This window comes from Pseudorhizobium flavum (assembly GCF_044142885.1).
Taxonomy (GTDB): domain Bacteria; phylum Pseudomonadota; class Alphaproteobacteria; order Rhizobiales; family Rhizobiaceae; genus Neorhizobium; species Neorhizobium flavum.
The window spans coordinates 283,701-398,150 of the sequence record NZ_JBIOKZ010000001.1; the positions used below are offsets into that span (position 1 = coordinate 283,701).

A 114,450-nucleotide genomic window follows, 5' to 3' on the forward strand; every position below is an offset into this window, starting at 1 on the left:
GTGGATGACGCCGTCGAACATGGCGAGCAATCCCTGCGTCATCTCGCGACTTTCATAGCGGACCGGCGAGTCAAGCGCCTCCGCCAGTGTCTCCCGGCTGTCGTACATGGTCGACAGCACCATGGGATAAGCGGGAGCGCCCTCGTCCCGCTCTAGAGCGTAGAGGACACGGACTTCGCGAACGCCGGGGAACTTCAGCCACATAGGCATCAGTTTGTCCGCCACATATGCCTTGAAGGCGGCTTCCTTGCCCTCGTGAATACGACCTTCAAAGAGTGCCTGGCGAATGATCATGGTACGTCCGTCTTAGTTGACCGTGGTGGGCGGCTTTTCGCCGTTGAAGAAGGCGTGGAGGTTGGCAAGGACAAGCTCACCCATTGCAATTCGCGTTTCGCGTGTCGCGCTTCCTTGATGGGGCATCAACACCGTGTTGGGTGAGGTAAGGAATTCCTCCCGGATGCACGGTTCCCCTACGAAGACATCCAGGCCCGCCCCGGCAATCGTGCCATCCTTGAGAGCCTGAAGCAGCGCATCCTCGTCCACGACGCTACCGCGCGCGACGTTGATGATGACCCCTTTCCGCCCGAGAGCCTCCAGCACGTCCACATCGACAATGCCTTCGGTCGCCGCATTGGCGGCCACGCAAACGGCAAGCACGTCACTGTTTGCGGCAAGTTCCTTGGGCGTGGAATAGGCAATCCAGCCGGTATCGCTTTGAGGCGAGCGGTTCCAATACCCGATGGTCATGCCGAAGGCTTCTGCGCGGCGGCCAAGGGCGCGCCCGATCTGACCTAAGCCGAGGATGCCCATGCGTTTGCCCTTCGGGCTGATTCCCAGCGGAAAGGCATCGCCTTTCGCCCAGCGTCCCTCACGAACGAAGCGATCGCCGCTTGCGATGTGACGGAGAACGGAGAGCATCAGCGCTATGCCGGTATCGGCGACGTCGTCGGTCAGCACGCCCGGCGTCGTGGTGACGTTGATGTCACGCCCTCGGGCGTTGACAAGGTCAACCTTGTCGGTGCCCACGCCGTTGATGGCAATGAGGCCGAGCGCCGGCAGACGATCAATCTGATCGTTGGATAGTCCGGTGCCCCCGCCCGTCACCACGGCGCGTATGGCCGGCATGGCTTTCTCGATGGCCTCTTGCTCATTCGCAGCATACAGACGGTGAACAAGGTAAGCCTCACCAAGGCGCGCCTCGATGACGTCGAGCATCGGCTCGACCAGCAGGATTTCAGGTTTCATCTTTGGGTACTCCGTCCCCTAGCCCTGGGGCTCAGGAGATCTGGCCGAGGAAGTTGCGCGTCCGCTCATGCTGCGGATTGTTGAAGAAGTCTTCGGGCGCACCGACTTCAACGATCTCTCCACGGTCCATGAAGATCACGCGATCGGCGACTTGGCGGGCAAAGCCCATTTCATGCGTGACGCACAGCATCGTCATCCCCTCGTTGGCAAGATCGATCATAGTGTCGAGGACCTCCTTGACCATTTCCGGGTCGAGCGCAGAGGTCGGCTCATCGAACAGCATGATCTTCGGGTTCATGCACAGCGCCCGAGCGATCGCCACACGCTGCTGCTGGCCGCCTGATAGCTGGGCTGGGTATTTTTCAGCCTGCTCCGGGATTCGCACCCGCTCCAGGAACTGCATGGCCGTTGCTTCAGCCTCCGCCTTGGAAATCCCACGGACTTTCATGGGCGCTAACGTGCAGTTCTCCAACACGGTCATGTGGGGGAAAAGATTGAAACTCTGGAAGACCATACCAGTCTCCTGCCGCACGATATCGACATTCTTGCCGCCCGCGGTCAAGTCGTGGTCGTCGACTACGATGCGCCCCTTCTGGATCATCTCCAGTTGGTTGATGCAGCGGATCAGGGTCGATTTGCCGGAACCGGACGGGCCGCAGATGACAATGCGCTCTCCGCGATCCACCGACAGGTTTATGTCCTTCAGCGCGTGGAACTCAGCGTACCACTTGTTGACGCCCTCCATCGTCACTGCCGGACCAGAAGCTCCCCGCACGTCTGCCTTCGATGTGTGAGCATGAGTATCAGCCATGCGAGGAACTCCTCATCTTTCTCTTACTTGCCTTCGGCGACGAAGTTCGGCAGCGGCGTGCCGAGCCACTTTTCGTGGATCGCGCTGAGCTGGCCGTCCGCCTTGACCTTCTCGAGGAATGCATTGACGGCTTCCAGAAGTTCACCGGACCCCTTGCGAACGGCAATGCCCTGAACCTGCTGGCTCAACTCGAGCTTCTGGTTGAAGCGGCCGGGCGCGGCCTCTTCAATCTGGGCGGCCACGACGTTCGAGACACCGATCAGCTCAACCTGTCCAGACAGCAGGGCCTGTACGGCGCTCGCATCATCATCGAAGCGCTGAATCGTTGCGTCCTGCGGAGCAATCTTCGTCACGGCGGTGTCTTGTGTGCTGGCGCGAGCAACACCAATGGTCTTGCCGGAAAGATCTTCCGGCTTGGTGACTTCCACGTCCTCGGCGCCAAACACACCAATCGAGATGCCCGCATACGGCTCAGAGAAGTCAACGCTCTTTGCACGCTCCTCAGTGATACCCAAGGATGCGACAAGCAGGTCCACCTGATTGCTCTGGAGATAGGGGATCCGGTTCGGGCCGGTGACGGGAACGATCTGCGCCTCGACGCCCCATTCCTTTGCAAGTAGCTTTGCCACATCTGCGTCATAGCCGTCAGGCTGATTGTTCTCGTTCATGATCCCAAATGGCGGGAAGTCCACCAGCATTCCAATCTTGACCGTGCCGGCAGACTGGATGTCTTCAACGGTCTGCGCCATCGCGGGGAAAGAGGCCATCGCGGCCATCAAGCCTGCGCCGATGACGGCGACTGCTGCGCGTCTGGTAATGTTCATGTTTCCTACCCTTTCTTGATCTGCCGGCCCTCCCGCCGACGGGGTCTCGTCAACGTTGCGTTGCTCGAGAAAACTTCAATTCCATGCGCCGCGCCAACAACGAAAGCGGCCAGCACAAGATAAAATAGATGGCGGCCACCGTTCCAAAGACCATGAACGGGCTGAAGGTGGCATTGTTGATGATCTGCCCCTGTCGTGTGAGCTCGGTAAAGCCGATGATGGCCGCAAGCGAAGTACCCTTGATGAGCTGGACCAGGAAACCGACGGTTGGCGCCACAGCAATCCGCGCCGCCTGAGGGAGCACGATGTAGCGCATCCGGTTATAGTACTTAAGCCCAAGTGCAGTCGCCGCCTCACGCTGGCCCGACGGCACCGCTTCGATGCAGCCCCGCCAGATTTCTCCCAGGAACGCACTCGCATGCAGCGTCAGCGCAATCGTTGCGGCAATCCATGGGTTGATGGCAAGGCCAAAGATGTTCATCCCAAAGAACACCAGAAAGAGCTGCATCAGAAGCGGCGTCCCCTGGAAGACGCGAATGAAGCCGAGAGCCGCCAATCGCAGCGGCCGGACATCCGAGACACGGGCAAGGGCAATTACCAAACCACCGATCCCGCCGCCGGCAAAGGCGATCGCCGAAAGCGCGATCGTCCACTGCGCCGCCATGACGATGATGAGGAACTCGTTCCAGCCAAAGGGTCTGATCATCCTGTCGCTCCTATCGGCTCAGCGGGTACTTGAACGCCATCTTCTCGATCGCGGCGAAGATCGCCGAGAAGCCGATTGAGAGAGCGAGGTACATCAGGGTGATGACGATATAGACTTCAAAGCTTGCGAAGGTTGCCGATTGCAGGTCATTGCCGGCAGCCGCGAGGTCGTCCGCAGAGATCACCGAGACAACGCTCGACGTCAGCATCAGGTAGATGAATTGGCTCGTCAGAGACGGATAAACAGTGCGTAGCGCCGGCTTCATGATGATGTAGCGAAAGACCTGCAGCTTCGACAGGCCGAGTGCTGTCCCTGCCTCCACCTGCCCCTTCTGAATGGATTCGATGCCGGCGCGGATGATCTCAGTACCATAGGCGCCAAAGTTGACGACGAGCGCCAGCAGAGCCGCACTATTCGGGGAAAGACGCAGACCGAGCGATGGCAGACCAAAGAAGATAAAGAAGATCTGGACCAGGAATGGCGTGTTGCGGATGATCTCGATGTAGGCGTTGATGACGAACCGGATCAACGACGGGCCCGACGTCTTGCCCCAGGCACAGACAATCGAGACAATCAGACCGAGCAGCATGGCAGCGCAAGACAGACGGATCGTCAGCCAGGCGCCCAGTAGCAACTGGTCGAACGAAGCAAATACCGGCGCGAAATTGAATTCGTACACGTGAGCCTCCCGAGGCCGGCGCTCCTCACTGCGCCTTTAGATCGATCTAAATTCCAGTTACAGATGAGTCAACCAAGAAGTGGCCCACCGGTTTCACGAAGACGACAGCGGGCTGCAGGAATCGCGGATATGGAGCCTGGCGGGATTGATCCAGCCACGCGGAGGCAAAGCGGGCTCAGCAATACGGTCGAGGAGCAGCGCTGCCGCCTTCTGGCCAATTTCGTTGGGTGCCGTCGAAACGGAGGTCAGACGAGGCCGCATTGCTTCGGCATCCGCCACATCGTCGAAGCCGATCAGCGAGATGTCACGACCGATCTTCAAACCGCGATCATAGAATCCGGCGGCCAGTCCATGCGCAACAAGGTCGTTGAAGCAGATCACAGCCGTGGGGGCCCTGCCCTGAGCAAAGAGTGCATCGGCTTCCTGGGCGATGTGCTCTACGCGGTCAGGAACACGAATGACAAGCTCAGGCTGCAGCCCAAACCGCTTCATCGCACCCCGGAAGCCCTGAACGCGCTCCTGATAGGCCGAGTGGATCGGGCCGTGAACCGCAAAGCAAATTGTCCGATGCCCAAGGGAGACAAGATATTCTACCGCCTCTTCCATACCCGCAACGTAATCTGCGCCGGCATAGTCGAGCTCGTCTGTGACATGTCTCAGTGCCTGCACCAATGGCAACTTCCATGCATTGACCTGGCTGGCGAGATCGTCGGTCGTGCCGGCCGCCGGACACAGGATGATCCCGTCAACCCCATGCTCCCTCAAACGTTGAAGGACTGTCGCCTGCCGAGAAGGGCCGTCTCCGCTGTTGGCGATGATCATCACCAATCCCGCTGCGTCGACCGAGGCCTCCATTCCACCGAGTAATTCGGCAAAGAATGGGTTGGTGAGGTTGGGCACGACGACACCGATCGTGTGGCTGCGTTCGGCGCGCAGTCTCGCAGCACCCATGTTGTAGACGTAGCCGAGTTCACGCATCGCGGCTTCGACACGCTCTCGCGTCTCAGCTCCCACCAACGGACTCTTTCGAACAACGAGTGACGCTGTCGCCCGCGAAACATCGGCGTATTTGGCGACGTCGAGCAGCGTTACCTTCTTGCGTTTCTGATCTTGCCTGGACATCTCATCTCACCCACAGGATCGCCATCGTTAATGGGCGCCACGCCAGTCAGCAAGAGCGGCAGGCGCGGTCGAGGAGATCCAGCCTCAGCCTTGTCCCTTTGGATCGGAAATTATTGCCGATCGTTAGCCCTGTTGACTGATGCCCAAGCCCAGGGCACTAAGGTGGCATCCATGGTCGCCCGCGGCAGGAAAATATAGGAAAATCAATGGCCATTTGGATAAACCATTGAAATCATGTGAGAATCCAGGTTCCCCAGCCAATCCTCCCGAAAAGCTCTTAATTCCTTGATTTTTCCAGTCGTGCCGGATCCCGGCTTGGCGTCATTGGCGAGCTGATGCCCGGAACTGTAGGTGCCGGATCATGCTCCATGCCTAGCTATGCGGCGTCAGTACATGACTGCCGCACATCGCAAAGGCAGGTGTCCCTAGCCAATACCGATCATAAAAAACAGCATTTGCACATTTGTTGCGCAGGAGGCTTTCAACGAGACGCTATTGTGCAAATTTACGGGTCTATTTCGTAATTAAGCTTCCAATCTGGAATCACCAGCGCTAGACTAGCGCGAAATAACCGGCATTCGAGCCCCGTATCGATCGCGCTTCCGGCGCGCATCGCCCGGGGCTTTTTGTATTGGGGCTTTGATGAAGCGAGTCGTGGACATAGGCCTTCTTCTCTCCGGCAGCGGCATGTATGCGGCGCTGGCGCGCGCGAGCCGTGCGGGGGTGCTGCGAGGCGTCGACGAGGTGAATGCAGATCCCCGGCTCGATGTCTCCTTTCGCGTCGTCGAGCGGGATCCCGGAGGGCGGCTCGACCGCTATGCGCCGCTCTGCCGGGAAATCCTGCGGGGTTCCGAGGCTCGGCACATCTTCGGCTGCATCACTTCGGCGAGCCGTAAGGAGGTGATCCCCGAGCTCGAGCGGTTCGATGGGGTCCTATGGTATCCAGTGCCTTACGAGGGTTTCGAAGCGTCGGAACACGTTGCTTATATGCATGCCTGCCCGAACCAGCATCTGCTGCCGCTTCTGGAGTGGGCGCTGCCGTCCCTCGGCAAGCGGGCCTACCTCGTCGGCTCCAATTACATCTGGGGCTGGGAAATGGCCCGAATTGCCCGCGAACGGGTTATGGCGGCAGCCGGCGAGGTGCTGGGCGATCGCTATCTGCCCGTGGGCGACACCGACCTTGATCACATCATCCAGGAAATACGGGTCCTGAAGCCGGACTTCATCCTGAACTCGCTGGTGGGCGACAGTTCCTACGCCTTCCTTGTGCGACTGGCGGAGCTGAAGCAGGAGTCGGGATTCGACAAGGGCCCCACGGTCCTCTCCTGCAACTTCACCGAATGCGAGATCACATCCGCAGGTGACGCGGCCGAGGGACTGGTGTCGGCAGGGCCGTGGTTCGAGCCAAACGGCGGCTCCGGCGGATCGTTCCACGAGATGGCCCGTCAGTCCGTACACGAACTGGCTGTCTTGCTGCACGGCCGCCCTCGCGCCGAACTGCTCCCGCTGTCGGAACTTCTGTGCTCCGCGATCAGCTCCGGCCATAAGCCGAGGCTTGACCCCGAACATCATCACGCGCGCCAGCCAGCCATCATCGCGCGGCTGGAGAATGGCCGCTTTCGCGAGATCAAGCGCCTGCCGGCACTGCGCGCAGATCCCTATCTCACCGCCCGCTCGCATTCCTTCCAGGACGGCCCGTGGCTGAAGGTGGTGCCATGACGCGCATCAGGACCGAGAACCTCGGCGGAGCGACAGCCTGGATCCTGCACCGCCCGCACCCGTCGGTGCAGGGCCTGATCCGGCAGCTCGGTGTCATCGGCCTGGAGGCTCGCTTGGCCTGGCCCGAATTGTCCGCCGAGGCAATTGCCGCGGACTTCATCTTCTATGATGCAGACATGGGGCACGACGAGCAGTTCCCCTGGTCGCCGGGACAATCCCCGATGCCGATGATCGCGCTGATCGGGTCGGAAGCGCCGGGTCGTCTTCGCTGGGCCATGGAGATGGGCGCGCATGCGCAGCTACTCAAGCCCATGAGCGACAAGGGCGTCTACGCCGCCCTCCTGGTCGCGCGCAGCAATTTCGATCGCGCCAAGGCATCGGAAGCTCTGATCACCGATCTGCAGAACCGCCTGTCGGCGCGACAGACGATCGTCCGGGCAGTGATGATCTTCGTGATGCAAGGCAAGACCGAGGCGGAGGCCTATGACCTCTTGCGCCAGGCCGCGATGACCTGGCGCGTGACAATCGAAACGGCCGCAGAGCGGCTGGTGGCGAACCATACGAACGAGAGGGGCACCGACGATGGCAGACGCATCGACCTCGCCTGAACCCTTGGTGGTGCCGGCAGACGGACCTTCGATCCTGCGCAGGCTGATGAGCCGCAAGCTTGCGCTCCTGGGATTGCTGATCGTGCTCGTTTGCGTCGGCGGCGCACTCTTCGCCGACTGGCTTGCCCCTCACGATCCCTATGAACAGTTCTTCGACGGCCTGACGCTGGAAGGTGCGCCGCTACCGCCGAACGAGACATTCTGGTTCGGGACCGATCTCCTCGGTCGTGACCTGTTTTCCCGTGTTCTCTACGGCGCACAGACCTCGCTGATCATCGGGCTGGTAGCCAACGGCGCGGCGCTTTTTATCGGCACGCTCGTCGGTGTGACGGCCGGCTATTTCCGGGGCTTCATCGGCGCGGTGCTGATGCGCTTCACCGACCTGATGATGGCGTTTCCTGCACTGCTGCTGGCGATCTGCCTTGCCGCCATCTTCTCGCCGTCGCTGTGGATCGTCGCAATGGTGATCGCCTTCGTGAATTGGGTACAGACTGCACGCGTGATCTTCACCCAGACATCGTCGCTCGCCGAACGGGATTACATAGCAGCCGAGAAGACGCTTGGCGCCGGCCATGGCCGCATCCTGTTCAAGCACATCCTGCCGCATCTCATCCCAACCCTGATCGTGTGGGGCACGCTCGGCATCTCTACGACCGTCCTGCTGGAGGCCACGCTTTCCTTCCTCGGCATTGGCGTTCAGCCGCCGATCCCGTCATGGGGCAATATCATCTTCGAAAACCAGACCTACTTCCAATCCGCGCCCTGGCTCGTCTTCATCCCGGGTGCAGCGATCCTGCTGCTCGCGCTGGCCTTCAACCTGGTGGGGGACGCACTGCGCGATATTCTCGACCCGACACAGCAGGGGCGTGACTGATGGCCGTCTATATCCTCAGACGCCTCGTCCAGTCCGCGCTCATCCTGCTCGGCGTCTCGTTCATCACCTTCGTGCTGCTCTACGTTTTGCCGGCGGACCCCGTCCGCCAGATCGCCGGCCGTTCGGCAACGGCCGCGACCGTCGAAAGCATCCGCCAGCAGCTCGGCCTCGACCAGCCATTCCTCATCCAGTACGGCAATTACCTCCTCAACCTCGTGCAGGGCGATTTTGGCCGATCCTATCTGCAGAAGACCGAGGTGGCGCAGCTTATCGCGTCGCGCCTGCCGGCCACGCTGCTGCTGCTGGTTGCCGCCATCGCCTGCGAACTTCTGATCGGCCTGCCGCTCGGCATCGTTGCGGCGCTCAACCGCGGAAAGGCATTGGACAACGGTCTGATGCTGACCAGCTTTCTGACGGTCTCTGCTCCCCAGTTCGTCGTGGCGCTGCTGCTGCTCTTCGTCTTTGCCGTGAAGCTCGGCTGGTTCCCGATCGGCGGCTATGGGACTTTTGCGCACATCGTCCTGCCGGCGCTCACGCTCGGCATTCTCGGCTCCGGCTGGTATTCGCGCATCATGCGGTCTTCCATGGTGGATGTGCTGCGCGCCGACTTCATCCGCACGGCACGCGCCAAGGGCCTCGGCCGCAGCAAGGTCATCCTCGGCCATGCGCTGCCCAACGCCATCCTGCCGATCATAGCGATGATCGGCATCGACATCGGAATCTTCATGTCGGGCATCGTCGTCGTGGAGAGCGTCTTCGGCTGGCCAGGTATCGGCCAGCTCGCATGGCAGGCCATCCAGCGCGTCGACATCCCGATCATCATGGGCGTCACGCTCGTCTCAGCCTGCGGCATTGTCCTCGGCAACCTCATCGCCGACCTGATTTCGCCGCTCATCGATCCGCGCATCAAGCTGCGCTGAACCGCTAACCCACAGGAGTGAAGCCTATGAAGAAGCTTATCCTTTCCACCGCACTGGCAACGCTGATGGCGCTGCCTGCACTTGCCCCGGCGCAAGCCCAGGAGGCCAAGCACGGCGGAAACATGATCGTGACCTACAAGGACGACGTCGCCACGCTCGATCCTGCCATCGGCTACGACTGGCAGAACTGGTCGATGATCAAGTCCGTGTTCGATGGCCTGATGGATTATGAGCCCGGTACCACCAACCTTCGCCCCGGCCTCGCTGAAAGCTATGACATTTCCGAAGATGGCCTGACCTACACCTTCAAGCTGCGTCCGGGCGTCAAGTTCCACAACGGCCGCGAACTGGTTGCCGACGACGTGGTCTATTCCATCAACCGCGTCATCAATCCGGCCACCCAGTCGCCCGGCCAAGGCTTCTTCTCCATGATCGAAGGCTACGACGAAGCCGCCGAAGGCAAGGCCGAGACGGTATCGGGCGTTTCTGCTCCCGATGCGACCACGGTCGTCTTCAAGCTGTCGCGTCCCGACGCAACTTTCCTTCACATCATGGCGCTGAACTTCTCCTTCATCGTGCCCAAGGAAGCCGTCGAGGAAGCCGGCGCCGACTTCGGCAAGAAGCCTGTTGGCACCGGCGCGTTCAAGCTGACCGAGTGGACGCTTGGCCAGCGGCTCGTATTCGAGAAGAACGAGGATTACTGGATCTCGGGCGTTCCCTATCTGGACAGCTTCACGGTTGAAGTGGGCCAGGAGCCTGTGGTCGCCCTTCTGCGGGCGCAGAACGGCGAAGTCGACATCCCGGGCGACGGCATTCCGCCCGCAAAGTTCGTCGAGGTCATGAAGGACGAGGCGCAGGCGAGCCTCGTCGTCGAAGGCGGCCAGTTGCACACGGGCTACATCACCATGAACGTCACGCAGGCTCCCTTCGACAAGGTCGAGGTGCGGCGTGCCGTCAACATGGCGATCAACAAGGACCGCATCGTCCAGGTTATCAACGGCCGAGCCGTTCCGGCAACCCAGCCGCTGCCGCCCTCCATGCCCGGCTACACGAAAGGCTACGAGGGCTACAAGCACGATCCGGAAGGCGCGAAGAAGCTGCTTGCGGACGCCGGCTATGCGGACGGCTTCGACACCGAACTCTTCGTCATGAACACCGACCCGAACCCGCGTATCGCCCAGGCGATCCAGCAGGACCTGAAGGCAATCGGCATCAATGCATCGATCAAGTCGCTGGCCCAGGCCAACGTGATCGAGGCCGGTGGCGCAGGCACCGCGCCGATGATCTGGTCGGGTGGCATGGCATGGATCGCAGACTTCCCGGATCCGGCGAACTTCTATGGTCCGATCCTCGGCTGCGGCGGTGCGGTCGAAGGTGGCTGGAACTGGTCGAAGTACTGCAATGCCGATCTCGACAAGCTGGCGGCGGATGCGGACTCCATCGTCGATCCGGCAAAGGTGGACGAGCGTATGGCCAAGTGGTCCGAGATCTACATGAAGGTCATGGAAGACGCGCCTTGGGCACCGGTATTCAACGAACAGCGCTTCACGCTTAAGTCGGCTCGCATGGGGGGTGACGACGCGCTCTATGTCGATCCGGTTTCGATCCCGGTCAACTACGACTACGTCTTCATCAAGGAGTAAGGCTGGCAATGTGCAAGCACTGCAACCACACGATCCACGCCCATCAGCACCACTACGGCTGGGACAATTCCTTTGCTCCTGCCCTGACAGCTGCACCAGGCGAGACGATCCTGTTCCAGTGCCTTGACAGTTCTGGGGGCCAACTCGGCCCCCAGTCCACCGTCGAGGACGTGAAGGCGCTGGATTTTGCCAAGATCAACCCGGTCTCCGGCCCGATCTATATCGATGGCGCCAAGCCGGGGGACGTTCTCAAGGTAACCATCGAGAGCTTTACGCCACAGCTTCGCGACGGTGCGGGCTTCGGATGGACAGCCAACATTCCAGGCTTCGGCCTGCTCGCTGACCAGTTCACCGAACCGGCTCTCAATGTCTGGAAGTTCGACGCGTCAAGCATGGAACCCGCGCTGTTCGGTAAGAATGGTCGCGTTCCGCTGAAGCCGTTTGCCGGCACCATCGGCAACGCGCTGGCCGAGAAGGGCCATCACACCGTCGTGCCGCCGCGCCGGGTCGGCGGCAACCTCGACATCCGCGATCTAGCCGCCGGCACGACGCTCTACCTGCCGGTCGAGGTCGACGGTGCGCTGTTCTCGGTCGGCGACACCCATGCCGCCCAGGGCGACGGTGAAGTCTGCGGGACGGCGATCGAGAGCCCCTTCGACGTCGTACTCACGCTCGACCTCATCAAGGACCAGCCGCTGAAGACGCCTCGCTTCACGACGCCTGGCCCGGTCACGCGCCATCTCGACGCCAAGGGCTACGAGGTCACGACCGGCATCGGTCCCGATCTGTGGACCGCGGCTAAGGACGCCGTCGCCAACATGGTCGATCTCCTTGCGACGACGCAGAAGATGGATCCAGTGGATGCGTACATGCTCGTCTCGACCTGTGGCGATCTTCGCATTTCCGAGATTGTCGACATGCCTAACGTCGTGGTGAGCTTCTACTTCCCGAGGGCCGTCTTCGAATGACCGCAGCCGTGCTTTCTCCCGTCGTCGATACAGCAACCGACGTCGTCCTGTCGGTGCGCGACCTGCAGGTCTCTGCCCGTTCGGACCATGGGCTAGTGCCGTTGGTCGAAGGGTTGAGTTTCGATCTCCACCGGGGCGAGACCCTGGCGATCGCGGGGGAAAGCGGCTCGGGCAAGTCAATTACCTCACTTGCCTGCATGGGGCTTTTACCGGCACCCGCCGTGCGGGTCACGGGAGGCTCCATCCGCTTTGGCGATGAGGAACTGACGACACTGCCCGAAAAGAAGATGCAGGCGATGCGCGGCGCGCGCATAGCGATGATCTTCCAGGAACCGATGACCGCGCTCAATCCGGTCATGAGCATCGGCCGGCAACTAGTAGAGGCTATCCGGGCGCATGAGCCGCTGTCGATCTCGCAGGCGCGTGCGCGGGCACTGGAAGCGGTGAAGGCCGTTCGCCTATCGCAGCCGGAAAAGCGGCTGGAGCAGTATCCGCACGAATTATCGGGGGGCATGCGACAGCGCGTGATGATCGCCATGGCGATCGCTTTGCGGCCGGCCGTCCTCATTGCCGACGAGCCGACAACCGCGTTGGACGTGACAGTGCAGCGCGAGGTGCTCGACCTCCTGCGCGACCTGCAGAAGGACCTCGGCACCGCCGTCATCCTGATCACCCATGACATGGGCGTGGTCGCCGAAATGGCAGACCGCGTCATCGTCATGCGCAAGGGCAAGATGGTGGAGGCGGCGTCGACCGTCGACCTCTTCGACGCACCTCAGGAGGAGTATACCCGCGACCTGCTGGCCGCCGTGCCGCGCATCGGCACAGGTGCATCGCGGCCGGAGCCCACCGCGCGAGAAGTCCTCGTTCGATACGACGACGTATCGGTGAACTTTCCGATCCGGCAGGGGCTGCTCGGCCGTGTCGCGGCCCGCGTCCATGCTGTCGAACACGTTTCTCTGGAAATCTTCCGCGGCGAAACGCTTTCCCTGGTGGGCGAATCCGGTTGTGGTAAGTCGACCATGGCAAAGGCGCTTGTAGGCCTCGTTCCCCATTCCGGTCGCATCGAGATCAACGGCAAGGCACTGGGCGACCTGAACCATGCCGGCCGCAAGGCGATCCGCCGCGATCTCCAGATCGTCTTCCAGGACCCGATGGCGGCGCTTGATGCACGGATGACGGTCGGCGAACTGATCCGCGAGCCGCTGGTCATCCACGGCATCGGAACTCCTGCCGAACAGAAGGCACGTGTGCGCGAACTGCTCGAGCGGGTCGAGCTGTCGCCCGACGTATACAATCGTTACCCGCACCAGTTCTCGGGTGGCCAGCGGCAGCGCATCTGCATTGCACGCGCGCTTGCCCTGAAGCCGAAGCTGATCATCTGCGATGAGAGCGTGGCAGCTCTCGACGTCTCGATCCAGGCCAAGGTCCTCGACCTCCTGCGCGGCCTGCAGAAGGAAAGCGGCGTCACCTATCTCTTCATCAGCCATGACATGGCGGTGGTCGAGAACATCTCCGACCGGGTCGCCGTCATGTATCTCGGCCAGATTGTCGAGATGGGAACGCGCGCGCAGCTATTCGGCAATCCGCAGCACCCCTACACCAGGCGGCTCCTCGCCGCAGTGCCTGTGCCCGATCCGCGCCGCGAGCGTCAGCCGAGCACACGGTTGTCCGGCGAGATTCCGAGCCCGGTGTGGAAGGTCGGGGAAGGGCCGAACCGCGTCGAACTCGTCGACATCGGCGGCGGCCATCTGGTGGCAAGATAAGTTCTCGGCAAAACGCAATCTGGCGCCCCCGTGGGCCAAGGTCCGTATGGCGATAAGGCCCGCTTCGAGACGTCCCACTTCCAACCTTCAAACCCGTGTCAATCATTGGCAAGGAGGCCGGCAGCAGCAACTTTTGGACGGCCAAAGGGTTAACCCGGAGATCACCGAAAACGAAGGAGGCGAAAGTGCGGATATTCCAATCGGGGCTCCTTGCTCTGGTCGTCGGCGCGGCTCTTGCCAGCGACGGGATCGCGCAATCGCAATTCGCTCCCGCAGCCGATCCGGCGGACGTCTATGAATATGATGTAGACAAACAATCCGGTGCTGACAGCGATGACGCCGAAGAGGCTCTGAGGGCGCTGCGAGGTGCGGGATCGACTGCCTGGGAAATCCAAAAAGTGGTAGCGGTCAAGAGCTTTCGCTTCCTGACGCTTCCCCGCGATGTGGCAGAGAAGATTGCTTCAGAAGCATCCGACCGTCAGGGCGAACTGGCGGAGCTTAGGACGGCCGTAGAAGCTAATGCCCTGTTCCATAGTGCCCTTCAGCGGGAAGGCCTGCAGTCAGCAGATATTGTAGCAGTTGCGATTGACGAGGCAGAGGGTGGTCTGCCCTCCGAGAAGCAGGTTAGGATTTACCTCGCCGACTGAGTTCGCTGCTTCTTACCGCGGTGGCAGCTGGCCCTGGCAGACGGGGAATAAAGGTAGGAGGAAGGGCGGTGGCAGTATCGACCGTTCGACGGGTGACCGAGCATCCCTACTCGTAGGGCTGTCTCCGCAGCCGCAACTGCGAAGACGATGTCGAGGAGAGGTCGGTAGGTAGGTCAGCGCTGTTCCGCGCGAACTCCTTCAAACTCAGGTGCATCTTCAAGCTGATCCCGAGTTACGTTGAGGATGATCCGGTCCGGCAGTCCGTCCTCGCCGATCCGAACAGTATTGGGATTATTGGCCGCGACCTGGCTGTTCTCGGCAGGCATGCCGGTGCCCGTCGTCGTGTTACCCTCGGCACCGCCCATAGCGGTAGTGTTCTGGCCAGTGGTTCCGTAGGGCCCGGGTTCCTGCGTGGCTGCCGGGTCTACCTGCGTGGAAGCCGTGGTCTCGTCCGAGACGCCAGGGTTGACCTGTGAAACAGCATCAGCCTGTTCCTGTGTGGCACCCGGCCCCAGTTCCAAGGCTTCCATGTCGACAGCTACATCCTTCTGGCCCAAGCCTAGAAAGCCGCCCACGCCAATGATAACGGCGTTTACGCTACCATCCTGGCTGACGAGGACGTCACTGATCGAACCGATATTCTCACCGTCAGCGCCATAGACAGCCTTGCCATCCAGATCGCTCACGCGCCATGCCCCTGACTGCGGAACAGTTACGAACGGCCCTTGGGATGACATTCCAGCATCCGCGCTCTGTCCGAGTGGACGGGCATCGTTCATGCCACCGGTGGCATTGTTCTGGTTGGTGTTCATCTGTTGCGTCTGGCTTACGCCCGGTTCGTTGGTGCCTGCGGCGGGAGCGGTCGTCTGGGCGACGGCAGCCAGAGGGAAGGATGCGCTGACGAGCAATACTGACAGAATTCTCTTGTTCACGATGAACTCCTTTCGTTGAGGTTGGATACACCGAGAACCGGGACAGGCAGAGATTGGTTCCGGAAAAATCTATATTTCTCAATCGGTTGTCTCTGCTGAAGAAGCCGGCGAGCTTTCTCGCGGAATGGAAGCAAAAGTGGCTGCCGACCGGCACCAGCGGGCGGGCATTTAGAGAATGGCAGCACTTGTATGACAACTATTAGCTTCCCGCCGCTGACCGCGTCAGATGCAAGCGCATGGCGTCGCTCGACGGTGGTCATCGGTCTTTCTCGGAGCGTCCGGTAGGTCTTCCTTGTTCACGCATCAGCAACTGATCTCGATACTATCCTCCCTTCCCGATCCCGCCTTCATCCTCACCCGTAGCGGTCGCTACGCGGCGATCTTTGGAGGCAAGGACATCAGGCACTATCATGACGGCAGCGGCCTCGTTGGGCGCAGCATGTTCGAGGTGCTGAAACAGGAAAAGGCTCAGTGGTTCGCTGCGGAAATCGAGAAGGCGCTGTCGAGCGGCGTTCTCCATATTGTCGAGTACCAACTCAGCGGCAGTGACGTGAAGGGAGCCGGCGACGGCCCCGCACACGCGATATGGTTCGAAGGGCGCGTCCAGGCACTCGACTTTCCTGTCGATGGTGAGCCGGCCGTCGTCTGGGTAGCGAGCAACATCACCGAGAAGAACGAGACGCAGCAAAAACTGCGTCAGCTGAGCGAAACGGATGCCCTGACCGGCCTTTACAACCGGCGGAAGCTCATCGCGACCCTAGATGATCGGCTGGCGGCCTTCGAAAACGACAAATCCCAGACGTCGCTTCTGGTCTTTGATCTCGACAACTTCAAACGCATCAATGACGAGATGGGGCACCACATGGGCGACGCAGCACTCATAGAGATTGCGCGGCTCTGCCGTCAGCATCTGCGCCAGAGCGACGTGATCGCACGCTTCGGCGGGGACGAGTTCGTGATCGTCATGCCAGGAACCGAGAGCGGCAACGCGCTGGAGATTGCGGAGCGGCTTCGCAAGCACGTTCCATCTGCGCTCCGGGATTGCATGCGCCATGAGTCGACGATCAGCGGCGGTGTCAGCGACTTCCGGTTCTCGGACAAGTCGACCGATGATATTCTGAGGCGCGCCGATGAAGGACTGTATCACTCGAAACGGACAGGCCGCGATCGCGTTTCCATCCTCTAGTGCTCTTCGCTGACGCTCGGTAGTTCCGGACGAAGATCCTGCCGATGGTCTTGTCAAGCGTACTGGCATGCATGTCCCTCGGAGGCAGGCGCTTCCGAGGGCACGTCCTTCAGGCAGCGGCTGGATAAGTTTGCACCTCGGCCGACTGTTGCTCACTGGTCCGGAAAGCGGCCAACTGGTCCCGCAGCTTTGACGCTTCAGCCGCCAGCGTAACCGATGCTGCGTTGGTCTCTTCCACCATGCTGGCGTTCTGCTGAGTGATCTGGTCCAGTTGCGCGATCGAACCGCTGATCTCCGCCAGCGCCACCGACTGCTCCTTTGCGGATTGCGCTATCGCCAGCATCTGTCCATTGACCGTTCTCACCTGCTGCTCGATGCCATGGAGAGCCTCCCCGGTACGGCCGACCAGCGAAACGCCGTTGGAGACGTCTTTGGATGCCTGCTCCACCAGAGATTTTATCTCCCGGGCAGCCGAGGCCGAGCGTTGTGCCAGTTCGCGGACCTCTTGGGCGACGACGGCGAAGCCTTTCCCTGCCTCACCGGCTCGCGCCGCCTCGACGCCGGCATTGAGCGCCAGCAGGTTGGTCTGGAAGGCAATTTCATCGATCACGTTGATGATGTGACCGATCCGCGAGGACGAGTGAGCAATCTCCTGCATCGCCTCGACCGTCTGGCTCACTATGATTGTCGCCTGGGAGGTGTCGTCGCTTGCTCGAGTGGACGATTTCTGCGCGTCGTCTGCCGCACCTGACGACATCTTGACTGCACTTGCCACCTGCTCCAGTGCCGCTGCGGCCTCTTCAAGCGCGGCCGCCTGGCCCGCCGTTCGGCGAGCAAGCTCGTCAGCGGCACCTCGGAGATCGGCGCACCCCTCATCGATGACATTGGCATTGCCGCCAGCGGTGGCAACCAACTGCTCCAGGGTCTCGACGGACCGGTTGAAGACAAGGCGGAGCCCGTCGAAATCGGCATCCAGGACTGCATTAATCCGGTAGCGCAAGTCACCGGCCGAAAGCGCGTCCAGACCCGTTACAAGCTGGTCGAGAGCATATTCGACCGCCTGGCTACGTACCGCGCGCTCGCGCTCGGCGGCTTCGGCGATGCGCCGCGCGTCAGCGTCGCGAGCCATCTCTTCCTGCCTCTGGTGCTCGGCCTGCCGCCGCGCCTCCTCGAGCGCCCGAGCAACTGCCCGCGACATGGCGCCGACCTCGTCCCTGGCGGAGGTGTCGCCGACGCTGACCTTGGCGTCACCTTCGGCGAGTTGTTCTATGGCTGCTGTGAGGCGCTTGATCGGCCGCACCACGCCCAGGCCGATCGCAAGCGAAAGCAACAACGAACCAGCAAGCGCGCCAGCCAGCGAAACGCCCAGGACGACCAGTGCGCGTTCTTCGGCCGCCGCTGCTCCGGCTGCATCTTCTCTGACCTGCTCGAGAAGACGTTGCTCAAGGGCACGCATCGTGTCGATCCGTTCTGTGGTGAGGCGATACCAGGTTGCGGCGTCGAGTCCGGACACGTCGCCACCGGCCCCGGCGAGCAGCAGGCGCGATCGCATGGCCGCAAGCGGTCCCTCGCCTGCAACTCCGATCGACCTTGCAGCGTGCGCGAAGGCAGGCGCACGTGCTGCGAACTCCTCCAGCAGCGCTGCCTGCGACCCATGAAGGACCGACAATCGCGTCAGTGCGGTCTTGTCCACGACACCTGCCGTGATTACGCCATTGCCGGTTGCCCTTTCCTGGCCCGCCAATTCCTTCATCTGAGAGAAGAGGCTGTAGGCTGCAATTTCATCGGCGATTGCGCTGTCGGAGCCTTGGTCTCCAAGTGTCTTCGACAATGCAAGCAAGCCAGCGACGACATCGCTGTAGCGCAGGGTCGCGGTGGCGGCTGAAAGCTCCAGGAGATCGACCCGCTGCCGCAGTTCCCGAAGGCCATCCAGCGACGCGGACAATGAACCGGGTGGCATGGATCCCGTGTGCGACGACAGCTCCTCCAGCCGCCTGGCTAAGCGATCAGTCGATTGACGGGCTTCGTCGAGGCGACCGAACTGCGCCTGATCGCTGGCTGCAAGAACGCCGGCAGTCTGGCCTCGCTCTCTCTGTACCGCATGGATCACGTCCGCGAGAGCGGCCAGGTCGACGCTCACCGATCCGACATGTGTGGCTTCGCGATAGGAAACGATCCCGTCGGCGATACGGCCGTAGGCGAGCCAGACTGCCACAACCGCCGGCAGAGCCGCGCATACCAGTATTCGTTTTGTGAGGGATACATCAGAAAAACGCATGAGGAGAGGCTCCGAACGACGCCGGCCTCATGCCGAACCGCCGAACATGATGTCCGGCCGCATTGAGCTACCCGAACCTTCCCATGCCTTCTTTGCTGCTGCGCAAAGTCTGATGGTCGAGCTCGGCCGGGGCCGGCTCGATGCGGAGGGCGCGCAACGCGTTGAGAATGACTGCCACGTCGATTGCCTCCTGGATCAAGGCACCCTGGACGGGGGAGAGGTAGCCAAGGGCTGCCGCGATCATGCCGATGACGGAGAGCCCGATCCCGACCACCACGCTTTGCAGTGCAATTCGCCGCGCGCCACGGGCTATCTCCACCCCTGCCCGCAGCCGATCCACGCTGTCGACCAGCAGGACGACGTCCGCAGCCTCTGCCGACGCGGCCGCGCCACGCGCACCCATGGCGACGCCGATATCAGCCGCAGCCAAGGCGGGTGCATCATTGACGCCATCTCCGACCATCATCACCGGACCATGCTTCCGCTCGGTGAGCACCAGCAGCACTTTCTCGTTGGGGCTGAGGTCAGCTCTGATGCCATCAAGGCCAAGTCCCTCGGTTATGCGCTTGGCGACGTCCCGGCGATCTCCTGTTGCCAGCAGGATGCGCTCGATTCCCTGCCGACGCAGGCCTGAAAGCATTCCGAGACTGTCATCGCGCAGGGGGTCAGCCATGACGAAATGACCCGCGATTCGACCGTCAATGCCGACAGCGACCAGCACCGATCCCGCACCGAGCGCCGGATGCCCCATCGGTGTTCGACCGAGTTGGTCGGATACGAAGCGATGACCGCCCACGACCACGGAGCGGTCGTCGACGCGACCGACCAGCCCCTCCCCCGGGGTCTCGGTCACCTCCGTCGGAATTGGCAGTGCCAGCCCTCGCTCGCGCGCCTCCTGGACGATCGCCTGGGCAACCGGGTGCTTGGTTGCCTGTTCGAGCGCCGCCGCCAGCCTCAGCACGTCGTCCTCTACCATACCGCCATATGTGCTGGCCGACACGATCTTCGGCCGCCCATCCGTCAGCGTCCCCGTCTTGTCGAGGATCAGCGTGCGCGCGCGGGCCATCGCTTCAAGGGGTCCGGCACCCTTGATCAGCACTCCGTGATGAGCGGCGCGGGAAAGGCCAGCCACCAAGGCCACGGGCACAGCCAGGATCAGCGGGCACGGCGTTGCCACCACCAATACGGCGACAGCACGGATCGGGTCGCCTGTTACCCCCCACGCCGAGAAGGCGATGGCGACAGTGACGAGCAGGAAGGCAAGCGACCATCTGTCGGCGAGCCGCGACATTGGCGCCTTCGAAGCCTGAGCCTGTTCGACGAGGCGAACGATGCCGGCATAGGTGCTGTCGCTTGCCGGTCGGGTCGCAAGGAGGTCGAATGCGTCGCCAGCATTGGTGGAACCGCTCATTGCCTCGCCGCCCTCCTGCACCCGGACCGGCAGGGATTCCCCCGTAAGTGCAGAGGTGTCCAGAATGGCAACGAAGGATCCGACGGTACCATCGACCGGGACCACGTCCCCCTGCCGGATCAGCAGCCGGTCGCCGGGTGCGACGGCATCAAGCGGCACGTCTTCCAGCGCGCCGGCGATGTGCCGCGTGGCCGTCCTAGGCACGCGCGCGAGCAGGTCGCGCATCTCGCGCCGGGCACGGCCTTCGGCGAAGCTTTCAAGAAAGGTACCGCCGGAATACATCACCGCAACAACGGCGGCTGCGAGCGTTTCACCGAACAGGAGCGCGGCCGACATGGAAAGAGCCGCCACGATATCGAGCCCGACCTCACCCCGGCGCAGGCTGTGCAGGATCTCGACTAGGAGCGCGACAAGCACAGGGCCAACACCCAGCGCCCACACGGTAGTGGCAAGTTCCGGTCTATCAATCCCGTAAGCCAGCAGGAGACCGCCAAAGAGGCCACCGAGGGCCACCGCCAGAAGCGCGATCTTCAGCTTCTCGCCCGCCGAATATCCTGACATCAAACAACTCTCCAGCGCCGCAGACGACCCGCCACGGATCATTCCCGACTTTAGCCTTCTATCAGGAAGCGGAGAATGAATCCGTCAATGATTTACGTAGTGGCCGCAACGCGGCTTGCGCCGCGCAGCCGGATCTTCGATCCGTAATGCATTGATGAGTAGGGGGCGGGGCTGGAGTGCCGTGCTTATCGTGCCTTCTTGGCGATCAACGTCTCCAGGGCACGAACGGCGACGGGATAGCCTTCCGCCCCCAGCCCGGCCATGACCGTCGTCGCGGTCATGGAGACGTAGGAGCGATGGTAGATCGACTCCCGCCGATGGACGTTGCTGATGTGGAACTCGATGATGGGGCCCTTGAACATCTTCAGCGCGTCGAGGAGCGCCAGGGAGGTGAACGTGAAGGCTGCAGGATTGATGATGATGCCATCCCCTTCGTCGATCGCCTCATGCACCCATTCGATCAGCCGCTCCTCGCTGTTGGTCTGTCGAAACTCGACCGGTCGCTCACCGGCCGCATCCCGGCACATCGCCTCGACTTCTGCCAGGGTCGTCGTCCCGTAGATCTCGGGCTCCCGCTTTCCCAGCCGGTTCAGGTTCGGCCCATTCAGGATGTAGATCGGCTTCATGATGATACCTCAGCCTTGATAGCCCAGCAGCCGCGGCAGCCAGAGAACGCTGTCGGGGACGAAGGTAATGATAACGAGCGAAAGGACCATCCAGAACAGGAAGGGCAGCGCGTCGCGGATGATGTCGCGAACCGGACTTCCGGAGATGTTGGTCATGATGAACAGCAGCAGGCCATAAGGCGGCGTGACGAGACCAAGCATGATGTTGACCACAACCACGACACCGAAATGCACGAGATCGATGCCGAGCGCCTGCGCCGTCGGAATGAAGACCGGCACGATGATGAGCAGGATCGCCGTGCCTTCCAGCACGCACCCAAGCAAGAGCAGGATGATGTTGACGAGGACCAGGAAACCGATCGGCGAGAGGTCCATGCTCGTCAGCATGACCCGCAGACTATCGGGAATGTTCTCGATCGTGACGACATAGTTGAAGACGAGCGCGCCGGCGATCAGCATACCGATTGAGGCGGACGACTTGGCGCTCGTATAGAGCGAACCGTAGAAGTCCTTCAGGGTGATGCTGCGGTAGAGCAGGACGGAGATGACGAGTGCATAGGCAGCAGCAATGGCCGCCGCTTCGGTTGGCGTGGTGATGCCGGTATAGATGCAGCCGAGCAGGACCACCGGCATCATAAGGGCGGGGAAAGCGCGGATGGTGATGCGCGGGATTTCGCGCATCGGCACCGGATCTTCCACCGGAAAGTTCTTGCGGCGTGCGGTGATGGCAACCTGCATCATCTGCAGCCCCGCCATCATCAGGCCCGGAACCATGCCTGCGAGGAAGAGGTAGCCGATCGAGGCGTCCGACACGAGCGCGTAGATGATCATCGGGATTGATGGCGGAATGATCGGGCCGATAACCGAGGTTACCGCCGTCAGTGCGGCTGCATAGCTCGGTGTGTAGCGGCCTTCCCGCGTCATCATGTTCTGCATCATCCGACCGCTCCCGGCGGCGTCGGCTATTGCCGAGCCCGACATGCCGGCAAAGATGATGCTCTGAACGATATTGACCTGCGCAAGACCCCCGCGGAAACGCCCCACCAAGACGTTGCAGAAGGTCAGCAGTCGTTCCGTCATCGAGCCGACATTCATGAACTCCGCCGCAAGGATGAAGAGCGGGACCGCCAGAATGACGTAGTTGGAGTACATGCCGTTGAGAAACTGCTCGGCAACGATCCCCATGTCCGCACCCACCAGGAACAGGTAGAGCGTCGAACCGGCCAGCATGGCAAGCCCGATGGGCAGACCGAGGAAGGCGAGTATGGTGATGATGACGATCGAGATTGAGAAAGGGCTTGCGAGGTTCATACGCCTGAGCCTGCCTTGGTCGGGTCGAAAGCATCCGGCGTGTTGCCGCGTATAGCGCGGAAGCCCAGCCACATATAGCGGACGATCATTGCAATCGCGAAGACGACATAGATGGAATAGAGATAGTCGAAGCGGATCTTGAGATAGGCGGTGCTCTCCACCTTCATGAAGGTCACGTAGTCGACGATGGCCGGAAGCGAAATGCCGAAGAGGAAGATCAGTGCCGCTGCACAAATGATCTGCATGATGCGTCGCGACTGGTCGCTGGCACCACCCCAGATCAGGTCGAAGCGGATTTCGTCGACCTCACGAACCACGAAGGCTGATCCGAAGAGAACGATCCAGATCCAGAGCGCCACGCTGACCTCGTGGGTCCAGCCGATGGAGAGATTGAGTACATAGCGGAAGATGATCTGCAGGATGAAGACGACGAACATCATCAGCAGCATCAGGCACAATATGTTTTCCGCGCGCCGTCTCAACCACCCGCCGATGGTCGCAAGTGTGGTGTTCATCCCTCATTCCTCCCAGGAGGAGGCGCGCCGCAGGAGCGGGCCGCCTCCTCGATCATCGTACTCTGAGCTTCAGCTCGATCTTACATTCCGGCGACTTTTTCCAGGATGCCCTCGGGCCAGGACTTCGCGAGGTCGGAAGCGAGATACTTCTCCTGCGCGAATTTGCGGAACGCCTCCTGGTCTGGTTCATAGATCTCAAGGCCGGCAGCCTTGAACTCATCCAGCAGCGCCTTTTCCTGGGCGACGTGCTGTTCCTCGCTCCATTTCATGGCCTCGTCTGCCGCCGTCTGGAAGGACTGCTGCTGTTCAGGTGTCATCTTGTCCCAAACTTCCTTGGAGATGACCAGCAGGTCGTAGCCGATCAGGTGCGAAGTCAGCACGATCTGCGACATGACCTCGTAGAACTTCATATTCTTGACGTTCGGGAGCGGGTTGTCCTGACCGTCGATCGCACCCGTCTGCAGTGCGGTATAGACCTCCGCATAGGCAACAGGAACCGGGTTGGCCCCTAGGGCCTCGCCGAGGAACTGCCAGGCGTCCCCACCCGGCATGCGCAGCTTGATGCCGGCCATGTCTTCCGGCGTGTTGATCTTCTTCTCAGGCTTCAGGCCCACCTGGCGCGCGCCGAAATAGGTCGGGCCGAGAATGTGGATACCGAGCTTGTCCTCGGCCATCTTCTTGAACTCGGCGCCGGTCTCGCTGTTGAAGAAGGCCGACAGATGTGCAGCGTCACGGAAAAGGTAAGCGGACGTGAGAACCGACCACTCCGGGATCTGCTTGGAAATGTCCTGCGGCGCGATATTACCCATCTGCAGGTTGCCGCGCTGGATTGCTACGAGTTCGGTGCCCTGCTTGAAGAGGTTACCGCCGTAATAGGGTTCCAGCTTGAAGTTCTCGCTGATCCCTTCGGCAAGCTTCTTGGTCATCTCGGCGCGGATATCCTGCTCCGAGAACACGGCCGAGAACTTGAGGACCGGCTTGTCCTGGGCCAGGGCCGGAACGGCGAGCACTGCCGCGGCGAGCATGGTTGCGCCAAACAAATGACGGCGAGTGATATTGAGCATCATGTTTTCTCCTCCTGTTTGTTTCTCTCTCATCCACCGAGCGTAGATGATCTCCTCCAGACCAACGGTGTCTCCCGTCTGCTCAAGGCAGAATGTACGGAACAGTTCGTTTGGTCAAATTCTTCCACCTGTTGCGCGTGTCTTCGCGCTGGCAATTTGTCATGTCGCGGGCACTCCTTCGGGTCGGATCTGCTTTCTCAAAGCCGCGATGCGGAAGATCGCATTGGCTGCACCGTAGCCGCGATAGCCGCGTCTTTCGACGATCTCGAAAAAGAATCCCTCAGCGAAGGTTCCGCTGTATAGCTGGAAATACTCCCCGTGCTCATCCCGGTCGTAGAGGATGTTCTCTGCCTTCATGCGCTCGGTCAATTGCGGCTCAAGACCGAAACGTGCTTCGACGTCGTCGTAGTAGTTTGGCGAGATCGGCAAGGTATGGAAGCCGTTAGCCCGCAACGCCTTGGCGGTCTTGAAGATATCGGTGCTTCTGAAGGCAAGATGCTGGATACCGGAGCCGAATTTCTCTGCTATGAAGTGGCCCGCCAGTGTTCTCCGGTTCTCGGCGCCGTTCATCGTGATCCGCAAGGAACCGTCGCGATTTTCAACGACCTGGCTCCGCACCACGCCGGCCGGATCGATGATGTCCACCATCGGCGACTTGGCGGTCTCGAAGATGGAGGTATAGAAGAGGAGCCAGGTCAGCATCTCTTCATAGGCTACGGTCTGCGCCACGTGGTCTACGGCGATCAGGTTCGCCGGGACCGGCTGGCCCTCATCGGATGCGGGGACAAAGTCCACCTCCCATATTTTGCCTAGGCTGCTCGTGCCATCGATCAAATAAACCAACCCGCCGCCGACCCCGCGGATCGCCGGGATCTCCAGTTCACCGGGTCCCACCGGCTGGCGGAACGGTTCCGCGCCCAGGGCTACAGCGCGCGCCAACGCTGCAGATGCATCCTCTACCTCCAGGGCCATGGCATAGGCTGATGTTCCGTGAACCGCATAGGCTGCGCTGGCAAACCCGACGGATTCTCGATTGACGAGGATGCGGATCTGTCCCTGCTGATAGACGCTGACCTTCTTCGTCCTGTGAACGGCGGTCTTGCGGAAACCGAGCGCATGCAGCATCGCGATCAACTGGCCGGCATCCGCCTCGCCGACAGAGAACTCGACGAAAGCCACGCCCTTCACCACGGCGCGCTCGGGCATCGGCGCAACCGAAAGCGTGGCCGCCCCCGATCTTCTCCGCACCTGATCACCGAGATAGATCAGCGATCGATGGCCATCGGCCGCGATCGCCTTGGGCGAGCCGCCGCGAAACTGATCATTGAAGATCTCAAGCGAGAAATAGCCGTCGTAGCCGGTTTCCGCGATTGCGGCGACGAAGTCGGTGACTGGCAAATCCCCCTCACCCGGCATGTTGCGGAAATGCCTGCTCCAGTAGAGAAGGTCCATGTCGATGAGCGGCGCGTCCGCGAGCTGGACGATGAAGATCTTGTCCTTCGGGACAGATCGGATCGAACCGATGTCGATCTTGCGCGCCAGCGAATGGAAACTGTCGAGGATAAGCCCGACGTTGGGATGATCGGCGCGGCGGACGATTTCCCATGCGTCACGATGATCGGAGATATGGCGACCCCACGCGAGGGCTTCATAGCCCACCCGCAGGCCGCGCTTGGCCGCCCTCTCCCCCAGTTCCCGGAAGTCCGCTGCGGCGCGATCGATCCCACCCAGCGACACAGGCGAGACGTTCGAGCAGACCAGGACGAGATCCGTCCCCAGTTCCTGCATGATATCGAATTTGCGCTCGGCACGATCGAAGGTCCGTGCACGATGCGGCTCCGGCATCCCCTCGAAATCGCGGAACGGCTGGAAAAGCGTGATCTCCAGCCCGGCGTCCCGGACCATTCGGCCGACATCGCGGGGGCTGCCGTCGAAGGCAAGAAAGTCGTTCTCGAAGATCTCGACTCCGTCAAAACCCGCCTTGGCGATCGCCTCCAGTTTTTCCGGCAGTTCACCGCTGATCGATACCGTTGCGATCGATGTCTTCATCGGCCGCCTCCCGCTGCGCGGACGGGCTGGAGCGGCCCCCGCGTCATCTCGGCGAAGTGTCGGAGCATGCGGTCCTCATCCGGTTCCAACCCGGTAAACAGTGCGAATGCGCCAACAGCCTGAAAGACTGCCATGCCGCCGCCATCCAGGATGCGGCATCCAACCTTTTCCGCCTCGATCAGCAGTTCCGTCCTCAAGGGGAAATAGACGATTTCCGCCACCCATAGGGATGGGTCGAGAAGATCGGCCGGCAGCGGCAGGCCCGGATACTTCGCCATGCCGGTCGGCGTTGCATGGATCAGGCCCGTCGCCGATGCCATCTCCCGCGAGAGGTCGCGGCCTGCCACGACTGCCCTGTCTGGAAAATGCTGCTTCATGCTTTCAGCGAGAGCTGTGGAGCGAGCCGCATCCTGATCGAAGATCGTCAGCCTCTCGGCACCTGATCGAAGGATGGCAAAGGCCGTTGCGGCGCCCGCACCTCCGGCCCCCAACTGCACGACCGACCGGGGATTGGCTCCAGGCAGGCCTCGCCGAAAGCTCTCGGCGAACCCCCACCAGTCGGTGTTGTGCCCGTGCCGCCGGCCATCGCGGAGGACGACCGTGTTGACGGCGCCAAGCGCCATGGCCTCCTCGGAAAGGGTATGGAGGAAGGGGATGACGTCCTGCTTGCAGGGGTGGGTAATGTTCAGGCCACCGAAGCCTTTCGCTTCTGCATCCGAAAGGAGGTTCGGCAGGCGCTCGTCGCCACCATCGATCCGCTCCAGATCGAGTAGAACGTAGCGATAATCCAGACCCTGCGCGCGGCCCTCTTCCATGTGCATCGCAGGCGTCAGGGAAGCCTGGATGCCCTTGCCGATAAGCCCGGCACGAAATGAGGAATGCTCGACGGCTGCCATTTCTGCATTCACCGCGGCGACGGATGATCAGGATGACCCCGGCCGACGGCGCTCCTCCCAAAACGCTGTTCTCCGTCAACGCAATAATGTACTAACTAGTTCGTGTCAATCGGTGCTCCATTGAAACCTGACCGCAAGGCCCATATGAGTCGTCGCGGAGGGCCGCGAGGATGCCCCGGGGGAAGTGACGGAAGTGGACGTGCGCAGGCCTGCTGAGCGAGAGAGCCGGAAGAACGATCCGGAGAAGACACGGGACGACATCCTGAACGTCGCGACGGAGGAGTTTTCGGCCTATGGCCTATCCGGCGGCCGCGTCGACGCGATTGCCGAAAAGACCCGCACGTCGAAGCGCATGATCTACTACTATTTCGGCAGCAAGGAGGGTCTCTACCTCGCGGTGCTCGAAAAGGCCTACCGCAAGATCCGCTCGCTCGAAGCCGATCTTGAGCTTGCCGACATGCCTCCGGTCGAGGCGCTGCGAACCCTCGTCGCCAGCACATTCGACCATGACGAGAACAATCCCGACTTCGTGCGGTTGGTCAGCATCGAGAATATCCACCACGCGAACCACATGAAGCGATCGTCCGAGATCGGCGAACTCAACCTCTCAATCGTCAGGACGATCCGCGAAATCTTGGAGAGGGGGCGCAGAGAAGGCGTCTTCCATCGCGATGTCGATGCGGTGGACCTGCACATGCTGATCAGCGCCTTCTGCTTCTTCCGCGTGTCCAACCGCTACACCTTCGGCACGATCTTTCACCGGGACCTATCGGAGCCCGCCCTTTATGATCGCCATAAGCGGATGATTTCGGATGCCGTCATCGCCTATGTGACACAACCTGTGGCGAAACAATCTTGAGGTCTTAAGGCTTAGCAGAGAGTTCAGGGCGTTGAACACCGTGAAGATCAGGCAATGACTTCAGCGGAACGCGACTAATCAGCTTCCGCGACATCGGCAGGCTTCGCCTGGCTGATCCGCATCGCGAGCGAGATCGCAAAGACGGCAGCCCCCGCGAGCAGGAAGTAGCTCTCGCCCAGCGCCAGGCGATTGTTCGAGTTCGTTGCGATGGTGATGAAGAAAAACAGACTCAGACTGTACAGGTAGAGCATGAGGCTGGCAGAGATGATCCCCTGCCGCCTCGCTACGTATATCCTGCGCACGGACACCAGGATGAAGATGGCGAGTACCAATGCACCAAAGAGGCCGTGCCTCACCAGGATCTCGAGATACCCGTTGTGGAGCAGCCGGTGGTTGGTGTCTTGATAGGTGCCCTGCCGCCATCGATCCTGCCAGAGGTTCCCCCAGCCAAACCACGGAGATGATTCCACCGTATCCAGGGCGTTGGTCCACAGCATCAGACGCTCCCGCATGGATTGGGGAGTGTCGGGATTCTCCACGGCACGTCGCATGGCGTCTCGGGGATCGACATGTCCCATTCCAAAGCTGAACAACGCGCCGGTGGCTTCTATTGTCGGACCAGCCACGCGTCTGGCATCCTCCTGCGCAACGATGATGCCCATCATTGCGACCAGCAGCACTGCAAGGACGGCCAATGCCAGACGTCTACCGTAGAATGCCAGGACCGCCAGGGACATGAAGCCCGCCACGGGGCCGAGGGCGAGCCATACCCCCTTCGACTGGGCGCCCAGAATACCGACCCCGCTCAACAACACTGTCAGGAAGCCCATTCCTAGGATCACGCCGAGACGCCACCCGTCATGGCGCCGCGTTTCCACGACGTAGAGCATCAAGCAAATGCTCGTTACCAGAAGCATGCCGCATCCGATCGCCGCATGGATGGGATTGTTGTGAAAGAGAGGGAACACGCGCTCGCCTCTCCCGAGGGCGGTCCAGTCGATGCTAGCGAGCAACCCGACAGTTCCGGCGGCGATCAAGACACTCGCCGCGGGAAAAAGGTACTGACGTGTCTTGTATAGTGCTACCCCTAGGGCCGGAAAGAAGAGCGGGAATATATACAACCACTCGGAGGTGCCGCGCGCGTCATGAACTGTCATGCCGAACAGAAAACGGATAGCAGCGTAGGCGGCCCAGAGCCAACAGAACCAGGCGAGCCAGTCACGCGAGACGAGGCGAACGTCGTCCCGAAAACGGATCATGGATAGCGAGACGAGCGCCAACGTGGCATAGCGGTAGGCGTCGCTCTCAAACAGCATGGCGGACGCCATCAGCACCCACAGCGACGGAAGAAAAAAGGGATCAGACCGAGAGACCGCGACCGCCGGCATCAGTTCAGATCCCCTTGAGCGCATATAGTATCCGTTGGAGATAGTCCTTCGCCCGCTGCCAATGTGTCGGGAGGCGCTTCCACCAGACGAACTTTCTCTCCTTGTAGCCGCTTCGGCTGGCGATGGTGCTGGCCGACCGCTTGGAGATGACGACATCCTCGTCCACGGTCAAGACTTCCGCGCCTATCGCCCAGCCCCGCTCGAGGGCAATGTCGAACGGGTACTCCATCACCTTCATCCGCTCCACCAGTCTCGCCGCGCCGGGGCGTGTGACCGCGTAGCAGGCCGCCGACCCCATAGGACCGTGAAGGGCACGACCTATCCGGTCGCCATGAGCGGTCGTTGCATAGCTCCTGAACCCGACCATTCGGTGATTGAACAGTTTGATCACATCCGCCCCCGGAACCGCAGCGAGTGCCGCCGCCGCACGCTCAGGCAGATCCGATGAAAGCCTGATGTCGTCTTCAACGATGATTGCCTGAGGTAGCCCGGCCTCAAGAAAGGTTGAGAGCGCCTTCATGTGGCTGCGATAGCACCCATACTCGCCCGGGATCATATGGCGCCCGTTGTTACGCATGAAGGCAGCTTGGTTCACGTCCGCCCAATCTCCTGCTTCGACCAAACTGCCATCGACTGCCGCGACCCTGTGGACAGCCAGGCCCAGATCAGCAGCCTCGCGAGAGAGTTCTTCCCAGCGCTCGCGGGAGCGGTCGAGGTTGATCGCGTAAATGATAGCCTGGAAGTCTTCGGCGGTGGACATCAGGACTCGTCAGAATGGGTTGAACGCAGCATTTTCGCAAAGCCTAGCAAAGCGACTACCTAGTCGCAGCCAGTGATTGATCGAGAGCTTCGTCGGACGACAGCGCCGCTGCGTTCAACCGCGCACGGAGCTTGTCAACCTTCTGACGCTTGTCGTAGCGATTAAGCAACTGCGACCAGCTTTTCAATGGAACTGCGGCGTTTTCCCCATAACCATCGATCAGAACGATCCGGGACCGCCCCGTCAGACGGTCGGAAAGCACGAGATTGTTAATTCCAAGCTCGTTGACTATAATCGGACTGCGCTCGAGCCAGTCAAAGAACTCCTCCAGCAGCAGCAATATGCTCCTGTCCAGCCGGCGGGACTTCATCAGGCTCGCGACGGTGGGCGCGAGCTCGCTGTGGAAGGTCTCGCATCGAACGGCTAACCCCGGCCCGATATCGGTGTCGACCAAGCCGATGACCTCTTCAAGATGCTGCGAGGCATGCCCCTCGGCGGCATAGAAAGCCACCTGCTCCTCCAGCACCCGCATGAAATTCTTGAGATGAAAGAAGCGGCGGCGGCGACCACGGAGAAATCCCCAGCGCGCCTTCTGACGCCTGATCGCTTCAGGCCGCACGACCTTTACAAGCATAGAAGGGTCATTCGGGTGGCGATGCACCGCCGAGTTATTGCCCCAAGCAACAGGCGCGCTATCTCCTAGGTGGATCATGCAAGGCTCCGGGACACTACGGTCGTGACGTTGCGCTGAGCCTGGTCGTGCCGATCGGCTTCAACAGTGCGCAGCTTGCGCCTTATGCGACGGTTTGGTGACGAAGTTCAAGCCGCAGCAAACTTATGCTACCGGGGGACGTCGCTCAGGTTGCCAAAGATTCTCGCTCGCCACGCCCGAATGCTGGATGCAGCAGCTCCCACCTTCAGACGTGATCTTCGTCCTGCTCCGGCTCCAGCATAGCGACAAGCTCGGCTACGCGAGGGCTTGGGAGATGGTGGCCCTCGTTGATCAGCGCCTCGTCACTGTTGAGCCAGGCCCATGCTTCCATCAGGTCCTGGAAACTCGCGCCGGTTGCCACGATCTCAGCCGCAAAACCGTCCTCGACCGGGCCCAGGACCTGCCTGATCTCTTCCTTTGTAATCGTCATTGCTGCCTCCTTCAGCGTTCGCAAGACAAGTTAGGATATCGGATTTCGTGAACAATAGGAGGCCCGTCGCTTCCGGCCGATCCACTACCATTATTGGCTCGCTACCTGGCCGGAGACATCAACTCGGCCAATTGCAGGACAGCCTGCGCCAGCGCCTGGCGTTGCTGTCGGGGAAGGCCAGCGAAGTTCTTCAGAAATACGTCTCCCATCGGCTCCGGCGCTTCGGATACCAGTCGGGAACCCTCCGGCGTGAGTCTCGTATGGACGATCCTCCGGTCGGTACCGGACCGGTATCGCTGGATCAGCCCGCGCTCCTCCAGATTATCAAGGATCGTCACCACGGTCGCCGGGCTGATGTCAGCATAGATGGAAAGTGCCACGGAGGTTACCTCCCCAAGCTCCATGATGCCCTTCATGAGGATGAGTTGCGCCGCCGTCAGCCCGCATCGCTTCGAAAGCGCCCGTGATTGAAGATCGTGGGCCCGGACGATTCGCCGGACTGCCTTCTCGACCACCCGGGCTTCCGTCTGCAACCTTTTCCGATCCGTCTCGTTTGCCGCGACATTCATGCCTTGACCATATCCATTCGATCTCTAACTATTAGATCTAGTATTATTTCAGGCCATTCAAGAGCAAGAGAGGATTGATAGGAACCGTGTGTGGGATCTGTGGTGAAGTGCGCTTTGATGGGGGACAGCCCTCGCCCCTCGTGCAGGCGAAAATGATGGATGCGATAGCGCCGAGGGGGCCGGATGGCTCCGGGTTGGTTATCCATGGCAATGCGGCGCTCGGCCACCGGCGCCTGTCCATCATCGACCTCTCGCAGAAGGCTCGCCAGCCCATGGTGGATGCCGATCTTGGCCTCACCATCGCGTTCAATGGCTGCATCTACAATTATCCCGAACTCCGCAGCGAGCTGGAAGCCAAGGGCTATCGCTTCTTTTCGCACGGCGACACCGAGGTGATCCTGAAATCATGGCATGCCTGGGGAACCGAGTGCGTGAAGCGCTTTCACGGCATGTTCGCGTTCGTCATCCACGAGCGCGACAGCGGTCGGGTCGTCATGGCGAGGGACCGGTTCGGTATCAAGCCGCTCTACTTTGCCCGGACTGGAGGTGCGATCCGGTTTGCCTCCTTCCTTCCGGCGCTTCTGAAGAGTGGCGACATCGACACTTCGATTAACAAGACGGCGCTGCATCACTACATGACCTTCCATGCGGTGGTGCCCCCGCCACACACGATCGTCAACGGTATCCAGAAGCTGCCGCCAGCGACGATCCGCGTCATCGAGGCTGATGGGCGCGAAGAAGACACCGTCTATTGGGCGCCGCCCTACCAGCGCGATCCATCAATGAGCAAGCTTTCATCGACGGAATGGCGGGATCTCGTGCTGGATGCTCTGAGAACGGCAGTTCGCCGTCGGATGGTGGCTGATGTTCCGGTAGGCGTCCTGCTTTCCGGGGGCGTCGATTCCAGCCTCATCGTCGGCCTTCTGGCAGAAATGGGCCAGAAGGACCTCATGACCTTCTCGGTAGGTTTTGAAGCCGCGAACGGAGAAAAGGGCGACGAATTCATCTATTCCGACATCGTCGCCAAGAGGTTCGGCACGGATCATCACCAGATCTTCGTGCCGTCGGAACGCCTCATGGAGGCCTTGCCGGGCGTCTTCGCGGCGATGTCCGAGCCTATGGTCTCCTACGATAATGCCGGTTTCTACCTGTTGTCGCAGGAGGTCTCGAAACATATCCGGGTGGTGCAGTCTGGCCAGGGGGCCGATGAGGTCTTCGGTGGCTATCATTGGTATCCGCCGCTTGCACAGTCGAACGACGTCAGCCACGACTATGCAAAGGTATTTTTCGATCGCTCGCACGACAAGCTTTCGCAGCACCTCAATCCTGAGTGGGTGACGGAGAGCGACGTCAGCTTCGAATTCGTTGATCGCCACCTTCGCTCCCCCGGCGCGGACACGGCTGTTGATGCCGCCCTTCGTCTCGACAGCCAGGTCATGCTGGTGGACGACCCGGTCAAACGAGTGGACAACATGACCATGGCCTGGGGCCTAGAGGCACGCGTGCCCTTCCTCGACCACGAACTCGTTGAACTGGCGGCCAAGATCCCACCGGAAGAGAAGCTGCGGGAAGGCGGCAAAGGCGTGCTTAAGGACGCAGCGCGCCTCGTCGTACCTTCGGAAGTCATCGATCGAAAGAAGGGTTACTTCCCGGTACCCCAGCTGAAATACGTCGACGGACCCTATCTCGATATGGTTCGCGATGCGTTGGGGTCGCAGGCTGCACGCGACCGCGGGATATTCCGCAAGGACTACCTGAATCAGCTGTTCGACAACCCCTCTGATCATATCACCCCGCTTCGCGGGTCGGAGCTTTGGCAGGTAGGGCTCCTTGAAATGTGGATGCAGACACAGGGGATCTGATGATGGCCAAGACCACACCAGAAGACAGGGCGGGCCGATTTCCCGCAGCGAAGGCGGTCGCCCATCGTCTCAAACGCCAACGGGTGGACTACTCCAGAGGCGGAGGCCACCCTGCGGACGCTGATATCGCGAAGGACGCAGCCCAGGTTGATTGCGGCTGGGGACGGCTGCTGTTTGCGCAGACCTTCCAGGATCCGGCTCAACTGGTGGCCGCCCTGCGCGAGGAAGCGCCGGAACGGCGGGACATAGCCGTCTATGTCAGCGATCCGCATGTCGTCCTCGCTGCCGCACCGCAGGAGCTCTTCCTCGATCCCTCCCACACATATCGTCTGGATTTGTCAACCTATCGCAACAGCCGCAAGCAGCCCCGCGGTTTCTTTGTGCGCAGGCTCTCCTCCGAGGCGGATGCGGATGCGGTCAACCGCATCTATGCGTCGCGAGGAATGGTTCCGGTGCGGCCCGACTTCTTCTGGTCGAACAGGGACAATCGCTCGATCACCTACCTCGTGGCGGAGGACGAGGTCTCGGGCGAGATCATCGGCACCGTCACGGGCATCGACCATCGCCGTGCGTTTACAGATCCGGAGCGGGGCTCGTCCCTATGGTGCCTGGCGGTGGATCCACAGGCTCGCCATGGCGGCGTCGGCGAAGCTCTGGTGCGGCGGCTGGCCGAGCATTTCAAGGCCAGGGGCTCGGCCTTCATGGACCTGTCGGTTCTGCACGACAACGAGCAGGCAATCAGCCTCTACGAAAAACTGCACTTCCGCCGGATCACGGCCTTCACCGTCAAGCGGAAGAATTCCATCAACGAGCGGCTCTACGCCAACCCGCTGGAGGAATATGACGTTCTCAACCCTTATGCGCGGCTCATCGTCAATGAGGCCCGCCGGCGCGGGATCCACGTGGAAATCACCGACGCCGAAGGTGGCTTCTTTCGGCTGACCCAGGGCGGGCGGTCCGTACACTGCCGCGAAAGCCTGTCGGAACTCACCTCCGGGGTTGCCATGTCGATCTGTGATGACAAGGCGGTGACCCGACGCGTGGTCGAGCGGGCCGGGATCCGCGTGCCGGAGCAGATGACGGCAGCCGGGAATGATGACGAACTGGCAGCCTTCATCGAGAGGCACGGCCAGGTCGTGGTCAAACCGGCCAGAGGCGAACAGGGTCGTGCAGTCGCGGTCGGGCTCGACAACCTAACGGCGGTCAAGCATGCAATCTCGGAAGCTCGCGAGGTCTGCGATCGGGTTCTCGTTGAGGCCTGTTTCGAGGGGCAGGATCTCCGTCTCGTCGTCATAGACTTCAAGCTTGTCGCCGCCGCCGTCCGACGTCCGCCCCACGTTGTTGGAAACGGGCGGCAGACGATCCGCGAACTGATCGAAGCCCTCTCGCGGCGCAGGGCAGCTGCAACCGGAGGAGAGAGCACTGTCCCGATCGATGCAGAGACGGAACGCTGCCTCGAGCTCGGCGGCTACGGGCTGGACACGGTGCTGGAAAGCGGCCAGGAGGTGCTCGTGCGCAAGGCGGCCAACCTGCACACGGGCGGCTCCATTCACGATGTCACGGGCATCGTCCATCCGCGGCTCGTCGAAGCCGCTATCTCCGCTGCACGCGCCATCGATATTCCTGTCGTCGGTATCGATTTCATGGTGCGCAATCCCACCGAGCCGGACTATGTCTTCATCGAAGCCAATGAGCGCCCGGGCCTCGCAAACCACGAGCCGCAGCCGACGGCGGAGCGGTTCCTGGACCTGCTGTTTCCAACGTCCGGGCAGCGTTACGCCAATCTCGTCCTCGGAAAGAGCTAGGCATGTCCATCGAGATTGACGAGGCTTACCTCAAGCGCCAGTTGGAGGCGCTCCTGCGCATCGCAAGTCCGACGGGCTATACCGATGAAATCGTCCACTATTGTTCCGGCGAGCTGGAACGGCTTGGCCTGAAGCCGGAGCTTACCCGCCGCGGTGCAATCAGAGCTGTCCGGCAGGGCAGCCGCCGCCACGGCGCGCGCGCGATGGTCACACATCTGGATACGCTGGGCGCACAGGTGAAATCGGTGAAGGACAATGGACGTCTGGAAGTCGTACCGATTGGCCACTGGTCAGCCCGGTTCGCTGAAGGCGCCAGGGTCACCGTCTTCAGCAGCGCCGGCAGTTTCCGCGGCACGATCCTGCCGATCAAGGCCTCGGGCCACACATTCAATGATGAGGTCGATACGCTTCCTGTCGGGTGGCGCTATGTGGAGCTTCGCATCGATGCAGTGACAACCTCGCGGCAGGAAACCCTGGCCTTAGGGATCGACGTCGGCGATGTCATCGCGATCGATCCTGCTCCGGAGTTTCTGGAAAACGGCTTCATCAACTCGCGTCATCTCGACGACAAGGCGGGCGTGGCAATCGCTCTTGCGGCAATCGAAGCTCTTGAGCGGACTCCAGCAACAACACCGGTCGATACCTATTGGCTCTTCACGATTGCAGAAGAGGTCGGCGTCGGGGCCTCATCGATCCTGACCGGAGACATTGCCTCCATGCTGACCATCGACAACGGGACCAGCGCCCCGGGGCAGAACTCCGCCGAATTCGGCGTGACCATAGCCATGGCGGACCAATCAGGACCGTTCGACTATCACCTGACCAAGAAGCTCGTCGATCTGTGCCAGAGCGAAGGCATTCCCTATCAGAAGGATGTCTTCCGCTACTATCGTTCCGACTCCGCCTCTGCGATCGAAGCGGGCCATGATGTGCGCACGGCCCTTGCCACCTTCGGAATAGACGCGTCCCATGGGTATGAGCGAATTCATATGCATGCGCTCGTCTCGGTAGCCCGCCTCGTTGCGGCATTCGCCGTCAGCCGAGTGGAGATAAAGCGGGATGCAAGGGAGATTTCCGGCGTCGAGGGCTTCACGCACCAGCCGACCGAGGAGGCTGACAATCCGCTGCCGCCTGAATTCGGTTCAACCGGCTCCCGAAATACCTAGAGCCGGTTGAGACACGCGTTTTAGCCAAAGTCCCGATCAGGCAGCCATCTGGCGGCAGCTCTCGGCGCATCTGCGGCAGGCGTCCACGCAAGCCCGCATGTCGCCTACTTGCTCGCAATCGTTCGCACATTCGGTGCAGATTTCCGCGCATTCGCGGCATGTATGCTTGTGATGCTCCGTGCCAATCAGCATGAAGTGTGCCGACGTCCGGCAGATTTCCGCGCAGGCCATCATCAGCCGAAAGTGTGCAGGTTCCGTGTGTTTTCCGCCGGTCTCCAGGCAGTGGCTCATCGCCATCGAGAGGCAGACGCTGTAGCAGTTCAGGCAGTTGTCTATGCATTCCTTCATCTTGGGGTCCATCGCGGCCATCCTAATCCTCCTGGGTTCTCTGCAGGAAGGGGTAACAGAAGACGCACGCGGAGGTTCCCATGTGATGCGGCCGGTCTAGGATTGCCGCGGCCGTTCGGCCGTCACAGCGGCGACAACACGTTGGAAGAGCGAGCTTCCGGCAATCTCCTCCAGCGGAAGACGCAGCTTCAACCGCCAGTTCGGGTAGGCCTCCGATGTTCCCGGCACGTTCGTCTGGCGGTCCTCTCCGACCAGATCCGCAAGTCGCAGAGCGACCGTGACGCTGGGCGAGCGGGCCAGCAGCCGGTGCATTGCGACAAACAGTTCCTCGGAGATAGCGCCCGCTGGCTCGGAGATCGAGCCGACGGCTGCAGAAGACAATCCAGCGTCCTGTAGGGCCTGGATGAAGGCGCTGCGCCGTCCCTGCCTTTCACGCAGTGACGCTTCTGCTCCCGGTTCGTCCGTAAGGCCGAATTCCCTTGCGAGCCGGATGTCGTCACCGCGCCACCAGCCGATCAAGGGCGGCAAATCATGGGTGGACAGGCAGGCCAAGGAAAGGTGTGGGACGGCAGGCGACCCGACAACCTCATCCACCGGCTCGAAGTAGAGGACGCGATAGCCGAGAATCTGCGCCTTCGCCATCATGTCGCGGAAGCCGTCCGGCACGTTGCCGAGGTCCTCTCCGATAACGATCGTGCCGCGCCTGTGGCTCTCTGCGGCAAGGGTAACGACCATGTCCTGGAACGGATAACGGAGATAGCCGCCGACCGCCGGTGTCTCTCCTTCCGGCAGCAGGAAGAGCTGCCAGAGTCCCATGGCATGATCGATGCGCAGAGCGCCGGCAAACCGCATGGACGCATCCAGGAGCTCGGCATAGGGCCGCATGTCTTTTGCCTTCAACGCAGCGGGCGACAGGGCCACGAGGCCCCAGTCCTGCCCCGAGGTGCTGAAGACATCCGGCGGCGCCCCAACCCTGAGCCCCTGCAGGACGAGTTCCGGCGTGCTCCAGCTCGAGGAGCCGTCCGGAGCCTCCCCTACCGCAAGATCGAAGTACAAGCCGATCCGCATGCCCGTGCTACGCGCGCAATGCTCGGCTTCCTGCAACTGCTCAGCAGCGACCCACTGCAGCCAGCAATGGAATTCCACTTCGTCTGCATGATCGTCAGCGAAGCGTTTTACCGTGTCGCTATCCTTGGACCGGAATTCTGCGGGCCAGTCGGTCCATCCGCCACCATGACCACGTTCGACCATCGCCAACGATAGCGCTTCGAAGAGCGCATGCAGACGAAGCTCCTCCCCGGCGCCCGATCGGAACCGCTCAAACGTCTCGCGTCCGGCCGTCGCCTCCGCGCTTGCCTGCCAGACCTTCCGCAGCACCGGCAGCTTGAGCCGTGTTACTCCCTCGTAGTCTACAAACTCGGCTTCCTGCAGCGTTGCGAGCGAATCCTGATCCACCCACGCCGCCTCGTAGCCAGGCAGCTTGTCAACCGCGATGTAGAGAGGATTGAGGAACTTCCTGTTCGATGGGGAATAGGGGCTGCAGCGGGTGGGTTGGGAGAGGAAGAGCGCATGCACAGGGCTCAGTCCGACGAAGTCAGCTCCAGCCGCGGCCGCAATCTCGCAAGCAGCTTTCAGATCCTCGAAATCCCCAAGGCCCCAACTGCGGGCCGACCTAAGTTCGTAGAGCTGCAGGGAAATTCCCCACACCTTCTCCTTCTCAAGGAAAGTGGGCAGATAGCATTTCGTCGCCTCATCGAGCTCCATGCGCGGCGGCGACAGATTTTCTGCCTCCCGCGACACCTTCCCCAGGGCGCGAAGCATGAGTTCGCGCGTGGCGGTCGGCACGTTCTGCACCTTGCCTTGCAGATCCTGATAGGTAGCCGGGATGCCGTGGCCGATCGCAACCTCGTCAAAATCATCCAGCCGATCCGTACCCTTCGTGCTGCTCATCGCCACCTCGCCCTGCTGCAAGCGATGAACCGGATGGCTCCCGTGTTTGTTCCAGGCTTCCGTGCAAGCCAATCACTGATTGACGGCATGCGGTGGCGGGTTGCCCGGCTCCTCCGAGACCGTTGCCTGGAAGGTACGGAAGCCAATGATGACGATCGCGAGCACGAGGACGAGAGCGCCGATGACAAGGTAGCGAAGGTTCATGATACCTCTCCTGGGAATTCGGCGCCAACCAGCCGATCCAGCAAAGGTTCCGGGCCGTGGTCTAACGAGCGGCCACGCCGCCGTATTCGTGCGCCCACTGGCCTATGCGCTCCAGTCCGGCCCGAAGCAGCGCATCTGCGGCTGATGCGTCTTTCGCCTCGACGTAGCAGCGCATCTCGGGCGCATTTCCGGACGGCCTGAAGTGAATGATCCTTCCATCGACGAGTGCCACCCTCAGACCATCGATGTCGGAGGTCTCCTTGATCGGTCCGATCGGTTCCAGGAACGACTCGAGATTTCCGCGATCCGCTCGCAGATGGGCCATGAGCGCAGCGCTCGTTTCCGTCGGGAAGTTCTCCAATCGGTCAGAGGCGGCAATCGGCAGCGCGAATTGAGCGGCGATCTTCGAGAGAGGCAGCCCCCTGTCCACACGCAGTGCAAGCACCGCGAGAATGGGCAGGAAGCAGTCTCGCGTTGGCAGCGCACGGAAGACCTGCCCGTTCACCTGGAAATCAGATGCGGTCAAAACCCCACCATTGGCTTCGAAGCCCATCACGCCGTGCCTTCCGGCTGCCACGGCCTCCTGCATCGCCGCAATTACATAGGGGGAGCCCACACGCGTCCGGGTGACTGCGAATGACCCTGCTGCCTCAATCCCCGAGTTGGAGGTCACCGGAGTGACGACCACGTCCGCGCCTAGGAAGTTCGCGGCGATCAGGCCCAGCAGATCACCGCGAAGCGGTATGCCTGCTTCGTCTGCCACCAGCGGGCGGTCGCCGTCGCCATCGGCCGATACGATGGCATCGAGCTCCAATTCCGCGCTCCACTGCCGCAACGCGTTGATCGTGTCGGCTGAAACCGCTTCGGTATCCACCGGAATGAAGGTCTGCGAACGTCCCAGAGCCATGACGTCGGCGCCGTAGAAGCGCAGCACGTCCACGAGCAGGTCCCGCGCCACCGTGCTGTGCTGGTAGACCCCGATCCGAAGTCCCTCCAAGGCATTCTGCGGGAGGAGCGCGATATTCCTGTCCCGAAAGAGTGCAAGGCATTCGCGCGAGTGATCGGCGGGTGCATGAGACGTCGGACCGACCTCCGATCCCTTGGCGGCAAGCGCGCTGATCGCCTGCTCGTCCTGTTTGTCGATCTCGCCATCCGGGCGATAGAACTTGATGCCGTTGCGGTCGGCGGGGATATGCGAGCCGGTGACCATCAGCGACGCTGCGCCACGCTTGAGGCCGTAAAGCGCCAGAGCGGGAGTGGGAAGCTCGCCGCAATCGACAACCCGGAAGCCCAAGCCCGACAATGCCGCGCTGCAGTTCGATGCGATCGCGGGGCTAGAGGGACGAAAGTCCTTTGCCAGCAGGATCTCGGAGCCCTGCTTCGCTTGTCCACTCTCCAGGAGATACCGTCCAAAGGCTGCGGCGTAGGCGCCGGAAACAGGTCCTTCGAGATCGACCGAAAGGCCCCGAAGGCCGCTGGTTCCAAACTTCATGCGCTCGCTCCGCTCATCTTGCCGCTGTGCGGATCTGTATCTGCCCCCCGACAACGCGACAAGAGAACCGAAGATGGACGCTTTCAGACAATCGCAAGCCTGTGGCGATTTTTCATTTGCGCCGCAGCATCCTCCCCGGCATGTTCGCGCCATCGGTATTTGGATTGAAAGTGCAGACATGGCAGCGGATGCAATCGTCCTGGGCGCAGGCATCATAGGGGTTTCGACGGCGCTACAATTGGCGCGGCGCGGCAAGTCGGTCGTCCTTGTCGACCGCAGGGGTCCGGGTGAAGAGACATCTTACGGGAATGCGGGGCTCATCCAGCGGGAGGGCGTCGTCCCCTACGGGTTTCCGCAGCAGTTCGGCCTGATCCTGCGCTACGCCCTGAACAACCGCATCGATGCTCACTATCACTGGCGCGCCATCCCGCATGTCACGTCCTTCCTGGCGAAGTACTGGTGGCATTCCAACCTCAGCCGGCATCAGCTGATCGCGCGGGCCTACGCTCCGCTGATCGAGCACTCGATCTCCACCCACAACGAGCTGATAGAAGAAGCCGGTGCACAGGACCTCATCGCCAAGAGTGGCTGGACGGAACTCTTCCGCACCTCCGCAAAGCGCGATGGCGAATTGAAGGAAGCGGCACGGCTGCGCCAGGAATACGGGGTCACGTTCCGGGAGCTGACGTCAGCCGACATCAGTGTAGAGGAGCCCGATATCAGCGGCGACTTCGTCGGCGGCCTGAAGTGGGAAGATCCGTGGTCCGTCCGCGACCCCTATGCACTGACCATGGCATATGTTCGCCTGTTCGAGAAACTTGGTGGGCGGGTCCTCAGGGGTGATGCCCGCAGCCTGTCGCAGACGGCGACCGGCTGGCGCATGGTTGCCGGAGACGGTACCGTCGAAGCAAAGGATGTGGTGGTTGCGCTCGGCCCGTGGTCCGACACCGTGACGAAGCCACTCGGCTACCGCTTCCTCGTCGGCGTCAAGCGTGGCTATCACATGCACTACGGAACCAGGGTGGGCGCAAAGCTCAATGGCTGGACCATGGATGCGGAGAAGGGCTATTTCCTCGCGCCGATGAACCAGGGTATCCGCCTGACCACCGGAGCTGAATTCGCGCTTCGCGATGCCCGCAAGACACCGGTCCAGCTGGAGCGGGCAGAAGCGGTCGCCCGCACGGTCTTCCCGCTTGGCGAGCGCCTGGACCCGGAACCTTGGATGGGTGCACGCCCCTGCACGCCGGACATGATGCCGGTCATCGGTCAGGCGCCGCGTCACAAGGGCCTCTGGTTCGCCTTCGGCCATGCCCACCACGGTTTGACGCTTGGCCCGGTAACCGGCCAGGTCATCGCGGAAGCCATTGTGGGGGAACAGACCCTCATCGACATCTCGGCCTACCGGCCCGAGCGCTTCGAGGCCTGACTGCTGGCCTTCCTGCCAGAATGACGCTAGACTTTGAAATAGGGGAAGGCGGGCATTGTCCCGCGACATAAAGAATGGCTCGATATCTCATCTACAATGCCAGAACCGTCCATCGTTAGCGGGCCACCCGGCCCGGCGCTTCGGCGCCTACGGAAACGGCTTCTTGGTGTTACATGGATGATATAAGTTCAGCGCAGGTTTTCTTAGACAGCAATCCGGACATCGAAGTCCTCGAGGCATTCGTCATAGACGTCAATGGCGTGCCGCGCGGCAAATGGATTCCGCGCGAGCGGGCTCTCGACATCCTGTCCAAGGGCATGGCGATGCCAAGATCCGTCTATGCACTGGATGTGTGGGGACGGGATGTGAATGCGGCCGGGCTCGCCGAGGGCACCGGCGACCCGGACGGCCTTTGTTTTCCAGTTCCCGGCACGCTTTCGCGCGTGACCTGGCTGAACCGGCCAACCGCCCAGGTTCTTCTCGGGATGCGTGATCCGGATGGCCAGGGCTTCTACGGCGATCCTCGGCAGATCCTCGCCAATGTCCTCAAGGGGTTCACGAAGCTGGGACTGACCCCGGTGGTGGCGACGGAGCTCGAGTTCTACCTGATCGATCCGGTACGTTCGGCGCTCGATCCCGTGCGCCCGCCGAATTCCCGCGATGGCCGTTGGCATACGGGCCAGACTCAGGTTCTGTCGATCTCTGAATTGCAGGACTTCGAGTCGGTCTTCCACGGGATTGCCAGTGCTGCACGCGCCCAAGGTATTCCCGCAGACACGACACTGCGCGAGAATGGGCCGGGCCAGTACGAGATCAACCTCAACCATGTTCCCGACGCGTTGAAGGCAGCCGACTTCGCGGTTCTCCTCAAGCGGATCGTCAAGGGCGTGGCGCGGGCAAACGACCTCGATGCCACCTTCATGGCCAAGCCCTACGGCAGCCAGGCGGGGAGCGGAATGCACGTGCATTTTTCGCTGATCGACGAGACGGGGACCAATGTCTACGCGGGAGAGGACGGCCCTGCGGAACGTCTGTTCCACTCCGTCGGCGGCCTTCTTGAAAACATGAACGACAGCATGGCGGTCTTTGCGCCGCACGCCAATTCCTATCGACGCCTGCGGCCCAGCGAGCACGCACCCACCTACGCGTCCTGGGGCTTCGACAATCGCTCGGCGGCGGTGCGGGTCATCACCGCGAGCCGACCGGCCACCCGTATCGAGCATCGGGTGGCGGGATCCGATACCAATCCGTATCTCGTGCTGGCGATGATCCTCAATGCAGCGCTGACCGGCATACGCGAGAAGCGCAATCCTGGCGGGGCGATTACCGGGGACGACCACGCGGTCAGCCACGAGCCCCTGCCGACCAACTGGGACTATGCGGTGCAGCAGTTCGCGAAGTCGACATTCGCCTATGCCACCCTCGGCCCCAAGTATCGTGCGCTCTACACCGCCTGCAAGCAGCAGGAGATCCAGGAGTTCTCGCTTCGGGTGACCGACGTGGAGTATGACGCCTACATCCGGACGGTATGAGATGAGTTTCAAGACCAGCGACAATCCCCGGCACACGAATTCCTGGTACGCGGCAACCGCCAACGACAAGCGGGTACGCCCTGCCCTCCAGGAAGATCTGGAGACCGATGTCTGCATCATTGGTGCGGGCTTCACAGGAATCTCGGCCGCCATCGAGCTCAGCGAACGGGGCTACCGCGTGGTTGTTCTGGAGGCGGAACGCATCGGCTATGGTGCATCTGGGCGAAATGGCGGGCAGATCGTTAACGGCTATAGCCGTGACCTGCAAACGATCGCCTCCCGATACGGACAGGAGAAGGCGGTCGCCCTCGGCGCCATGTCGCTTGAAGGCGGCGAGATCATCCGTAGTCGCGTTTCGACCTACAACATCGACTGCGATCTCATCCCGGGCGGCTTCTTCGCAGCGTTTACGGCCAAGCAGATCCGGGAAATGGAGGCCCACAAGCGGCACTGGGAGCAGCACGGCCACGGCGGACTGGAAATGGTCTCGAAGCAGGAGGTCAGCCGCTATGTCCAGACAGACCGCTATGCCGGCGGCATGATCGACCGGCTGGGGGGGCACATTCATCCCCTTAACCTGGTCGTCGGCGAGGCCGCGGCGGCGGAAGGCCTCGGCGCGCGTATCTTCGAAGGCTCGCGCGCTGTCGCGCTGGAGGATGGAGAACGACCGATCGTTCGTACAGAGGAAGGATCGGTCAGGTCCGCCTACGTGCTCGTCTGCGGCAATGCCTATCTATCCCCCCTCCTGCCGGAGATCCACGGGCGCATGATGCCGGTGTCGAGCCAGGTCATGGCGACCGAACCCCTCGAGGAGGGGCTGGTACAATCCCTGCTGCCGGCAAACTACTGCGTGGAGGACGCCAACTATATCCTCGACTACTACCGCCGGACCGCCGACAATCGCCTGCTCTATGGCGGTGGCATCGGATATGGCGGGCATGATCCGAAGGACCTGACGAGCGTCATCCGGCCGAACATGCTGAAGACATTCCCGCAGCTAAAGGATGTCCGGATCGATTATGCGTGGAGCGGCAATTTCGCGCTGACCCTGACGCGGATCCCGCATATGGGGCGCCTGTCCGACAAAGTCTATTTCTCGCATGGCGACAGTGGCCACGGTGTCACGACCACCCACCTGCTCGGCAAGATCCTCGGCGAGGCGGTTGCCGGTCACGCTGAACGCTTCGATATTTGGGCGTCGCTTCCCAATCTTCCTTTCCCGGGCGGAAAGACGTTCCGGGTTCCGCTCACCGTACTCGGTGCCTGGTGGTACGGGCTGCGCGACCGCCTTGGACTATGATGTCCCGAAGCATCGCTAGGCGTCTGCCTCCGACCCGGGGAGAAAGCGTTGCATCTGAACCGCGCATGCGGACTTGAAGTCTTCGATGATGAGCCCGGCCTCGTGCTCGTCGGCCAGCAACGCGAGGCGAACAGCGGCTTCGGCCATGTGGAACATCAGGAACACCATGCGGTCGAATTCGTCTCGGCGGTCCTGGGGTACGAAGCGTGACGTGGCATCCGAAAACAACCTGGCATGGTTGCGGGATTCCTGGAGATCCAGGAGAGCCAGTTCCTTGTCGGCCTGCGTGGCATTCAAAAGGTCCTGCAGCGCGGGCGTGCGGCGGATGTTTTCGTAGTAGCGATCGATGATGCAGTCGATTGCCGGGAAGACATCGTCGACGGTCGCCACCCTGGAAACGCCCTCCCGGATGAACATCCCGACGCCGTCCACGTACCGCATGTAAAGCGTCGCGACGATCGCGCTCTTGTTCGGGAAGTACTGGTAGATCGACGCAATCGGACCGCCCGCGAGAGATGCGATCTCCTTCATCGTGACCGCATCGATACCCTTGCTGCCGATCAGGTCCATGGAGACCTTGAGGATTTCATCTATCCTTTCGCGGCTGCGCTCCTGCTTCGGTATCCGCCGTAGCAGACCTTGCGTTACGCAATCCATCGTATCCGACATTCGCAGCACTTCTCCTATACTCACACTCAATCCGGATGCCGGCATCTGCAGGCACCCGAAGGGGACCCAGGATACCTGCCTCTACGGGAGCGAAAGTGATCTAGATCATCAACCCAGCGGGTTTTATCATTGTATTAGGATGTAAGAGGTCACTTCAGCGCGAATCAGACCTAGGTCCAAGCTTGCTCAGACCTTTTTCGGCGGCTTCGACTATTTCGTCGAGCGTCCCATCGATAGTCACAGTCACGACTCCCTCCTCGCCCTCCGGCGTCTCCAGCGTCGCCAGCTGACTGTGGAGCAGCGAGAGCGGCATGAAATGGCCCGTCCGTTCCCCCATACGGATTTCCAGAAGCTCCGGCGTCCCTTTCAGGAAGACGAACTTCAGGTTTCCTCCCGCAGCTGCGCGAAGCCGGTCACGATAGACACGCTTGAGCGCGGAGCAGGAGAGGACGAGGCTCCTGCCTTCGGCAACGGCACGGGCAAGCTCCTGCCCCACGAGGTCGAGCCATGGCCACCGGTCCTCATCGGTAAGGGGAATACCCTTCGCCATCTTCTCGACATTGGAGGGAGGATGGAGCCTGTCTCCTTCCGCAAAGTCGCAGTTTAGCGCCTCAGCCAACCGTTCGCCCACCGAGGACTTACCGGCTCCGCTGACGCCCATGACGATGATTGCTGAAGCTGTTTGGCGGGTCATTGTGCTAATCATTCCTCAATAGATCCGGCGATCAGCTATCCGACCTTCCCCGTCAAGCTCAAGCCGCAGGAAGCCAATCTGCACAGCTTCGCATCAATTCCTGCTCAGATCGCGGCGCAGAACATACGGCATCAGCCCGGACAGGAGCAGTAGGCGCAGGATGTGATGCGCGCCCACGTAGGTCGGCTGGGCATTCAGCATGACCGCCATCGCAGCCATCGTTTCCAGTCCGCCGGGAGCGAAGGCAATAAGCGCGGCATCGACCGGGACATCCGCGATATGTGACACCAGAGCCGCGATCATGGCAGCCAGCACCACCACGACGACGGTCACCACACCTCCCGCGACAAACGCCGTGCGTAACGCCCGGACGGAGACCCCGGAGAAACGGGATCCGATCATCCCTCCGAGTAGCACATAGGTCGGGATCAACACCCAGGCCGGCAGGTTGCCTTCCACCATCCCGCTGAGATGAGCGCTACCCGACGCGATCATTCCTCCCATGAGAAGTGCGGCGGGCACGCGCAGCCGCATCAGCACCCAGCCCAGACCGAGAGCCGCTGCAAACGAGATGGCCAAAGGCCAGATGGCCATGGTCGCGGCGGGAGGCGGCGCGGTTCCAACCAGGTCGAGAATCTCCACGATCAGCGGAACCGTCAACGTCAGGGCGAGGACCCGGACACTCTGGATGACGCCTACAGCCAGAAGGTCGCTACGGGTGTCCGCCGCCAGGCTGAGCACGAAGCTGAGGTGACCGGGCGATGCCGCAAGCAAGGCCGTTGTTCGATCGTAGCCGAAGAACCGCTGCAGGATCCAGGTCGCCGAATAGAGGAGGATGACGATGGCCACCGGGACGACAAGGAAGCTCAAAGGCCACGTCCGGGCTGCGACAAAGACCTCAGGCGTCAGGCCCGCTCCCATCGAAAGGCCCACGGCAACGAAGCAGGCATTTCGCACCGATGTGGGGATGGAAAGTCGCAGGCCGGCAAGTCCAGCGATGCTGACGGCGGAGGCTGGCCCAATCAGGAACGGCGCAGGCAACCCAAGGAGGTAGGCGGCTATAGCCCCGGCCGATGCCAGGGCTGCAGTGAGAAGGAAGGTGCGAAGATCGGCAAGGGACATTCAAACGCCTTTTCGAGGCGCAATCTCCACCCCTGAGCGTTTCCCCTTGTATTGTACGCCGGAGAGAGGTCAACCCGGCAAAGAATTGCCGGGCAAAGACAATCGGACAACTCAGGCAGCGGGCACGGCTGCAAGCCGAGGTGCACGAGCCTCGTCGATACCGAGCAGAAAATTGATCTGCGGACGAGCCTTCACCAGATCGTCAATCGTGTAGTCCGACAGGACATCGAAGAACGCGTTCAGCGCCTTGCGCAGCGCAGAATTGAGGCCACAGCTGTTCACAAGGGGACATTCCGCGACGGAATCCTCGAAACACTCCGCCATCGCAAAATTATCCTCGGTGACCTTCACGACGTCGAAAAGCGTAATCTTGTCGGCCGGGCGTCCGAGCCGAACGCCTCCATTGCGACCGCGAACGGTTTCCACCAATCCTGCCCTGGTCAGCGGCTGGAGGATCTTGAAGAGGAAGAGTTCCGACACGCCGTAAGCCTTGGCAATCTCGGGGATGCGGCTCAGGTGACCTTCATTGGCCGCGCAGTACATCAACATGCGCACCGCGTAGTTCGTCTGCTTCGTCAACCGCATCGTATTGCTCCCCGAGTCTTCGTCAGAACTTACATATAAGGGCTCGGCTAGTTTTGAACAATTCCAAAATAAGAAATTTATGATCAAGTTTTCCCGCGATCCTGCCCGGGGGCTCTTGACCCTCACAAAAATTCATGACTTCTGCCATCAAGATTCATACCCCGATGGAGGATACTCATGGTGAAAATGTTGTCTCTTGTCGCCCCGGCGATGATGGCGAGCGTGGCGCTTCTACCGATCGACCATGCCCTGGCAGACGGTGAAGTGAACGTCTACTCCTACCGGCAGCCGGACCTGATCAAACCGCTGCTGGACGAGTTCACCAAGAGAACTGGTGTCGAGACCAACGTCCTCTTCCTGGACAAGGGCCTTGTCGAGCGCATCCAGGCGGAAGGTGCGAATTCGCCCGCAGACGTCATCCTTACCGTCGACATCTCCCGCGTCATGGAAGCCAAGGAAGGCGGCGTGACCCAGCCGGTCACCGACAATGAGACGATCAACAAGGACATTCCGGCCCACTTCCGGGATCCTGCCGGCGAATGGTTCGGGCTCACGACCCGCGGGCGTGTCGTCTACGCCTCAAAGGAGCGCGTCGAGCAGGACGAAATCACCTATGAGGAGTTGGCCGATCCGGAATGGAAGGGCAGGATCTGCATTCGCGATGCGCAGCACTCCTATAACATCGGACTGATTGCCTCGATGATCGCTGCCCACGGTGAAGAGCATACCGAGGAGTGGCTGACCGGACTGAAGAACAATCTCGCCCGCAAGCCGAACGGCGGCGATCGCGACCAGGCGAAGGCAATCTTTGCCGGCGAGTGCGACATTGCGCTTGGAAATACCTACTACGTCGGCCTGATGCAGACCAACGAGAAGGAACCGGAGCAGAAGGACTGGGCGGCCGCCATCAAGGTCCTGTTCCCGAACACCGCAGACCGCGGCACGCATGTGAACATTTCGGCGATGGCACTCGCAAAGAACGCTCCGAACCGGGACAACGCCATCAAGCTGATGGAATTCCTCGCATCGGGCGACGCACAGGAGATCTACGCCGAGCAGGTCTTCGAATATCCCGTCATGCCGGGCGCGGAGCCATCCGACATCGTCAAGGCATTCGGCGAGATCAAGCCGGACACGCTCCCGCTGGCTGACATTGCCGCGAACCGGAAGAAGGCCTCGGAACTCGTGGACAAGGTCGGCGTGAATGAAGGGCCGAACGGCTGACACAGCTAAGGCGGGGGCGGTCATACCGCCCCCGTTGACGTTCAGAACTGCGGTAGATCAAAGCACGGCTGCTGCCGTCCAGGCGAATGCTCCGACGAGCGCCAGAACAATTATCGCGACCACGGCAACCCTGCTCCAATAGGCGCGTCTCGCACGCCTCTCATCCCATTCGTAAACCATCGTCCCGCTCCCTAGCGCAAGCGAAGTAGGGCGGCCGGACTGAACGTCAACATATGCTAAAAAAGAAGGCTCTGCATTTGCGGAGCCTTCTTTTGCGGTGACGGCTTACTTCATCGTCGGGATGGAGAATTCGGCCCCGTCCTTGATACCCGACGGCCAGCGGGATGTGACCGTCTTGGTGCGCGTCCAGAACCTGATCGAATCCGTCCCGTGCTGATTGAGGTCGCCGAAGGACGAGGCCTTCCAGCCGCCGAAGGTGTGGTAGGCGAGCGGCACCGGGATCGGCACGTTAACCCCGACCATGCCGATATTGATACGGCTGGCGAAGTCGCGGGCGGCATCACCGTCGCGGGTGTAGATGGCGACACCGTTTCCGTATTCGTGCTTCATCGGCAGCTCTAGAGCTTCTTCATAATTTCTCGCGCGCACGACGGAAAGCACCGGACCGAAGATTTCGGTCTTGTAGATGTCCATGTCGGGCGTCACATGATCGAAGAGGCAGCCGCCGACGAAATAGCCGTTCTCATAGCCCTGCAGCTTGAAGTCACGACCGTCGACGACAAGCTTCGCGCCCTCCTCTACGCCACGATCGATCAGCCCGCGAACGCGCGTGTGCGCTTCCTTGGTAACGAGCGGCCCCATGTCGGCCTTGTCATCCGTGTAAGGACCGATGCGAAGGCTCTCGACCATCGGGGTCAGCTTGTCGATCAGGCGGTTCGCAGTCTCTTCCCCAACCGGAACAGCCACGGAGATCGCCATGCAGCGTTCGCCGGCGGAACCGTAGCCCGCGCCGATCAATGCATTGGCGGCCTGATCAAGATCGGCATCCGGCATGATGATCATGTGGTTCTTCGCGCCGCCGAAGCACTGGGCACGCTTTCCATTGGTCGTGGCCGTGCCATAGACATAGCGGGCGATCGGCGTGGAGCCCACGAAAGAGACGGCGCCGATGTACGGATGTGCAAGGATGGCGTCCACGGCTGCCTTGTCGCCGTTCACGACGTTCAGAACGCCTTCCGGCAGGCCGGCCTCGATCATCAGTTCCGCGAGGCGCATCGGAACCGATGGGTCGCGTTCCGACGGCTTCAGGATGAAAGCGTTGCCGCATGCGATGGCCGGCGCGAACATCCACATCGGAATCATGCCGGGGAAATTGAACGGGGTGATGCCGGCGCCGATGCCGACCGGCTGGCGGATCGAGTACATGTCGATGCCGGGGCCGGCGCCTTCGGTGAATTCGCTCTTGGAAAGATGCGGGATACCGATGACGAACTCGCAGACCTCCAGGCCACGGACGAGGTCGCCCTTGGAGTCCTCTATGGTCTTGCCATGTTCGCGGGAAAGAATTTCCGCAAGTTCATCCATGTTCTCGTTCAGCAGTTCCACGAACTTCATGAAAATCCGTGCCCGGCGCTGGGGATTGGTCGCGGCCCAGGCGGGCTGGGCAGCCTTCGCCGCTTCGACGGCAGCACTGAGCTCCGCGTCACTCGCCAGGGAAACCGTCCCCTGGACCTCTCCGGTCGCGGGATTGAAGATGTTTGCGGTGCGCCCGCTCTGGCCGGCAACGCGCTTGCCGCCGATGAAATGACCGATCTCGTACATGGAAGACTCCTCCGATAGCTCGACGGCCCGCAGAGTGGCAAACAAATTTGCACAACGCAACGGGATAGTTTACGCATCTGTTGTGCATTTTTGTCGATAGGTGACCCGTGGACTGGGATGATGTGCGGCTTTTCCTTGCCGTCGCGCGAAGTGGCCAGCTTCTCGCCGCTTCGCGACGGCTGGGGATCAATCACGCAACCTTGGGGCGTCGGATGACGGCGCTTGAGCACGCCCTGGGGACAAGGCTTCTGGTTCGGCGAACGAACGGATGCGAACTCACAGCGGAGGGAGAGGTCTACCTTGCCGCCGCCGAGCGGATGGAAGCCGAGATGCTGGCGGCGCAGGCTGCGACCGGCCAGATCGATACGAGCGTGGCCGGCACGGTCCGGCTTGGCGCGCCGGACGGATTTGGTGTGTCGTTCCTCGCAGCGCGCCTGGGAAGGCTCATGCAGCAGCACCCTCAGTTAAAGGTGCAACTCGTGCCCGTTCCTCGTTCCTTCTCGCTGTCACAGCGGGAAGCGGACGTGGCCATAACGATCGAGCGGCCGGAACAAGGGCGGCTCATCTCCTCCAAGCTTACGGATTATACCTTGGGCCTCTATGCATCGCGCGCCCATGTGAAAGCGCGTGGAATGCCGGGCGGGCTCGAGGACCTGCGGCATCATCCTCGCATCGGCTATGTTGAGGACCTGATCTTCTCGCCTTCGCTCAACTTCACCGGGGAGGTGATGCGCGACTGGGATGCGACGCTGGAAGTCTCCAGCGCCATCGGCCAGACCGAGGCCGTACGCTCAGGAGCCGGCATCGGGATCCTGCACGACTACATCGCTCGCCAGTACCCGGAACTCGTCCGCATTCTCCCTGACGTGGTGATCCGCCGGGCCTACTGGACGACCTATCATGAGAGCAGTCGCGACCTGATGCGGATCAAGACGCTGGTCCGCTACCTGAACGACATCGTTCACGAAGAGCGTCATATCTTCCTATGACGCGAGATCGTCAGCGCACAGACAATTTCCTCAGAACGACCCATTTCAGCGGCCGCAGCCGCTGGTAGACAGGCGTTCCGCGAATCTTCTCCATCAAACTCAGACGCGCCAGGTAGAGGCGTCCGCGGAGCGTCAGTGCCTCGCGCCGTTCGACGAGGGGGATTGTCGTCCTGCAGCTTTCCAGCTTCCAGGGTTCGTTGCCGATCCCGAGGTCCATCCACTCGAAGCCGTTCCGATGAAGCCATTCGAGGGCCTTGTAGAAGAGAATGCTGCCGGGGGAATGCTTCGTCCACTCGTCGCCCTCGAAGGAGAGCATGATGGCGTAGTACCGCTTGCCGCTGACCAGACCCCAGATGGTAGCCACCACCGTCTCGCCGGCGGTGAGGTAGAAGAGCCTGAGCATGCCATCTCGATGAAAGCGGGCCGTACCGCGGTCGAAGAAGTCGAACTTATCGCGATCGACGTCAAAGCCCGGAACCTTGGTCTCCTCGAAACGGCGCTGCTTCTGCCGAAGCATCACCGCGGTCACCCGCCTCACCTCGTCTTCCGTCTCAGCAAGGTGGAATCCGAGGGGGCCCAAGCGTTCCAGGCCCCTGATCTTGCGCATCAGCGTCGTGCGCCGAGGTATTTCCCCGTCGATCTCGGCCCAGGGGCGCCTCAGGTCCGTTGCATGACACGAGAGTTCATTGACTCCGCTCCCCAGGAAGACAAGCGGGTTCAGCAAGCCCTCTACGTCCCCCGGCATCTTCGTCAGCTCGACGACATCGACGGGCGGAAGCTCTGCGAGCACCTGCTGCCAGAGTTGCTCCGCGGTCTCGCGGCTCCACGTCATCTCCGATGGAAAAAGCACCGGAGCGTTATAGTCTGCGGCATCCTGGTCCACGAACTGCAGCAGTCTTGCGCCGCCTGCCCTGAGGATGCGAAGCGGCATGAAAAGCAAGGGTTGGCGGGCTCGGTCCCTTACCTCCACGAAATGGAAGCTTTGCGTGCGGGACCGCCCGAAGCTTTCCAGCCACACCTGAAGAAAGGTGCGTGATTGGAAGGCGTGCTGCAGTGTCTGGGCCTGGTGGGATGGGGCGCCGACGGGCCAGTCGGACGAGAGGTCATCCAGCCGGTTCCGAACCTCAATCAGAAAGGGTTTTTCCACGCTGTCGCCCCGCCGGCTCTCGTCGTTCGAGATGCCGCAGGGATGACATCTTCCCGTCAAGATTACGTTTACGGACGAGGTTCATTTCGCTGTTTTTGCTGGCTCTGACGTCAATCCGACGCCTGCCTTCAGAGAAGAGCGGCAGGCGGCAGACCGAGAGCAGACGCGATGCGCTGCACGAGCGCCGGATCCGTTACACCGCCATCTTCGACCGCCTTCAGTTCGTCCACGGTCAGGCCGGTGGTCACGGCCAGCTGCTCAAGCGTATAGCTTCGCTCCTGACGCGCTTCGCTGAGAATGGCTGAAATACGATCAGCGGAGATACCAGTCTTCACTGCAGGGGCGAAATTGCTCATGGAAATAGACATAGGAGGAACCCTTCTACGATTGTCTTGCGCCGGAGGCGATATGTGCAAGGAGTACGGCAGCATAAATAGCGTGCGCCGCAATAAAGAGTAGGTTCTTGGCCGAGTGGATGCAAGTCAGCCGACCCAGACCGACTGCTCAAGTCGTGGCTTCCCCTATGCGTGCCGCAGAAAGACAGAACAGTGACTAGTTCGCAGCCACTCGCGGCTCACCTGCAGCGCATCGGGATCAAGAGAAATGGTACGGTTGGCTGGAGTTGAACCAGCGACCTCAGGTGCCACAAACCTGCGCTCTAACCAACTGAGCTACAACCGCACATGCAAGCCGCCGCGGCGGCTTTTCGGGTCAAATACGAGCATCGGGCTGTTTTTGCAAGCCCCCATACGAAAAGAAGGACCGGGGCTTCTTCGCCGCCGGTCCTTCCTCTTCTCGATGCTGAAAATCAGGCGGCCTTGAAAGTCGACATGGCCTTTTCGGCAGCCTCCTTGCCGGGTTGGCTGACCGCTTCTGCGAGCTTGCGTGTGGCATCCTGGATGCTGCGAGCCTGATCGACGGTCAGTTCGGCCTGCTTGCGGACGAAGCTCGTCTGCAGCTCCACGAATTCAGCGACGGACTTCACGCCAAGAAGCGCTTCCATGTGGGAAAGCGAAAGATCGGCATTGGTGCGAAGAGCCTCGATGGCCTTGAGGCCAACTTCCACGGAGCCGGCCTGAGCGGACTGCATGGTGGTCTCGACCGTCTTCGTCGCCTCTTCGGTCGCAGCCTTTACCTTTGCATAGGCTTCGCGAGACTGGGCTGCGCCCTTCTCGGCAAATTCACGGAAGCTGTCCGTCAGCTTGGCCGGGTCAAAGGCGCTGAAGGAGAAGATATCATCGTTGCGGTATGCCATCCTCGTATTCCTTATACTTGGTATCTTCGGAAGGTGACCGAAGCTTCATGAGCCGTATATAATAGATCTCATTGTGCATTGCAACATAATTGTGCGCCGCACCATTTTCTCGTTAACCTTTCGGGGCGTTAGGGCGCAGTCATTGTGGACCCAAATCGGCGTTCCGGCTATTAACACTATGTTAAGAACCCTCTTTACGCTCGTGACGTCGGGGCCCTTCCATGCCTGCCACACAGTACCCGTTCATCGACATCGCGGTTCACGAACGTGTTCGTAACCGGTATGCGGCCGGCGATGCGATCGTGCTGTTCTCAGCCGACATGTCCACGGTCCTGTGGTCCAACGGTCGCGGCGCTGGCCTGTTCGGTTACGGGTCCGTCTATGACTTTCTCGACCAGGGCCCAGATCAGAACGATCTTCTCTTTCGGCAGGTCAGAAGCGTCGCGTCGCGGGTTGAACGCTCCTCTATTCTCGAAACCCTCACCATCCGCGTCGCTGCCGGCTTCCGAGCGGTGCCCGTCATGGCGCGCTGCATGCCGATCGACCTTTCCGGCGAGGCAGGGGTGCTTTTCACCGCTCCTGTCGGAGGAACTGGCGGCGCGGCTGCTGCAACGGCGTCGGGGCTAATCGATGGGCTCGATGATCCCCACATCCACGTGGCGGTGCTCGGCGCCGACGGAGTGGTGGCCGAGGCATCGAAAGCATTTCCGACACTTGGGCTGACACCGCATACCGCGCAGATGCTCGTAACCATCGCGAACAATGAGACGAACCGCCTGGTCAAACGCCCGGTCCCGACCTCCAAGGGTTATCTTCCTGCGGCAATGGGCAAGCTCTCCGACGATCCGGCGCTCTATCTGCTGCTCGTCGTGGAGACGGCCGCTGCCGGCATGGATCTGGCACCTGAAGCGATCGGCAATGACCCGGCTGCGGCCATGGAAGTCAGGTCCCGAGACGCAGATAGCTCCGACGCCGCCATCGATGCGGTCGCGCATATCGAGGAAACCTCCGACGCGGAGGAGCTGGTGACGCTCGATGTCGATCTGGCAGGCGGTGAAGAGGACGACGACTCGGACGAGGGCGGCAGGACCCTCCCCCCTCAAAGCGGCGAGGCGCAGGCGACAACGGTGACGCTCCCAGGTGAAGGCGTGGTCGATGAGGCGCCGGCCGAGCCGCCGACCCCACCGCGCGAAGAGCCTCCTTCGGAAACTCGCTTCGTTTTCCGTCGCGATACCCGCGCCACCCGCTTCGTCTGGAAGATCGATGCGGAGGGGCGTTTCCAGGAGATTTCCGACGAGTTTGCGCGAACCGTCGGTCCCCGCTCTGCGGACATTGCCGGTTCGACCTTTGCAGACGTTTCAGCGCGCTTCAAACTCGATCCGGAGAACAAACTGCAGGATCTTCTGCGCCGCCGCGATACTTGGTCCGGCAAGACGATCTGGTGGCCCGTCGAGGGAACTTCATTGAAGGTTCCGATCGATCTCGCGGCGTTGCCGACCTACACCCGCGACCGCGTCTTCGACGGGTTCCGCGGGTTCGGCATCATCCGTGTCGGCGATGTAACCGAGGACCCCGATGCGCTCGGCATCAGTCTCGCCTCTGACGCGAACGAAACGCGCGCGGAAGCGTCACCACTCCAAGAGACCGAAGAGGTCTCCTCCTCCGTTTCGGACGACGTTGCATCCGGCGAAGCCGCGACAAGGGAAGACTTGACGACACCTGAGGAAGCCGTTCCAGAGATCGAGCCGGCCTTCGATGCCGAACTCGATAGTGAACTGCCCGAACCGTCGATGACAGAGGCGGCAAACCGCGGCGCAGAAATCGATCTCCAACTGCCGGAGAATGAAAAGCCTGCACTTCGCGTGGTGGAGGCTCCCGCGCCCGCCAGCACCGACAAGGTCGTGCAGCTACCGGATCGCCGGATCCGGCGAGAGGGCCTGTCACCTGTCGAACAGGCCGCGTTCCGCGAGATCGCCCGTCAGCTTGACGGCTTCATAGGCCGCCGCCCCCCGGGGGATGAGGACCCCAGCAGTCAGGAGGGAGCAGGCGTAAATGCCGATGAGGTTCAAGCCTTGCCCGACACGCTGGAAGATAAGCGGGCGGTGTCACCGCCTTCTTCAGAGGCGGAGGGAGACGACGACCTGTCATCGGCAGACTTGACTGAGCCAAACGATGCGCGAGAGGCGCCACCTGCTGAGGAGCAGCGCCCGGCAGTGGAAGAGAGCGAGCTCGACCACCACCAGTCCGATACCGCAGACGGCGAAAGAGTTTCCTACATGCCTGCTGCCCGCGAACGTATGGGATTGTCGGGAGAGATCCTGGACCAGATGCCGGTTGCGCTCCTGGTGCATGCCGGTGACCGGCTCATCCATGCCAATCCGGAATTCCTGCGCCTGACGGGCTATCCGTCGCTTGAGGCGCTGGCACACGTTGGCGGGCTCGATGCGCTGCTGCAGCGGCAGGATCTCGACAACGCGGCCAACCAGGCCAGCGGGCTGGTGCTTGTTCGAGCCGACGACGTGATCGTTCCGGTGACCGCGCGTCTTCAGTCCGTCCGATTCGAGGATGCCACTGCGCTCATGCTCGCCATGATCCCGATCGCTGCAGAGCCGGTGGCGGAGAAGGAACATCGGGCCGAAATCATTCCGCTCGCAAGGCCAATTCCCGAGCAGGCGGCGCGCCTTCAGGTGGAGGTGGAAGAACTGAGGGCGATCCTCGAGACTGCGACAGATGGCGTCGTCGTCATCGACATCGACGGAACCATCCGCTCGATGAACCGGTCCGCCAGCGCACTTTTCAACTACGATAACGACGAGACTGAGGGCAAACCCTTCGTGATGCTCTTCGCCCATGAAAGCCAGAAGGCAATCGTCGACTATCTCGCAGGTCTTTCCGGACATGGCGTCGCCAGCGTCCTCAATGATGGCCGGGAGGTTATCGGACGCGAGGCCTCCGGAGGGTTCATCCCGCTTTTCATGACCATCGGGAGGCTGACCTCTTCCAACGGCTTCTGCGCGGTGATCCGTGACGTGACCCAGTGGAAGAGGACGGAAGAGGAACTGCGAACGGCAAAGCGCGTGGCTGAGGCCGCGAACGCTCACAAGAGCGAGTTTCTGGCCCATGTAAGCCATGAAATCCGGACGCCCCTGAACGCCATTATCGGCTTTGCGGACCTGATGGCAACGGAGCACTTCGGCCCGGTCGGCCACCCACGCTATGTGGAATATGCGAGCGACATCGTGCGCTCGGGCCGACATGTGCTGGACATCGTCAACGACCTCCTCGACATATCGAAGATCGAGGCCGGAGAAATGGAACTCGACTTTATCCCAGTCGAGCTCAACGAAACGGTGTCGGAGGCAGTCTCGCTGTTGCAGCCACAGGCGAACGGCCAGCGGGTCATCATCCGGACAGCCCTCTCCCACTCCGTGCCGCAGGTCGTTGCCGACCTTCGCTCGGTGAAGCAAATCGTCCTCAACATCCTCTCCAATGCAATCCGCTTCACGCCCTCCGGAGGGCAGATCGTGGTGTCCACGGCCTATGAAGGAAACGGAAGCGTCGTCCTGCGCATCCGGGACACCGGCATCGGCATGAGCCGGGAGGAGCTGGAGGTCGCCATGAAGCCGTTCCGGCAGGTCGCGGGTAGCACGAGAAAGCGCGGAGACGGCACCGGTCTGGGGCTTCCCCTGACCAAGGCCATGGTCGATGCCAATCGCGCGAGCTTCTCAATCAGCTCTGCGCCGCGCGAAGGGACACTGGTCGAAATAACCTTCCCGCCGCAGCGGGTGCTTGCGAATTGAGGTCTGCCGGCTTAGCAGTTCCTCAACTTCTAGAGGATCAAGCTTGCAGGTTCCCCCGTATCCGGCCAGTAGCTCACCCCGGCGTCCCCGCCGCGCCACGTCTGCCCTGGCGATCGTCACGGCTGCCGTCGTCGCCATGCCGGTCATTGCCGTCGTGTGGATCGCGTTCCAGGGGGGCGACGATACGTGGCGGCATGTTGCGTCCACCGTCATCCCCCGCGCAAGCCTGCGCACCCTGCAACTTCTGGGCCTGACGGGGCTTGTATGTGCCCTTGTCGGTACTCTTACGGCATGGCTGGTTACGAGCTACGAATTCCCCATGCGCAGCATGCTGTCGGTCATGCTCGTCTTGCCGCTTGCGATCCCGTCCTATCTTGCCGCCTATGCCTTCGGCGAGTTCACGGATTTCACAGGCCCTCTGCAGACGGCCTACCGCGCAGCCTTCGGCTTTCAAAGCTCTCGCGAGTACTGGTTCCCGGACATTCGGTCGATGGGTGGCGCGGTTCTCGTCCTGAGTTCGGTGCTCTATCCGTACGTCTACCTCGCCTGTCGCTCGATGTTCCTCATGCAGGGGCGAGCCGCCGCCGATGTTGCACGGACGCTCGGCGCCAGTCCGGCCAGAGTGTTCTGGCGCATTCAGATCCCGATGGCGCGCCCCGCGATCATGATCGGCCTGACGCTGGTAACGATGGAGACTTTGAACGATATCGGCGCCGTGCAATTCCTCGGCATCAATACCCTGACCTTCTCCGTCTATGATACATGGCTGAACCGGGGCAGCCTGAGCGGGGCGGCACAGATCGCTGCCGTGATGCTGGGGATCGTCGCGCTTCTGATCTGGCTCGAGCAGGCGGCGCGTCGCAGCCAGCGCTTCTCCACGAACCGGACCACCGGCGCGGTACATGACGTTGTGCGAACCCGACTTATCGGCGTGGCAGCTGCGGGTGCAACGGCGTTCTGCCTTCTTCCGGTCGTGACCGGCTTTGCAATTCCGGTCGTTGTCCTCGGCGGGTTCGCCTCCCGACGGCTCGGCGACTATCTCGATCCTCGGCTGCTCGACGCGCTCTGGAACAGCCTGGTCGTTTCCTCGCTGACCGCGATGATCGCCGTCCTGTTCGGCCTTGTCCTTGCCTACTCTATCCGCAACGACCGGTCATCCGGCGCCACGATGGCGGGGCGCATCGCCTCCCTCGGCTATGGCGTCCCCGGCACAGTCCTTGCCATTGGCGTGCTTATTCCCATGGCCGGTTTTGACAATGCAGTCGACGGCTTCCTTCGTTCGAATGTCGGCATATCGACCGGCCTTCTTCTCTCGGGTAGCGGCGCGGCGATCGTCTATGCCTGCACCGCCCGGTTCATGACCATGGCGGAGGGAACATTGGAAGCCGGGTTCCACAAACTCTCTCCTCACCTGGACATGGCCGCCCGAACGCTTGGGCGCAACCAACGCCAGACGCTGGCGACCATTCTCCTTCCCAATCTTGGCCCAGCGTTGATGACGGCGGCGCTCATGGTCTTCATCGAAACCCTGAAGGAGCTTTCGGCCACGATGCTGTTGCGGCCGTTCAACTTCAACACGCTCGCCACGCTGGTCTACGAGGATGCTTCCCGTGCCCGGATCGAAGATGCTTCGGTTGCCGCGATGATCATCATCCTTGCCGGCTTGCTTCCGGTCCTGATCGTTTCACGTTCCCTGGACAGGCAGCGCTGATCAAAAAAGAAGGCGGCCAAAGCCGCCTTTCGAGGTAATGCTGTGTCACGTGCGTTCGGACATCCTGATGACCCAAGCGCCTGTTGCTTCGGACGGGTTTGGCGATGTCGCCCGCTACTGCTGCAATCTTTGCCGGGGCGACTTAACGATGCGTTAAAGTGGCACACGATCTCTGGCAACCGTCAGCCCCGCCCCAAACTGAAGCGGATGTGTCTCGATTAGAGGGTCCTCCGCGTCATCCTGCCGATCAAGTCCGGAGCTCGGGGAGGTCAGCGAAAAGGTCCAGCGCCTCCGGATTGGCCAAGGCTTCTTTGTTCTTAACCGGCCGGCCATGGACCACATCCCTTACCGCCAGTTCGACGATCTTGCCGGACTTGGTCCTTGGTATGTCCGCAACGGCAATGACCTTGGCCGGGACATGCCGCGGGGAAGCGCCGGTGCGTATCTTGCTCCTGATGGCCTTGACAAGTCGATCATCGAGCACGGCCCCCGGCGCCAGGCGTACGAAGAGGACGACGCGCACGTCCCCGTCCCAATCCTGGCCGATGCAGATGGCCTCGGCGATCTCCGGAAGCTGTTCGACCTGATTATAGATCTCGGCGGTACCGATGCGCACCCCGCCTGGATTGAGGGTCGCATCCGAGCGCCCATGGATGATGATGCCGCCATGCTCGGTCCACTCGGCGAAGTCGCCATGGCACCAGACATTCTCGAACCGGTCGAAGTAGGCGGCTCGATACTTCTCGCCTTCCGGGTCATTCCAGAACCTGATCGGCATGGAGGGAAATGGCTTCGTGCAGACGAGTTCGCCCTTTTCTCCGCGCACGGGCTGCCCGTTATCGTTCCAGATATCGACCGCCAGCCCAAGCCCCGGTCCCTGGATCTCACCCCGCCAGACCGGCTTAAGCGGGTTGCCGAGCACGAAGCAGGAGACGATGTCCGTCCCCCCGGAGATGGACGCAAGGTGGATGTCCGACTTGATGCCTTCATAGACGAAGGAGAAGCCCTCGGGAGAGAGCGGTGATCCCGTCGAGGTCATCAGCCGCAAATGGGACAAGTCGTGGGTCTCTCGCGGAACGAGTCCGCTCTTGCGTACCGCGTCGATGTATTTGGCCGAAGTCCCGAATACAGCGAACCGCTCATCCTGGGCATAATCAAACAGCACTTTTTCATCCGGTGCGAAGGGCGAACCATCGAACAGGCAGAGCGTCGCTCCGACCGCGAGCCCCGACACCAGCCAGTTCCACATCATCCACCCGCAGGTGGTGAAGTAGAACAGCCTCTCGCCCGGCTCGATGCTGCAGTGAAGGCGGTGCTCCTTCAGGTGTTGGAGCAGGACCCCGCCGGCGGAATGAACGATACACTTCGGCACGCCTGTCGTTCCAGACGAGAAGAGGATGTAGAGTGGGTGCGCGAAGGGAAGGAGCAGATATTCGACCTCGCGCGCCTCGAACGGGGCAATGAAGTCCGCAAACGTCCGACCGTCGGCAAGCGAAGCGGCGAGCGCCGGCGCATCACCGGCATAGGGGACGACCAGCACCGGAACGGCAAGCGCAGCGGCAACCGTCCGGACCTTGTCCGCGACGTCCTGCAGCTTTCCATTGTACCAATAGCCATCACAGGCGATGAAGAGCTTGGGGGCAATCTGGCCGAACCGGTCCAGCACACCCTGCTCACCAAAATCCGGCGAACAGGAGGACCAGACGGCGCCGATCGACGCCGCCGCGAGCATTAGCGCCACGGTCTCAGGCATGTTGGGCATCATCGCAGCGACGCGATCACCTTCCCGGATGCCGGCCGCCCGCATCGCCTGCTGGAGGCGGGAAACGTTGTCGCGGAGGCGATCCCATGACCATGTATCGCGAGCCTTGTCCTCCCCTCTGAAGATGATGGCTTCGCCAGCACCGCGCTGGGACAGGAGGTTTTCCGCGAAATTCAACCTGGCGTCCGGAAAGAAGCGGGCTCCGAGCATATCGCCACCGTTCACCAGCAAACGAGCGCCAGGCTCCCCCTTGACGCCGCAGAACTGCCAGATGGCCATCCAGAATGCCTCCGGTTCCCTCACAGACCACGCATGGAAGTCATCCACGGAGGTCGTGGGGCTTCCATGTCGTCCGGCGCACCAGGACATGAACGATCGAAGTGGCAAATCCTGTCGAAGGTCCGACGGTGTCCATAGCGGCTGATCAGAATTCATAGGGTCTCCTCCATCCCAAGAACACCTTCCCTATAGCAATGCTGCAGCGCAAGATAAACGGCCAATGATCTGATCCGGAGCCCAGTTTGCGCCAGAAGCCCATTTCCTGTATCCGCAGGCCTGACCCAGCAACTTGATCAAGACTACCGCGAGAGCCCGCGAGGCTTAGGAGGCCTATGGCAGAGGGAGTTGGCGTATCCTCGAAGCGACTGTTTCGCCGCTCGTGGCGTCCGTTCGGCGCGGGTATCCTGCTTCTTGTGGGGCTAGTGCTGGCTGTTCAGGCGCTGGCGCCTGTTCTGATCTCCAGCTCGATCGTACGGGATGGAATAGAGCGTGCGCTGTCCGATTGGACTGGCCATGATGTTCGCATAGAAGGACCTCCAAAACTCAGCTTCTGGCCCGAGCCCGAAATCGAGGTCAGCCGTATCGTCGTCACGAAACAAACGCCCTCAGGCATTCGCGTTCTGGCGCGCGTCTCGCGGATGACGGCTGACTTCCGCCTCCTCAAGGCGATGGGGGGAAGCCTGGAGTTTCGCGACTTCACGTTCTTCGACCCGGAGATATTCCTCTTGCGTGACGAGGAGGGCCGCCTGGATTGGGCGCAGGAGGGTCGGCTCACTGGCGCAATACGCAGTGCTGTCGAGGTGGACGGACGCGTGGTTCTCGATCGGTCACTGGACCTTGCCCTGGGCGATGTCACGATCAACAACGGTCGGGTCGAGGTGAAAGACGCTGCGACTGGGCGCGTCTGGTCGGGGCGTGGAATTACGGGTGATCTCGATTGGCCCCGACTGTCCGAGCCAGCCTCGCTGCATGTGACGGCGGTGGTCAATGGGCAGGCATTGCAGCTTTCCGGCTCCTCAGGTCAGCCTCTACTCCTTCTTGCGGGTCGGTCTGCGTCCCTTGAACTCTCCCTCAACTCGGACCTGCTGGCAGCCGAGTTTGCCGGAACCGCAGACCTCGCGAAAGGAGGCTTCCTGTCCGGACCAGTCAAGCTCTCAACACCAAACGCGCAAGCTGCTCTCGCATGGGCAGGAGTGCCGATTTCAGACCTTGCATCAGATGGACGATTGTCGATCGAGGCCCGGCTGCTGACAACTGAGAGAGCACTGCGCTTTGATGAACTGCATCTCACGACAGAGTGGATGGAAGCGACGGGAATAATTGACCTGCTGCTCCCGCAGGATCGCCCCCTGCGCGTGACGGGGACGCTAGCCGCGAACCGCTTCGACCTCGCCGACCTGCAGGCAGCGACGAGACCAAAGCCTGACGGCGACGGGAAAGGCAGTTTCTTGGACCGGATGGAGCTCGACTTGCGTCTTTCGGGACAGGACGTTTCGCTCGCCAACCTTTCGCTCACCCAGGCGGCGGTAAGCATCCTTCGTGAGAACGGTCAGTCCCGCTTTGATCTTGTGGATGGAACGCTCGGAGGGGGCGACATGACTGGTCAGGTCATCACCTCCGTAGGGGCGGGAAAGCTCACCACCGATGTCACGGTCTCTGTCCGGAACGCCGACCTCGGGGAGATCTTCGAGACGCTAAGGCTGCGTGGCCCGGTTCCTCAAGCCCAGGGCTCCTTCGAAGTGACATTGGCAACGACGGAGGACGGCTGGAGGGGCTGGCGCAAGGGCCGGGGCTCCTTTCGCATGACGACCGGCCCGGGCACCTTGGCCGGTCTGGAACCGGAAACGATCCTGACCCGTGCACGCCAGGGACGGTACCAGCCCCTGACGAACCCGGACGGCCAGGACTTTGACTACCAGAGCCTTGCGCTTTCTGCGACGTTCGCACGTGGTTTGGCGGAGATCGAGACGGCCATCATCGAAGGCAACGGCCTGCGCGTGGAATTTTCAGGCGCGCTTCCACTGACGGACGGCGGTCTGGCGCTCTCGGCGACGATCAGCAGACGAGAACAGCAGGGTGAGGAGAACGTGCTGTTCATCGGCGGCTCTCTTTCGGAGCCGATGGTAATTGCCTTGATGCCACCGGCCATTCCGGCTTCATCCGATTAAGCCCACCTCGGCCACCACCGCCACTGATTGGCGTGAGGCGCCGACCGGAAGGCTGGCGCCTTCGTCCCTTCAAGTTGTTCCCCGCAGAGCAACATGCTCGTCGCGGATGCGCCTGAGCTCTGCACGCTTTGATGCGATGGAGGCGAAAATGACACCGATCGTCACCAGGCCGATGAGAATCGTGCAGATTGCGTTGATCTCCGGCGTCACCCCCAGCCTCACCTGCGAATAGATCTTGATTGGCAAGGTGGTCGCGCCGGGTCCGGTGGTGAAGCTCGCGATGACCAGATCGTCGAGCGAGAGGGTGAAGGCCAGCATCCAGCCCGCGACCACCGCCGGCATGATGAGCGGAAGCGTGACCTTGAAGAAGGCTTTGACCGGCGGACAGCCAAGATCGAGTGCCGCCTCTTCGAGGCTGCGGTCGAAGGTGAGGAGTCGCGACTGGACGACAATCGCCACGTAGCACATGGTGAAGGTCGTATGGGCTATCGTCACCGTCCAGAAGCCACGATCGACGTTGAGCGCCACGAACAGCAGGAGCAGCGACAGTCCGGTGATGACCTCCGGCATGACCAGCGGCGCATAGATCATTCCCGAAAATGCCGTTCGCCCGGGGAATCGTGAAAAGCGAACCAGCGCAAGTGCCGCGAGCGTACCCAGCACGGTCCCAAGCGTGGCACTCAGCACCCCCACCCGCGCCGTGGCCCAGGCGGCATCCATCAGCCCCTGATTGGACCACATGGCCGCATACCACTGGAGCGAAAACCCGCCCCAGACGGTCACCAGCCGGGAGGCGTTGAAAGAGTAGATGACCAGGATGATGATCGGAATGTAGAGGAAGGCGAAGCCCAGGGTGAGGATGATGGGGTCAAAGCGTGAGGACTTCATGGCTCACCTCACCTTCTGCTGCTGGTTCTGGAAGATCATGATCGGCACCACCAGCACCAGCAGGAGGAGCACCGCTACGGCTGATGCGAGCGGCCAGTCACGATTGCCGAAGAACTCCGTCCACAAGGTCTTGCCGATCATCAGTGTCTGGGCCCCGCCGAGCAGGTCGGGGATGACGAACTCACCTGTGATCGGGATGAAGCAGATCATCGAGCCGGCGACGACGCCCGGCAGGGACAGCGGGAACGTGATCCTCCAGAAGGCCTTCCAGGGGGGGCAGCCGAGATCGCTGGCCGCCTCGAGCAGCGTCCCGTCCATCTTCTCCAGGGCGGCATAGAGTGGGAGAACCATGAAGGGGAGGTAGGAATAGACAATGCCGATGAAGACGGCGATGTCGGTGCGATAGATCTGCACCTGCTCGTCAGGACCCAGCAAGCCGAGCGCCTGAAGGAAAACCGTGAGAAGTCCTTCAGGCTTCAGGATGCCAATCCAGGCGTAGACACGGATCAGGAACGAGGTCCAGAACGGCAGGATCACCAGCATGACCAGGGTTGGTCGCAACGAATTCGGTGCGCGGGCCATGGCGAGTGCGATCGGATAGCCGATCAGCAGCAGGAGGACGGTCGAAATCGCCGCAATGCGCAACGAGGAGAGGTAGGACTGCAGGTAAAGTGGGTCCTCCAGGAGGAAGCTGTAGTTTTCGAGGTCCAGTTGGCGCACGAAGTCGCCGAGCATGCCAGGCCCCTCGAAGACCGGCAGGTAAGGAGGCATGGCGATCGCCGTGTCGGACAGCGATATCTTCAGGATGATCAGGAACGGCGCGGCAAAGAAGAGCAGCAGCCACAGATATGGGATGATGACGACCAGCCATCTCGCTGGTCCCGCCTGGGGAGGTGCCGCAGTGTCAGCCATTCTCCACTCCCCTCAATTGGTCAGGATCAGCCCGGCATCCCTGGGCCAGTTCAGCCAGACCATGTCGCCGAAGGTAATCGGGCGATCGACCAGCCTGGAGACGTTTGCCTGCGCGGCGCGGATGATCCGACCGTCCTCCAGCCTGACAAGAAAGACGGAAAAATCGCCGAGATAGCCGATATCCCAGACCTCTCCATGGGCTGCATTGACGCCCGTATCGGAGGGAGGATCGAGAGTGATGCGGACTTTCTCCGGCCGAATGGCGAAGGCCGCCTTGCTTCCCTCGACAGCCGCACATTCCTGCTCCACCGCAACTGCCAAGCCGTCACAGTTCATGGTGACGATCATCGATGAGCCGCCGCCGGTCACTCCGGTGACTGTACCTTCCATGATGTTGATGTCGCCTATGAAATCGGCGACATACCGGCTGTTGGGCGCCTCGTAGATCTCGGCAGGCGTGGCAACCTGAACGATCCTACCCTTGTCCATCACCGCAATGCGATCCGAGACCGTCATCGCCTCCTCCTGGTCATGGGTGACGATCAGGAACGTCAGGCCCAGCGTGTGCTGGATATCCATCAGTTCGAACTGCGTCTCCTCGCGCAGCTTGCGATCGAGGGCGCCCAGCGGTTCGTCCAGCAGAAGCACTTTCGGACGCTTTGCGAGGGAGCGGGCCAGAGCCACGCGCTGCCGCTGGCCACCGGACAATTGTCCGGGCTTGCGCTTCGCAAACTCCTCCAGCCTGACGAGCCTCAGCATTTCCTGGACCCGCTCGTCGATCTCTCCCTTCGGCAGCTTGTCCTGTTCGAGACCGAAGGCAATATTCTTCTCCACCGTCATGTGGGGGAAGAGCGCGTAGCTCTGGAACATCATGTTGGTCGGGCGCCGATAGGGCGGCACACCCGAGATGTCCTTTCCTTGCAGCAGGATTCGACCTTCCGTCGGCTCCTCGAACCCCGCCAGCATCCGCATCAGCGTGGTCTTGCCGCATCCCGAAGGGCCGAGCAAGGAAAAGAACTCACGTTCGTATATGTCGAGGCTCAGTTCACTGACGGCGGTGAAATCGCCGTAGCGCTTCGTGATGTTCTCAAAGCGGATGAATGGTACGGCGTCGGGTTCTGTCCATGGAGAAAACGTCCGTTTCACGGGTCCCAGAGATCTGGCCATGCCTGCTCCATCGAGCGTTGCGGGTATCAGTGACAAGAATGCGAAGGGCGGGTCACTGCCCGCCCCTCTGTATCAGCTGCCGGTCTTGATCTGGGTCCAGATCCGGTTAAGCACGCGTTGCTCACGCGGCCCGTAGGGAGAGATGGTGAAGAGCTTCGACACTGTCTCGGCGGGAGGATAGACGGAGGGGTTTTCCAGGACTTCCTTGTCGAGCAGTTCCTGCGATGCCAGGTTGCCGTTCGCATACTGGACGTAATTCGAGGCCTTGGCGATGACCTCGGGCTTCATCAAGAAGTTGATGAAGGCATGCGCCTCCTCGACATTCTTGGCGTCAGCCGGGATCGCCAGATTGTCGAACCACATGTAGGTGCCTTCCTTCGGGATCACGTACTCCACGTTCACGCCGTTCGCAGCCTCCTCCGCCCTTGCCTTAGCCTGCAGGACGTCGCCCGACCAGCCCATCGAGATGCAGGTATCGCCATTGGCCAGTTCGTCGATGTAAGCCGACGAGTTGAAAGTCTTCACGAACGGGCGGATGTTCATGTAAACCTCGCCACCTGCCTCAAGGTCGGCCGTCTCCTTGCTGTCCGGATCCCTCCCGACGTAGTTCATCGCGATCGCGAAGGTCTCGTCGGAGGCGTCGAGGATGTTGATGCCGCAGGCTTTCAGCTTCTCGGCATTTTCGGGCTTGAAGAGGATGTCCCAGCTGTCGACCGGCACGTCGCCAAGCGCTGCCTTGACCTTGTCGACGTTATAGCCAAGCCCAGTCGTTCCCCACATGTAGTTGACCGCGTACTCGTTGCCGGGGTCGTACTTGGCCAGGCGCTCGGTGATTTCCGGCCACATGTTCGACAGGTTCGGCAGCTTCGACTTGTCGAGCTTCTGGAAAACGCCCGCCTGGATCTGGCGCGCCAGGAAAGGTGCGGTCGGAACAACGACGTCATAGCCGGAGCCACCGGCCAGAAGCTTCGTCTCGACGATTTCGTTGGAATCGAACACGTCATAGACGACCTTGATGCCGGTCTCCTTCGTGAAGTCTTCCAGCACCGACTCGTCGATGTAGTCGGACCAGTTGTAGACATGCACCACCCGTTCCTGGGCCATGGCGGCGGTAGCGGTCACGGCGAGGCTGGCAACGGTTGCAGCAAGATGCAGCAGCTTGGTCTTCATAATCTCTCCAGTTCGACTTGTCGGCCATCGATGCAGCCGTTCCCCATTTCGAGGCGAGAGTAAGAAGGAAATTTTGCCGCCACAAGGAAAATGTGCACTGCAGGATCGGCTTACTGGAAATCGAAGGCGCTTAATCCCGTCACCATCTCGTCAAGCCCCAGCGGGCGCGTCAACGGGGGTTCCGCGCGGGCCAAGCAGCCCCGTCGTTCGCAGAGGCGACAGGCCGTGCCGGCGAGCACCCGCGCGGCTGCGCTTTCAACGGCAGGGCCATAGACAGTCTCGTCGGCGAGCGCCAGTTCGCATCCGATGAGCAAGGCAGTCCGCCTTATCCGTTCTCCGAAAGCCGCCTGAGGTCCGTCGATGGTACGGGAAACCGTCAGGTAGGCGGCACCATCGGGCATTTCAGCCGCTTCGGCCAATATCTGGCCAGGCTGGGCGAAGGCTGAGTGGATGCCGAGCTTCGGACAGAGCCCGCCGAACGCCGCCCTTGGATAGCCTTGGGCTCCCGCACGCCGGATGACATTGCCCGCATGATCCAGTTCGAGCAGGAAGAACGGCAGCCCCGCCGCCCCGGGTCTGGAAAGCGTGGTGATCCGATTGGCCGCCTGCTCGAACGAGACATCGAAGCGGGACCTTAGAAGGTCGATGTCATAGCGGGCCTTCTGCGCAGCCGACAGGAAGGCGCCGTATGGCATCATCAGCGCATGGGCGGCATAGCGCGCCAATTCGAACCTTCCGATGCGGCGTGCCTCGCTGCTGGTGAAGGAGAGGTCTTCCAGTTCCGCCAGGATCTCAGAGGACAGCGCCAGTTGCGCCGCCTCGGCGGCCAGTTCTCGCGTCCTATCGAAGGGAGACAGCCTCTCGGACAAAAAGAGCCGCATCGAGTGGCGATCGTATCGGCGGCGCAGATTTGGCATTGCGTGTATGGGCAGGGTGCGCGCGGCAATACCATGCTCGGCCTTCAGCCAGGCCCTCAAGGCTCCCGGCAGGTCCTCCCCTGGACCCAGGCGTTGCACGAAGTCTTCGGCTGCATCCTCGATCCGGCCGAAGAAGTTCGGGCGCCGCTCCAGTCTGTCCCGGACTTCGTCGATTGGCAGATGGGTTGCAGAAACCGAAGTCTCATGCCCCTCTTTCGCCAGAATGTCGGTGAGATCCGTCAGGCGGGCCGCCTGTTCCCGATATGCCCGGTAAAGCTTCACCATTCCAAGCGCGGCATTGGGAGCAGCCTCCGCGACTTCGAGGATTTCCTGATCACCCGGAATTTCGCCCGACAAGAGAGGATCGGCAAAGACTTCGCGCAGCTGGGTTGCGGCGCCGTTACCCTCTCCCTGCAGCAGGTCGAGATCGACCTTGTAGACCGAGGCCAGCTTGATGAGCAGTTGTACCGTGAGCGGGCGCTGGTTCCGCTCGATCAGGTTCAGATAGGACGGCGATATCCCAAGCGCCTCCGCCATTGCCGTCTGCGTCAGGCCGAGCCCGAGACGAACACGTCGTACGCGAGGCCCGGCGAAAATCTTGCGTTCAGCCATTTGTCACCTTTTTTACACGCCCGAACCAGACAGCTTCTTTGACTATTTTTACATCTTCACAACTGCACTTGTCAAACAAGCGACATCATAACCCTTTTGATGTCTCTGTTTTTGCATATTTTCTGGCAGTTCAACGTTTGCATCTGTAAATCCCGTCACAGACGCAGGCAGCTTCGGTTGCTGATGCGGAAGCCACGAATGAAGATGGAGCCTTGCAGATGACCGACTTTTACAACCTCATTCCGAACGCCCCGAAAGACCGTTATGACGGCATCGAGCGCCCCTACACGGCGGAGGACGTCAAGCGTCTGCGCGGCTCAGTCGAAATCAGGTACACGCTGGCGGAGATGGGCGCCAATCGCCTGTGGAAGCTGATCAACGAAGAGCCCTTCATCAACGCTCTCGGCGCGCTCTCCGGCAACCAGGCCATGCAGATGGTCCGCGCCGGCCTGAAGGCCATCTACCTCTCCGGCTGGCAGGTCGCTGCCGACGCCAACACCGCGTCCGCCATGTATCCCGACCAGTCGCTCTATCCGGCCAATGCAGCTCCGGAGCTCGCAAAGCGGATCAACCGCACACTTCAGCGCGCCGACCAGATCGAGACGGCCGAAGGCAAGGGGCTTTCCGTCGAGACCTGGTTCGCGCCGATCGTCGCCGACGCGGAAGCCGGCTTCGGCGGACCGCTGAATGCCTTCGAGATCATGAAGGCCTTCATTGAAGCCGGCGCCGCAGGCGTTCACTTCGAGGACCAGCTCGCCTCTGAGAAGAAGTGCGGCCATCTCGGCGGCAAGGTTCTGATCCCGACGGCGGCCCATATCCGCAACCTGAACGCCGCCCGCCTCGCCGCGGACGTCATGGGCGTCCCGACGCTGATCGTCGCCCGTACCGATGCCGAGGCCGCCAAGCTCCTGACGTCGGACATCGACGAGCGCGACCAGCCTTTCGTCGACTACGACGCCGGCCGCACGGCCGAAGGCTTCTACCAGGTCAAGAATGGCATCGAGCCCTGCATCGCCCGTGCGATCGCCTATGCTCCGCACTGCGACATGATCTGGATGGAAACCGGCAAGCCGGACCTGGAACAGGCCCGCAAGTTCGCGGAAGCCGTCCACAAGGCACACCCGGGCAAGAAGCTCGCCTATAACTGCTCGCCGTCGTTCAACTGGAAGAAGAACCTGGACGACGCGACGATCGCCAAGTTCCAGAAGGAGCTGGGTGCGATGGGCTACAAGTTCCAGTTCATCACGCTTGCGGGCTTCCACCAGCTGAACTTCGGCATGTTCGAACTGGCCCGCGGCTACAAGGATCGCCAGATGGCCGCCTATTCGGAGCTGCAGGAGGCGGAATTCGCCGCCGAGGCCAACGGCTACACGGCGACCAAGCACCAGCGTGAAGTCGGCACCGGCTACTTCGACGCTGTCTCCATGGCGATCACCGGTGGCAAGTCCTCGACCACAGCCATGAAGGAATCGACCGAGACCGAGCAGTTCAGGCCGGCCGCTGAATAATATCCCGGACTACAACCGTTCGCCATACCTCTTCCCGTCCGCGGGAAGAGGAGACCGACCAGCACCCGGATCAGCAACTTCAAGAACCCCCGTATAAGAGGAGAAATGCAATGACCCCACAGACCCGCGTCAAGGAACGTGCCGAAGAACAGGCATCCGCCATGACAACCGATCAGCAGGCCATGATCCGCATGGTCGCCAACGACCTGCACCGTCTCAACCAGTCGGTCATGAAAGCCGTCGACGCTGGTGTATCGGTCGAACTCGTCCGCTCCGCCCGCCATCATGGCGGCGACGGAAACTGGGGCGATCTCCTCATTCCGGTTGTTGTCACCCAGGCTCACTGAGCAGGCCATGATAGGCAGAGGGCGTCACGCATGCCGCGGCGCCCTCTGCGCATTCAGCGCGTCGAGGCGGGGCGACGGCCGGCAAAGAGGTCGGCATAGCTGCGAACAAGCTCCGTGATCCGATCCACGACCGTCCGGATCTCCCGTCTGTGACGGTCGTCATTGTTCATCACGATCCACTGGGTGTGACGCAGGGCGGTTATCTCCTCCCCTACCCGTTCCAGCCGAAGGTCATAGTCCCCCACGAAGCATGGCAGCACGGCAATACCCGCGCCTGCGATCACCAGGTCACGGAGCGACCTCGGCCGATTTACCGTCACTGTAATCGCGCCCGCCTGATGCTCGTGCGGATAACGGAGATAAGCGGAAATCGCCTCTTCCTCCGAAACGGCAAGCCAGCGCCCCCGACGTGAGGTATCAGCCTCGCGGGAGCGGTAAGCGGCGTAAGCCACCTCGCCCAAACGGCGCGCGGCAAGATTCCCCTCCTCCGGCTCAAACGCCCGGATGCCGATATCGCTCTCGCGGTGCGCGAGGCTCGCCCTTCGCTCCGCGATGAACATGTCGATGCGGAGGTTCTCTTCGGCCGTCTGAAGGCGTGTGTGATGCCTTGCCAACCACCAGGCAAGCCAGGTGCCGCAGGCGATCCTCACCAGCGGCGAAGCGCTTTCCTGTTGCCACGCATCTATCCGTCGTGCCGCACCTTCCATCTCCTGCACCTGCTCGAAAAGCACCGCGCCCTCAGGCGTCAGCTGATAGCCGGTCCGGCTGCGGAGAAAGAGCGGGCGCCCCACGCCGCCTTCCAGCTCGAGCATGCGACGTCCGATGGTAGCAGGGCTCAAGCCGGTGACACCGGCGGCGCCAGACAGGCCGCCATGGCGGGCGACCTTGAGGAAAAGTTCGTATGTGTCCCAACCAATGTTTTTCATCTGTGAAAAACATAGCGCGTTTCCGGCTGTTTCAGAAGGCGGCGGACCGGTCTATTCCAGGCGACGGCTTTTCATCTTCGGAGGTAGACAATGTACGAAGTCGTCGCTGCGATCGTGGCATCATCCCGAGCATGGGAGAACAGGGGAAGGACCGAACGGGAAATGGAAGATCGATATTATCAGCGGTTCGCCACGCCGATACTGCGTGCTCCTGCAGCCGTCTGCCGGATTGCGGGCAGGCTCTTGAGCCTCAGGCCGTCGGCCAAGGACGACTCGCGACGATCAGAAAATTGCCGGCAGCGCCAGGAAGGCAGCGGTCGCGCCAGCGCACAGCAACAGGAGGCGCAGACGAAAGAGCCGGTCGGCATCCTCAGCCTTGGCAATGGCGACAGCACGGGCACGGCGAACTTTCTGCATGATCTGAACCCCAAGAGCGTTGTCGGTCGCGGTCTGCCGCGACAGGCCGGATGCCACATCCTGACAGCAGGAATTTGCCGGCATCAAGGCAGGATGATCAAAGCACCTTAACAAGGCTTGAATCAGCGATGCCTACAATGCGTCCCCACAAACATGGCCCGAGGCCCAGGCCCACTGGAAATTATACCCCCCAAGCCAGCCCGTCACATCGACGCACTCGCCGATGAAGTGGAGGCCGGGAACCTTCCTGGCGGCAAGCGTGCGCGACTCTAGTTCCTTTGTATCGACACCGCCAAGGGTTACCTCCGCCGTGCGATAGCCTTCGGATCCCGCCGGCCGAACACGCCATTCCTGGGCGGAGGCAGCGACCGCCTGCAGCACCCTGTCCGGGCAATCGGCCAGCTGGACATGGGCCGCGACGCCCGACCTTTCCAGGAGGTACTGCGCGAGGCGCCTGGGCAGAAGCTCGGACAGCACGGTCAGAGGCGCCTGGCGGCCATTCTCCCTCCGCGCCAACCTCAGCATCTGGAAGAGGTCATGCCCCGGCTCGATCTTCAGCAGGATATCGTCGCCTTCGCGCCAGTAGGACGATATCTGCAGGATAGCAGGCCCGCTCATACCCCTGTGGGTAAAGAGGAGTGCTTCGCGAAAGGCCGTCTTTCCGTGACGCACCTCCGCGGCGACGGAAATTCCCGACAGCGGCGCCAGACGCTCGAGCAATGGCGGATCGAGCGTCAACGGCACCAGCCCCGGTCGGGTCTCGATCAGGTTCAGCCCGAACTGCTCGGCGATCCGATAGGCAAGGCCGGTGGCTCCCATCTTCGGGATCGACTTGCCACCCGTGGCGACCACCAAGGCTAGGGACTCGACTGGTCCGGTCGACGTTCCGATGCGAAATCCGGCACCGGTGTGCTCGACCGACGAAATCTCCTGCCGGAGCTCCATCTCGACATCCGCGGCGCGCATCTCTGCCGTCAGCATTCCGATGATCTCTTTGGCGCTGCCGTTACAGAACAACTGCCCGAGCGTCTTCTCGTGCCAGGCTATGCCATGCTTGTCCACAAGAGCAATGAAGTCACGCGGCGTGTAGCGCGCAAGGGCGGACTTGGCGAAGTGGGCGTTGGCGGAGATGTAGTTTGCCGGCGAAGTCCCCGTGTTGGTGAAGTTGCATCTTCCGCCGCCGGAAATGCGGATCTTTTCCCCCGGCGCCTTCGCATGATCGACGAGCAGGACCCTCCTGCCGCGCCGCCCGGCACGAATGGCGCACATCATCCCCGCGGCTCCGGCTCCAAGAATGACGGCATCGAATTTGCGGACCAAGTGCGGCTCCCTTCAGCAGGTTTCCCTGTTTGCGATCAGTCAGGCAAAGTCAATGCCGCCCCCTCGCCAATTGCCAATCTCTGGTTATGATGGCGCTCCGATCAACGCAAACCGGTGCTTCATGACGCGCAAGAAACCGTCGCCTGCCTCCCCATCCGCAGGGCCTGTGCTGAAATCAACCGGCGGACAGCCTGCGCCACCAGCCCTGACCTCTCTGCGCGGCGTACACGACTGGAAGGAAGCCATCGCCTGGCTGAGGGCGCGCGGTATCGAGGATGTCGAGTGCATCACACCGGACCTTGCAGGCGTCCCGCGCGGCAAGATGATGCCGTCGTCGAAGTTTACCTCCAACACGTCGCTGGCCTTGCCTTCCGCTCTCTACCGACACACGATCTCCGGCGAATATCCGGACGAGACGGCCAGCTTTCGCTATGAGCCACGCGACAGCGACCTGAAGCTGGTTCCGGACCTTTCGACTCTCTCCGTCGTGCCCTGGGAAACGGATCCGACGGCCCAGGTCATCTGCGATGTGGTCGGCATCGGCGGCGACAACGTCCCCTACACGCCCCGCGCCGTCTTGAAGAACATCGTCGACCTTTATCATGAGCGCGGGTGGAAGCCGGTGGTCGCGCCGGAAATCGAGTTCTACCTCGTCGCCAAGAACGATGACCCGGACTATCCCCTGCATCCGCCGAAGGGACGCTCGGGCCGCGCCATTCTCGGCGGCCAGGGGTATTCGATCGCCGGCATCAACGAGTTCGATGAACTGATCGACGACATCTATCATTTTTCCGAAAAGCAGGGCCTGGAGATCGACACGCTCATTCACGAGGAAGGGCCTGCCCAGCTCGAGATCAATCTGCGGCACGGCGACCCGATAGAATTGGCCGACCAGGTCTTCCTCTTCAAGCGCACGATCCGCGAAGCGGCGCTGAAGCACGGCATCTACGCGACGTTCATGGCGAAGCCGATGCAGGGTCAGGCGGGATCCGCGATGCACATCCACCAGTCGGTGGTCGACATCGAAACGGGACGGAACGTCTTTTCCAACGAGGACGGCTCGCCCTCTAGCGAGTTCTTCCACTTCATCGGCGGCATGCAGACCTATGTCCCCAAGGCGCTCGTGATGATGGCGCCCTATGTCAACTCCTACCGCCGCCTGACGCCGGACATGGCAGCGCCGGTGAACAATGCCTGGGGATATGACAATCGCACCACGGCCTTCCGCGTACCGGTCTCCGATGCGGGCGCGCGGCGCGTGGAGAACCGCCTGCCGAGCTCCGACGCCAACCCTTACCTGGCGCTGGCAGCCTCCCTCGCCTGCGGGCTGCTCGGTATTATGAACAAGGTCGAGCCGGGGCCCCCGACGGAGCACAGTGCCAATGAAGGTTCGATTGAATTGCCGCGGGGCCTCCTGGAGGCCGTCTCGGCGCTTGAGGCGGAGCCGGCACTTGCGGAGGTGCTCGGCCCGGAGTTCATCGGCCTCTATGCCGGTGTCAAGCGCGGCGAGTTCGAGACCTTCATGCAGGTCATCAGCCCGTGGGAGCGGGAGTTCCTGCTCCTCAACGTCTGAGTGGCCTCATGAGCGAATGGCAAAGCCCGATCGCGCCCGGCATCTCATGGTATCAGGCCACGGTCGGTGAGCGACTGACTTATCCCGCCCTGGATGGCTCCACGACGGCCGACGTGGCGATCGTCGGCGGCGGCTTCACCGGGCTGCAGGCCGCTTTCAATCTTGCCCAGCGAGGCCTGTCGGTTGTCCTCTTGGAAGGCGCCCGCCTGGGTGACGGCGCATCGGGTCGCAATGGCGGCCAGATGGGAACCGGGCAGCGCGCCTGGCCGGAGGAACTGGAGCAGAAGATAGGTTTCGAGCGCTCGAAAGCGCTGTTTGACATGGCGGAGCAGGCGAAGCGCTACCTGCTGGACTTTGCGTCCGAGCACCAGATCGACATGGACTACACGCCCGGCCAGATGAATGTGGCGCACAAGCCGGGCTACGAGAGGGACTACCGCGCCAATGCCGAGATCGCGGCAGAGCGCTATGGCTATCCGCATCTCAGCTTCATGGACCGGGAAGAAACGGCAGAGCGGACAGGCTCGCGACACTATTACTGCGGCGTCCGCGACACCGGCACCGGGCACATCCACCCGCTCAAGCTGCTGGTCGGCCTGGCGCGCGCCGCTCAGAGCGCCGGTGCCCAGATCCACGAGATGACGAGGGTCACCGCGATCCGGCGGGGAGATGGAAAGACGCTGCTCGATACGGCGCGGGGTACGGTCTCGGCAGACCGGGTCCTAATCGCCACCAACGGCTATATCGACAAGCTTGAGCCGGTCACGGCCGGTCACATCATGCCGATCGGATCCTTCATTGCGGCAACGGAGCCGCTGGACGATTACCCGAGCGTGCTGCCGGGCGGAGAGGCCGTAGCGGACTCCCGCTTCGTCGTCCGCTATTTCCGCAAATCGCGTGACAATCGTCTGCTGTTCGGCGGCCGCGAAGTCTACTCTTCCAGCAGCCCGGAAGACACCGCAAACTTCATCCGCCGGCAGATCATCGAGACCTATCCGTCCTTGAAAGATATCCGCATCACCCATGCCTGGGGCGGCTATGTGGGGATCACCATGCCGCGGCAGCCGTTTGTCCGCGAAGTCATGCCGGGGGTCACCTCGATCGGCGGCTATTCCGGCCATGGCGTCATGTTGTCGAATTTTTGCGGCAAGCTCTATGCCGACCGCCTGACCGGTACGGCGAATGCGCTGGGTGATTTAGAGGCGCTCGATGTGCCGAGTTTCCCGGGCGGTGCCCATCTGCGCAAGCCGCTGCTGTTCCTCGCCCTTACTTGGTATGCGCTGCGCGACCGGGTGTAGCAGCGCCTCAAAAAATGCGCCTGGGGACTGGAATTTTTAAATCGATTAGATTAGGAACGTCCAAGTTCGAAAAGACGAGAGACGAGCCTTATGAGCAGCCAGATCATCCCGGTCGATCCCTTTGACTGCGTCGTGTTTGGCGGATCGGGCGACCTTGCGGAACGAAAGCTGTTGCCGGCGCTCTATCATCGACAGGTCGAAGGACAGTTCCTAGAGCCGACCCGCATTATCGGTGCGTCCCGCAGCCCGCTGTCCGACGAAGAGTATCGGACCTTTGCGCGTGACGCGCTCCGCGAGCATCTCAAACCGGGAGAATACAACGACGCCGAGGTCGAGCGCTTCTGCAAGCGGCTGTTCTACATCCCTGTTGACGCGAAATCGGATCAGGGCTGGGACAAGCTCAAGAAGCTTCTGGACGGCGGCAAGGATTGCGTCCGCGTCTTCTATCTTGCCGTTGCTCCGTCGATCTTCGGCGCGATCTCGGAAAAGATCCGCGACCACAAGCTGATCACCAAGCAAACAAGGATCGTCGTGGAGAAGCCGATCGGCCGCGACCTCGCGTCGGCACTGGAGCTCAATGACACCATCGGCCGGGTATTCCAGGAAGAGCAGATCTTCCGCATCGATCACTACCTCGGCAAGGAGACGGTGCAGAACCTGATGGCGCTGCGCTTCGCCAATGCCCTCTACGAGCCGCTCTGGAACGCGCAGCACATCGACCACGTGCAAATCACGGTTGCCGAGGCCGTCGGACTGGAAGGCCGCGCCGGCTATTACGACACGGCTGGCGCACTGCGCGACATGGTGCAGAATCACATCCTGCAACTGCTCTGCCTTGTTGCCATGGAAGTGCCCTCTTCGCTGAGCGCCGAAGCCGTCCGCGACGAGAAGCTCAAGGTCTTGCGGGCACTTAAGCCCATCACCGAGGGCAATGTCGAGCACATGACTGTGCGGGGCCAGTACAGAGCCGGAGCATCTGCTGGAGGGCCGGTAAAAGGTTACCTGGACGAGCTGGAAGGCGGCGTCTCCAACACCGAGACCTTCGTTGCAATCAAGGCCGAGATCGGCAATTGGCGGTGGGCCGGAGTGCCCTTCTACATCCGCACGGGGAAGCGGCTGGCGACACGGGTGTCGGAGATCGTCATCACCTTCAAGCCGATCCCCCACAACATCTTCGACCAGGCAGCGGGGCGCATCTCCGCCAACCAGCTAATCATTCGCCTGCAGCCAGACGAGGGCGTCAAGCAGTCGCTGATGATCAAGGACCCTGGTCCCGGCGGCATGCGCCTTCGCGGCGTCTCGCTCGACATGAGCTTTGCCGAAGCCTTCGCCGTCCGCAATCCGGATGCCTACGAACGCCTGCTGATGGATACGATCCGCTCGAACCAGACGCTGTTCATGCGTCGCGACGAGGTCGAGGCGGCCTGGCAGTGGGTAGATCCGATCCTGAAGGGCTGGGAATCCACCGGCCAGGCAGTCCAGGGCTACACCGCAGGAACCTGGGGTCCAAGCCAGGCAATCGCGCTGATCGAGCGCGACGGCCGCACATGGCACGAGGGTTGAGTGATGGAACCAAACCTGCACGAATTCTCAGACGGTACGGTTCTGGCGGAAAAGCTTGCCGATCAGGTCGCCCATCGCCTCGCCGCGGCGGTGGAAGCGCGTGGCGAAGCAAGTCTCGCCGTGTCGGGTGGCTCCACGCCGAAGAGGTTCTTCCAGGCACTCGCCAACAGGGACATCGACTGGGCGAAGGTCACGGTCACGCTGGTCGACGAACGTTTCGTTCCTGCCGATCATCCGCGGTCCAACCACCTGCTGGTGCGGGAGAACCTCTTGCAGGGCAAGGCGGCAGCGGCACACTTCATCCCACTCTACCATGATCGCCCGAGCGTCGAGGAGGCTGCCCAGGCGGCAACAGCGGCGGCAAAGGCAATCAGCCCACCTTTCGATGTCGTCATCCTCGGCATGGGTGGAGATGGCCATACTGCCTCCTTCTTCCCGCACGGCAGCACCTTGAACGAGGCGCTCGACGCGGCCGGGCCTCGCTCTGTCCTGCCCATGGAGGCCGACGGCGCCGAGGAGCCTCGCCTGACCTTCTCCTTTTCCAGCCTCACGGATGCCGGAATGCTTGTGCTCCATATCGAGGGGCAGTCGAAGAAGGACGTGCTGGCCAAAGCGCAGGAAGGTACCAACGAGACGGAGATGCCGATCCGCGCGGTTCTTCATCGAGCCTCGTCGCCGGTGGACATCTACTGGGCGCCCTGACGCCCGGCCCGAAGCATCACCCGGAGCAATCCGGCGGCATCTGCCGCTCCCAGCCGGCTTGCTCCCGAACCAAAGGACATGGCCATGGCTGCTCACTCGCAGATCGAAGCAATTACAGCCCGCATCGTCGAACGTTCAAAGCCCCGCCGCGAACGCTATCTCAACCAGGTTAACTCAGCTGTTTCGCGGGGTCCCCATCGGGCAGTCCTTTCCTGCGGCAACCTCGCCCACGGCTTTGCCGCCTGTTCCCCCGCCGACAAGGCGGACCTTGCGGCAGACGTGGTCCCCAACCTCGGCATCATCACCGCCTATAACGACATGCTGTCGGCGCATCAGCCTTACGAGACCTTCCCGGCCATCATCCGCGAAGCGGCCCGCGAGGTCGGTGGCGTGGCACAGGTCGCTGGCGGGGTGCCGGCGATGTGCGACGGTGTCACCCAGGGCCAGCCAGGAATGGAGCTTTCGCTTTTCTCGCGCGATGCGATCGCCATGGCTGCAGGCATCGGCCTCTCCCACAACATGTTCGACGCGGCCGTCTTCCTCGGCATCTGTGACAAGATCGTCCCCGGCCTGGTAATCGCTGCGCTGACCTTTGGTCACCTGCCGGCCGTGTTCATCCCAGCAGGTCCCATGACGTCGGGGCTGCCCAATGACGAGAAGTCTAGGATCCGCCAGCTCTACGCGGAAGGAAAGGTCGGGCGGGCAGAACTGTTGGACGCAGAGTCCAAATCCTATCACGGCCCCGGCACCTGCACCTTCTACGGCACTGCCAATTCGAACCAGATGCTGATGGAGATCATGGGCTTCCACATGCCAGGCGCCTCCTTCATCAATCCGGGCACGCCGTTGCGGGACGCCCTGACCAAGGAAGCCGCCAAGCGTGCGCTCGCGATCACGGCGATCGGCAACGAGTTCACACCGGCTGGCGAGATGATCGACGAGCGCTCCATCGTCAACGGCGTGGTCGGCCTGCACGCGACCGGCGGCTCCACCAACCACACGCTTCATCTCGTTGCCATGGCGCGCGCTGCCGGTATCCACCTGACATGGCAGGACATCTCCGAGCTGTCCGACATCGTGCCGCTGCTGGCCCGCGTCTACCCGAACGGACTTGCCGACGTGAACCATTTCCACGCCGCCGGCGGCATGGGGTTCCTGATCAAGCAGTTGCTGAAGGCGGGGCTTGTCCACGACGATGTCCGCACCGTCTTCGGTCACGGGCTTGAGGCCTATACGATCGAGGCGAAGCTCGACGCGGCAGGCAGCATCGTCCGGCAGCCGGCGCCGGAGGAAAGCGGGGACGCCAAGGTTCTTGCGAAAGCGGAGGCGCCGTTCCAACCGAACGGCGGGCTCAAGATGCTGACAGGCAATCTCGGCAAGGCCGTCATCAAGATCTCCGCCGTCAAGCCGGAGCGGCATGTGATCGAGGCGCCGGCGATCGTCTTCCATGACCAGCAGGAACTGCAGGATGCCTTCAAGCGAGGCGACCTCAACCGCGACTTCATCGCGGTCATGCGCTTCCAAGGGCCGAAATCGAACGGCATGCCGGAACTGCACCGCCTGACACCGCCGCTTGGGGTTCTCCAGGACAGGGGCTATAAGGTTGCGCTGGTGACCGACGGGCGCATGTCAGGTGCCTCCGGCAAGGTTCCTGCCGCGATCCACGTGACGCCTGAAGCCTCCGACGCTGGCCCGATCGCACGGATCAAGGACGGCGACTTGATCCGCCTCGACGCAAGCAGGGGAACCTTGGAAGTGCTCGTCGACGCAGCTGAGTTCTCCGCGCGGGCTCCTGCGAGCGCCAATCTGGAGCAGAACGAATTCGGCATGGGCCGCGAGCTCTTTGCAATCTTCCGGCAGAATGCCGGAACGGCAGACAACGGCGCGAGCGTCTTCGCCTGACCGTTCGGCTTGTGCCGCGAGATACTTACCAGGAGCGGATGTCCAGCACCTTGTCGCGATGAGCGGGATGCGTGCTGAAGACGAAGATCCGATCAAGTTCCTTCTGGCTCAACAACCGGAGGAAGCGGACTTCGATCGTGTTGTTGGCAAAGGTCTTCATCAGCAGGCAACCGATCTTGGATATCCGGGCGTCCGGAATATCCAGGTAGAACTGCTGGGGCAGCTTGTACTGGGTCAGGATGCCAATGATGGCTCCGCTCAGGGAGATGCGCAGGATATCGCAGCGGCGGGCGGCCATGTTCAGAACGCCATTCTCGGTATACTCGATCCGCGCCGCGTTCATGGTGTCCTCCATGCGGAACCGCGTCTCGCGGTCGTACATGAAGGACTCTTCCTTGTTCAGGAAGTGATTTTTTCCACCGCTGAATGCACCCACGGCCAGTCTCCTACTCTGCCCGACAAGCTTACAGGTCGAAGCTTAACAGAGGGTATGTCTTGGGCGCCCATGGGCGAAAAACTGTGAGATGCTCACGTTTCGGGGGAGCGCCTAAATGATGGCTCAGGTGCGATAGGTGTGCCCCTCGGCATCGAAGAGATGAAGCTTGTCGGGCGAAGCCGTCAGGCGCACGGTGTCGCCCTTCCTGCCGCTCCAGATGCCCGGAAACTTGGCGATAAGCGGCTCGTGGTCCGAAAGACCTTCGATATAAAGAAGCGTCACCTCCCCCAGGGCTTCGACCAGCGAAATTCGCCCCTCGAAGAGGAAGTCTCCATCCTCGGCAACGGAAAGGTCCTCCGGCCGTACACCGAAGCTTGCGGACTTGCCTCGTTCGGAGGCATCCGTCCGAATGGGAACCCGAACAGCCTTCCCGCCGCCGAAGCTGACGGTCGTGGTCTCGCCCGTTTCGGTGATGGTGACCGGCAGGATGTTCATCGCCGGCGAGCCGATGAAGCGTGCGACGAAGAGGTTGTGCGGCCGTTCATAAAGATCGAGCGGCGCCCCGACCTGCTCGATCCGGCCGGCTGAGAGGACGACGATGCGGTCGGCCAGCGTCATCGCCTCGACCTGGTCGTGGGTGACGTAGATCATCGTGGTGTCCGGCATGGACTCATTGAGCTTGGCAATCTCGATGCGCGTCGCGACACGAAGGGCCGCGTCCAGGTTCGAAAGGGGTTCATCGAACAGGAATACCTTGGGGTCCCGGCAGATCGCCCGGCCGATAGCGACGCGTTGCCGCTGCCCTCCCGAGAGTGCCTTGGGCAGACGATCCAGGTAGGGGGTCAACTGGAGGATGTCGGCTGCCGATCGAACCCGCCGGTCGATCTCCGCCTTGTTCTCCTTGGCGATGCGCATGCCGAAGGCCATGTTGTCGTAGACGGTCATGTGCGGGTAGAGCGCGTAGGACTGGAAGACCATTGCGATGCCGCGCTTGGAAGGCGGCACCTCATTGACCAGTTGGCCGTCAATGTACATCTCGCCGCCGGTAATGGTCTCGAGGCCCGCGATCATCCTGAGCAGCGTAGACTTGCCGCACCCCGAGGGCCCGACGAAAACGACGAACTCCCCCTGCCTGATCTCCAGATCGATGCCGTGGATCACCTTGACCTGGCCGTAGGCCTTGCGGATGTCCTTCAGAACGACGCCAGCCATTTTCCCCTCCTTTAGGCCCGCCGGGCGAAAAACGCCCCCCACGCGGGCAGGTTTATGCGGTTGCCTTCCACCGTGCTTTCGAAGCCGTGACCCTCCAGCACCTCCCAGTCGCCGGGAGGTGGCTCTGCCGTCGCCGAACCCGGCGACATGTTGAAGACGCACAGGACGATCTCGTTGCCGTAGCGCCGCTCATATTGCAGGAGCGGCATCTCGGACGAAAGCAGTTCCATGTCTCCCTTGGCCAGCGCGGGATGCTGCTTGCGGAAGGCAAGGAAGCGCCGGTACTGCTCCAGCACCGAGTCCGGATCGCCGTACTGGGCGCTGACGGCGCGAAGCTGATGTTCGACCGGAATGGGAAGCCATGTGCGGTCGGAGGTTGAGAAGCCGGCATGGAGCGCCTGAGCATCCCAGACCATCGGGGTTCGGCATCCGTCCCGCCCCTTGAACTCTGGCCAGAACTGGATCCCGTATGGGTCCTGCAGGTCGGCAAACGCGATGTCCGCTTCGGTCAAGCCCAATTCCTCGCCCTGATAGATGCAGACCGATCCGCGCTGCGTCATCAGCACTGCCGCGAGCATCCTGACATAGGCATCGCGATCCTGGACCTCGGCGCCCCAGCGGCTGGCGTGACGGACGACGTCATGATTGGAGAAGGCCCAGCAGGCCCAGCCCTCGAGCGCTGCGGCCGAAAATGCTGTCTGGACCTCCTTGACCCGCGATGGCGTCAGCGCGTCCGGCGCCAGGAATTCAAAGGCGTAGCACATATGCATCTTGTCGCCGCCGGAGGTGTACTCGCCGACAATCTCCAAGCCACGCTGGCTGTCACCCACCTCGCCGACGGCGGCAATTGCCGGGAATTCGTCGAGCACCGCGCGGAACCGCCTCAGGAAATCCAGGTTCTCCGGACGGTTCTTGTCGTAGATGTGCTCCTGGAAATTATAAGGATTGACCGCAGGCGCCGTGGAGGCGTTGCGCCGCGACACTTCTAGAGCCGGATTGTCGCGAAGTTCCTTGTCATGGAAGTAGAAGTTGATCGTGTCGAGCCGGAAGCCATCCACACCGCGCTCCAGCCAAAAGCGCGTCATGTCAAGGAGAGCATCCTGGACCTCCGGATTGTGCAGGTTGAGGTCCGGCTGGGACGTCAGGAAGTTGTGCATGTAATACTGCATGCGGGTCGGGTCCCAATGCCACGCGGACCCGCCGAAGATCGACATCCAGTTGTTCGGCGGCGTACCGTCCGGCTTGGCATCGGCCCAGACATACCAGTCCGCCTTCGGGTTGACCCGGCTCGACCGGCTCTCGATGAACCAGGCATGCTGGTCGGAACTGTGCGACATCACCAGATCGATCATCACCTTGAGGCCGAGGCGATGGGCCTCGGCGATGAGCGCGTCGAAATCCGAGAGCGTCCCGAACATCGGGTCAACCTCGGTATAGTTCGACACGTCGTAGCCGAAGTCCTTCATCGGCGACGGGAAGAACGGCGATATCCAGATCGCGTCGGCGCCGAGAGCCGAAACATGCGGCAGACGCGCGGTGATGCCTTTCAGGTCCCCGATGCCGTCACCGTTGGAGTCCTGAAAGGAGCGCGGGTAGATCTGATAAATGACGGCGCCGCGCCACCAGTCCTTGTCCGGTGCCGCGGGCGTTCCTGCGAGTATGGTCATTCAGTGTCCTGTTTTTGTGAAAGAATATGCTTCAGCCGCCCTTCACCGAACCCGCCAGCAGGCCGCGGACCAGATACCTCTGGAGCGCGAAGAACACGAGGAGGGGCACGATGATGGTGATGAAGGCGGAAGCGGTCAGAATCTCCCAGTTGCCTCCCCGCGAGCCGAGCAGCGCATTCAGTGCGCCGGTGAGGACCAGTTGGTCCCGGCTGGCGCCAAGGAAGACGATCGCGACAAGCAGGTCGTTCCAGACCCAGAGGAACTGGAAAATTGCAAAGGAGGCGAGCGCCGGGAAGGAAAGCGGGAGCACGATCTTCATGAAGATCTCGAAGTCGCTGGCGCCGTCGACACGGGCAGATTCGATGATCTCCTTGGGCAGGCCCGCGATGTAATTGCGCAGGAGGTAGATGGCGAGCGGCATGCCGAAGGCCGTGTGGGCGAGCCATATCCCGGCATAGGTCTTCGACGGGACGCCGAAGAGTATGCTGATCTCGTTATACAACCGTAGAAGCGGTATCAGCGACATCTGGAGCGGCACGACGATGAGGCCGATGACGGTCGCAATGATGATCGTGCGCCCGGGGAACTCCATCCAGGACAGCGCATAGGCTGCAAAGGCCGCAATCAGGATCGGAATGATGGTTGCCGGGATAGTCACTGTCAGCGAATTGATGAAGGACTGACCAAGACCTTCGGCATTCACCACGGTCTGATAGTTTTCCATCGTGAATTCGGGCGGCGTCGCCACCGTCAGATAGACACGCTGGCCGCGGTTTCCCTCGAAGGGTGTCGTGCTGGAATGGACATAGCTGCCGTCGCCGTTGACCGTCAGCGCCTCGCCATCTCCCAGATCGGCGGTCTCGCCGGCTTCGAACGCAGCCGGCTCCTGCACGCGAACACCGAAGGCGCGTACCGTGCCGGAAGCACCTTCCTCGAAGACATTGCCGGTGATGACATAGCTGGTACCCTCTTGCCGCTGCGCGGAAGGGTCCGCAAGGCGCACCGCGGCCGTCTGGGCGGAGCGCGAGAACGCCGTCCACCAGCCGGATGTGGTGATCTGGTCCCGGTCGCGGATCGAGGTGACCAGGATGCCGAGCGTGGGCACCAGCCAGATGATGACGATCAGTAGAACCGAGAGGTGGACAAAGAAACGGGGAAGTCCGACGCGCCGGATGCGGGCTGCCATAGTAGCCATGTCAGTGCCCCCCCGTTTCGCGGTTCGCCTGGCGGATGTTCCAGATCATGATCGGCGTCACCGCGGCCATGATCACCAGGGCGATGACCGCACTCCGGCCGGAATCACCTCCGCCACGGAACATCCAGTCGAACATCAAGTTTGCGAGCACCATCGTGTCCCACTGGCCGTTGGTCATGGTCAGCACGATGTCGAAGACCTTGAGCACGAGGATGGTGATCGTCGTCCAGACGACAGCGATTGTGGCCCATATCTGGGGAACCATGATCTTCCAGAAGATCTGCCAGCCATTGGCGCCGTCGATCACCGCCGCCTCGATCGTCTCCTCGGGAATGCCGCGCAGCGCCGCCGACAGGATCACCATGGCGAAACCGGTCTGGATCCAGATCAGGATGACCATGAGGAAGAAGTTGTTCCAGAACGGCAGCGCGATCCAGACCTGCGGGTCGCCGCCGAAGAACTGGACGATGGCATTGAGCAGGCCGATCTGCGTCTGCCCGGCGCCCCGGTACTCGTAGATGAACTTCCAGATCACCGATGCGCCGACAAAAGAGATCGCCATCGGCATGAAGACAAGGCTCTTGGCGATGTTGCCCCACCAAATGCGATCCGTCAAAACCGCGATCACCAAACCCAGGAAGGTGCAGGCGGCCGGCACCACCAGCAGCCACAAGAAATTGTTGAAGATCGACTGCCGGAACCCGGCATCGGAAAGCGCCCAACGGTAGTTGGCGAGCCCCACGAAGGCTGTTCCCGATCGGTCGTAGAAGGACAGGATGAAGGTCGCAACGACCGGATAGACGAGGTAGATGCCGAGAAGGATCAGAGCAGGCCCGAGGAAAAGCCAGGGCCGGACGACCGCTCGCCGGTTGAGGTTGCGCGACGCGCGCTGGACATCGTCCCGTGGCGTGGGGAAGATGACCTGGAGGACCTTGTCCGACAGCCAGTAATAGAGTGCGCAGACAAACACGCCGACGACCATGACGCCGACGGCCGATACGATCTGTGATGCCATCACTCCCCCCTCCCGGCCTTGCGGCTCTTGCGGCCGCTGAATCTGTTGCTGTTTCGGGAGACCGTGCGTCCGATGACCCGGGGCACGGTCCCGCCGATTTTAGTTCAAGCCATCCCAGGCTTTCTGGATATCCGTTGCTACGGCCTCTGCATCCTTGCCGCCGACATAGTCGATCATGCCCGTCCAGAAGGCGCCTGCGCCGATCTTGCCGGGCATCAGGTCCGATGCGTCGAAGCGGAAGGTGGTGGCGGAGGTGAGTATCTCACCCTGCTTCTTCAGCGGGTCGTTGGCATAGGCCTCGACGTTCACGCCCTTGTACGGCGTCAGGAACGCGGCCTGAGCCATCCATACCTCGTGCGCGATCGGCGTCTTCAGGAATTCGATGAAGGCCTGGGCGGCCGGCGAATCCTTGGTAATGGTGACCAGGGTGCCTGCGCCGAGAACGGGAGTGCCGAGATCGGCCTTGGCTTCGTAGGTCGGCATGTAGAAGAAGTCAGCATCCGCACCAAGCTCCACGCCGTCGGGGAAGAAGGACGGGATGAAGGACGCCTGATGATGCAGGTAGCACTTCGGCGGAATGTCGAAGAGGCCCTTCGGGCTGTCGCGGAAGTCGGTCGAAGCAACCGCTGCCACGCCGCCGCTGACAAATTTGTCATTGCGGGCGATCTTGCCGAATTCCTCGATCGCGCCGACGACGGCCGGATCATTGAACTTGATCTCGTTGCTCACCCACTTGTCGTAGGTCTCCGCCGGCTGGGTGCGCAGCATCAGGTCCTCGACCCAGTCGGTTGCGGGCCAGCCGGTAGCACCGCCCGAACCCAGACCGATGCACCACGGCACGCCGCCGTCCTCGACGATCTGGTCGCTGAGCGCCAACAGATCTTCCATGGTCTCCGGTACTTCATAGCCGGCCTCCTCGAAGTTCTCCGGCACGTACCAGACGAGCGACTTCACGTCCGCCTTGTAGGGGAAGGCGTAGAAGGCTTCCGCCCCGTCCTTGCCCTTGTAGGTGCCGTAACCAATCCAGCTCTCGCCGGCGCCGTAGTTTTCCTTCACCCAGTTTGCAGTCTCGTCACCAAGGGGAACGAGGAAGCCCTTGGATGCGAGATCGGCCAGCAGGCCCGGCTGCGGCAGGATGGCGATGTTCGGCGGCGAACCCGCCTGCGTGTCGATCACGATCTGCTGCTCGTAGTTCTCGGAAGAGGAATACCGGGCATCGACGCCCGTCGCCTCGCGGAAATAGGCAAGCACGCTGTTGAAGAGGATCTCGTCGTCGCCGCGCCATGGACCGAACAGAGTTAGGCTCTGCCCCTTGAGATCGCCGTGCGCCGACTTGAAGTCCTCGAAGCTCTGCCAGTTAAAACGAGAGTCTTCGCCCGGAGCGAACTTGAGCTCCTGCGCGGCAGCCCCGCCCGCCATAAGCACGGTCAGTGCAACGCCCATCCACAGTGACTTGTTTATCATCGAAGACCTCCCTCTTTGTTGGTCGCGCAGTGTCACAGATTGCTGTCTGCCCAAAGCGCTTTGATCGGTAGTCATGTGTTCTCCGACCTGTCACTGTCAAGTCCTCGGGCGGCATATTAGTGTTGCACCGCAGCACAACCAACATCCGGGCGAGTATGATCGATAGCTTTTGTTTGAGATTTCAATAAACCGCTGTTACTAGTTCAAAGCGCTTTGAGAGTGTGGCAGGGAGGAGTAGTCGTGAACCTGAGGCAGTTGGCGGAGCTGCTGGGCCTGTCACAGACAACCGTCAGTCGCGCGCTGAACGGCTATCCTGAGGTCAACAGGGCAACCCGAGAGCGCGTTCTCAAGGCTGCGGAAGAGACAGGATATCGTCCCAATGCAGCGGCGCAGCGTCTGGCCACCGGGCGGGCAGGATCGATCGGCCTCGTCATGCCCGCAGCGCCCGATTATTATGCCGATATCCATTTCGCGGAATTCCTGAGCGGCCTGGGCGAGGAAGCTGCTCGGCGGGATTTTCACTTTGTACTGATGCCGAAGAAGCCTGGCGAGGAGGAGGATGCGCTTCGCTGGCTTGTCGCGAGCGGCAGCGTCGACGGGATCTATCTCGCTTACATGCAGGCGAATGATCCGCGAATTACGCTGATGCAGTCGCTCCGGATCCCTTATCTGGTCCACGGGCGCTCGATTGGGATCGAGGGCGACTATCCTTATCTCGACGTGGACAATGAGGCCGCCTTTCGCGACGCCACCAATCTCCTCCTGGAACTCGGCCATCGGCGGATCGGCCTGCTCAACGGGCCGGGCGGTGTGGATTTTACCATCCGCCGCAAAGCCGGGGTAGAGGCGGCGCTCGCCGCGAAAGGACTTGCCCTGGAGGCTGACCAAATGCGCCATACAGCCATGACCGACGAGTTCGGCTTCCGCGGCATGAAGGAACTTCTGGAACAGCCCTCGCCCCCCACGGCCGTGCTTTGCGCAAGTACCGTACTCGCACTCGGGGCGATACGGGCCGTCAATCAAGCGGGCCTGAGGCTCGGCCGGGACATCTCCCTCATCGCCCATGACGATGTCCTGCCACTGCTCAAGCCTGAGGATTTCTCCGTGCCGCTAACCACGACTCGGTCATCACTCAGGGCCGCAGGCATGCGCATCGGCCAGCGACTGATCGACCGGATTAAGGGACTTGAGACAGGACCCGAACAGGAACTTTGGAAGGCTGAACTGATCGTGCGCAGCTCGACGGGCGCCGCCCCCCGCTGAGGGGCATAGCGCTCGTGCCGTCAGAACTTCGGGATCGGGCGCCCGAATGTCCTGCAGGCGGCAACCACGGTATTTGCCATCAACATGGCGATCGTCATAGGACCGACGCCACCGGGGACCGGCGTTATCGCACCGGCAACCGCTGCGCATTCCTCATAGGCGACATCGCCCGTGATCTTCGTCTTGCCCTCACCCTTTTCAGGCGCGGGGACGCGATTGATGCCGACGTCGACGACCGTCGCACCGGGCTTCACCCAATCGGCCCTGACCATGTGGGGGCGTCCGACGGCGGCGACGAGGATGTCCGCGTTGCGGCAGATGCCGGGCAGATCCTTGCTGCGCGAATGCGCCAGGGTCACCGTCGCATTCGACGACAGAAGCAGCATGCCCATCGGCTTGCCGAACAGGTTCGAACGACCGATGACGACCGCGTTGAGACCCGACAGGTCGGTTCCATGGATCTTGTTGATGAGGATGAGCGCACCGGCGGGCGTACAGGAGATCAGTCCGCTTGCGAGATCGCCTGTCGCGAGCTTGCCGGCGTTGACGACGTTCAGCCCGTCGACATCCTTTTCCGGCGCGATCGACTGGATCACCGGCTCCGACTTCAGGTGCTTCGGCAGCGGCAACTGGACGAGAATGCCGTGGATGGCAGGATCGGCATTCAGTTCGGAGACCAACTTCTCCAGCTCCTCCTGCGTTGTCTCCTCAGGCAGGCTGTGCTGCACGGAGTTGAAGCCGCACTGCTTCGCCATCTTGCTCTTGGAATTGACATAGGCGTGGCTGGCAGGATCATTGCCGACAATGACCACGGCAAGGCCAGGCTTCACCCCGACGTCGCTCTCCATGGCTGCCGCCGCCCTCGTCACGGTCTCAATGACCGATTCCGCCGCTACCTTGCCGTCGATGATCGTCGCCACACGCGTTCCCCGTTGTCGAATGAGACCGAAACTGAAGTCTGCGCAGCACCCTGGCTGCACATCAGGCTGTCATGCCTAATGCGTCGCAAGCAGGAGAAATGCAAGAAAGAATGCCTTCAGCGGCCACTGGCGGAGCGACGCACGACCCGTCCCCGAAGCTCGACAAGCTGGTGATGCAGTTCCCAGAGCTCCCGCTCCAGCGGGTCCTCGTCATTGGCAGGCGGGGGAAGATCTCCAGGGGAGAGCTCATGGCGAACCGACTGATGCACCTCACCCGCGATCGCCGATGCCACGAGAGGCGGATAGGACGGAGCGCAATCCGCGGGAACGGCGTTGTGATAGAGGATCTGTCGAATGCGCTCCGCCAGGGGTGCATCATCCATTGAAGGCGACAAGGCAAGGCCGTCCTCTACGCCCTCACCATGGTCCGAAAGCGCATCATTCATCTCCTGCACATCCCGGTCGGACCGCATGCCATCGCGGGCATCTTCAGAGACGGTGCGAGACACCGTTCGCGGACGACGCCTCCAGTGAAGGAACATCAGCGCTATCGACATGCCCGCCACCGCTCCGGTGGCCATCGATCCCGGGAGCGTCCAGTCCGTGGTGACGGCCCGCTCCGGCTCTGCCGGAGCGATCAAGGTCAGTGACAGCGGGCTCGCAGCATTGCCCGTCTGAGCTATGCTGCTGGCCTCGCGGTAAAGCTCCTCGGACGTCCGCGCCGCCGCTTCCAGAGAGTCCAGCTTCTGGCGCAGCGCCTGATTTTCGGGTGAGACGGCAGGCATCCGACGCTTCAGTTCGGCGAGTTTCTGCGACGCGTCCGCTTTCTGTGCCTCAAGGCCCTTCACGAGTTTCACCAGTTCCCGGTCGATGTCGGCCTTCGCGGCATCAAGCCCGCCCTTCGCACCCAGAAGGTTGGGATGGCGCGGCCCCAGCTGTTGCGAGAGCTGGTCGAAGGCAAGCTTCGCTTCGACATATCGCTGGCGGTGATACTCCAGCGCCGTGTATTCGAGCCGATCCGGCAGCGACTGCTTCAACACGTCAGCAGACGTCATCGACGCCGCTTCCTGCACCTGCTCGTCGAGTTGCATGAGCCGGGCTTCAAGCGCACTGATTTCCTGTCGGGACAACTCCGCCGCTCCGCCCGCGCGCTTGGCCGCAGCAAGCTCTTTGCTGTCGAGACCCGCCTTGAAGGCTTCGAGGTCCCTTTTCGCCTTTTCCGCCGCCGCCTTGAGTTTCGGCAATCTCTGATCGGGCGCGACAGGAAGCCAAACAGCCGGGTTGTCGAGAAGTTCAGCGGCCACGCTGTTGGCTGCACGCGTTGCGGTGGCCGCGTCGGAAGCAGTCGCGCGGACCAGCAGCATCCTGCCGTCTTCCGCGGGGACAAGCTGGACTGAACCGGCTGCCACCTCAGCGGCCGCTTCGTCAACGGAGGCAACCGGTGGAGCGCCCAGCAGTGCGTCGAGTATCATCCTAGACAGGGAGCTGTTTCCGGCATCCGCTTCGTTCTGTCGCTCCACTGCGGTATGGACGCGCTCGGCGCCCTCCGAGGATATGGCATTCGACAAGGATGCCGCCATCGAAGCCGTGAGCGCTCCACCCTCGATTTTCAGGGTCGCATCCACGCTGACCTGGCGGGGCGACCACGTTGCCAGGGGAAGCGAGATCAGGGCACCTACAGCCGCGGCGAGGAGGACAGTCACGATGCCGCGCAGGAGGCGCGAGGGCGCCGCCGATGCCAATGCATCGACTTCACTCAGGTCATGGTTCGGACGCTCGGCTAGCATCGGTCAGTCCGGCAGTTGGGTCTGCCGCCTCAGGAGATCATGAAGGGATGCTAAACAGACGTGGGAAACAAACCGTTAACCGATGGCGGGATTCCGTCTCACGCCGCCTGTCGGTGAGGTTCGTTCTGCGACCCCGGAGGCGCAGCCTGAGGCGGCTCCATTCGCACGACAAGACTTTCAGGTGTCGTGCCACAAAACAGCTTGAGGCTCGCTGAAACCACCGAGAGCCGAAGCCGATCTTCGGCGCTGATATCGGGAATGGCAATCAGTGCCAGATCGGAATGGGGAAGATCGCGGAGCTCACCAAGGTCCGCCGTTGTGTAACCGTGCCAGGGTGCATGGGCCTTGAGATGACGCCCTGCCGAAGCCAGCTCATCGGCCGTCCGGCCGATCACGACGATCCGCAGCGGACGCTCGACGAAGGTCAGCAGCGCAGGGACGAGCTCGGAGGCAGAGCAGTCCCAGCGCCCGCTCCTCCACGAGCATAGTCTGCGCAGACGCGGTGCAAGGAAAATCGACCATAGACGGGAGACGGCTGCGAGCGGACCGCGGTTAGACCTGTGCACAACTTCATCGAATGAAACTGATGTACCAGTCGCCTGTCCGACGATCATTGCTTCCAGCGCCGACAGCGTCGCGTTCCAAGCTTGCAGCCGGTCAACGGCCCGGCCCTCTGTCAGAGATAGCAGCTGAACACAAACCGGGACACAATCCTGATCTGGAGAGTTTGCTTCTCGCATGAACGACCACCGAACCATCTTTGGCCGGTAGTTGTAGCAGAGCCCGGTGAATGGCCGCGTAAGCAGATCGCTCAATTTTTAAACGATCGGTGCTTTACGGGCTAATGGGTGGCAGGCTTCGGCTCCTCGACCACAACGCCTTCGACAATCTTGGTCGGCGCGATCGGTCGCTTGCCTTCCCGGGCAACATTGGTTCGAATGTCTTCCTTGGATATGAAGTCCAGTTGTTCGACAAGGACTTCATCGACCATTCCTTCGCCCAGCTTGGCGTTCAGCTGGTCCTTGATGCGGGTACGGAATGTCTCCAGATCAAACGCGCCCGGGTTGCCGAGATCGATCATCTTGTCGCCGACCAGCAGTGTGAACAACTGGTCGGTCGTCAGTTCCGTCATCGGAAGCTTCTGGCCCTTGATCTGTTCCTTGTCCATCATGAACGAGAAGCGGCCAAGGAAATAGCCTGTGATCATACCGTCAGAGATGACCGGAACCGTGAGCGATTCGCCCCGGACGAGTTCCAATGCCTCCTTGCGGGCAGCCTCCTCGTCGACGGGTGGCGGCGGTGCAGACATCTGGACGGAGAAATAAACTGCGGCCAGCGTCACGATGCAGACCCACAGTCCGGTCAGAAGCAGCTTGATCATCACATCTCGCTGTAGAGGAATTGTTCCTGGGTATATGTGCCGTCACCGTCGGCTTCGCGGGCCGCGTTCTTGAGGAGGTCAGCGACCGCGCGTACGGCGTGCAGATGTGCCTCGACACGGCGCGCATTGATCGCGAGTTTTTCCTTCAAGTGGTGCATCTGGTCGATGTGCGCGACTGCCAGTTCCTTCGGATCGGTGCTCCGGAACAACATGGTCAATTCATACAGGCACCTGCTTTTGTGCGCGTTCGAGACCTTGAGGTCGAACTCGGCATCCGTCCCCAGCCGCTGGTTCTCGTTATCTACGATCATCTCCAGGCGGCCGAGCACTGTCTTGATCCGGTGATCGTTTGAAACAACTTCCATTTGTCCTGCCCCAGCATTTTCCATATCAGGCCTCACCCTCTTGCGTAGGAGCAAGATCCAGGACCTGACGTTCAATATCGGTCTTCATCCGCATGGCGCGATCGCGATCGCTTTCATCTGTCGTGGCATTGACGACTGCCGCCTCCTGCCGCGCCAACGCCTGGGAGTACATCTGCTCGGCAATGCCGATCCCGCCGTTCCGCGACATGCCGTCTGCGATCTGCTCGGCCATCATGCTCTTCCAGAACTCGCCGGCCGAACCCTTGCCATAGACCTGCTCGCTGTCGCTCGGCAGCATGGAGCTGACGAAGTTCTGCAGGATGCTTGCTTCGAACTTCCGGTATTCCTCCGGCATCCGCGCGGTCTCTGCCGCGGGCGCGGGATTGGCGAGCCCTGCCTTCGTCGCCGGTGTCGAGATGACGTCGAGCGCCGCGCCGAAACCTGCCCCGACCTCGGCCAGGCTGCTCGCCGCAAATGCAGCCTTGTTCGCCTTCAACTTCGCCTGGGCCGCCTGGACTTCAGCCGGGTCTGCAGCCCGGACCACGTCCAGGACGAGATCGCTGGGAGGGGAGATCGCCACGTCAGTTCCTTTCGCCACGGCCGCCAGGCATGTCGGCCATGGCAGCAACGGTTCGATTGCTTTCTAGCGGCGGCCTGGGCCGCCCCTTTTCGACTGTGGCCAAGACTATGACGACTGAACCTTGCTGGAGGCTGGCGCGGCGAAGGTGATTTCCAGGAGATCGTAGATCGCCTGGTCGGACGCCTGGCGCTCCTCCTGCTCGCGTGCCTTCTTCATGTGCGCCTCGAGCCGATCGCCCTTTGTGCGCTCCCGGAGCACCTTCATTTCCTGTATCTGCTGGATGCTCTCCAACTGGCCGTCCTTGATCGTCAGGCGGCCGAAGCGCTCGGCGTAGTTCTGCGAAAAGGAACGGTGAATCGGATCGATCGAGCCGATCGCCTGGATCACGACCTCCATCGACTGGGCCACCTCGGCACGGTGCTGGGTCGTCGCGGCGAGCTCGTGCTCCGCCATCTTTTCCATATGGCGCTGGACGCTCACGAGGCGTTTCAGCTTCTTCGACCTGTTCTGCTCGTCAGCCATGACACCTCAGAAGGAAAGAAAGACCATCGGGAAACCGTCCGCGAACTGGCGAATCAGGGCGGCGATCGACAGGTAGAGCAGGAACAGACCGCCCGCGAGCAGGAATGGGGTGGAAATGAAGAAGACCGGGATCTGTGGCGCAAGCTTGTTGATCAACCCAATGCCGACGTTGAACATCAGGCCGTAGATCAGGAAGGGGCTCGCAAGCCGCAACATCAGATCCGTCGAGGCGCGCAACGTGTCCGTCAGAGTAATCAGCATCTTTTGAGGATCGACCAGATTTCCAACAGGCGTCGCCGCGTAGGAATCCACCAGCGCGCGGATGACGATGTGATGGAAGTCGAGCATGAAGAGCAGCAGAAGCGCGCTGAAGGTCAGGAGGTTCGTCAGCTGGTTTTCTGAGGTGTCCTCCAGGACGTCCGTGCCGCCGGGCGCCGTGAACCCAATCGACATGGTGAGGATTGCGCCTGCATACTGCATGCCCAACGTGTAGAGGCGGGCGATCAATCCGTAGACGACACCGATAAGCGTTTCGCTGACGATCAGCCCAATATAGGTAGCATCGGGCGAAGTAGCTCGCGGATAGATGACGTCCCATAGAAGCGGGAGAACCGCCACGGACACGGCCACCGCCAGGAAAAGTCGAATATTGGCAGGTACGCGCGCGCTTCCAAATCCCGGCAGAACCATGATGCACCCGCCCATGCGACAGAAGGCGAGAAACAGTGCCAGTATGGTCCCCTGCGGGTCGGTAATCATCCGGACGATCCCCTGCCGGGCTCGGCCATCAGGAGATGGAGCCCAAAATCTTGATCTCGAGTCCCTTGGCAAGTTCGACGTGGGAGAGAACGGGAAGCGTCGCAAACAGCCGCTCGATGATCATGCGGACATAGGACCGTGTTTCAGGCGATGTGACAAGGACGAAAGGCAGTCCGCGGTCCATGAATTCACGGATAACTTTAGTCGCTTGCTCGCTGAACTCCTCCAGGCTGCGCGGATCGATGTCGAACTCGACGACCTCGCCCTTCGCATCCCGCTTCAGGGCCTGGTGGAAGATCATGTCCCACTTGGTTCCGAGGCGGAGAACGCGAAGCACACCATTGTCCGCCAGATCGCCGCACAACTGCTGTGACATGCGAACACGGACATGCTCGACGATTTGCTCGGTCTTGCGCACGTGAGGAGCCAACTCCGCGACGGCTTCCAGAATCAGGTGCAGGTTGCGGATCGAGACGCGCTCGGCGAGCAGAAGCTTCAGCACCGCCTGTAGGCCCGAATAGGACATATGCGAGGAGCAGATCTCGTCGGCGAGCTTCTTGTATTCGGGATCAAGGCGATCGATCAGGACCTTCACGTCCTTGTAGGACAGGAGTTGCGGAAGGTTGTTGCGAATGACCTCGGACATGTGCGTCAGTACGACCGAGACGTTGTCGATCGGATGGAAGCCCTCGCGCTTCAGGTCTTCGGCAAAGGTCTCGAGAATCGATACGGCCGGCATGCCGAATGCGGGCTCGCGAATCTCGTCACCCGGGATGCTCGGCTTGCGGCCGGAACCGGTCACGACCAGCACGTCGCCGACACGCAGCGTGTTTGACGCGATCGTCGTACCGTGGATACGGATCTGGTAGGACTTCTCCGGGATCATGATGTCGTCTGACACCTTGATCTCCGGAACCACGAAGCCGTACTGGGTCGCGAACTTCTTGCGCATCTTGCCGACGCGGAAGGCGAGTTCCTGATGCGCACCGAGCAGGCGCGTGGAGACCTGCTTGCCGAGTGCCAGCTCGATTTCGGCCGTCCGGAGCGCGCTCTTGACGGAATCCTTCTCCGCCTCCTTGTTCTGGACGACCTTCTTCTCCTCGTCCTCGCGGCGCTGCTTGTTCTCGGTCTCCAGACGCCGCGGAATATACCATGCGCCGAAGCCCATCACGCCGCCGAGCGCCAGGAAAGGCACCAGCGGAAGACCCGGGACGAGCGCCAGCATTCCCATCAGGCTGGCCGCCATAGAGAGAGCACGCGGGTAGCCGCTCAGCTGGTCCACGACTGCCTTGTCGGTTGACCCGGCTGTGCCGCCGCGCGACACGAGGAGGCCCGCGGCCAGCGAAACAACCAGCGCCGGAATCTGCGAGACAATGCCGTCGCCCACCGACAGCTTGACGAAGACATCGGCCGCTTCGCCAATTTCCATGCCGTGACGGAAATAGCCGATAATGATCCCGCCGAAGATGTTGATCGCGGTAATGATGAGGCCGGCGATCGCATCACCACGGACGAACTTGGATGCACCGTCCATGGCGCCGAAGAAGGAGCTTTCCTGCTCGAGCTCGCCGCGACGGCGTTGCGCCTCCTTCTCGTCGATTACGCCTGCGGAGAGATCCGCATCGATCGACATCTGCTTGCCGGGTATCGCATCGAGGGTGAAGCGGGCGCCGACTTCTGCGATACGCGTGGCACCCTTGGTGATGACGATGAAGTTGACGGTGATCAGGATCATGAAGACGATGATCCCGATCACGAAGTCGCCGGACATGACCAGGCCGGCGAAGCCGGAGATCACGCCGCCCGCGGCGTCGTGGCCCTGGTGTCCATTCGAAAGGATGACGCGCGTCGTTGCGATGTTGAGCGACAGGCGGATCATCGTGGCGATCAGCAGGATGGTCGGAAAGGACGAGAAGTCCAGCGGCCGCTGGATCCAGAGCGCCACCATCAGGATCAGCACGGAGAAGGCGATCGAGAATGCCAGCCCCATGTCGATCATGAAGGTCGGTATGGGCAGGAACAGGATGCCGAGGATCGCGATGATGCCCAGCGCAAAGCCGACATCACGTCCGTTCGGTGCTACCTTGGGAATGGAAAGTGCAGGTGGTTGCGCCATGATGCATCCGTCTCTTCATGAGATGGCGGCAGAAGTACTGCCAGTTCACCGTCTTCCTAGACGGCGAAGCTTGCGCGAGGGTGTCATCCCATCGGCCGGGTCAGAAGCCCGACTGCACCCGCGAAAAGACGAGGTTGGCGAACAGGTTGATCTGAGCGCCGATAAAGGGCGCCGAGACGCCGATCATGATCATGATGGCGACGATCTTCGGCACGAAGGTGAGCGTCATTTCCTGCACCTGCGTGAGCGCCTGCAGGATAGCGATGCCGACGCCAACAATCATGGCCGTCAGCACGGCGGGACCGGACGCCACGAGGATGGTCCAGATCGCCGCCTGCATGATATCCAGGGCATCGGCTTCGTTCATGTCGCCAGCTCCGACCCGAATCATTCGGGCCTTCAGTCATCAGCTTGTTGTATCGTCGCCTGAACCGTCCGTCGACCCGCCAGTGTTATCGCCGGGCGTCGTCTTGACGATCGGATTGTCGGAGATCACCACGCCGGCCTGCAACAGGACCTTGTCGTTGTTCTCGGTGATGACGATCACGCCATCCGAGTAGACTTCGACTTCCTTGACCTTACCCATGACCTTGTCGTCGGCGCTCTGGACATACTTGCCGACGAGATCGCCCGCACGTGTCAGCGCCTCCGCCTGCAGCATGCTGCGCAGGTGGGCGTTCGTCTGGATCGTCTGCTCGACCTGGGAGAAGGAGGCAAGCTGGGACATCTGCTCGCTCGCATCCATCGGATCGGTCGGATCCTGGTTCTTCATCTGGGCGATGAGCAGCTTCAGGAAGCTGTCGTAGTTCAGCCCTGCCTTGTCAGCGTCCTTCGTCGTGGCGGCGGCATTCGCCCAGGGGTTGGAAGCCGCCGTGGTTACCGGATCTACCGCCATGGGGCGATCTCCTTGCGAATCTGCTCGACCGTCGCCGGCGTCATTTCCTGGCTGTTGAGGATGCGGTCCTCGATCGGATAGAGGCCGCGAATAGCCTTCAGAGCATCGAAGGCGCGCCCCGAGGCTACCATCCCGTCAATCCGCTTCAGCTCTGCCAGCACCTCTTCGTTCTGGAAGCAGTTCAGGAGCATGCTCACCGACTTCCGGAAAAGAGCCATCGACTGGTCCTTGCCTTCGGGATTGATCAACATCATCTGGGCAATGAAGTAGAGTTGCCGCAGCGGCGTCGTTGCTTCCTCCGGCTGGAGGACGTGGTTTTCCAGGAGGAACGTCACATCGTTCAGGAATTCCAATGCAACCTTGCGATCAACCCGCAGCACCGCGCCGTTGATGAAGATGCGTTCGCCCGATTTCAGCGAGATGCGCAGCGTACTTTTCATTTAAGTCCATCCTTGATGATGGTGGTCACGTCGATGATGCCCTGGTAGTTCGTCGACTGGCGCTTCCTGATCCGCTCGCATTCCTTCAGTATCCAGATCGCGATCGAAATCAGATTGGCGCGCAGCTCCGAGCCGAGCTCGTTTTCCGGCTGCTTGAGGTCCTCGATCAGACGTATCCAGACCCGCCGTGTGTAGTAGACCGCCTCGATAGTGTGGCGGGAATAAGCTCCTGCGTCACGCGCGGCGACCAGAAGTTCTATCGATCGTTCCAGCGCCTGCCGTTCACGGTCCTTGGCGTCGGCGACGCCATCTTCCATGATCTCGGCATATGAAAACTGGTACATTCATGTATCCTTCATTTTCACCTGTTTCCTCAATCATCTGAGGAAGTTGACCAGACTTAACTGTTGTAGACGTGCGGTCAGCGTGTAGGCTGTCTCGATCAACGCCTGAAGGCCCTTGACCCGGGTGGACGCCTCGTAGGCATCCACCGATTCGAGGTCGTTGAGATGCACTTCGATGATCTTCTGCTGTGCCTCGAGCGTCTCGTCGGCCTTTTTCACCCGTTCTGCCGAAAGACCGAGACGGGCCCGCTCACCGGTGAGGCTCGACATCGCCTGGCCGATGTAGGCCTGGGCGCGGGTCGTCACGACGCTGCGAGCTTCATCCGAAATGTCGTTCGTGAGAAACTCCATCGAAATCAGGGAGGTCAAAACGAACTTCCGCATGCCTGCAGTGTTGGAATTCGTGGAGGTCTCGACGATCTCGCTCTGCGTGATGCGGCTCTTCATGTTCTCGTCGGACGCATTGGATACATAGGCCGCCCAGAAATCCGTACCGACGGTCGCGATGTCGTGAGGTGGGTCCGTGAGCGGCGAACTGCCGTCGAACTTCGATTCCATAAGGTCCAGGAAGTCCGACATGTCCTGCTGGGTCATGTCGCTTCGCGACGCAATAGCATTGTCCGTCAGGAACTTCGCCAGCTCGGCATCAAAAGCGACCTGTACCGCGGAACCGGCCGCCGCGACGTTCTCGAACGGCTTGATGTCGGAGTTGATGCCCGCAAACAGGTATTCACCGTTTACCGACGTATTGGCGAAGCTGGCAAATGTGTCCAGCGCCGACTGAATGGACGTGCGTGCGACGCTGAGGTTCGTGGAATCGCTGCTGCCGCCGATGCCGATGAGGGAATCGAGAATCTTCTGGCCGAGACCAGACATCTTCGACAGCGCCTCTTCCGAGGATTCCAGCCGCTGGGTGGCGAGAGAGTTGGTGGTCAGCATCGACTTGATGCGCAACACGTCGCGGGTGAGGTCGAGGCTTCTGGACGTGGTCGCGCCAAGCGCCACACCGACGTCCGCGTGCCGGCCCGTCGTTACCTCCTGCTGCGCGGCGACCATGTCCTGCTGCGCCTTGGCGACAGCGTAACGCATCGTTGTCTGGATACTGAGCGATGAAATGAAAGAAGTCTTCATGATCAGCTCGCCGCCTCGAGCAGGGCCTGCATCATCGTGTCGACCGTCGACATCAGTTTTGCCGCCGCCTTGTAGGACTGCTCGATATCGAGCAGCAACGACAGCTCCTCGTCGAGGCTTACGCCGGTTTCGCTGGAATAGGCATCCGTTGCCCGGCTGAGCATCGCCAGCTTGTTCTCCGTGGCCGACGTTGCCGTGCTGCGCAGCATCTCGAGCCAGCCGATGGAATCTGCAGCGAAGGATTGCAGATCGAGCTTGCCGCCGACCTGGGTGCTTGCCGCAAAGTCGATTCTCACCTCGAAGGCATCGTCGTACTTGTTGAGCAGATCCGAGAAGCCGGTCGAGGCCGTGGTGTTGACGACATAGTTTACGCCGTTGATGCCGCCGTCGCGGATCAACATCGGGTTACCCGACGGGGGGATCACCAGCGGGTTGACCTTGATGCGGGCCGCCAGCCCCGGCTCGACCATGTTGGCGGCGGGGATTGTACCGAGATCCCAGGTGAAGAGGCCGGGCGCAAGAATGGCCGGCGCCGGAGGAACGACCGTCTGGTCCGTCTCGGCAAACGCCATGATCAGTCCACGGGCGATCTCGTCCATCTGGCTCTGGTAGACGGGAACGACATCGTCACGCAGTTGCAGCAGCGCCTGGATCGATCCCTTGGCGTTGGTCTCAGGACCGACACCCGCCTTGACCGCCACGCCGTCGATATAGACGCCGTTGCCGGTCGTGGTGGCGCCGTAGGCGACCGTCGGTGCAAAGGTGACGGGCCGCGGAACGGTCTCGAACAACACCGTGCCCTCTGTCGTGTACAGGACCAGGTCGTTGTTCTCGCGCGACAGCGTGGTGACGCCGACGATCTCTGCGATCTGCTTCAGGAGCGTCTCTCGTTCGTCAAGCGCATCGTTCGGGTTGGCACCGACCGCTGTCTCCTGCTTTACCCGATTGTTGGCGATCTCGAACTGCGCCAGCAGCTTGTTCAGTTCCTCGACGCCCTGCTTGATGTCGTCGTCGGCGCGCTTGCGAATGGCCTGCAACTGGTCCGAGGCAGTGTTGAGCGAATTGGCCAGATCCACGGCTGTCGAGATGACCGTCGCACCGACGGTCGTTTCGCTCGGCTTGCTCGCCCAGGTCTGGAGATTGTTGCGCAGATTGGCGATTATCGCGGAGGGCGACGTCTCATAGTCGTTGCCGCCCATCAGGGACTTTACCTCTTCGAGGCCGGAAAGCAGGATCTGCTGACCGCTGTAGAGGGAGGAGCTTTCGATGGTCTGCCGGTAGAGCGCCTGGTTCTGGGAGCGCTCGATGGCAACGACGAGAGAACCATTGCCCCCTGTCGTCAGCACCGCGGATCGCCGGACGTAGTTGGCGTTCTGCGCGTTCGCAATGTTCTTCGATGCGACGCCGGTCTGAATGCCGGTGTTGTTGAAGATGGATTGCGCCGTTGAAAGTGCGGACGAAAGGGACATGGGTAGCTGCCTCTAGGAACTAGCTCCCGTCATCTTTTCAGATTGACGAGAACTTCCATCAGTTCGGAACCGGTCTGGAAGACCTTGGAATTGGCGGTGTAGTTTCGCTGGGACTCGATCATCGAGGTCAGCTCTTCGGCAATATCGACATTGGAGTCTTCCAGGGCGCCAGAAAGGATCGTGCCGTAGCTGCCGTTCGCGGCATAGCCCATGACGATGACGCCGGAGTCGTTGCTCTGGGAGTAGACATTGCCAGCCAGAGGCTTCAACTGGTCCGGACTCTGGACGTCCGCCATGGCGATGCGATACTTCGGCTCCAGCTTGCCGTTGGAGTATTTCAGGTAGACGATGCCGTCCTGGCTGATTTCGTGCCCGACTACATCGCTTGCCGCGTTGCCGTCGATCTTGCCATTGCCGACCTTGAAGTCCGAGGACAACTGCGTCGATCCGCTGATGTCGATCGTCAGCCCATTGAAGACGGCGCCGCCGAGGACCATTGCCTGGGTAGTTACGGAAGCCGGCCCGACGATCTGGCCGTTGACGTCGAACTCGATGGTCGGCACGTTTCCAACGCCGTCCGAAGGAGCGGAGACCGTGGTGGTGCCCGCAACGCTCGTGACACCGGAGAAGTTGATGGCGAGAGCCCCGAGCGGCGCCGTCGCCGGGGTATTCAGCGTACCGCCCGGGATAGCAAAGGGGGCCGCGTTCAGCGGCGTGGCGGACGTCATCCCGTCGAAGACGTTGACACTCCAAGCGCCGGCAGTCTTGGCATACTCGTAGCGCAGCGTCCGGGCATTGCCGGCCGTGTCATAGACGATCTCGGTCGTCTGGAAGGTCGTACCGTCCGCGGCAGCCGAGTCGAGGTTTCCGGTAGCGGTCACGTTTGCGGTGGGCGTAAAGGGCTGGCTGAGTATCGACGTTCCCTCGTATTTCACGTCAACCGTCCAGGTATTGTCTGCGGCCTTGGTGTAGAGGAAGTCGAGAAGGCGCGTGTTGCCCTGTGAATCGTAAGCGACCAGCGAGGTGGTCTTCTGATAACCGATAGCCTCCTTGGAGGGCAGGTTCACGTCGAGGATGCCAGTCTGCGAAGCAGCTGCATTTAGCGAGCCCGACGACAGATTGATCTCAGTCAGGCCGTCGAAGCCGTTGACGACAATCGTTGGATCATCGGTCGAAGAGTACTGGTACCCCATGAGCGTGAAACCGGCGGCGTTCTGCAAGGTGCCGTCGGACATGCCGGTGAAATTGCCTGCGCGGGTCAGGTACTCGATGCCATCGGAACCCTGGACGATGAAGAAACCACGCCCGTTGATGGCGAGATCTGTCGACGACGTGGTGTAGGTGAACGTGCCCTGCGAGGAGATGGAGTAGCGGACGTTCGTGGTGACGCCGCCCGAGTTGTAGCTGCCCTCGCTGGAGGGCAGGATCAGCGACGAGAACTGGGTGGATGCCTTCTTGTAGCCCGCGGTCGAGGCATTGGCGATGTTGTCGCCCACCGTGCTCAGCCGGTTTGCCTGCGCGTTCATGCCGGACACACCGGTTCTCATGGTTCCGTAGAGGCTCATATCCAATCCTCGTTATAGCTTTATTGTCCGGGAGAGTAGGTGGTGGGCCTTGCGTGAAGCTGTCTGAATTCCGCTTCATTCGAGGAAGCGGAACCCGCCTGCGTCAGTTCCAGTCGATGCAGTAGCCAAGGAAGCGCTTCGAATCGATCGGATCGGTTCCAAGCTTCTTGCGCAGCTTCTTGCGCAGCTTGCTGATGTGGCTTTCGACCACGTTCTCTTCGACTTCTTCGTCGAAGATGCCGTAGATCGCGTTGAAGATCTGGGTCTTGGAGACGCGCCGGCCGCGGTTGGCAACCAGGTATTCGAGGATCCGTCGCTCACGGCGCGGCAAGGGGAAGGTTTCGCCCGCAATCTCAGGATCACGGCCATCGGAGAATACCCGAATCTGGCCAACGTCGGTGTGGTTGGCGATCGCCTTCAGGCGGCGCCGGATCGCCGCCGCACGCGCTAGAATCTCGCGGGGATGGACCGGCTTGCGCACGACGTCGTCAACGCCGCTGTCGAACAGAGCAAGCGTAGCATCGAGCGACGGCTGGTCGCTCACGGCGATGACCGGCGCCTGGGAGCGGTCACGGATTGTCCGCGGCAGCTCGAGCATGCAGTCCCCCTGTCCGATCAGGAATGCCTCGACGGCATGCAAATCGCCGTCGGCTGCCGTGCTCACCCATTCGGTGAACTCTGCCGGATCGAAGCCCGTCGAGGGAATGCCCTCGCGCCCAAAAAGAGAAGTGTAGCCATTTTTCACGAGCTCGCGCTCGTCAACCACTACGATCATTCGTCCGCCTCCGAATCAGTTGTGGTGTTTCGATGAGGCTATGGGTACGAATCGCGGGAATCGGGCACAAGCTGCAGGAAGTTAACCAAACAAATTAATAGTTGATTAACCATTGGCTGCCGATTTGCACTATATGTAGTATGTACACCCATCATCTTGCACAATTTTTTCTGTGCGAAATTAACACTTGGTCGCTTCAGGGCTTGCATCGCTTAATTTCGCCCTAAATCTGCCACAGGTCAGATTGCGAGTCCTGGTGGTTGGCGCCTGCAGCCATAGGTTGCTATTCGGCGCAGAACGTCGAGGCGTTGGGCGTCCATTTCCCGTAGCCGGTAGCGACTAGATTGCTGATCACCCGGCAGACATACTTCTTCTGAGCGGGATCATTGTTCGGTCCCGCATGGTATCGAGCGACCGCCATGGTCCATGTCTCATGACGGCTGTGCAGGTTGCGGAGGAACTTGGCAGCATACTCCACGTTGCGCCTCGGCTCAAACATCTCCCGTGCCGATGAGAAGTTCTCGCCGTGGAAGTGGTGGTTGATTTGCATGCATCCGATGTCGATTAGCTTCCGCCCCTCGCGCCTGGCAGCCTCGAACACGCCAAGGGCCTCTTCGGTGGAGGCAGGGTAGTATGCCTTGCCCTCGACGTTCATCGCATAGGCATAGAGGCTTCCCTTCCGCCCGGTTTCAGTTAGCCCGACGGAGTAGAGGATGCCTTCGGGAACGCCATACTTGGCAGCCGCGGCTTGGATCTCGCGTTCGCAGGCACCGGCAGAAGCGAGTGCGTCAGAGGTAAAGCTGGCCGTTGCGAGTACCGACAGGATCGGCAGAAGCAGCCTTTTCCGTGACCAGCTCATTCCCGTCCGCCCTTCCGTTCATCTCGCTATCGAAGCCGGGCCTCTGCTGTTCCCGGTTCTGCGCACCGCCATTTCGTTCCCCGCTCCCGGTCATCTGCTGGCCGGTTGCGGCGTTCTGCTGTCCCTTCTGCTGCTCGGCGTCAGCCGTGGACGAGATGTTGATGGTCACCTGATCGACAGAGAACCCGTGGGCCTTCAGCGCGTCGAGCATGCCCTTGCTGTCCTCGCTCAGATGCCGATACGCCGCGCGCGTCTCCACCGTCAGATGAACGTGAAGCTCCTCCCCGATCAGCCGCAGCGTGGCAGTCACCGTGCCGAGATCATGAGGCGTCATCTGCAATTTCAGCATCTGCACGGCCGAGCCTGTAGCCCCGCCAACGACTGTGTCAGCGCCAACTGCGCGCGAATGCATTGCTGACGACCATCCCGTGTCGCCGGTCATGGCTGCGAGCAGCGAGGTGCTGTTGGAGCTGGGCGCGAGCCCGAGGAACCGTCGGGATTCGACGATGGAAATGTTCTCGATCGGTGCAGCCTTGCCCTTGCTCTCTCCCGCCGCGTCCGACAGATTTGCGGCACGCGTCAGTTCAGCAGCAACGTTGCCACCCTTGGCGTCGGAAAAGCGGAAGCTGCGTGCCGGCTGTACCGCGCTCTCCAATTCCGTCGTAGGCATCTCCAACGTCTCACCCTGGGTAGCCGAGGTTCGGCGGAGACTTTCCGAGTTCACCTCGCCGCGCCTCATAGCCTCCGATTCAGACTTGCGCCCTCCCCCGGCTTGAGTCTCGCGGCTTGCACCGTGAGCAGACCAGGCTTGAGCCGTCCCGCCCAGAATGTTCAGGAGGTCAGATGCGCCCTGAGGGTCGCCGGTCCCGGAAGCGGTGCCTTTTGCCGAGGCTTCATCTGCATCCACCGCTTCGGCCTCGTCTGTCGCGTCTCTTCCAACCACATTCGATGATGCCCCGTGCTTTAGAGCCAGATTCTTGGCAGCATCGGCGTGCTTGACCCCAAATCCCGCCTGAGAAATCGAACTCCGCTTGGTGGAGTGGTCGTCCGGGCCATGGCGATTGACGTGCAAGAACTTTCCCGCAAGATTGACGATGGCTGCATCGGCATCGGCTTCGCCAGGAAGTCCCTGCAGGTTGCTGGTGTCGCGGGCCTCGCCCTCAGCTCCGGAACCAACATGGGCCTTGCCTTCGCCCGCATTTCGTCCGTTCAACCGGGTCAGGGCATTGGAGAAGCCCGCCTCTCCATCTTCGGCCTTGCCCGATCGTCCCGATCCCTTGACTGCAGGTTCAGCCGTTGCCGCCTTGGAGAGAGCATCCAGCATCATCGCACTACACCTTCCTGTTTCAGGAGATCGTCGATCTCGCTCAATTTGGAGCGACCGGATTCGACAAAGGTCTGGATTTCGGGATCAATCTCGACGCTGCTCTCCAATGACGCAGGGGGCGCCACGACTGCAGGCCCGGGCTCTTCATCTCCGGGAGACGCTTCGTCGTTCTCAGCGTCGGGTCGAGCTTCGACTTTGACGCCTGCATCTTGCGCCAGGCTTGCCGTCGTCGGCTTGCGAAGGACCTCGCTCGCAATCGCCTGCGCGGCAGCCCGCAGCGCCTGGTCACGCGGGGAGAGTTCACCCTCCGGAATGGCTGCAAGGTCATCAATGGCAGTCCCGACATCAGATGTCGGAATGCTCGCGACGCCACGATACAGCCTCGCCAGCACTTCCGGTCCGTCGGCAGCCATGCCTGCCAGAGCCGCAGCCTTGCCGGACGCCATGCGCGCTAGATCATTCTTGCCATCGAGTGTCGCGCGGCGGGCGATGCGCAGGAAGACCTCGCGACGGCGGTCGACATCCATGAATTCCACCGTCGCGTCGATGTCCCGCTCATCGATCTCGGGATGGTGCTCAACGACAAGCTGGACAAAGAAGTCGACGAACTGGCTGGCATAGGGCGAATGGACGAAACGGCGGGCGTATTTGCGAGAATATGCCAGGCCCTTGTCCACGAGGTCGGCATCGACCGCGATGGCAACGGAACGCCGCAGCGCTGCTTCTTCTATGATCGTGCCCGGCGCTCCCAGTCGAGCGATGTCGTAGTATTCCAAAGCGCCGACCGGATTTTCCGGAACCGTGACATTGCCACTGACGAGCGCAACATAGGGGCCGATCGCTTGGTCACGGTACTCGATCGCCATGTCGCCCAGGCTCTTGGCAACGAGTGTTCCCTTGCCCCCCAGATACTTACGCAAGGCATCTGCGACACGACTGTCGAAGTTTCCCGACAGGTCGCGCTCCACGAGGTATTCCAGCGTGGCTGGATTGCCGCCGCTCATCGCATAGATCAAGGCGGCATCGACGTTGCGCGGGTCATCGAAGGTCGACGTATCCGCGGCCCGAAGCGCCGAGTCGATCTTGTTGAGCATAAAGCGCTGCATCTCGCCGGCAGAATGATCGCCGAGGGCAACCGTATCCTGCACGAATTGCAGCGAACGGAGCATGATGTACGGGGCGAGTTCAGGCGCCTCCTGCGCACTGACGGAGCGCGCGGGCTGCCCTCCCAGGAGGAGAACCGCTGCGAGCGCTGCCGAGCGAAACACCATCCGCGACATGGCTATCCCTCGTCAGCCTGCAGCAGGATCTCGATGCGCCGGTTAGCAGCGGCCAGCGGATCTTCCGGCACCTGCAACCGTCGATCCGCATAGCCGGAAACCTGCTGCACACGATCTTCCTTCAGGCCGCCGCGGACGAGCATGTAATAGGCGCTGTGCGCGCGGGCCATGGAAAGCCGCCAGTTGTCGTTCTCGCCGCCCTTGAACTGGCGACCGTCCGTGTGGCCCCGCACCAGGATCGCGCCCTTGCGCTCCTGCAGGATCTTGCCGATTTTCTCCATCGCCAGAACCATCTCGCGGCGAGGAACCGCTGATCCAATGTTGAACATGGGATCGGCAGCCTGATCCGAGATCGTCACGAGCAACCCACCTTCTGCGGGAGTGACCACCAGACCCTCGGCGAGCTTGCCGGCGACGCCGTCTATCTGCTTTGCGATCTCCTGGCGCAGGGCATCGGCCTCGGAGGTCCCCTCCGCTGCGCCATCTGCCGGCGCCTCGGCGACCTCCTCCATCTTGTCCACGTCCTCCGGGGCGTCGCTTTTGTGGGTTGCCGCTTCCGACGTGTCGTCGCGCTCGGTCTCGGCCTCGGGCTTGCGGGCGGTCTCCGGAAGATCCGTGTTCTGGCGCAGTTGGGGCATGGCAAGCGCCACCTCGTCCTCCGCCGGGGACTCCCCGTCCGTCGTCGTCGACGATCGCGCTTCCTGCTGTTGCTCGGAACTGGTGACCTGAACCTGCTGGGTCCAGAAATCCGGATCGAATGGATCGCGATAGGCCTCGCCGCCGTCGGCGCCCGTGGCAGGTCCGGAATCGGCAGCGCCCCCCTCGCCCTTGGCACTGATATTCGCCTGCTGGCCAACCTCCTGGGCGATTTCGGCCAGCACCGAATACGGGTTTTCGAAATAGTCGGCTTCGGAATAATTAGTCTCGTCGCCGGATGTCGACGTCATGTCCTCGCCGGTCGCAGCGGCCGAGCCTATGGTACTGCCCTCTGCCTTGACCTTTGAGCGCTCGGTCTGCTCCTGCCCCTCCGCCTGGTCGACGGGCTTTTCAATGCCTTTCTCGGCGGGCGTCTCGTCTGAAAGTTTGATGGGATTGAAGTAGCTCGCCATCGAGGCTTTCGTTTCCTCATTCGCCGCATTGACGAGCCACATCACGAGGAAGAATGCCATCATCGCGGTCATGAAGTCTGCATAGGCAATCTTCCAGGCGCCGCCATGAGCGCCGTCGTGGTCCCCGCGATGCTTCTTGACGATAATGATCTCGTTCTTGCCGTGGTGATGGTTCTCTGCTTCGCTCATGCGAGCAGCTCCCTTACACGCGCCGACCAGGCCGAAAGGCGCGTCACCAGCGCCGGATCACCCAGATCGGCGGAAATATCGAGATCCGCCGCCTCGACATGACGGATCAGGGAGGACACGCCGTCACCAAGCGCCTGCATCAGCCTGATGCGCAGATGCTCCGGGCCGCGCACCGTGACGGTCGCCACCTCCCCGTCGAGCACGGCGGCCCGAATAAGATCCGCCATGTCGGCGATCGCTTTTGCGATCAGCGCCTCCTCGACGAGAGGCCCCAGCACCCTGGCCGTCTGGTCGCTCACCGCCTCGGCAACGGTAATCGCGATCTCGCCGAGCTTGGACCGGACCGTCTGGACAACCTCGTTCTCCAAGCGGGCTTTCAGGGCTGCCATTTCGGCCTCGTGAGCCATCCGAAGCGACTCACGCTCCTCGGCCCATTTCGCCTGAAGCTCCTGCGTCGCCGCCTCATGCCCCAGCGCATACGCTTCGGCGCGCTCGGCCTCGATGTCGACAGGCTCCTCCACGATCGCATCAGCCCCCGGGAAGCCGGCGAAATCGAAATCGCCGGTCGCCTCCGGAGGGACCGGCGGCAGCGGCACTTCGCCGAAATCCTTCAGAAAACGCGCAATCGAGGCTGTCATTGCTGGAACCTGCTCATCTGTCCTGTTCAGGCTAGTGCATGCAGCGCAACAAAGGGTTACCGCCGGCGCCAGCCGATTGCGCCGCATCATCCAAGGGGAAGCCCGGCATCTGCCAGCAGGCTAGAATTCCAAGCTTGTGCGAGGATGAAGGTGAGGCCGGCCGCGTCATGGCCGGCCGGCGCCATGCCCGTCCCGCTACGACTGGCGGAACAGCGTCAGGATGTTTTCGGCGTTGGTATTGGCGATGGACAGCGACTGGATGCCGAGCTGCTGCTGCGTCTGCAGCGCCTTCAGCCGCGTCGACTCCTCGTTCATGTCGGCATCCACCAGGCGGCCGATGCCCTTGTCGATCACGTCGATCAGGGAGGCGATGAAATCTTCCTGCAGGTCGATGCGGCTCTGGATCGAGCCGAGGCTCGACGCGGCACTCGTCATCGCCAGGAGCTGCTGGTCGACGTAGCTCATCATGATATCGAGGACATCGGTTTCCTCGGCGATGGAGCCCGGCACCATGCCGTTCAGGGTCGCGCTCAGGTCGGCGAGCTTGGTGATATCCAGCGTAACGACGGAAAGGTCGACCTTGCGATTGTCGAGGTTGTTGCCGGCGGTGATGACATAGAAGAAATCGTTCGTGCCGTCGTTGTAGACAGGCACCGTGGAGGCAGGCCCTACTGCCGGGTCGGTGATGGTCGCTTCCACCCACAGGTCATCGGTCACCTTGAAGTAGGATGCCCCGCCTGCGGTGTAAATTGACGCGTCGGCATTGGTATCGGCACCAAGTGCTGCAAGATCCGCATCCGTATAGGTGGGCACCGCATACTTCGCATCGGTGATTGCGCCCGCACCATCGTCCGTTGACGCCGTGACCGCCGTCTCGCCCTTGGCGACATAGGCGAGATCCTTGTCGAGGATGCCCAGCTTTCCGCCGCTCGTATCGAAGAGAACGGTCGTCGAGTTCATCGGATAGTCGACGGTAGTGACCGCAACCTCGCCGGAAGGTCCGCGGGTGAAGGCGGAGACGACTTCCTTGAGCAGCGTCTTCTCGACGGCCGGGTTTCCGCCGTCGCTGATGACGCCCTGGATCCAGTTCTCGCCGGAGAAGCTTGCCGATTCGGAGATGCTGCGCAGCTGCTCCTGCAGCTGCTCGATCTCTTCCTGGATCTTCGCGCGATCGACGCCGACACCGTAGGCGGCAACGAGCTTCGACTTGATCTCCTGGACGGTGGCGATGGCGCTTTCCATCGCTTCATAAGCGGTATCGACCTTGGCGGCGCCGAGGCCGAGAGCATCCTGGACGGTCGACAGGGTACCGTTGTCGGACCGCATGGTCGTCGCGATCGACCAGTAGGCGGCATTATCCTCGGCCGTCTCGACGCGAAGTCCGGTCGAAACGCGCGCCTGCGTCGTCTCGAGGTCCCGGTCGATCGACCGGAGCGTCTGGAGGGCTGCCATCGCAGCAATATTGGTGAGGATACTGGTCATTGCCCCTGCCTCTGTCTTGAATGCCGATGTGCATCAGAAGACGACAGGAAGGGCTTCATGCTCGGCCGCCGGTTCCCGTCATGGGCGGGCGGTCTGTCGTTCGTTAACAAATCGTTAACGCGGACAGTTAACAGCCGAGGCTTGCCCGTGGCAAGCGCGGAGATGGCCTGCCGCGACCTGCGGCAGGCTTCACGCAAGCTACGCACATGCGAAAACCGCGCCCCTTCCGGGACGCGGCTTCCATCGTGACTTTCAATCCGCAGGGCGGGACGAAGATGCCCCTAGCCGGGCTCCGCTTACTGGCGGAAGAGAGTCAGGATGTTTTCGGATGCGGTGTTGGCGATGGAGAGCGACTGGATGGCCAGCTGCTGCTGGGTCTGCAGTGCCTTCAGGCGGGTCGATTCTTCGTTCATGTCCGCATCCACGAGGCGGCCGATGCCGGAGTCGATGGAGTCGGTGAGCGCGGCGATGAACTCCTCCTGCATGCCGATCCGCATGGCGATCGAACCGAGGTCGGCGCTGACGCTGATTGCGGCCTCCAGGGCGACGTCCACGGCCTGGACCATGATATCCAGCTCGGCGTTGGTCAGCGTCGTGATATCGAGCAGATCGATCGACTGAGGTGCGACGATGTTGCTCTGCGGCTCGCCCGTCAAACCGGTGTCAACGCCCCATTTGGTCGTGCCGTCGTCGTAGATCACTTCCTTGCCGGTCGCGGCCACGTCGACCGCGCGAACCCAATGACCGTTGACCTTCACGTAGTCGCCATTGTAGTCGACGCCGCCCGGCGGAACGGTATAGCCGGTCACGTTGGCGGAGTTCCCGTCGAAGACGGCTCCCGCTCCGATCAATCCGTCGATCGAGTAGACACCGACCGTGTGCTCCGAGATCGTCCCGTTGATGTTTACCTCAAGGGTAACCGCCGACTGCGAGACGTTGAACTGCTTGTCCAGAATGCCCGTGTTTCCTCCGGTGTCGAAGAGAACGTTGGCCGTGGAGAGCGTATAGTTGACCTTCTGGACCGATACCGCGCCCGTCTCGTCGCGAACGAACGAGGCGACAACGTTCTTCTGGAGGGCGGCACCGCCGGCGGTCAGGTCCGCCTGCAGCCAGTTCTCACCCGAGAACGAGGCCGCCGAGGCGATGGACGTCAGCTGATCCTTCAGCTGATCGATTTCTTCCTGGATCTTGCTGCGGTCGACGCCCTCTTCCGTGGCGGCAACAACCTTGGCCTTGATCTCCTTCATGACCTCGACAACGGTTTCCATCGCCGCGTAGGCGGTGTCGACCTTGGCGGCGCCGAGACCCAGTGCGTCCTGAACCGCGGAAAGAGCCATGTTGTCGGAACGCATGGTCGTGGCGATCGACCAGTAAGCGGCGTTGTCCGAAGCGGTGCCGACCCGAAGGCCGGATGAAACCCGCGCCTGGGTCTCCTCCATCTTGGCATCGATGGAACGGAGGGTCTGGAGCGCAGCCATTGCTGCAATGTTGGTCAGAATGCTCGTCATTGTAGTTGCCCCTGTATTGGCTAGATGAGGGACATCCCGGAAACGCCGGGCACGATGGTGTGGCCTGATGCCGTTAACCGCTTCTTCGTCTTGGTTAACCCACCGTTACGATGAGTGCAGTTAAGGCGGCCATGGTTAACAAAGCTTAAACGGAATTCACAAAGTTTAACAAAACGCGAAAAGGCCGCCCCTGGAGGCGGCCTTAACCTGTTGCGCTGGTTCAGGATTAACGGAACAGCGTGAGGATGACTTCCGAAGCCGAGTTGGCGATCGAGAGCGACTGGATCGCCAGCTGCTGCTGCGTCTGCAGGGCCTTCAAGCGGGTCGACTCTTCGTTCATGTCGGCGTCGACCAGACGGCCGATACCGGAGTCGATCGACTCGCTCAGCTTCTTGACAAACTCTTCCTGCATGTCGATGCGCATGCCGATCGAACCGAGGTCGGCGGCAGCGCTCGTCATGTCGGTGAGAGCCGCGTCGACAGCGGAGATCATCACGTCGAGCTGGGCATTGGTCAGGGTACCAAGGTTCAGCGTGGCGATGGACTGCGTGGCGACAGCCGTTACCGGAACAGCAGTGGTCAGGACGCCCCACTTGTCCGTGCCGTCGTCGTAGACGACTTCCTGGCCGGTGGTGCCGACGGCAACTGCCTCGACCCAGGTGCCGTTGACCTTGACGTAGTCGCCGGTCAGAGCGCCAGCCGTTACTTCGGCATAGTCGCCGTCGAAGGTGGCACCGCCCGCGATCAGGTCGTCGACGGAGTAGGCAGCAACCGTGAACTCGGTTTCGGTACCGTTCATGTTGACCTTCAGCGTCGTGCTTGCCTGCGAGACGTTGTAGGTCTTGTCGAGGATGCCGGTGTTGCCTCCGGTGTCGAACAGGACGTTGGTGGTCGAAAGCGTGTAGTTTACCTTCTTGACCGAGACAGCGTTGTTGTCATCGCGGACGAAGGAAGCTACGACGCTCTTCTGCAGGGGGAGGCCGCCGGCGGTCAGGTTGGCCTCGAGCCAGTTTTCGCCGGAGAATGCAGCAGCGGAAGCGATCGAGGTCAGCTGATCCTTCAGCTGGTCGAGCTCTTCCTGGATCTTCGTGCGATCGACACCGTCTTCGGTGGCGGCGACGAGCTTGGCCTTGATTTCCTTGACGACTTCGATGGCCGATTCCATACCGGCGTAAGCGGTATCA

The 114,450-nt window shown here is 61.5% G+C and carries 103 protein-coding genes and 1 tRNA gene (2 of these 104 running past the window's edge); 29 read left to right on the top strand and 75 right to left on the bottom strand.

Translation table 11 applies throughout. From position 1 onward, the window contains the following. The 7 genes from ACEPP2_RS01290 to ACEPP2_RS01320 form a co-directional block, all read right to left on the bottom strand. Positions 1–294, bottom strand: partial view of an EthD domain-containing protein gene (locus ACEPP2_RS01290; protein WP_395515552.1) — the 5' portion only. The gene continues 27 nt to the left of window position 1, outside the view; 294 of the gene's 321 nt are visible here — the first part of the coding sequence; its start codon is at positions 292–294; its stop codon lies beyond the left edge, outside the window. Positions 295–306: 12 nt separating this feature from the next. Beyond that, positions 307–1,215, bottom strand: coding sequence for a 2-hydroxyacid dehydrogenase (locus ACEPP2_RS01295; protein ID WP_395515794.1), 909 nt, complete (start codon positions 1,213–1,215; stop codon positions 307–309). Between the two features lie 61 nt (positions 1,216–1,276). Continuing rightward, positions 1,277–2,056 (bottom strand): amino acid ABC transporter ATP-binding protein, encoded by a 780-nt coding sequence (locus ACEPP2_RS01300; protein ID WP_281433443.1) that lies wholly within the window; start codon positions 2,054–2,056, stop codon positions 1,277–1,279. A gap of 23 nt (positions 2,057–2,079) precedes the next feature. Further along, positions 2,080–2,880 carry a transporter substrate-binding domain-containing protein gene (locus tag ACEPP2_RS01305; RefSeq protein ID WP_395515553.1) on the bottom strand — a complete coding sequence of 267 codons (801 nt, stop codon included), beginning with the start codon at positions 2,878–2,880 and terminating at the stop codon, positions 2,080–2,082. A 49-nt stretch (positions 2,881–2,929) separates the two neighbouring features. Then, the gene (locus ACEPP2_RS01310) at positions 2,930–3,586 is read right to left on the bottom strand and encodes an amino acid ABC transporter permease (RefSeq protein WP_395515554.1); all 657 of its coding nucleotides are present in this window, start codon (positions 3,584–3,586) and stop codon (positions 2,930–2,932) included. A 10-nt stretch (positions 3,587–3,596) separates the two neighbouring features. After that, complete coding sequence (locus tag ACEPP2_RS01315; protein ID WP_395515555.1) at positions 3,597–4,265, bottom strand: amino acid ABC transporter permease; 669 nt, start codon at positions 4,263–4,265, stop codon at positions 3,597–3,599. A gap of 93 nt (positions 4,266–4,358) precedes the next feature. Then, positions 4,359–5,387 carry a LacI family DNA-binding transcriptional regulator gene (locus ACEPP2_RS01320; RefSeq protein ID WP_395515556.1) on the bottom strand — a complete coding sequence of 343 codons (1,029 nt, stop codon included), beginning with the start codon at positions 5,385–5,387 and terminating at the stop codon, positions 4,359–4,361. Between the two features lie 642 nt (positions 5,388–6,029). On the opposite strand from ACEPP2_RS01320, the gene ACEPP2_RS01325 reads away from it, so the two are divergent. The 8 genes from ACEPP2_RS01325 (at position 6,030) to ACEPP2_RS01360 (ending at position 14,532) form a co-directional block, all read left to right on the top strand. Beyond that, complete coding sequence (locus tag ACEPP2_RS01325) at positions 6,030–7,106, top strand: transporter substrate-binding protein (protein ID WP_395515557.1); 1,077 nt, start codon at positions 6,030–6,032, stop codon at positions 7,104–7,106. Further along, positions 7,103–7,714 carry an ANTAR domain-containing response regulator gene (locus ACEPP2_RS01330; RefSeq protein WP_395515558.1) on the top strand — a complete coding sequence of 204 codons (612 nt, stop codon included), beginning with the start codon at positions 7,103–7,105 and terminating at the stop codon, positions 7,712–7,714. Before ACEPP2_RS01325 ends, ACEPP2_RS01330 begins: the two co-directional genes overlap by 4 nt. Continuing rightward, positions 7,689–8,588 carry an ABC transporter permease gene (locus ACEPP2_RS01335; protein WP_077549152.1) on the top strand — a complete coding sequence of 300 codons (900 nt, stop codon included), beginning with the start codon at positions 7,689–7,691 and terminating at the stop codon, positions 8,586–8,588. Before ACEPP2_RS01330 ends, ACEPP2_RS01335 begins: the two co-directional genes overlap by 26 nt. Then, the gene (locus ACEPP2_RS01340; RefSeq protein ID WP_077549151.1) at positions 8,588–9,508 is read left to right on the top strand and encodes an ABC transporter permease; all 921 of its coding nucleotides are present in this window, start codon (positions 8,588–8,590) and stop codon (positions 9,506–9,508) included. The genes ACEPP2_RS01335 and ACEPP2_RS01340 overlap by 1 nt, the downstream gene beginning before the upstream one ends. A gap of 26 nt (positions 9,509–9,534) precedes the next feature. Then, positions 9,535–11,151 (top strand): ABC transporter substrate-binding protein, encoded by a 1,617-nt coding sequence (locus ACEPP2_RS01345; protein ID WP_395515559.1) that lies wholly within the window; start codon positions 9,535–9,537, stop codon positions 11,149–11,151. Between the two features lie 8 nt (positions 11,152–11,159). Continuing rightward, positions 11,160–12,119 carry an acetamidase/formamidase family protein gene (locus ACEPP2_RS01350; protein WP_077549149.1) on the top strand — a complete coding sequence of 320 codons (960 nt, stop codon included), beginning with the start codon at positions 11,160–11,162 and terminating at the stop codon, positions 12,117–12,119. After that, the gene (locus tag ACEPP2_RS01355; protein ID WP_395515560.1) at positions 12,116–13,885 is read left to right on the top strand and encodes an ABC transporter ATP-binding protein; all 1,770 of its coding nucleotides are present in this window, start codon (positions 12,116–12,118) and stop codon (positions 13,883–13,885) included. The genes ACEPP2_RS01350 and ACEPP2_RS01355 overlap by 4 nt, the downstream gene beginning before the upstream one ends. A 185-nt stretch (positions 13,886–14,070) precedes the next feature. Further along, positions 14,071–14,532 carry a hypothetical protein gene (locus ACEPP2_RS01360; protein ID WP_142588356.1) on the top strand — a complete coding sequence of 154 codons (462 nt, stop codon included), beginning with the start codon at positions 14,071–14,073 and terminating at the stop codon, positions 14,530–14,532. A 173-nt stretch (positions 14,533–14,705) separates the two neighbouring features. On the opposite strand, the gene ACEPP2_RS01365 is transcribed toward ACEPP2_RS01360, so the two are convergent. Further along, on the bottom strand, positions 14,706–15,464 hold the full coding sequence (locus ACEPP2_RS01365) for a PRC-barrel domain-containing protein (protein ID WP_395515561.1): 759 nt from the start codon (positions 15,462–15,464) through the stop codon (positions 14,706–14,708). A 292-nt stretch (positions 15,465–15,756) separates the two neighbouring features. Here ACEPP2_RS01365 and ACEPP2_RS01370 point away from each other — a divergent pair, with 292 nt between their 5' ends. Further along, positions 15,757–16,650, top strand: a complete 894-nt coding sequence (locus ACEPP2_RS01370; protein WP_395515562.1) for a sensor domain-containing diguanylate cyclase — start codon at positions 15,757–15,759, stop codon at positions 16,648–16,650. A gap of 109 nt (positions 16,651–16,759) precedes the next feature. Here ACEPP2_RS01370 and ACEPP2_RS01375 read toward each other — a convergent pair whose 3' ends face one another. The 8 genes from ACEPP2_RS01375 to ACEPP2_RS01410 form a co-directional block, all read right to left on the bottom strand. Next, positions 16,760–18,928: a methyl-accepting chemotaxis protein gene (locus ACEPP2_RS01375; protein WP_395515563.1), complete on the bottom strand. Its 2,169-nt coding sequence runs from the start codon at positions 18,926–18,928 to the stop codon at positions 16,760–16,762. A 67-nt stretch (positions 18,929–18,995) separates the two neighbouring features. Next, positions 18,996–20,900 (bottom strand): heavy metal translocating P-type ATPase, encoded by a 1,905-nt coding sequence (locus ACEPP2_RS01380; RefSeq protein ID WP_395515564.1) that lies wholly within the window; start codon positions 20,898–20,900, stop codon positions 18,996–18,998. A 185-nt stretch (positions 20,901–21,085) separates the two neighbouring features. Beyond that, entirely contained in the window at positions 21,086–21,526 is a 441-nt protein-coding gene (locus tag ACEPP2_RS01385; RefSeq protein ID WP_395515565.1) for a type II 3-dehydroquinate dehydratase, read from the bottom strand. 9 nt (positions 21,527–21,535) lie between these two features. Beyond that, positions 21,536–22,837, bottom strand: a complete 1,302-nt coding sequence (locus ACEPP2_RS01390; protein ID WP_395515566.1) for a TRAP transporter large permease — start codon at positions 22,835–22,837, stop codon at positions 21,536–21,538. After that, complete coding sequence (locus ACEPP2_RS01395; protein ID WP_395515567.1) at positions 22,834–23,352, bottom strand: TRAP transporter small permease; 519 nt, start codon at positions 23,350–23,352, stop codon at positions 22,834–22,836. The genes ACEPP2_RS01390 and ACEPP2_RS01395 overlap by 4 nt, the downstream gene beginning before the upstream one ends. Positions 23,353–23,432: 80 nt before the next feature. Further along, positions 23,433–24,419, bottom strand: a complete 987-nt coding sequence (gene dctP, locus ACEPP2_RS01400; protein ID WP_395515568.1) for a TRAP transporter substrate-binding protein DctP — start codon at positions 24,417–24,419, stop codon at positions 23,433–23,435. A gap of 156 nt (positions 24,420–24,575) precedes the next feature. Next, the gene (locus ACEPP2_RS01405; protein WP_395515569.1) at positions 24,576–26,465 is read right to left on the bottom strand and encodes a bifunctional sugar phosphate isomerase/epimerase/4-hydroxyphenylpyruvate dioxygenase family protein; all 1,890 of its coding nucleotides are present in this window, start codon (positions 26,463–26,465) and stop codon (positions 24,576–24,578) included. After that, complete coding sequence (locus tag ACEPP2_RS01410) at positions 26,462–27,361, bottom strand: shikimate dehydrogenase (protein WP_395515570.1); 900 nt, start codon at positions 27,359–27,361, stop codon at positions 26,462–26,464. The genes ACEPP2_RS01405 and ACEPP2_RS01410 overlap by 4 nt, the downstream gene beginning before the upstream one ends. A gap of 199 nt (positions 27,362–27,560) precedes the next feature. Here ACEPP2_RS01410 and ACEPP2_RS01415 point away from each other — a divergent pair, with 199 nt between their 5' ends. Next, on the top strand, positions 27,561–28,220 hold the full coding sequence (locus tag ACEPP2_RS01415; protein WP_395515571.1) for a TetR family transcriptional regulator: 660 nt from the start codon (positions 27,561–27,563) through the stop codon (positions 28,218–28,220). 74 nt (positions 28,221–28,294) lie between these two features. Here the strand turns inward: ACEPP2_RS01415 and ACEPP2_RS01420 are convergent, their stop codons facing one another. The 5 genes from ACEPP2_RS01420 to ACEPP2_RS01440 form a co-directional block, all read right to left on the bottom strand. Beyond that, entirely contained in the window at positions 28,295–29,608 is a 1,314-nt protein-coding gene (locus ACEPP2_RS01420) for an O-antigen ligase family protein (RefSeq protein WP_395515572.1), read from the bottom strand. A gap of 4 nt (positions 29,609–29,612) precedes the next feature. Further along, on the bottom strand, positions 29,613–30,368 hold the full coding sequence (locus ACEPP2_RS01425) for a glycosyltransferase family 25 protein (RefSeq protein ID WP_395515573.1): 756 nt from the start codon (positions 30,366–30,368) through the stop codon (positions 29,613–29,615). A gap of 55 nt (positions 30,369–30,423) precedes the next feature. Continuing rightward, a complete protein-coding gene (locus ACEPP2_RS01430) occupies positions 30,424–31,080 on the bottom strand; it encodes a YrbL family protein (RefSeq protein WP_395515574.1) in 657 nt (218 codons plus the stop codon). A gap of 205 nt (positions 31,081–31,285) precedes the next feature. Beyond that, the gene (locus ACEPP2_RS01435; protein WP_395515575.1) at positions 31,286–31,510 is read right to left on the bottom strand and encodes a hypothetical protein; all 225 of its coding nucleotides are present in this window, start codon (positions 31,508–31,510) and stop codon (positions 31,286–31,288) included. A gap of 101 nt (positions 31,511–31,611) precedes the next feature. After that, on the bottom strand, positions 31,612–32,079 hold the full coding sequence (locus tag ACEPP2_RS01440) for a MarR family winged helix-turn-helix transcriptional regulator (RefSeq protein WP_395515576.1): 468 nt from the start codon (positions 32,077–32,079) through the stop codon (positions 31,612–31,614). A gap of 86 nt (positions 32,080–32,165) precedes the next feature. Between ACEPP2_RS01440 and ACEPP2_RS01445 the strand changes: the two genes are divergently transcribed. From ACEPP2_RS01445 to ACEPP2_RS01455, 3 genes are read left to right on the top strand one after another with little or no spacing between them, the layout of a single operon-like run. Next, entirely contained in the window at positions 32,166–33,941 is a 1,776-nt protein-coding gene (locus ACEPP2_RS01445; RefSeq protein WP_077549133.1) for an N-acetylglutaminylglutamine amidotransferase, read from the top strand. A 2-nt stretch (positions 33,942–33,943) separates the two neighbouring features. After that, positions 33,944–35,746 (top strand): N-acetylglutaminylglutamine synthetase, encoded by a 1,803-nt coding sequence (ngg, locus tag ACEPP2_RS01450; protein ID WP_152341986.1) that lies wholly within the window; start codon positions 33,944–33,946, stop codon positions 35,744–35,746. Between the two features lie 2 nt (positions 35,747–35,748). After that, positions 35,749–36,912 (top strand): osmoprotectant NAGGN system M42 family peptidase, encoded by a 1,164-nt coding sequence (locus tag ACEPP2_RS01455; protein WP_395515577.1) that lies wholly within the window; start codon positions 35,749–35,751, stop codon positions 36,910–36,912. Positions 36,913–36,948: 36 nt separating this feature from the next. On the opposite strand, the gene ACEPP2_RS01460 is transcribed toward ACEPP2_RS01455, so the two are convergent. From ACEPP2_RS01460 to ACEPP2_RS01475, 4 genes are all read right to left on the bottom strand, one after another. Further along, complete coding sequence (locus ACEPP2_RS01460) at positions 36,949–37,281, bottom strand: four-helix bundle copper-binding protein (protein WP_077549131.1); 333 nt, start codon at positions 37,279–37,281, stop codon at positions 36,949–36,951. Between the two features lie 75 nt (positions 37,282–37,356). Further along, complete coding sequence (gene malQ, locus ACEPP2_RS01465; RefSeq protein ID WP_395515578.1) at positions 37,357–39,210, bottom strand: 4-alpha-glucanotransferase; 1,854 nt, start codon at positions 39,208–39,210, stop codon at positions 37,357–37,359. Between the two features lie 72 nt (positions 39,211–39,282). Then, positions 39,283–39,414 (bottom strand): hypothetical protein, encoded by a 132-nt coding sequence (locus ACEPP2_RS01470; RefSeq protein ID WP_395515579.1) that lies wholly within the window; start codon positions 39,412–39,414, stop codon positions 39,283–39,285. A gap of 61 nt (positions 39,415–39,475) precedes the next feature. Next, positions 39,476–40,906 (bottom strand): phosphomannomutase, encoded by a 1,431-nt coding sequence (locus ACEPP2_RS01475; RefSeq protein ID WP_395515580.1) that lies wholly within the window; start codon positions 40,904–40,906, stop codon positions 39,476–39,478. A gap of 178 nt (positions 40,907–41,084) precedes the next feature. Between ACEPP2_RS01475 and ACEPP2_RS01480 the strand changes: the two genes are divergently transcribed. The 3 genes from ACEPP2_RS01480 (at position 41,085) to ACEPP2_RS01490 (ending at position 45,164) form a co-directional block, all read left to right on the top strand. Beyond that, positions 41,085–42,332 carry an NAD(P)/FAD-dependent oxidoreductase gene (locus ACEPP2_RS01480; RefSeq protein WP_395515581.1) on the top strand — a complete coding sequence of 416 codons (1,248 nt, stop codon included), beginning with the start codon at positions 41,085–41,087 and terminating at the stop codon, positions 42,330–42,332. Positions 42,333–42,505: 173 nt separating this feature from the next. Then, positions 42,506–43,864 (top strand): glutamine synthetase family protein, encoded by a 1,359-nt coding sequence (locus tag ACEPP2_RS01485; RefSeq protein WP_052637026.1) that lies wholly within the window; start codon positions 42,506–42,508, stop codon positions 43,862–43,864. 1 nt (position 43,865) lies between these two features. Continuing rightward, complete coding sequence (locus tag ACEPP2_RS01490; protein ID WP_395515582.1) at positions 43,866–45,164, top strand: NAD(P)/FAD-dependent oxidoreductase; 1,299 nt, start codon at positions 43,866–43,868, stop codon at positions 45,162–45,164. A gap of 15 nt (positions 45,165–45,179) precedes the next feature. Here the strand turns inward: ACEPP2_RS01490 and ACEPP2_RS01495 are convergent, their stop codons facing one another. From ACEPP2_RS01495 to rirA, 4 genes are all read right to left on the bottom strand, one after another. Next, positions 45,180–45,833: a TetR family transcriptional regulator gene (locus ACEPP2_RS01495; protein ID WP_395515583.1), complete on the bottom strand. Its 654-nt coding sequence runs from the start codon at positions 45,831–45,833 to the stop codon at positions 45,180–45,182. 154 nt (positions 45,834–45,987) lie between these two features. Then, on the bottom strand, positions 45,988–46,527 hold the full coding sequence (locus ACEPP2_RS01500) for a gluconokinase (RefSeq protein ID WP_281978654.1): 540 nt from the start codon (positions 46,525–46,527) through the stop codon (positions 45,988–45,990). A gap of 93 nt (positions 46,528–46,620) precedes the next feature. After that, positions 46,621–47,649 carry an AbrB family transcriptional regulator gene (locus tag ACEPP2_RS01505; RefSeq protein WP_395515584.1) on the bottom strand — a complete coding sequence of 343 codons (1,029 nt, stop codon included), beginning with the start codon at positions 47,647–47,649 and terminating at the stop codon, positions 46,621–46,623. A 111-nt stretch (positions 47,650–47,760) separates the two neighbouring features. Beyond that, positions 47,761–48,234 carry an iron-responsive transcriptional regulator RirA gene (gene rirA / locus ACEPP2_RS01510; RefSeq protein WP_142588316.1) on the bottom strand — a complete coding sequence of 158 codons (474 nt, stop codon included), beginning with the start codon at positions 48,232–48,234 and terminating at the stop codon, positions 47,761–47,763. Positions 48,235–48,444: 210 nt separating this feature from the next. Between rirA and ACEPP2_RS01515 the strand changes: the two genes are divergently transcribed. Continuing rightward, positions 48,445–49,458 (top strand): Fe(3+) ABC transporter substrate-binding protein, encoded by a 1,014-nt coding sequence (locus ACEPP2_RS01515; RefSeq protein ID WP_395515795.1) that lies wholly within the window; start codon positions 48,445–48,447, stop codon positions 49,456–49,458. A gap of 57 nt (positions 49,459–49,515) precedes the next feature. On the opposite strand, the gene ACEPP2_RS01520 is transcribed toward ACEPP2_RS01515, so the two are convergent. After that, the gene (locus ACEPP2_RS01520; RefSeq protein ID WP_268877031.1) at positions 49,516–49,638 is read right to left on the bottom strand and encodes a hypothetical protein; all 123 of its coding nucleotides are present in this window, start codon (positions 49,636–49,638) and stop codon (positions 49,516–49,518) included. Between the two features lie 105 nt (positions 49,639–49,743). Further along, positions 49,744–51,240, bottom strand: a complete 1,497-nt coding sequence (locus ACEPP2_RS01525; RefSeq protein WP_395515585.1) for a CoA-acylating methylmalonate-semialdehyde dehydrogenase — start codon at positions 51,238–51,240, stop codon at positions 49,744–49,746. Between the two features lie 107 nt (positions 51,241–51,347). On the opposite strand from ACEPP2_RS01525, the gene ACEPP2_RS01530 reads away from it, so the two are divergent. Then, positions 51,348–52,229 carry a LysR family transcriptional regulator gene (locus ACEPP2_RS01530; protein ID WP_395515586.1) on the top strand — a complete coding sequence of 294 codons (882 nt, stop codon included), beginning with the start codon at positions 51,348–51,350 and terminating at the stop codon, positions 52,227–52,229. Between the two features lie 10 nt (positions 52,230–52,239). Here the strand turns inward: ACEPP2_RS01530 and ACEPP2_RS01535 are convergent, their stop codons facing one another. The 4 genes from ACEPP2_RS01535 to ACEPP2_RS01550 all read right to left on the bottom strand — a co-directional run bounded on the left by ACEPP2_RS01535 (position 52,240) and on the right by ACEPP2_RS01550 (position 54,631). Then, positions 52,240–53,376, bottom strand: coding sequence for a GNAT family N-acetyltransferase (locus tag ACEPP2_RS01535; RefSeq protein ID WP_395515587.1), 1,137 nt, complete (start codon positions 53,374–53,376; stop codon positions 52,240–52,242). A 128-nt stretch (positions 53,377–53,504) separates the two neighbouring features. Further along, positions 53,505–53,744, bottom strand: coding sequence for a helix-turn-helix domain-containing protein (locus ACEPP2_RS01540; RefSeq protein WP_395515588.1), 240 nt, complete (start codon positions 53,742–53,744; stop codon positions 53,505–53,507). A 236-nt stretch (positions 53,745–53,980) separates the two neighbouring features. Next, positions 53,981–54,057 (bottom strand) — tRNA-His (locus ACEPP2_RS01545). 127 nt (positions 54,058–54,184) lie between these two features. After that, positions 54,185–54,631: a phasin gene (locus tag ACEPP2_RS01550; protein ID WP_077549116.1), complete on the bottom strand. Its 447-nt coding sequence runs from the start codon at positions 54,629–54,631 to the stop codon at positions 54,185–54,187. A gap of 221 nt (positions 54,632–54,852) precedes the next feature. Here ACEPP2_RS01550 and ACEPP2_RS01555 point away from each other — a divergent pair, with 221 nt between their 5' ends. Both ACEPP2_RS01555 and ACEPP2_RS01560 read left to right on the top strand, forming a co-directional pair. Next, positions 54,853–58,431, top strand: coding sequence for an ATP-binding protein (locus tag ACEPP2_RS01555; RefSeq protein WP_395515589.1), 3,579 nt, complete (start codon positions 54,853–54,855; stop codon positions 58,429–58,431). Positions 58,432–58,567: 136 nt separating this feature from the next. Continuing rightward, a complete protein-coding gene (locus ACEPP2_RS01560; RefSeq protein ID WP_395515796.1) occupies positions 58,568–60,142 on the top strand; it encodes an ABC transporter permease in 1,575 nt (524 codons plus the stop codon). Between the two features lie 247 nt (positions 60,143–60,389). Here ACEPP2_RS01560 and ACEPP2_RS01565 read toward each other — a convergent pair whose 3' ends face one another. Then, on the bottom strand, positions 60,390–62,339 hold the full coding sequence (locus ACEPP2_RS01565; protein ID WP_395515590.1) for an acetoacetate--CoA ligase: 1,950 nt from the start codon (positions 62,337–62,339) through the stop codon (positions 60,390–60,392). A gap of 176 nt (positions 62,340–62,515) precedes the next feature. Here ACEPP2_RS01565 and ACEPP2_RS01570 point away from each other — a divergent pair, with 176 nt between their 5' ends. Beyond that, a complete protein-coding gene (locus ACEPP2_RS01570) occupies positions 62,516–64,351 on the top strand; it encodes an AsmA family protein (protein WP_395515591.1) in 1,836 nt (611 codons plus the stop codon). A gap of 69 nt (positions 64,352–64,420) precedes the next feature. On the opposite strand, the gene ACEPP2_RS01575 is transcribed toward ACEPP2_RS01570, so the two are convergent. The 5 genes from ACEPP2_RS01575 to ACEPP2_RS01595 all read right to left on the bottom strand — a co-directional run bounded on the left by ACEPP2_RS01575 (position 64,421) and on the right by ACEPP2_RS01595 (position 70,017). Then, complete coding sequence (locus tag ACEPP2_RS01575) at positions 64,421–65,239, bottom strand: ABC transporter permease (protein WP_395515592.1); 819 nt, start codon at positions 65,237–65,239, stop codon at positions 64,421–64,423. 3 nt (positions 65,240–65,242) lie between these two features. Further along, positions 65,243–66,151, bottom strand: coding sequence for an ABC transporter permease subunit (locus ACEPP2_RS01580; RefSeq protein WP_052637010.1), 909 nt, complete (start codon positions 66,149–66,151; stop codon positions 65,243–65,245). Positions 66,152–66,163: 12 nt separating this feature from the next. After that, on the bottom strand, positions 66,164–67,318 hold the full coding sequence (locus ACEPP2_RS01585) for an ABC transporter ATP-binding protein (protein WP_152341008.1): 1,155 nt from the start codon (positions 67,316–67,318) through the stop codon (positions 66,164–66,166). 72 nt (positions 67,319–67,390) lie between these two features. Then, positions 67,391–68,488: a polyamine ABC transporter substrate-binding protein gene (locus ACEPP2_RS01590; protein WP_395515593.1), complete on the bottom strand. Its 1,098-nt coding sequence runs from the start codon at positions 68,486–68,488 to the stop codon at positions 67,391–67,393. Positions 68,489–68,598: 110 nt separating this feature from the next. Next, the gene (locus tag ACEPP2_RS01595) at positions 68,599–70,017 is read right to left on the bottom strand and encodes a helix-turn-helix domain-containing protein (protein WP_395515594.1); all 1,419 of its coding nucleotides are present in this window, start codon (positions 70,015–70,017) and stop codon (positions 68,599–68,601) included. A 218-nt stretch (positions 70,018–70,235) separates the two neighbouring features. Between ACEPP2_RS01595 and aceA the strand changes: the two genes are divergently transcribed. Together aceA and ACEPP2_RS01605 are read left to right on the top strand one after the other, a co-directional pair. Then, positions 70,236–71,525 (top strand): isocitrate lyase, encoded by a 1,290-nt coding sequence (gene aceA / locus ACEPP2_RS01600; RefSeq protein WP_395515595.1) that lies wholly within the window; start codon positions 70,236–70,238, stop codon positions 71,523–71,525. Positions 71,526–71,635: 110 nt separating this feature from the next. Further along, positions 71,636–71,872: an SMc00767 family acetate metabolism repressor gene (locus ACEPP2_RS01605; RefSeq protein WP_052637005.1), complete on the top strand. Its 237-nt coding sequence runs from the start codon at positions 71,636–71,638 to the stop codon at positions 71,870–71,872. A gap of 53 nt (positions 71,873–71,925) precedes the next feature. Here ACEPP2_RS01605 and ACEPP2_RS01610 read toward each other — a convergent pair whose 3' ends face one another. From ACEPP2_RS01610 to ACEPP2_RS01620, 3 genes are all read right to left on the bottom strand, one after another. Then, the gene (locus tag ACEPP2_RS01610) at positions 71,926–72,798 is read right to left on the bottom strand and encodes a LysR family transcriptional regulator (protein WP_395515596.1); all 873 of its coding nucleotides are present in this window, start codon (positions 72,796–72,798) and stop codon (positions 71,926–71,928) included. A 282-nt stretch (positions 72,799–73,080) separates the two neighbouring features. Beyond that, complete coding sequence (locus ACEPP2_RS01615) at positions 73,081–73,215, bottom strand: hypothetical protein (RefSeq protein ID WP_395515597.1); 135 nt, start codon at positions 73,213–73,215, stop codon at positions 73,081–73,083. Positions 73,216–73,347: 132 nt separating this feature from the next. Continuing rightward, positions 73,348–74,535: a BaiN/RdsA family NAD(P)/FAD-dependent oxidoreductase gene (locus ACEPP2_RS01620; protein ID WP_395515598.1), complete on the bottom strand. Its 1,188-nt coding sequence runs from the start codon at positions 74,533–74,535 to the stop codon at positions 73,348–73,350. 121 nt (positions 74,536–74,656) lie between these two features. On the opposite strand from ACEPP2_RS01620, the gene ACEPP2_RS01625 reads away from it, so the two are divergent. From ACEPP2_RS01625 to edd, 5 genes are all read left to right on the top strand, one after another. Then, a complete protein-coding gene (locus tag ACEPP2_RS01625) occupies positions 74,657–76,108 on the top strand; it encodes a glutamine synthetase family protein (protein WP_281978667.1) in 1,452 nt (483 codons plus the stop codon). 8 nt (positions 76,109–76,116) lie between these two features. Further along, on the top strand, positions 76,117–77,406 hold the full coding sequence (locus ACEPP2_RS01630) for an NAD(P)/FAD-dependent oxidoreductase (protein ID WP_077549101.1): 1,290 nt from the start codon (positions 76,117–76,119) through the stop codon (positions 77,404–77,406). A 90-nt stretch (positions 77,407–77,496) separates the two neighbouring features. Next, positions 77,497–78,969, top strand: coding sequence for a glucose-6-phosphate dehydrogenase (gene zwf, locus ACEPP2_RS01635; protein ID WP_052637000.1), 1,473 nt, complete (start codon positions 77,497–77,499; stop codon positions 78,967–78,969). Between the two features lie 3 nt (positions 78,970–78,972). Next, positions 78,973–79,671 carry a 6-phosphogluconolactonase gene (gene pgl, locus ACEPP2_RS01640; RefSeq protein ID WP_077549099.1) on the top strand — a complete coding sequence of 233 codons (699 nt, stop codon included), beginning with the start codon at positions 78,973–78,975 and terminating at the stop codon, positions 79,669–79,671. 84 nt (positions 79,672–79,755) lie between these two features. Continuing rightward, positions 79,756–81,573, top strand: a complete 1,818-nt coding sequence (edd, locus tag ACEPP2_RS01645) for a phosphogluconate dehydratase (protein WP_077549189.1) — start codon at positions 79,756–79,758, stop codon at positions 81,571–81,573. 25 nt (positions 81,574–81,598) lie between these two features. On the opposite strand, the gene ACEPP2_RS01650 is transcribed toward edd, so the two are convergent. From ACEPP2_RS01650 to ACEPP2_RS01675, 6 genes are all read right to left on the bottom strand, one after another. Further along, positions 81,599–81,955, bottom strand: coding sequence for a hypothetical protein (locus tag ACEPP2_RS01650; RefSeq protein WP_077549188.1), 357 nt, complete (start codon positions 81,953–81,955; stop codon positions 81,599–81,601). A 177-nt stretch (positions 81,956–82,132) separates the two neighbouring features. Continuing rightward, entirely contained in the window at positions 82,133–83,221 is a 1,089-nt protein-coding gene (locus tag ACEPP2_RS01655; RefSeq protein WP_281978670.1) for an ABC transporter ATP-binding protein, read from the bottom strand. Between the two features lie 11 nt (positions 83,222–83,232). Beyond that, the gene (bglA, locus tag ACEPP2_RS01660) at positions 83,233–84,888 is read right to left on the bottom strand and encodes a beta-galactosidase BglA (RefSeq protein WP_395515599.1); all 1,656 of its coding nucleotides are present in this window, start codon (positions 84,886–84,888) and stop codon (positions 83,233–83,235) included. A gap of 31 nt (positions 84,889–84,919) precedes the next feature. Next, entirely contained in the window at positions 84,920–86,074 is a 1,155-nt protein-coding gene (locus ACEPP2_RS01665) for a carbohydrate ABC transporter permease (protein WP_395515797.1), read from the bottom strand. A gap of 10 nt (positions 86,075–86,084) precedes the next feature. Continuing rightward, on the bottom strand, positions 86,085–87,098 hold the full coding sequence (locus ACEPP2_RS01670; RefSeq protein WP_077549095.1) for a carbohydrate ABC transporter permease: 1,014 nt from the start codon (positions 87,096–87,098) through the stop codon (positions 86,085–86,087). A gap of 99 nt (positions 87,099–87,197) precedes the next feature. Then, on the bottom strand, positions 87,198–88,559 hold the full coding sequence (locus tag ACEPP2_RS01675) for an ABC transporter substrate-binding protein (protein ID WP_077549187.1): 1,362 nt from the start codon (positions 88,557–88,559) through the stop codon (positions 87,198–87,200). Positions 88,560–88,802: 243 nt separating this feature from the next. Between ACEPP2_RS01675 and ACEPP2_RS01680 the strand changes: the two genes are divergently transcribed. After that, the gene (locus ACEPP2_RS01680; RefSeq protein WP_395515600.1) at positions 88,803–89,825 is read left to right on the top strand and encodes a LacI family DNA-binding transcriptional regulator; all 1,023 of its coding nucleotides are present in this window, start codon (positions 88,803–88,805) and stop codon (positions 89,823–89,825) included. A gap of 20 nt (positions 89,826–89,845) precedes the next feature. Here ACEPP2_RS01680 and folD read toward each other — a convergent pair whose 3' ends face one another. The 25 genes from folD to ACEPP2_RS01805 all read right to left on the bottom strand — a co-directional run. Beyond that, positions 89,846–90,745: a bifunctional methylenetetrahydrofolate dehydrogenase/methenyltetrahydrofolate cyclohydrolase FolD gene (folD, locus tag ACEPP2_RS01685; RefSeq protein ID WP_395515601.1), complete on the bottom strand. Its 900-nt coding sequence runs from the start codon at positions 90,743–90,745 to the stop codon at positions 89,846–89,848. Between the two features lie 116 nt (positions 90,746–90,861). After that, positions 90,862–92,532, bottom strand: coding sequence for a GumC domain-containing protein (locus ACEPP2_RS01690; RefSeq protein ID WP_395515602.1), 1,671 nt, complete (start codon positions 92,530–92,532; stop codon positions 90,862–90,864). 98 nt (positions 92,533–92,630) lie between these two features. Continuing rightward, positions 92,631–93,098 (bottom strand): hypothetical protein, encoded by a 468-nt coding sequence (locus ACEPP2_RS01695; protein WP_395515603.1) that lies wholly within the window; start codon positions 93,096–93,098, stop codon positions 92,631–92,633. A gap of 275 nt (positions 93,099–93,373) precedes the next feature. Beyond that, positions 93,374–93,913: a hypothetical protein gene (locus tag ACEPP2_RS01700; RefSeq protein ID WP_077549090.1), complete on the bottom strand. Its 540-nt coding sequence runs from the start codon at positions 93,911–93,913 to the stop codon at positions 93,374–93,376. Next, complete coding sequence (locus ACEPP2_RS01705; RefSeq protein ID WP_052636985.1) at positions 93,913–94,278, bottom strand: hypothetical protein; 366 nt, start codon at positions 94,276–94,278, stop codon at positions 93,913–93,915. The genes ACEPP2_RS01700 and ACEPP2_RS01705 overlap by 1 nt, the downstream gene beginning before the upstream one ends. A 25-nt stretch (positions 94,279–94,303) precedes the next feature. Next, the gene (locus tag ACEPP2_RS01710; protein ID WP_077549089.1) at positions 94,304–94,858 is read right to left on the bottom strand and encodes a rod-binding protein; all 555 of its coding nucleotides are present in this window, start codon (positions 94,856–94,858) and stop codon (positions 94,304–94,306) included. A 105-nt stretch (positions 94,859–94,963) separates the two neighbouring features. After that, the gene (locus ACEPP2_RS01715; protein ID WP_395515604.1) at positions 94,964–95,380 is read right to left on the bottom strand and encodes a hypothetical protein; all 417 of its coding nucleotides are present in this window, start codon (positions 95,378–95,380) and stop codon (positions 94,964–94,966) included. Positions 95,381–95,386: 6 nt separating this feature from the next. Next, positions 95,387–96,139, bottom strand: a complete 753-nt coding sequence (gene fliR / locus ACEPP2_RS01720) for a flagellar biosynthetic protein FliR (RefSeq protein WP_077549087.1) — start codon at positions 96,137–96,139, stop codon at positions 95,387–95,389. A 28-nt stretch (positions 96,140–96,167) separates the two neighbouring features. Then, positions 96,168–98,255 (bottom strand): flagellar biosynthesis protein FlhA, encoded by a 2,088-nt coding sequence (gene flhA / locus ACEPP2_RS01725; protein ID WP_052636981.1) that lies wholly within the window; start codon positions 98,253–98,255, stop codon positions 96,168–96,170. A 100-nt stretch (positions 98,256–98,355) separates the two neighbouring features. Beyond that, positions 98,356–98,622 (bottom strand): flagellar biosynthesis protein FliQ, encoded by a 267-nt coding sequence (gene fliQ / locus ACEPP2_RS01730; protein WP_052641656.1) that lies wholly within the window; start codon positions 98,620–98,622, stop codon positions 98,356–98,358. A 39-nt stretch (positions 98,623–98,661) separates the two neighbouring features. After that, positions 98,662–99,150 carry a flagellar hook assembly protein FlgD gene (flgD, locus tag ACEPP2_RS01735; RefSeq protein ID WP_077549085.1) on the bottom strand — a complete coding sequence of 163 codons (489 nt, stop codon included), beginning with the start codon at positions 99,148–99,150 and terminating at the stop codon, positions 98,662–98,664. Continuing rightward, positions 99,141–99,590 (bottom strand): flagellar biosynthesis repressor FlbT, encoded by a 450-nt coding sequence (flbT, locus tag ACEPP2_RS01740; protein ID WP_077549084.1) that lies wholly within the window; start codon positions 99,588–99,590, stop codon positions 99,141–99,143. Before flbT ends, flgD begins: the two co-directional genes overlap by 10 nt. Next, on the bottom strand, positions 99,587–99,934 hold the full coding sequence (gene flaF, locus ACEPP2_RS01745) for a flagellar biosynthesis regulator FlaF (protein ID WP_052636977.1): 348 nt from the start codon (positions 99,932–99,934) through the stop codon (positions 99,587–99,589). The genes flbT and flaF overlap by 4 nt, the downstream gene beginning before the upstream one ends. Before the next feature lie 33 nt (positions 99,935–99,967). Beyond that, on the bottom strand, positions 99,968–101,065 hold the full coding sequence (locus ACEPP2_RS01750) for a flagellar hook-associated family protein (protein ID WP_077549083.1): 1,098 nt from the start codon (positions 101,063–101,065) through the stop codon (positions 99,968–99,970). Between the two features lie 2 nt (positions 101,066–101,067). Further along, positions 101,068–102,534: a flagellar hook-associated protein FlgK gene (gene flgK, locus ACEPP2_RS01755; RefSeq protein WP_395515605.1), complete on the bottom strand. Its 1,467-nt coding sequence runs from the start codon at positions 102,532–102,534 to the stop codon at positions 101,068–101,070. Between the two features lie 29 nt (positions 102,535–102,563). After that, positions 102,564–104,099: a flagellar hook-basal body complex protein gene (locus ACEPP2_RS01760; RefSeq protein WP_395515606.1), complete on the bottom strand. Its 1,536-nt coding sequence runs from the start codon at positions 104,097–104,099 to the stop codon at positions 102,564–102,566. A 103-nt stretch (positions 104,100–104,202) separates the two neighbouring features. Beyond that, complete coding sequence (locus ACEPP2_RS01765) at positions 104,203–104,874, bottom strand: response regulator transcription factor (RefSeq protein ID WP_395515607.1); 672 nt, start codon at positions 104,872–104,874, stop codon at positions 104,203–104,205. 283 nt (positions 104,875–105,157) lie between these two features. Further along, positions 105,158–105,733, bottom strand: coding sequence for a transglycosylase SLT domain-containing protein (locus ACEPP2_RS01770; protein ID WP_395515608.1), 576 nt, complete (start codon positions 105,731–105,733; stop codon positions 105,158–105,160). Next, positions 105,663–107,060: a flagellar hook-length control protein FliK gene (gene fliK / locus ACEPP2_RS01775; RefSeq protein WP_395515609.1), complete on the bottom strand. Its 1,398-nt coding sequence runs from the start codon at positions 107,058–107,060 to the stop codon at positions 105,663–105,665. Before fliK ends, ACEPP2_RS01770 begins: the two co-directional genes overlap by 71 nt. Then, on the bottom strand, positions 107,057–108,340 hold the full coding sequence (gene motC / locus ACEPP2_RS01780; protein WP_395515610.1) for a chemotaxis protein MotC: 1,284 nt from the start codon (positions 108,338–108,340) through the stop codon (positions 107,057–107,059). The genes fliK and motC overlap by 4 nt, the downstream gene beginning before the upstream one ends. Before the next feature lie 2 nt (positions 108,341–108,342). After that, positions 108,343–109,638, bottom strand: coding sequence for a MotB family protein (locus ACEPP2_RS01785; protein ID WP_395515611.1), 1,296 nt, complete (start codon positions 109,636–109,638; stop codon positions 108,343–108,345). Beyond that, on the bottom strand, positions 109,635–110,276 hold the full coding sequence (locus ACEPP2_RS01790; protein WP_395515612.1) for a hypothetical protein: 642 nt from the start codon (positions 110,274–110,276) through the stop codon (positions 109,635–109,637). The genes ACEPP2_RS01785 and ACEPP2_RS01790 overlap by 4 nt, the downstream gene beginning before the upstream one ends. A 195-nt stretch (positions 110,277–110,471) precedes the next feature. Continuing rightward, positions 110,472–111,758, bottom strand: a complete 1,287-nt coding sequence (locus ACEPP2_RS01795) for a flagellin N-terminal helical domain-containing protein (protein WP_395515613.1) — start codon at positions 111,756–111,758, stop codon at positions 110,472–110,474. A gap of 296 nt (positions 111,759–112,054) precedes the next feature. After that, on the bottom strand, positions 112,055–113,266 hold the full coding sequence (locus ACEPP2_RS01800) for a flagellin N-terminal helical domain-containing protein (RefSeq protein WP_395515614.1): 1,212 nt from the start codon (positions 113,264–113,266) through the stop codon (positions 112,055–112,057). Between the two features lie 226 nt (positions 113,267–113,492). Beyond that, positions 113,493–114,450: the 3' portion of a flagellin N-terminal helical domain-containing protein gene (locus ACEPP2_RS01805; protein WP_395515615.1), read on the bottom strand. It continues 221 nt past the right edge of the window; only the last 958 of its 1,179 coding nucleotides appear in the window; the start codon falls outside the window, past its right edge; its stop codon occupies positions 113,493–113,495.

What these genes read in the sequence shown, in the direction of transcription:
- ACEPP2_RS01295 (WP_395515794.1), bottom strand. Translation starts at nt 1,215, where the DNA reads ATGCTCGACGTCATCGAGGCGCGCCTTGGTGAGGCTTACCTTGTTCAC.
- ACEPP2_RS01300 (WP_281433443.1), bottom strand. Translation starts at nt 2,056, where the DNA reads ATGGCTGATACTCATGCTCACACATCGAAGGCAGACGTGCGGGGAGCT.
- ACEPP2_RS01305 (WP_395515553.1), bottom strand. Translation starts at nt 2,880, where the DNA reads ATGAACATTACCAGACGCGCAGCAGTCGCCGTCATCGGCGCAGGCTTG.
- ACEPP2_RS01310 (WP_395515554.1), bottom strand. Translation starts at nt 3,586, where the DNA reads ATGATCAGACCCTTTGGCTGGAACGAGTTCCTCATCATCGTCATGGCG.
- ACEPP2_RS01320 (WP_395515556.1), bottom strand. Translation starts at nt 5,387, where the DNA reads ATGTCCAGGCAAGATCAGAAACGCAAGAAGGTAACGCTGCTCGACGTC.
- ACEPP2_RS01325 (WP_395515557.1), top strand. Translation starts at nt 6,030, where the DNA reads ATGAAGCGAGTCGTGGACATAGGCCTTCTTCTCTCCGGCAGCGGCATG.
- ACEPP2_RS01330 (WP_395515558.1), top strand. Translation starts at nt 7,103, where the DNA reads ATGACGCGCATCAGGACCGAGAACCTCGGCGGAGCGACAGCCTGGATC.
- ACEPP2_RS01335 (WP_077549152.1), top strand. Translation starts at nt 7,689, where the DNA reads ATGGCAGACGCATCGACCTCGCCTGAACCCTTGGTGGTGCCGGCAGAC.
- ACEPP2_RS01340 (WP_077549151.1), top strand. Translation starts at nt 8,588, where the DNA reads ATGGCCGTCTATATCCTCAGACGCCTCGTCCAGTCCGCGCTCATCCTG.
- ACEPP2_RS01345 (WP_395515559.1), top strand. Translation starts at nt 9,535, where the DNA reads ATGAAGAAGCTTATCCTTTCCACCGCACTGGCAACGCTGATGGCGCTG.
- ACEPP2_RS01350 (WP_077549149.1), top strand. Translation starts at nt 11,160, where the DNA reads ATGTGCAAGCACTGCAACCACACGATCCACGCCCATCAGCACCACTAC.
- ACEPP2_RS01355 (WP_395515560.1), top strand. Translation starts at nt 12,116, where the DNA reads ATGACCGCAGCCGTGCTTTCTCCCGTCGTCGATACAGCAACCGACGTC.
- ACEPP2_RS01375 (WP_395515563.1), bottom strand. Translation starts at nt 18,928, where the DNA reads ATGCGTTTTTCTGATGTATCCCTCACAAAACGAATACTGGTATGCGCG.
- ACEPP2_RS01380 (WP_395515564.1), bottom strand. Translation starts at nt 20,900, where the DNA reads ATGTCAGGATATTCGGCGGGCGAGAAGCTGAAGATCGCGCTTCTGGCG.
- ACEPP2_RS01385 (WP_395515565.1), bottom strand. Translation starts at nt 21,526, where the DNA reads ATGAAGCCGATCTACATCCTGAATGGGCCGAACCTGAACCGGCTGGGA.
- ACEPP2_RS01390 (WP_395515566.1), bottom strand. Translation starts at nt 22,837, where the DNA reads ATGAACCTCGCAAGCCCTTTCTCAATCTCGATCGTCATCATCACCATA.
- ACEPP2_RS01395 (WP_395515567.1), bottom strand. Translation starts at nt 23,352, where the DNA reads ATGAACACCACACTTGCGACCATCGGCGGGTGGTTGAGACGGCGCGCG.
- dctP (WP_395515568.1), bottom strand. Translation starts at nt 24,419, where the DNA reads ATGATGCTCAATATCACTCGCCGTCATTTGTTTGGCGCAACCATGCTC.
- ACEPP2_RS01405 (WP_395515569.1), bottom strand. Translation starts at nt 26,465, where the DNA reads ATGAAGACATCGATCGCAACGGTATCGATCAGCGGTGAACTGCCGGAA.
- ACEPP2_RS01410 (WP_395515570.1), bottom strand. Translation starts at nt 27,361, where the DNA reads ATGGCAGCCGTCGAGCATTCCTCATTTCGTGCCGGGCTTATCGGCAAG.
- ACEPP2_RS01420 (WP_395515572.1), bottom strand. Translation starts at nt 29,608, where the DNA reads ATGCCGGCGGTCGCGGTCTCTCGGTCTGATCCCTTTTTTCTTCCGTCG.
- ACEPP2_RS01425 (WP_395515573.1), bottom strand. Translation starts at nt 30,368, where the DNA reads ATGTCCACCGCCGAAGACTTCCAGGCTATCATTTACGCGATCAACCTC.
- ACEPP2_RS01430 (WP_395515574.1), bottom strand. Translation starts at nt 31,080, where the DNA reads ATGATCCACCTAGGAGATAGCGCGCCTGTTGCTTGGGGCAATAACTCG.
- ACEPP2_RS01435 (WP_395515575.1), bottom strand. Translation starts at nt 31,510, where the DNA reads ATGACGATTACAAAGGAAGAGATCAGGCAGGTCCTGGGCCCGGTCGAG.
- ACEPP2_RS01440 (WP_395515576.1), bottom strand. Translation starts at nt 32,079, where the DNA reads ATGAATGTCGCGGCAAACGAGACGGATCGGAAAAGGTTGCAGACGGAA.
- ngg (WP_152341986.1), top strand. Translation starts at nt 33,944, where the DNA reads ATGGCCAAGACCACACCAGAAGACAGGGCGGGCCGATTTCCCGCAGCG.
- ACEPP2_RS01455 (WP_395515577.1), top strand. Translation starts at nt 35,749, where the DNA reads ATGTCCATCGAGATTGACGAGGCTTACCTCAAGCGCCAGTTGGAGGCG.
- ACEPP2_RS01460 (WP_077549131.1), bottom strand. Translation starts at nt 37,281, where the DNA reads ATGGCCGCGATGGACCCCAAGATGAAGGAATGCATAGACAACTGCCTG.
- malQ (WP_395515578.1), bottom strand. Translation starts at nt 39,210, where the DNA reads ATGAGCAGCACGAAGGGTACGGATCGGCTGGATGATTTTGACGAGGTT.
- ACEPP2_RS01470 (WP_395515579.1), bottom strand. Translation starts at nt 39,414, where the DNA reads ATGAACCTTCGCTACCTTGTCATCGGCGCTCTCGTCCTCGTGCTCGCG.
- ACEPP2_RS01475 (WP_395515580.1), bottom strand. Translation starts at nt 40,906, where the DNA reads ATGAAGTTTGGAACCAGCGGCCTTCGGGGCCTTTCGGTCGATCTCGAA.
- ACEPP2_RS01480 (WP_395515581.1), top strand. Translation starts at nt 41,085, where the DNA reads ATGGCAGCGGATGCAATCGTCCTGGGCGCAGGCATCATAGGGGTTTCG.
- ACEPP2_RS01485 (WP_052637026.1), top strand. Translation starts at nt 42,506, where the DNA reads ATGGATGATATAAGTTCAGCGCAGGTTTTCTTAGACAGCAATCCGGAC.
- ACEPP2_RS01490 (WP_395515582.1), top strand. Translation starts at nt 43,866, where the DNA reads ATGAGTTTCAAGACCAGCGACAATCCCCGGCACACGAATTCCTGGTAC.
- ACEPP2_RS01495 (WP_395515583.1), bottom strand. Translation starts at nt 45,833, where the DNA reads ATGTCGGATACGATGGATTGCGTAACGCAAGGTCTGCTACGGCGGATA.
- ACEPP2_RS01500 (WP_281978654.1), bottom strand. Translation starts at nt 46,527, where the DNA reads ATGACCCGCCAAACAGCTTCAGCAATCATCGTCATGGGCGTCAGCGGA.
- ACEPP2_RS01505 (WP_395515584.1), bottom strand. Translation starts at nt 47,649, where the DNA reads ATGTCCCTTGCCGATCTTCGCACCTTCCTTCTCACTGCAGCCCTGGCA.
- rirA (WP_142588316.1), bottom strand. Translation starts at nt 48,234, where the DNA reads ATGCGGTTGACGAAGCAGACGAACTACGCGGTGCGCATGTTGATGTAC.
- ACEPP2_RS01515 (WP_395515795.1), top strand. Translation starts at nt 48,445, where the DNA reads ATGATGGCGAGCGTGGCGCTTCTACCGATCGACCATGCCCTGGCAGAC.
- ACEPP2_RS01520 (WP_268877031.1), bottom strand. Translation starts at nt 49,638, where the DNA reads ATGGTTTACGAATGGGATGAGAGGCGTGCGAGACGCGCCTATTGGAGC.
- ACEPP2_RS01525 (WP_395515585.1), bottom strand. Translation starts at nt 51,240, where the DNA reads ATGTACGAGATCGGTCATTTCATCGGCGGCAAGCGCGTTGCCGGCCAG.
- ACEPP2_RS01540 (WP_395515588.1), bottom strand. Translation starts at nt 53,744, where the DNA reads ATGTCTATTTCCATGAGCAATTTCGCCCCTGCAGTGAAGACTGGTATC.
- ACEPP2_RS01550 (WP_077549116.1), bottom strand. Translation starts at nt 54,631, where the DNA reads ATGGCATACCGCAACGATGATATCTTCTCCTTCAGCGCCTTTGACCCG.
- ACEPP2_RS01555 (WP_395515589.1), top strand. Translation starts at nt 54,853, where the DNA reads ATGCCTGCCACACAGTACCCGTTCATCGACATCGCGGTTCACGAACGT.
- ACEPP2_RS01560 (WP_395515796.1), top strand. Translation starts at nt 58,568, where the DNA reads ATGCCGGTCATTGCCGTCGTGTGGATCGCGTTCCAGGGGGGCGACGAT.
- ACEPP2_RS01565 (WP_395515590.1), bottom strand. Translation starts at nt 62,339, where the DNA reads ATGAATTCTGATCAGCCGCTATGGACACCGTCGGACCTTCGACAGGAT.
- ACEPP2_RS01570 (WP_395515591.1), top strand. Translation starts at nt 62,516, where the DNA reads ATGGCAGAGGGAGTTGGCGTATCCTCGAAGCGACTGTTTCGCCGCTCG.
- ACEPP2_RS01575 (WP_395515592.1), bottom strand. Translation starts at nt 65,239, where the DNA reads ATGAAGTCCTCACGCTTTGACCCCATCATCCTCACCCTGGGCTTCGCC.
- ACEPP2_RS01580 (WP_052637010.1), bottom strand. Translation starts at nt 66,151, where the DNA reads ATGGCTGACACTGCGGCACCTCCCCAGGCGGGACCAGCGAGATGGCTG.
- ACEPP2_RS01585 (WP_152341008.1), bottom strand. Translation starts at nt 67,318, where the DNA reads ATGGCCAGATCTCTGGGACCCGTGAAACGGACGTTTTCTCCATGGACA.
- ACEPP2_RS01590 (WP_395515593.1), bottom strand. Translation starts at nt 68,488, where the DNA reads ATGAAGACCAAGCTGCTGCATCTTGCTGCAACCGTTGCCAGCCTCGCC.
- ACEPP2_RS01595 (WP_395515594.1), bottom strand. Translation starts at nt 70,017, where the DNA reads ATGGCTGAACGCAAGATTTTCGCCGGGCCTCGCGTACGACGTGTTCGT.
- aceA (WP_395515595.1), top strand. Translation starts at nt 70,236, where the DNA reads ATGACCGACTTTTACAACCTCATTCCGAACGCCCCGAAAGACCGTTAT.
- ACEPP2_RS01605 (WP_052637005.1), top strand. Translation starts at nt 71,636, where the DNA reads ATGACCCCACAGACCCGCGTCAAGGAACGTGCCGAAGAACAGGCATCC.
- ACEPP2_RS01610 (WP_395515596.1), bottom strand. Translation starts at nt 72,798, where the DNA reads ATGAAAAACATTGGTTGGGACACATACGAACTTTTCCTCAAGGTCGCC.
- ACEPP2_RS01615 (WP_395515597.1), bottom strand. Translation starts at nt 73,215, where the DNA reads ATGCAGAAAGTTCGCCGTGCCCGTGCTGTCGCCATTGCCAAGGCTGAG.
- ACEPP2_RS01625 (WP_281978667.1), top strand. Translation starts at nt 74,657, where the DNA reads ATGACGCGCAAGAAACCGTCGCCTGCCTCCCCATCCGCAGGGCCTGTG.
- ACEPP2_RS01630 (WP_077549101.1), top strand. Translation starts at nt 76,117, where the DNA reads ATGAGCGAATGGCAAAGCCCGATCGCGCCCGGCATCTCATGGTATCAG.
- zwf (WP_052637000.1), top strand. Translation starts at nt 77,497, where the DNA reads ATGAGCAGCCAGATCATCCCGGTCGATCCCTTTGACTGCGTCGTGTTT.
- pgl (WP_077549099.1), top strand. Translation starts at nt 78,973, where the DNA reads ATGGAACCAAACCTGCACGAATTCTCAGACGGTACGGTTCTGGCGGAA.
- edd (WP_077549189.1), top strand. Translation starts at nt 79,756, where the DNA reads ATGGCTGCTCACTCGCAGATCGAAGCAATTACAGCCCGCATCGTCGAA.
- ACEPP2_RS01650 (WP_077549188.1), bottom strand. Translation starts at nt 81,955, where the DNA reads ATGTACGACCGCGAGACGCGGTTCCGCATGGAGGACACCATGAACGCG.
- ACEPP2_RS01655 (WP_281978670.1), bottom strand. Translation starts at nt 83,221, where the DNA reads ATGGCTGGCGTCGTTCTGAAGGACATCCGCAAGGCCTACGGCCAGGTC.
- bglA (WP_395515599.1), bottom strand. Translation starts at nt 84,888, where the DNA reads ATGACCATACTCGCAGGAACGCCCGCGGCACCGGACAAGGACTGGTGG.
- ACEPP2_RS01665 (WP_395515797.1), bottom strand. Translation starts at nt 86,074, where the DNA reads ATGGCAGCCCGCATCCGGCGCGTCGGACTTCCCCGTTTCTTTGTCCAC.
- ACEPP2_RS01670 (WP_077549095.1), bottom strand. Translation starts at nt 87,098, where the DNA reads ATGGCATCACAGATCGTATCGGCCGTCGGCGTCATGGTCGTCGGCGTG.
- ACEPP2_RS01690 (WP_395515602.1), bottom strand. Translation starts at nt 92,532, where the DNA reads ATGCTAGCCGAGCGTCCGAACCATGACCTGAGTGAAGTCGATGCATTG.
- ACEPP2_RS01700 (WP_077549090.1), bottom strand. Translation starts at nt 93,913, where the DNA reads ATGATCAAGCTGCTTCTGACCGGACTGTGGGTCTGCATCGTGACGCTG.
- ACEPP2_RS01705 (WP_052636985.1), bottom strand. Translation starts at nt 94,278, where the DNA reads ATGGAAGTTGTTTCAAACGATCACCGGATCAAGACAGTGCTCGGCCGC.
- ACEPP2_RS01715 (WP_395515604.1), bottom strand. Translation starts at nt 95,380, where the DNA reads ATGGCTGACGAGCAGAACAGGTCGAAGAAGCTGAAACGCCTCGTGAGC.
- fliR (WP_077549087.1), bottom strand. Translation starts at nt 96,139, where the DNA reads ATGATTACCGACCCGCAGGGGACCATACTGGCACTGTTTCTCGCCTTC.
- flhA (WP_052636981.1), bottom strand. Translation starts at nt 98,255, where the DNA reads ATGGCGCAACCACCTGCACTTTCCATTCCCAAGGTAGCACCGAACGGA.
- fliQ (WP_052641656.1), bottom strand. Translation starts at nt 98,622, where the DNA reads ATGAACGAAGCCGATGCCCTGGATATCATGCAGGCGGCGATCTGGACC.
- flgD (WP_077549085.1), bottom strand. Translation starts at nt 99,150, where the DNA reads ATGGCGGTAGATCCGGTAACCACGGCGGCTTCCAACCCCTGGGCGAAT.
- flbT (WP_077549084.1), bottom strand. Translation starts at nt 99,590, where the DNA reads ATGAAAAGTACGCTGCGCATCTCGCTGAAATCGGGCGAACGCATCTTC.
- flaF (WP_052636977.1), bottom strand. Translation starts at nt 99,934, where the DNA reads ATGTACCAGTTTTCATATGCCGAGATCATGGAAGATGGCGTCGCCGAC.
- ACEPP2_RS01750 (WP_077549083.1), bottom strand. Translation starts at nt 101,065, where the DNA reads ATGAAGACTTCTTTCATTTCATCGCTCAGTATCCAGACAACGATGCGT.
- flgK (WP_395515605.1), bottom strand. Translation starts at nt 102,534, where the DNA reads ATGTCCCTTTCGTCCGCACTTTCAACGGCGCAATCCATCTTCAACAAC.
- ACEPP2_RS01760 (WP_395515606.1), bottom strand. Translation starts at nt 104,099, where the DNA reads ATGAGCCTCTACGGAACCATGAGAACCGGTGTGTCCGGCATGAACGCG.
- ACEPP2_RS01765 (WP_395515607.1), bottom strand. Translation starts at nt 104,874, where the DNA reads ATGATCGTAGTGGTTGACGAGCGCGAGCTCGTGAAAAATGGCTACACT.
- ACEPP2_RS01770 (WP_395515608.1), bottom strand. Translation starts at nt 105,733, where the DNA reads ATGAGCTGGTCACGGAAAAGGCTGCTTCTGCCGATCCTGTCGGTACTC.
- fliK (WP_395515609.1), bottom strand. Translation starts at nt 107,060, where the DNA reads ATGATGCTGGATGCTCTCTCCAAGGCGGCAACGGCTGAACCTGCAGTC.
- motC (WP_395515610.1), bottom strand. Translation starts at nt 108,340, where the DNA reads ATGTCGCGGATGGTGTTTCGCTCGGCAGCGCTCGCAGCGGTTCTCCTC.
- ACEPP2_RS01785 (WP_395515611.1), bottom strand. Translation starts at nt 109,638, where the DNA reads ATGAGCGAAGCAGAGAACCATCACCACGGCAAGAACGAGATCATTATC.
- ACEPP2_RS01790 (WP_395515612.1), bottom strand. Translation starts at nt 110,276, where the DNA reads ATGACAGCCTCGATTGCGCGTTTTCTGAAGGATTTCGGCGAAGTGCCG.
- ACEPP2_RS01795 (WP_395515613.1), bottom strand. Translation starts at nt 111,758, where the DNA reads ATGACCAGTATCCTCACCAATATTGCTGCGATGGCAGCCCTCCAGACG.
- ACEPP2_RS01800 (WP_395515614.1), bottom strand. Translation starts at nt 113,266, where the DNA reads ATGACGAGCATTCTGACCAACATTGCAGCAATGGCTGCGCTCCAGACC.